Origin of the sequence: Vibrio gangliei (assembly GCF_026001925.1) — a bacterium.
In the GTDB taxonomy this organism is placed as follows: Bacteria; Pseudomonadota; Gammaproteobacteria; order Enterobacterales; family Vibrionaceae; genus Vibrio; species Vibrio gangliei.
The window spans coordinates 1,730,143-1,845,485 of the sequence record NZ_AP021869.1 but is presented as its reverse complement, the minus strand read 5'-3'; the positions used below and the strand labels follow the sequence as shown (position 1 = coordinate 1,845,485).

General features: G+C 43.6%; 99 protein-coding genes and 15 tRNA genes (2 of these 114 only partly in view). 55 read left to right on the top strand and 59 right to left on the bottom strand.

Features of this window, described 5'->3' with window-relative positions:
* Window positions 1–521: the 5' portion of an LPS-assembly lipoprotein LptE gene (locus tag Vgang_RS08480; protein ID WP_406708261.1), read on the bottom strand. It extends 169 nt beyond the left edge of the window; only the first 521 of its 690 coding nucleotides appear in the window; it begins with the start codon at window positions 519–521; its stop codon lies off the left edge, out of view.
* A gap of 155 nt (window positions 522–676) precedes the next feature.
* On the bottom strand, window positions 677–3,271 hold the full coding sequence (leuS, locus tag Vgang_RS08475; protein WP_105900957.1) for a leucine--tRNA ligase: 2,595 nt from the start codon (window positions 3,269–3,271) through the stop codon (window positions 677–679).
* A gap of 138 nt (window positions 3,272–3,409) precedes the next feature.
* Between leuS and Vgang_RS08470 the strand changes: the two genes are divergently transcribed.
* The 3 genes from Vgang_RS08470 (at window position 3,410) to Vgang_RS08460 (ending at window position 5,917) form a co-directional block, all read left to right on the top strand.
* On the top strand, window positions 3,410–3,892 hold the full coding sequence (locus tag Vgang_RS08470; protein ID WP_105900958.1) for a zinc ribbon-containing protein: 483 nt from the start codon (window positions 3,410–3,412) through the stop codon (window positions 3,890–3,892).
* Between the two features lie 228 nt (window positions 3,893–4,120).
* The gene (gene dcuC / locus Vgang_RS08465) at window positions 4,121–5,491 is read left to right on the top strand and encodes an anaerobic C4-dicarboxylate transporter DcuC (RefSeq protein WP_105900959.1); all 1,371 of its coding nucleotides are present in this window, start codon (window positions 4,121–4,123) and stop codon (window positions 5,489–5,491) included.
* 63 nt (window positions 5,492–5,554) lie between these two features.
* Window positions 5,555–5,917, top strand: coding sequence for a zinc-binding metallopeptidase family protein (locus tag Vgang_RS08460; protein ID WP_211293949.1), 363 nt, complete (start codon window positions 5,555–5,557; stop codon window positions 5,915–5,917).
* Window positions 5,918–6,032: 115 nt separating this feature from the next.
* Here Vgang_RS08460 and Vgang_RS08455 read toward each other — a convergent pair whose 3' ends face one another.
* From Vgang_RS08455 to miaB, 6 genes are all read right to left on the bottom strand, one after another.
* On the bottom strand, window positions 6,033–7,505 hold the full coding sequence (locus Vgang_RS08455) for a DASS family sodium-coupled anion symporter (protein WP_105900960.1): 1,473 nt from the start codon (window positions 7,503–7,505) through the stop codon (window positions 6,033–6,035).
* Between the two features lie 272 nt (window positions 7,506–7,777).
* Entirely contained in the window at window positions 7,778–9,301 is a 1,524-nt protein-coding gene (gene lnt, locus Vgang_RS08450) for an apolipoprotein N-acyltransferase (protein WP_105900961.1), read from the bottom strand.
* A 35-nt stretch (window positions 9,302–9,336) separates the two neighbouring features.
* Window positions 9,337–10,242 carry a CNNM family magnesium/cobalt transport protein CorC gene (gene corC, locus Vgang_RS08445; RefSeq protein WP_105900962.1) on the bottom strand — a complete coding sequence of 302 codons (906 nt, stop codon included), beginning with the start codon at window positions 10,240–10,242 and terminating at the stop codon, window positions 9,337–9,339.
* Window positions 10,243–10,353: 111 nt separating this feature from the next.
* Window positions 10,354–10,818: an rRNA maturation RNase YbeY gene (gene ybeY / locus Vgang_RS08440; protein WP_105900963.1), complete on the bottom strand. Its 465-nt coding sequence runs from the start codon at window positions 10,816–10,818 to the stop codon at window positions 10,354–10,356.
* A 15-nt stretch (window positions 10,819–10,833) separates the two neighbouring features.
* Window positions 10,834–11,976: a PhoH family protein gene (locus Vgang_RS08435; RefSeq protein WP_105900964.1), complete on the bottom strand. Its 1,143-nt coding sequence runs from the start codon at window positions 11,974–11,976 to the stop codon at window positions 10,834–10,836.
* Between the two features lie 118 nt (window positions 11,977–12,094).
* Complete coding sequence (gene miaB / locus Vgang_RS08430) at window positions 12,095–13,519, bottom strand: tRNA (N6-isopentenyl adenosine(37)-C2)-methylthiotransferase MiaB (RefSeq protein WP_105900965.1); 1,425 nt, start codon at window positions 13,517–13,519, stop codon at window positions 12,095–12,097.
* A 280-nt stretch (window positions 13,520–13,799) separates the two neighbouring features.
* Between miaB and Vgang_RS08425 the strand changes: the two genes are divergently transcribed.
* Entirely contained in the window at window positions 13,800–14,981 is a 1,182-nt protein-coding gene (locus tag Vgang_RS08425; protein WP_105900966.1) for a 2-octaprenyl-3-methyl-6-methoxy-1,4-benzoquinol hydroxylase, read from the top strand.
* 70 nt (window positions 14,982–15,051) lie between these two features.
* On the opposite strand, the gene Vgang_RS08420 is transcribed toward Vgang_RS08425, so the two are convergent.
* The 17 genes from Vgang_RS08420 to lolB all read right to left on the bottom strand — a co-directional run bounded on the left by Vgang_RS08420 (window position 15,052) and on the right by lolB (window position 23,038).
* Window positions 15,052–16,089 carry a lactonase family protein gene (locus Vgang_RS08420; RefSeq protein ID WP_105900967.1) on the bottom strand — a complete coding sequence of 346 codons (1,038 nt, stop codon included), beginning with the start codon at window positions 16,087–16,089 and terminating at the stop codon, window positions 15,052–15,054.
* A 166-nt stretch (window positions 16,090–16,255) separates the two neighbouring features.
* Window positions 16,256–16,340, bottom strand: a tRNA-Leu gene (locus tag Vgang_RS08415).
* A 204-nt stretch (window positions 16,341–16,544) separates the two neighbouring features.
* Window positions 16,545–16,619 (bottom strand) — tRNA-Gln (locus tag Vgang_RS08410).
* 83 nt (window positions 16,620–16,702) lie between these two features.
* Window positions 16,703–16,787 (bottom strand) — tRNA-Leu (locus tag Vgang_RS08405).
* Between the two features lie 105 nt (window positions 16,788–16,892).
* Window positions 16,893–16,967, bottom strand: a tRNA-Gln gene (locus Vgang_RS08400).
* 83 nt (window positions 16,968–17,050) lie between these two features.
* Window positions 17,051–17,135, bottom strand: a tRNA-Leu gene (locus Vgang_RS08395).
* Between the two features lie 108 nt (window positions 17,136–17,243).
* Window positions 17,244–17,318 (bottom strand) — tRNA-Gln (locus Vgang_RS08390).
* An 83-nt stretch (window positions 17,319–17,401) separates the two neighbouring features.
* Window positions 17,402–17,486 (bottom strand) — tRNA-Leu (locus Vgang_RS08385).
* Window positions 17,487–17,586: 100 nt separating this feature from the next.
* Window positions 17,587–17,663, bottom strand: a tRNA-Met gene (locus Vgang_RS08380).
* Between the two features lie 114 nt (window positions 17,664–17,777).
* Window positions 17,778–17,852, bottom strand: a tRNA-Gln gene (locus Vgang_RS08375).
* Between the two features lie 83 nt (window positions 17,853–17,935).
* Window positions 17,936–18,020: transfer RNA gene (locus Vgang_RS08370), tRNA-Leu, on the bottom strand.
* Between the two features lie 100 nt (window positions 18,021–18,120).
* Window positions 18,121–18,197, bottom strand: a tRNA-Met gene (locus Vgang_RS08365).
* A gap of 310 nt (window positions 18,198–18,507) precedes the next feature.
* Entirely contained in the window at window positions 18,508–19,599 is a 1,092-nt protein-coding gene (ychF, locus tag Vgang_RS08360; RefSeq protein WP_105900968.1) for a redox-regulated ATPase YchF, read from the bottom strand.
* A 75-nt stretch (window positions 19,600–19,674) separates the two neighbouring features.
* The gene (gene pth, locus Vgang_RS08355; RefSeq protein WP_105900969.1) at window positions 19,675–20,265 is read right to left on the bottom strand and encodes an aminoacyl-tRNA hydrolase; all 591 of its coding nucleotides are present in this window, start codon (window positions 20,263–20,265) and stop codon (window positions 19,675–19,677) included.
* Between the two features lie 170 nt (window positions 20,266–20,435).
* Window positions 20,436–21,380 (bottom strand): ribose-phosphate pyrophosphokinase, encoded by a 945-nt coding sequence (locus Vgang_RS08350; protein WP_105900970.1) that lies wholly within the window; start codon window positions 21,378–21,380, stop codon window positions 20,436–20,438.
* A 27-nt stretch (window positions 21,381–21,407) separates the two neighbouring features.
* Entirely contained in the window at window positions 21,408–22,325 is a 918-nt protein-coding gene (ispE, locus tag Vgang_RS08345; RefSeq protein WP_245879865.1) for a 4-(cytidine 5'-diphospho)-2-C-methyl-D-erythritol kinase, read from the bottom strand.
* The gene (gene lolB, locus Vgang_RS08340; RefSeq protein WP_105900972.1) at window positions 22,325–23,038 is read right to left on the bottom strand and encodes a lipoprotein insertase outer membrane protein LolB; all 714 of its coding nucleotides are present in this window, start codon (window positions 23,036–23,038) and stop codon (window positions 22,325–22,327) included. Before lolB ends, ispE begins: the two co-directional genes overlap by 1 nt.
* Window positions 23,039–23,265: 227 nt before the next feature.
* Between lolB and hemA the strand changes: the two genes are divergently transcribed.
* The 8 genes from hemA to ybaK all read left to right on the top strand — a co-directional run bounded on the left by hemA (window position 23,266) and on the right by ybaK (window position 31,367).
* Window positions 23,266–24,525: a glutamyl-tRNA reductase gene (gene hemA, locus Vgang_RS08335; RefSeq protein WP_105900973.1), complete on the top strand. Its 1,260-nt coding sequence runs from the start codon at window positions 23,266–23,268 to the stop codon at window positions 24,523–24,525.
* A 91-nt stretch (window positions 24,526–24,616) separates the two neighbouring features.
* Window positions 24,617–25,705 (top strand): peptide chain release factor 1, encoded by a 1,089-nt coding sequence (gene prfA / locus Vgang_RS08330; RefSeq protein WP_105900974.1) that lies wholly within the window; start codon window positions 24,617–24,619, stop codon window positions 25,703–25,705.
* A 3-nt stretch (window positions 25,706–25,708) separates the two neighbouring features.
* Window positions 25,709–26,581, top strand: coding sequence for a peptide chain release factor N(5)-glutamine methyltransferase (gene prmC / locus Vgang_RS08325; RefSeq protein ID WP_105900975.1), 873 nt, complete (start codon window positions 25,709–25,711; stop codon window positions 26,579–26,581).
* Between the two features lie 52 nt (window positions 26,582–26,633).
* Window positions 26,634–27,014: a SirB2 family protein gene (locus Vgang_RS08320; RefSeq protein WP_105900976.1), complete on the top strand. Its 381-nt coding sequence runs from the start codon at window positions 26,634–26,636 to the stop codon at window positions 27,012–27,014.
* Window positions 27,015–27,039: 25 nt separating this feature from the next.
* The gene (locus Vgang_RS08315) at window positions 27,040–27,855 is read left to right on the top strand and encodes a SirB1 family protein (protein WP_105900977.1); all 816 of its coding nucleotides are present in this window, start codon (window positions 27,040–27,042) and stop codon (window positions 27,853–27,855) included.
* 64 nt (window positions 27,856–27,919) lie between these two features.
* Window positions 27,920–28,771 carry a 3-deoxy-8-phosphooctulonate synthase gene (gene kdsA, locus Vgang_RS08310; protein WP_105900985.1) on the top strand — a complete coding sequence of 284 codons (852 nt, stop codon included), beginning with the start codon at window positions 27,920–27,922 and terminating at the stop codon, window positions 28,769–28,771.
* A gap of 182 nt (window positions 28,772–28,953) precedes the next feature.
* Window positions 28,954–30,618, top strand: a complete 1,665-nt coding sequence (gene ushA, locus Vgang_RS08305) for a bifunctional UDP-sugar hydrolase/5'-nucleotidase UshA (RefSeq protein ID WP_105900978.1) — start codon at window positions 28,954–28,956, stop codon at window positions 30,616–30,618.
* A gap of 272 nt (window positions 30,619–30,890) precedes the next feature.
* Window positions 30,891–31,367: a Cys-tRNA(Pro) deacylase gene (gene ybaK, locus Vgang_RS08300; protein ID WP_105900979.1), complete on the top strand. Its 477-nt coding sequence runs from the start codon at window positions 30,891–30,893 to the stop codon at window positions 31,365–31,367.
* 44 nt (window positions 31,368–31,411) lie between these two features.
* Here ybaK and Vgang_RS08295 read toward each other — a convergent pair whose 3' ends face one another.
* Window positions 31,412–32,305, bottom strand: coding sequence for a helix-turn-helix transcriptional regulator (locus Vgang_RS08295; protein WP_105900980.1), 894 nt, complete (start codon window positions 32,303–32,305; stop codon window positions 31,412–31,414).
* Window positions 32,306–32,420: 115 nt separating this feature from the next.
* Here Vgang_RS08295 and Vgang_RS08290 point away from each other — a divergent pair, with 115 nt between their 5' ends.
* A complete protein-coding gene (locus Vgang_RS08290) occupies window positions 32,421–34,580 on the top strand; it encodes a TonB-dependent siderophore receptor (RefSeq protein WP_245879866.1) in 2,160 nt (719 codons plus the stop codon).
* A gap of 125 nt (window positions 34,581–34,705) precedes the next feature.
* Window positions 34,706–35,692: an alpha/beta hydrolase gene (locus Vgang_RS08285; protein WP_157945989.1), complete on the top strand. Its 987-nt coding sequence runs from the start codon at window positions 34,706–34,708 to the stop codon at window positions 35,690–35,692.
* Here Vgang_RS08285 and Vgang_RS08280 read toward each other — a convergent pair.
* The 3 genes from Vgang_RS08280 to Vgang_RS08270 form a co-directional block, all read right to left on the bottom strand.
* Window positions 35,693–35,766, bottom strand: a tRNA-Cys gene (locus Vgang_RS08280).
* 56 nt (window positions 35,767–35,822) lie between these two features.
* Window positions 35,823–35,909 (bottom strand) — tRNA-Leu (locus tag Vgang_RS08275).
* 185 nt (window positions 35,910–36,094) lie between these two features.
* Window positions 36,095–36,757, bottom strand: a complete 663-nt coding sequence (locus Vgang_RS08270) for a TetR/AcrR family transcriptional regulator (RefSeq protein WP_105903750.1) — start codon at window positions 36,755–36,757, stop codon at window positions 36,095–36,097.
* A gap of 116 nt (window positions 36,758–36,873) precedes the next feature.
* Between Vgang_RS08270 and Vgang_RS08265 the strand changes: the two genes are divergently transcribed.
* The 5 genes from Vgang_RS08265 to Vgang_RS08245 all read left to right on the top strand — a co-directional run bounded on the left by Vgang_RS08265 (window position 36,874) and on the right by Vgang_RS08245 (window position 40,475).
* On the top strand, window positions 36,874–37,830 hold the full coding sequence (locus tag Vgang_RS08265; RefSeq protein ID WP_105903751.1) for an HlyD family secretion protein: 957 nt from the start codon (window positions 36,874–36,876) through the stop codon (window positions 37,828–37,830).
* A complete protein-coding gene (locus tag Vgang_RS08260) occupies window positions 37,830–38,774 on the top strand; it encodes an ABC transporter ATP-binding protein (protein ID WP_105903752.1) in 945 nt (314 codons plus the stop codon). The genes Vgang_RS08265 and Vgang_RS08260 overlap by 1 nt, the downstream gene beginning before the upstream one ends.
* A complete protein-coding gene (locus tag Vgang_RS08255) occupies window positions 38,771–39,883 on the top strand; it encodes an ABC transporter permease (protein ID WP_105903753.1) in 1,113 nt (370 codons plus the stop codon). Before Vgang_RS08260 ends, Vgang_RS08255 begins: the two co-directional genes overlap by 4 nt.
* 83 nt (window positions 39,884–39,966) lie before the next feature.
* Window positions 39,967–40,218 carry a type II toxin-antitoxin system Phd/YefM family antitoxin gene (locus Vgang_RS08250; RefSeq protein WP_105903754.1) on the top strand — a complete coding sequence of 84 codons (252 nt, stop codon included), beginning with the start codon at window positions 39,967–39,969 and terminating at the stop codon, window positions 40,216–40,218.
* Complete coding sequence (locus tag Vgang_RS08245) at window positions 40,215–40,475, top strand: Txe/YoeB family addiction module toxin (protein WP_105903755.1); 261 nt, start codon at window positions 40,215–40,217, stop codon at window positions 40,473–40,475. Before Vgang_RS08250 ends, Vgang_RS08245 begins: the two co-directional genes overlap by 4 nt.
* A 14-nt stretch (window positions 40,476–40,489) precedes the next feature.
* On the opposite strand, the gene rluF is transcribed toward Vgang_RS08245, so the two are convergent.
* Together rluF and smrA are read right to left on the bottom strand one after the other, a co-directional pair.
* Window positions 40,490–41,566: a 23S rRNA pseudouridine(2604) synthase RluF gene (rluF, locus tag Vgang_RS08240; protein WP_105903756.1), complete on the bottom strand. Its 1,077-nt coding sequence runs from the start codon at window positions 41,564–41,566 to the stop codon at window positions 40,490–40,492.
* Between the two features lie 146 nt (window positions 41,567–41,712).
* Window positions 41,713–42,294, bottom strand: a complete 582-nt coding sequence (gene smrA / locus Vgang_RS08235; RefSeq protein WP_105903757.1) for a DNA endonuclease SmrA — start codon at window positions 42,292–42,294, stop codon at window positions 41,713–41,715.
* Window positions 42,295–42,495: 201 nt separating this feature from the next.
* Between smrA and Vgang_RS08230 the strand changes: the two genes are divergently transcribed.
* A tRNA-Pro gene (locus tag Vgang_RS08230) sits at window positions 42,496–42,572 on the top strand.
* A 243-nt stretch (window positions 42,573–42,815) separates the two neighbouring features.
* Here the strand turns inward: Vgang_RS08230 and Vgang_RS08225 are convergent.
* On the bottom strand, window positions 42,816–43,307 hold the full coding sequence (locus Vgang_RS08225; RefSeq protein WP_157946044.1) for a MarR family winged helix-turn-helix transcriptional regulator: 492 nt from the start codon (window positions 43,305–43,307) through the stop codon (window positions 42,816–42,818).
* Window positions 43,308–43,437: 130 nt separating this feature from the next.
* On the opposite strand from Vgang_RS08225, the gene Vgang_RS08220 reads away from it, so the two are divergent.
* Window positions 43,438–44,613 (top strand): multidrug effflux MFS transporter, encoded by a 1,176-nt coding sequence (locus tag Vgang_RS08220; RefSeq protein WP_105903324.1) that lies wholly within the window; start codon window positions 43,438–43,440, stop codon window positions 44,611–44,613.
* 70 nt (window positions 44,614–44,683) lie between these two features.
* A complete protein-coding gene (locus Vgang_RS08215; RefSeq protein ID WP_105903323.1) occupies window positions 44,684–45,202 on the top strand; it encodes an RNA methyltransferase in 519 nt (172 codons plus the stop codon).
* On the opposite strand, the gene Vgang_RS08210 is transcribed toward Vgang_RS08215, so the two are convergent.
* Window positions 45,199–46,071 carry a TraB/GumN family protein gene (locus Vgang_RS08210; RefSeq protein WP_105903322.1) on the bottom strand — a complete coding sequence of 291 codons (873 nt, stop codon included), beginning with the start codon at window positions 46,069–46,071 and terminating at the stop codon, window positions 45,199–45,201. The genes Vgang_RS08215 and Vgang_RS08210 overlap by 4 nt on opposite strands.
* A gap of 90 nt (window positions 46,072–46,161) precedes the next feature.
* Window positions 46,162–48,894, bottom strand: coding sequence for a cation transporter (locus tag Vgang_RS08205; protein WP_105903321.1), 2,733 nt, complete (start codon window positions 48,892–48,894; stop codon window positions 46,162–46,164).
* Between the two features lie 631 nt (window positions 48,895–49,525).
* On the opposite strand from Vgang_RS08205, the gene Vgang_RS08200 reads away from it, so the two are divergent.
* The 12 genes from Vgang_RS08200 to yegD all read left to right on the top strand — a co-directional run bounded on the left by Vgang_RS08200 (window position 49,526) and on the right by yegD (window position 64,009).
* A complete protein-coding gene (locus Vgang_RS08200; RefSeq protein WP_105903320.1) occupies window positions 49,526–50,983 on the top strand; it encodes an OprD family outer membrane porin in 1,458 nt (485 codons plus the stop codon).
* Window positions 50,984–51,563: 580 nt separating this feature from the next.
* Entirely contained in the window at window positions 51,564–52,991 is a 1,428-nt protein-coding gene (gltX, locus tag Vgang_RS08195) for a glutamate--tRNA ligase (RefSeq protein WP_105903319.1), read from the top strand.
* 245 nt (window positions 52,992–53,236) lie between these two features.
* Window positions 53,237–54,091, top strand: coding sequence for a DUF3450 domain-containing protein (locus Vgang_RS08190; RefSeq protein ID WP_105903318.1), 855 nt, complete (start codon window positions 53,237–53,239; stop codon window positions 54,089–54,091).
* Between the two features lie 8 nt (window positions 54,092–54,099).
* Window positions 54,100–55,452: a MotA/TolQ/ExbB proton channel family protein gene (locus Vgang_RS08185; protein ID WP_170066859.1), complete on the top strand. Its 1,353-nt coding sequence runs from the start codon at window positions 54,100–54,102 to the stop codon at window positions 55,450–55,452.
* Between the two features lie 35 nt (window positions 55,453–55,487).
* Window positions 55,488–55,997: a MotA/TolQ/ExbB proton channel family protein gene (locus Vgang_RS08180; protein WP_170066858.1), complete on the top strand. Its 510-nt coding sequence runs from the start codon at window positions 55,488–55,490 to the stop codon at window positions 55,995–55,997.
* Window positions 55,994–56,401 (top strand): ExbD/TolR family protein, encoded by a 408-nt coding sequence (locus tag Vgang_RS08175; protein ID WP_105903315.1) that lies wholly within the window; start codon window positions 55,994–55,996, stop codon window positions 56,399–56,401. The genes Vgang_RS08180 and Vgang_RS08175 overlap by 4 nt, the downstream gene beginning before the upstream one ends.
* Before the next feature lie 11 nt (window positions 56,402–56,412).
* On the top strand, window positions 56,413–57,117 hold the full coding sequence (locus Vgang_RS08170; protein ID WP_105903314.1) for an energy transducer TonB: 705 nt from the start codon (window positions 56,413–56,415) through the stop codon (window positions 57,115–57,117).
* 41 nt (window positions 57,118–57,158) lie between these two features.
* Window positions 57,159–58,415 (top strand): tetratricopeptide repeat protein, encoded by a 1,257-nt coding sequence (locus tag Vgang_RS08165; RefSeq protein WP_211294104.1) that lies wholly within the window; start codon window positions 57,159–57,161, stop codon window positions 58,413–58,415.
* Entirely contained in the window at window positions 58,415–59,389 is a 975-nt protein-coding gene (locus tag Vgang_RS08160) for an AraC family transcriptional regulator (protein WP_245879967.1), read from the top strand. The genes Vgang_RS08165 and Vgang_RS08160 overlap by 1 nt, the downstream gene beginning before the upstream one ends.
* A gap of 110 nt (window positions 59,390–59,499) precedes the next feature.
* Window positions 59,500–61,644, top strand: coding sequence for a TonB-dependent siderophore receptor (locus tag Vgang_RS08155; protein ID WP_105903313.1), 2,145 nt, complete (start codon window positions 59,500–59,502; stop codon window positions 61,642–61,644).
* A 154-nt stretch (window positions 61,645–61,798) separates the two neighbouring features.
* Window positions 61,799–62,521: a siderophore ferric iron reductase gene (locus tag Vgang_RS08150; RefSeq protein WP_157946043.1), complete on the top strand. Its 723-nt coding sequence runs from the start codon at window positions 61,799–61,801 to the stop codon at window positions 62,519–62,521.
* Window positions 62,522–62,641: 120 nt separating this feature from the next.
* On the top strand, window positions 62,642–64,009 hold the full coding sequence (gene yegD / locus Vgang_RS08145) for a molecular chaperone (protein ID WP_105903311.1): 1,368 nt from the start codon (window positions 62,642–62,644) through the stop codon (window positions 64,007–64,009).
* Between the two features lie 102 nt (window positions 64,010–64,111).
* On the opposite strand, the gene Vgang_RS08140 is transcribed toward yegD, so the two are convergent.
* The 7 genes from Vgang_RS08140 to Vgang_RS08110 form a co-directional block, all read right to left on the bottom strand.
* Window positions 64,112–64,627, bottom strand: coding sequence for an OmpA family protein (locus Vgang_RS08140; RefSeq protein ID WP_157946042.1), 516 nt, complete (start codon window positions 64,625–64,627; stop codon window positions 64,112–64,114).
* Between the two features lie 398 nt (window positions 64,628–65,025).
* A complete protein-coding gene (locus Vgang_RS08135; RefSeq protein ID WP_105903309.1) occupies window positions 65,026–66,729 on the bottom strand; it encodes a bifunctional protein-serine/threonine kinase/phosphatase in 1,704 nt (567 codons plus the stop codon).
* A gap of 6 nt (window positions 66,730–66,735) precedes the next feature.
* Complete coding sequence (locus tag Vgang_RS08130; RefSeq protein WP_105903308.1) at window positions 66,736–67,584, bottom strand: formate/nitrite transporter family protein; 849 nt, start codon at window positions 67,582–67,584, stop codon at window positions 66,736–66,738.
* A gap of 361 nt (window positions 67,585–67,945) precedes the next feature.
* Window positions 67,946–69,919: a Fe(3+)-hydroxamate ABC transporter permease FhuB gene (gene fhuB, locus Vgang_RS08125; RefSeq protein WP_105903307.1), complete on the bottom strand. Its 1,974-nt coding sequence runs from the start codon at window positions 69,917–69,919 to the stop codon at window positions 67,946–67,948.
* 129 nt (window positions 69,920–70,048) lie between these two features.
* Complete coding sequence (locus Vgang_RS08120; protein ID WP_170066856.1) at window positions 70,049–70,981, bottom strand: ABC transporter substrate-binding protein; 933 nt, start codon at window positions 70,979–70,981, stop codon at window positions 70,049–70,051.
* 90 nt (window positions 70,982–71,071) lie between these two features.
* Window positions 71,072–71,842, bottom strand: coding sequence for an ABC transporter ATP-binding protein (locus Vgang_RS08115; RefSeq protein ID WP_105903306.1), 771 nt, complete (start codon window positions 71,840–71,842; stop codon window positions 71,072–71,074).
* A gap of 87 nt (window positions 71,843–71,929) precedes the next feature.
* A complete protein-coding gene (locus Vgang_RS08110; RefSeq protein ID WP_105903305.1) occupies window positions 71,930–74,047 on the bottom strand; it encodes a TonB-dependent siderophore receptor in 2,118 nt (705 codons plus the stop codon).
* Between the two features lie 247 nt (window positions 74,048–74,294).
* On the opposite strand from Vgang_RS08110, the gene Vgang_RS08105 reads away from it, so the two are divergent.
* Entirely contained in the window at window positions 74,295–76,154 is a 1,860-nt protein-coding gene (locus Vgang_RS08105; protein WP_105903304.1) for an ABC transporter ATP-binding protein, read from the top strand.
* Window positions 76,155–76,236: 82 nt separating this feature from the next.
* On the opposite strand, the gene Vgang_RS08100 is transcribed toward Vgang_RS08105, so the two are convergent.
* Window positions 76,237–76,313, bottom strand: a tRNA-Arg gene (locus Vgang_RS08100).
* Window positions 76,314–76,536: 223 nt separating this feature from the next.
* On the opposite strand from Vgang_RS08100, the gene Vgang_RS08095 reads away from it, so the two are divergent.
* On the top strand, window positions 76,537–77,805 hold the full coding sequence (locus Vgang_RS08095; RefSeq protein ID WP_105903303.1) for a DUF2254 domain-containing protein: 1,269 nt from the start codon (window positions 76,537–76,539) through the stop codon (window positions 77,803–77,805).
* A 28-nt stretch (window positions 77,806–77,833) separates the two neighbouring features.
* Here Vgang_RS08095 and Vgang_RS08090 read toward each other — a convergent pair whose 3' ends face one another.
* From Vgang_RS08090 to Vgang_RS08045, 10 genes are all read right to left on the bottom strand, one after another.
* Window positions 77,834–78,319: a DUF2878 domain-containing protein gene (locus Vgang_RS08090; protein ID WP_105903302.1), complete on the bottom strand. Its 486-nt coding sequence runs from the start codon at window positions 78,317–78,319 to the stop codon at window positions 77,834–77,836.
* On the bottom strand, window positions 78,297–79,562 hold the full coding sequence (locus Vgang_RS08085) for a class I SAM-dependent methyltransferase (protein WP_105903332.1): 1,266 nt from the start codon (window positions 79,560–79,562) through the stop codon (window positions 78,297–78,299). The genes Vgang_RS08090 and Vgang_RS08085 overlap by 23 nt, the downstream gene beginning before the upstream one ends.
* 74 nt (window positions 79,563–79,636) lie before the next feature.
* A complete protein-coding gene (locus Vgang_RS08080) occupies window positions 79,637–80,467 on the bottom strand; it encodes a DUF1365 domain-containing protein (RefSeq protein WP_105903301.1) in 831 nt (276 codons plus the stop codon).
* Window positions 80,464–81,717 carry an NAD(P)/FAD-dependent oxidoreductase gene (locus tag Vgang_RS08075; protein WP_105903300.1) on the bottom strand — a complete coding sequence of 418 codons (1,254 nt, stop codon included), beginning with the start codon at window positions 81,715–81,717 and terminating at the stop codon, window positions 80,464–80,466. The genes Vgang_RS08080 and Vgang_RS08075 overlap by 4 nt, the downstream gene beginning before the upstream one ends.
* On the bottom strand, window positions 81,717–82,460 hold the full coding sequence (locus Vgang_RS08070; RefSeq protein ID WP_105903299.1) for an SDR family NAD(P)-dependent oxidoreductase: 744 nt from the start codon (window positions 82,458–82,460) through the stop codon (window positions 81,717–81,719). Before Vgang_RS08070 ends, Vgang_RS08075 begins: the two co-directional genes overlap by 1 nt.
* Window positions 82,457–82,909, bottom strand: coding sequence for a nuclear transport factor 2 family protein (locus Vgang_RS08065; protein WP_105903298.1), 453 nt, complete (start codon window positions 82,907–82,909; stop codon window positions 82,457–82,459). The genes Vgang_RS08070 and Vgang_RS08065 overlap by 4 nt, the downstream gene beginning before the upstream one ends.
* Before the next feature lie 70 nt (window positions 82,910–82,979).
* A complete protein-coding gene (gene phrB, locus Vgang_RS08060; RefSeq protein ID WP_105903297.1) occupies window positions 82,980–84,401 on the bottom strand; it encodes a deoxyribodipyrimidine photo-lyase in 1,422 nt (473 codons plus the stop codon).
* Between the two features lie 30 nt (window positions 84,402–84,431).
* On the bottom strand, window positions 84,432–85,382 hold the full coding sequence (locus Vgang_RS08055; protein WP_105903296.1) for a YbgA family protein: 951 nt from the start codon (window positions 85,380–85,382) through the stop codon (window positions 84,432–84,434).
* Between the two features lie 54 nt (window positions 85,383–85,436).
* Window positions 85,437–86,147: a ChrR family anti-sigma-E factor gene (locus Vgang_RS08050; protein ID WP_105903295.1), complete on the bottom strand. Its 711-nt coding sequence runs from the start codon at window positions 86,145–86,147 to the stop codon at window positions 85,437–85,439.
* Complete coding sequence (locus tag Vgang_RS08045; RefSeq protein ID WP_105903294.1) at window positions 86,144–86,725, bottom strand: sigma-70 family RNA polymerase sigma factor; 582 nt, start codon at window positions 86,723–86,725, stop codon at window positions 86,144–86,146. Before Vgang_RS08045 ends, Vgang_RS08050 begins: the two co-directional genes overlap by 4 nt.
* Window positions 86,726–87,181: 456 nt before the next feature.
* Here Vgang_RS08045 and ccmA point away from each other — a divergent pair, with 456 nt between their 5' ends.
* From ccmA to Vgang_RS07995, 10 genes are all read left to right on the top strand, one after another.
* Window positions 87,182–87,802 carry a cytochrome c biogenesis heme-transporting ATPase CcmA gene (gene ccmA / locus Vgang_RS08040; protein ID WP_211294102.1) on the top strand — a complete coding sequence of 207 codons (621 nt, stop codon included), beginning with the start codon at window positions 87,182–87,184 and terminating at the stop codon, window positions 87,800–87,802.
* On the top strand, window positions 87,803–88,471 hold the full coding sequence (ccmB, locus tag Vgang_RS08035) for a heme exporter protein CcmB (RefSeq protein ID WP_211294100.1): 669 nt from the start codon (window positions 87,803–87,805) through the stop codon (window positions 88,469–88,471).
* 79 nt (window positions 88,472–88,550) lie between these two features.
* Window positions 88,551–89,321, top strand: coding sequence for a heme ABC transporter permease (locus tag Vgang_RS08030; RefSeq protein ID WP_105903293.1), 771 nt, complete (start codon window positions 88,551–88,553; stop codon window positions 89,319–89,321).
* Window positions 89,321–89,527, top strand: coding sequence for a heme exporter protein CcmD (gene ccmD / locus Vgang_RS08025; RefSeq protein ID WP_105903292.1), 207 nt, complete (start codon window positions 89,321–89,323; stop codon window positions 89,525–89,527). The genes Vgang_RS08030 and ccmD overlap by 1 nt, the downstream gene beginning before the upstream one ends.
* The gene (gene ccmE / locus Vgang_RS08020; protein ID WP_105903291.1) at window positions 89,524–90,009 is read left to right on the top strand and encodes a cytochrome c maturation protein CcmE; all 486 of its coding nucleotides are present in this window, start codon (window positions 89,524–89,526) and stop codon (window positions 90,007–90,009) included. Before ccmD ends, ccmE begins: the two co-directional genes overlap by 4 nt.
* Before the next feature lie 5 nt (window positions 90,010–90,014).
* Window positions 90,015–91,994 carry a heme lyase CcmF/NrfE family subunit gene (locus tag Vgang_RS08015; protein ID WP_105903290.1) on the top strand — a complete coding sequence of 660 codons (1,980 nt, stop codon included), beginning with the start codon at window positions 90,015–90,017 and terminating at the stop codon, window positions 91,992–91,994.
* A 2-nt stretch (window positions 91,995–91,996) separates the two neighbouring features.
* Entirely contained in the window at window positions 91,997–92,581 is a 585-nt protein-coding gene (locus tag Vgang_RS08010; protein WP_105903289.1) for a DsbE family thiol:disulfide interchange protein, read from the top strand.
* The gene (locus Vgang_RS08005) at window positions 92,581–93,078 is read left to right on the top strand and encodes a cytochrome c-type biogenesis protein (RefSeq protein ID WP_406708306.1); all 498 of its coding nucleotides are present in this window, start codon (window positions 92,581–92,583) and stop codon (window positions 93,076–93,078) included. Before Vgang_RS08010 ends, Vgang_RS08005 begins: the two co-directional genes overlap by 1 nt.
* A complete protein-coding gene (gene ccmI / locus Vgang_RS08000) occupies window positions 93,075–94,310 on the top strand; it encodes a c-type cytochrome biogenesis protein CcmI (protein ID WP_105903288.1) in 1,236 nt (411 codons plus the stop codon). The genes Vgang_RS08005 and ccmI overlap by 4 nt, the downstream gene beginning before the upstream one ends.
* 156 nt (window positions 94,311–94,466) lie before the next feature.
* Window positions 94,467–95,255 (top strand): MlaA family lipoprotein, encoded by a 789-nt coding sequence (locus Vgang_RS07995; protein WP_105903330.1) that lies wholly within the window; start codon window positions 94,467–94,469, stop codon window positions 95,253–95,255.
* 103 nt (window positions 95,256–95,358) lie between these two features.
* Here the strand turns inward: Vgang_RS07995 and Vgang_RS07990 are convergent, their stop codons facing one another.
* From Vgang_RS07990 to Vgang_RS07980, 3 genes are all read right to left on the bottom strand, one after another.
* Window positions 95,359–96,681 (bottom strand): outer membrane protein transport protein, encoded by a 1,323-nt coding sequence (locus tag Vgang_RS07990; protein WP_406708305.1) that lies wholly within the window; start codon window positions 96,679–96,681, stop codon window positions 95,359–95,361.
* A 373-nt stretch (window positions 96,682–97,054) separates the two neighbouring features.
* Window positions 97,055–97,774: a DUF3379 family protein gene (locus tag Vgang_RS07985; protein ID WP_105903286.1), complete on the bottom strand. Its 720-nt coding sequence runs from the start codon at window positions 97,772–97,774 to the stop codon at window positions 97,055–97,057.
* Window positions 97,767–98,330 (bottom strand): sigma-70 family RNA polymerase sigma factor, encoded by a 564-nt coding sequence (locus Vgang_RS07980; protein WP_105903285.1) that lies wholly within the window; start codon window positions 98,328–98,330, stop codon window positions 97,767–97,769. The genes Vgang_RS07985 and Vgang_RS07980 overlap by 8 nt, the downstream gene beginning before the upstream one ends.
* Before the next feature lie 459 nt (window positions 98,331–98,789).
* Here Vgang_RS07980 and fadI point away from each other — a divergent pair, with 459 nt between their 5' ends.
* Both fadI and fadJ read left to right on the top strand, forming a co-directional pair.
* Window positions 98,790–100,127 (top strand): acetyl-CoA C-acyltransferase FadI, encoded by a 1,338-nt coding sequence (gene fadI / locus Vgang_RS07975; RefSeq protein WP_105903284.1) that lies wholly within the window; start codon window positions 98,790–98,792, stop codon window positions 100,125–100,127.
* A gap of 2 nt (window positions 100,128–100,129) precedes the next feature.
* Window positions 100,130–102,307: a fatty acid oxidation complex subunit alpha FadJ gene (gene fadJ, locus Vgang_RS07970; RefSeq protein ID WP_211294098.1), complete on the top strand. Its 2,178-nt coding sequence runs from the start codon at window positions 100,130–100,132 to the stop codon at window positions 102,305–102,307.
* 87 nt (window positions 102,308–102,394) lie between these two features.
* Here fadJ and Vgang_RS07965 read toward each other — a convergent pair whose 3' ends face one another.
* Entirely contained in the window at window positions 102,395–105,190 is a 2,796-nt protein-coding gene (locus tag Vgang_RS07965; protein WP_105903328.1) for an insulinase family protein, read from the bottom strand.
* Window positions 105,191–105,553: 363 nt separating this feature from the next.
* Between Vgang_RS07965 and sixA the strand changes: the two genes are divergently transcribed.
* Window positions 105,554–106,018, top strand: a complete 465-nt coding sequence (sixA, locus tag Vgang_RS07960) for a phosphohistidine phosphatase SixA (RefSeq protein ID WP_105903283.1) — start codon at window positions 105,554–105,556, stop codon at window positions 106,016–106,018.
* Window positions 106,019–106,188: 170 nt separating this feature from the next.
* Here sixA and smrB read toward each other — a convergent pair whose 3' ends face one another.
* The gene (smrB, locus tag Vgang_RS07955) at window positions 106,189–106,719 is read right to left on the bottom strand and encodes an endonuclease SmrB (protein ID WP_105903282.1); all 531 of its coding nucleotides are present in this window, start codon (window positions 106,717–106,719) and stop codon (window positions 106,189–106,191) included.
* Between the two features lie 113 nt (window positions 106,720–106,832).
* Between smrB and prmB the strand changes: the two genes are divergently transcribed.
* Both prmB and aroC read left to right on the top strand, forming a co-directional pair.
* Window positions 106,833–107,765: a 50S ribosomal protein L3 N(5)-glutamine methyltransferase gene (gene prmB / locus Vgang_RS07950; protein WP_105903281.1), complete on the top strand. Its 933-nt coding sequence runs from the start codon at window positions 106,833–106,835 to the stop codon at window positions 107,763–107,765.
* 336 nt (window positions 107,766–108,101) lie between these two features.
* Complete coding sequence (aroC, locus tag Vgang_RS07945) at window positions 108,102–109,187, top strand: chorismate synthase (protein ID WP_105903280.1); 1,086 nt, start codon at window positions 108,102–108,104, stop codon at window positions 109,185–109,187.
* A gap of 87 nt (window positions 109,188–109,274) precedes the next feature.
* On the opposite strand, the gene Vgang_RS07940 is transcribed toward aroC, so the two are convergent.
* A complete protein-coding gene (locus Vgang_RS07940; protein ID WP_105903279.1) occupies window positions 109,275–109,898 on the bottom strand; it encodes a trimeric intracellular cation channel family protein in 624 nt (207 codons plus the stop codon).
* A 245-nt stretch (window positions 109,899–110,143) separates the two neighbouring features.
* On the opposite strand from Vgang_RS07940, the gene Vgang_RS07935 reads away from it, so the two are divergent.
* The 3 genes from Vgang_RS07935 to Vgang_RS07925 all read left to right on the top strand — a co-directional run bounded on the left by Vgang_RS07935 (window position 110,144) and on the right by Vgang_RS07925 (window position 111,677).
* Window positions 110,144–110,683, top strand: coding sequence for an elongation factor P hydroxylase (locus Vgang_RS07935; protein WP_105903327.1), 540 nt, complete (start codon window positions 110,144–110,146; stop codon window positions 110,681–110,683).
* Between the two features lie 65 nt (window positions 110,684–110,748).
* The gene (locus Vgang_RS07930) at window positions 110,749–111,012 is read left to right on the top strand and encodes a YfcL family protein (protein ID WP_105903326.1); all 264 of its coding nucleotides are present in this window, start codon (window positions 110,749–110,751) and stop codon (window positions 111,010–111,012) included.
* Window positions 111,013–111,149: 137 nt separating this feature from the next.
* Window positions 111,150–111,677 carry an NADPH-dependent FMN reductase gene (locus Vgang_RS07925; protein WP_105903278.1) on the top strand — a complete coding sequence of 176 codons (528 nt, stop codon included), beginning with the start codon at window positions 111,150–111,152 and terminating at the stop codon, window positions 111,675–111,677.
* Window positions 111,678–111,744: 67 nt separating this feature from the next.
* Here the strand turns inward: Vgang_RS07925 and mnmC are convergent, their stop codons facing one another.
* Window positions 111,745–113,811, bottom strand: a complete 2,067-nt coding sequence (mnmC, locus tag Vgang_RS07920) for a bifunctional tRNA (5-methylaminomethyl-2-thiouridine)(34)-methyltransferase MnmD/FAD-dependent 5-carboxymethylaminomethyl-2-thiouridine(34) oxidoreductase MnmC (RefSeq protein ID WP_105903277.1) — start codon at window positions 113,809–113,811, stop codon at window positions 111,745–111,747.
* A 500-nt stretch (window positions 113,812–114,311) separates the two neighbouring features.
* Here mnmC and fabB point away from each other — a divergent pair, with 500 nt between their 5' ends.
* Window positions 114,312–115,343, top strand: partial view of a beta-ketoacyl-ACP synthase I gene (gene fabB, locus Vgang_RS07915; RefSeq protein ID WP_105903276.1) — the 5' portion only. 192 nt of this gene lie beyond the right edge of the window; only the first 1,032 of its 1,224 coding nucleotides appear in the window; it begins with the start codon at window positions 114,312–114,314; its stop codon lies beyond the right edge, outside the window.

Below are 115,343 nucleotides of genomic sequence, written 5' to 3'. Positions count from 1 at the left end.
GCGAGCTGCGCTTTTAAACGTGCCATTTGACGAATAATTTGTTCAGCGGCTTGTTCACGCATTTCATCCCATAACATGTCACGTTCCACCGACTTCGCCAGAGCAGCGAGTGGGTTGTCTAAGTAGCTACGGGTGATGTTGACGCGGAACGTTTTTGGGTCGTAACCCGGAACGGTCACACGATAAGATACGACGTAACGTAGTTCCTTTTCCGCCGCACGCGAGTTTTGATAAAGCGATAAGGTGCGATCTGAGCTGTTGTCACTATCCGACTCACTGATTAAATAGAGGTTCGGTACATCAGAGGCTGGTGGGACAACATCAACACCATTAAAACGCAGCTGATTTTTTACATCACGAGTGATTTGGCTGTAGCTATCAAAACTGGATACTGAAATGGTTGAGACTTCATCGGGAAGCAAATAGCTGCCACGGAAATGGAAGCCACAAGCTGAGGTCATCATGGCGAGAGTGATAATGGCGAGCAAACGTAACTGAGTGCGAGAAAACAATGTTGCCACTAAGGAATACCTCTAATAAATCAATAAATGAATGCGTTAATGCTTATCTTATGAACTCTGTCGATAACTTGTTATGAAAGCTCATAAGATAAGCGTAAATGGACGCTATGCCCATTTACGCTTTGAAGTGTAACTTGCTACGGCTAATTGTGAAATTAGTTCGCAACGATATTTAACAGTTTGCCTGGTACGTAAATCACTTTACGAACAGTCAAACCTTCAGTGAACTTAGTGACATTTTCATCACTTAGGCCCATGGCTTCAATATCGTCTTTGCTGATATCCGCTGGTACGGTTAATTTCGCACGTAACTTACCGTTCACTTGAACAATGATCAGCTTTTCATCTTCAACCAGTGCTTTTTCATCAAAAGTTGGCCATTCACAGCTATCGACATCCGATTCACCTAATGCGTTCCACAATTCGTGACAAATATGTGGAGTAATAGGGTAAAGCATGCGAACTACGGCTTTTAATGCTTCATCAAGAATGGCGCGATCTTGCGCATTATCTTGTGGCGCTTTGCCTAGTTTATTCATTAATTCCATGATAGCGGCAATCGCGGTGTTGAACGTTTGGCGACGGCCAACATCATCACTCACTTTTGCGATGGTTTTATGAACATCACGACGTAATGCTTTCTGATCGCCAGTTAACGCTGATACATCTAATGCTTCAACGTCACCTTTTTCAGTGTGATCGCCAACCAGTTTCCAGACACGACGTAGGAAGCGGTTTGCTCCTTCCACACCAGACTCTTGCCATTCAAGTGTCATGTCAGCTGGAGAGGCGAACATCATAAATAGACGCACGGTATCTGCGCCGTATTTATCGACCATTTCTTGTGGATCGATACCGTTGTTTTTCGACTTAGACATTTTGATCATGCCTGAGTGCTCAACGTTGCGACCTTGGTTATCGACTGCTTTCTCGATACGGCCTTTACCATCACGCTCAACCGTTACATCCGTCGGAGAAATCCACTCTTTGGTGCCTTTCTCGTTGGTGTGATAGAACGCATCGGCTAATACCATGCCTTGGCAAAGTAGTTGCTTAAATGGTTCGTCTGATTTCACATAACCTGCATCACGCAGTAATTTATGGAAGAAACGAGAATACAATAGGTGCATACAAGCGTGCTCGATACCACCGATGTATTGATCAACAGGTAGCCAGTAGTTGGCTTTTTCTGGATCTAATATATCGTCTGCTTGTGGTGAACAGTAACGCGCGTAGTACCAAGATGATTCCATGAAGGTATCAAAGGTGTCGGTTTCGCGTAGCGCATGTTCGCCATTAAATGTGGTTTCTGCCCAGGCTTTATCGGCTTTAATTGGGCTAGTCACGCCATCCATGACCACATCTTCAGGCAAGATCACAGGCAGTTGGTCAGCTGGAACCGGGTGTACTTCGCCATCGTCGGTGGTCACCATTGGAATTGGTGCGCCCCAGTAACGTTGACGAGATACACCCCAGTCACGTAGACGGAAGTTAACGGTTTTCTTACCTTTGCCTTCGCTTTCTAATTTCGCTGCAATCGCATCAAACGCAGCTTGGAAATCAAGACCATCAAATTCACCAGAGTTGAATAGGTTGCCTTTTTCAGTATAAGCCGCTTCTGATACGTCCGGCTGGTTGCCTTCTTCATCTAAAATTACTGCTTCAATGTTGAGGCCGTATTTTGTTGCGAATTCGAAGTCACGTTGATCGTGCGCAGGTACTGCCATTACAGCGCCTGTGCCGTAATCCATTAACACGAAGTTAGCCACATATACTGGCACTTCTTTGCCGTTTAATGGATGAATGGCAGTGAGACCTGTGTCCATGCCTTTCTTTTCCATAGTCGCCAGTTCTGCTTCAGCGACTTTGGTGTTTTTACACTCGTCGATGAATGCCGCGAGCTTAGGATTATTTTGTGCAGCAATAGCAGCAAGAGGGTGGCCTGCCGCGATACCCACGTAAGTGACACCCATCAATGTGTCAGGACGAGTGGTGTAGACTTCAAGATCCGCTTGACCGTTGACTTTAAAGGTTAGCTCAACGCCTTCAGAACGGCCGATCCAGTTGCGCTGCATGGTTTTTACCATTTCAGGCCAACCGTCTAGGTTATCTAAATCGTCTAATAGTTCTTGTGCATATTCCGTGATTTTAATGAACCACTGTGGAATTTCTTTTTGTTCTACAGGAGTGTCACAGCGCCAGCAACAGCCGTCTTCAACTTGTTCGTTGGCAAGCACGGTCATGTCATTTGGACACCAGTTAACTGAAGATGTCTTCTTGTAGACTAAGCCTTTTTCATACAGTTTAGTGAAGAACTCTTGTTCCCAACGGTAGTATTCTGGCGTACAGGTCGCGAACTCACGTTTCCAATCGTAACCAAAACCTAATAGTTTAAGTTGGTTTTTCATGTACTCGATATTTTCGTAAGTCCATGGCGCAGGTGCAGTTTTGTTTTTTACTGCCGCATTTTCAGCAGGAAGGCCGAACGCATCCCAACCGATCGGTTGCATTACGTTTTTGCCTTGAAGCCGTTGGTAGCGAGAAACTACATCACCGATGGTGTAATTACGAACATGGCCCATGTGCAGTCGGCCACTTGGGTAAGGGAACATCGACAAGCAGTAGAATTTTTCTTTGCTTGGATCTTCAGTTACTTCAAATGTTTTATTGTTATCCCAATATTGTTGAACCTTAGGCTCAATATCTTGCGGATGATACTGTTCTGCTAATTTCACTTTATGCTCTTGCATCGATGATGTCCGGTTATCGTAGATTTGTGAGATCGGTTAAACCCGATAATACTTGATCAGCATAGAATACCTTAAAGGGGTTGCGCTCAACAATAGCAAATGTGACCCTGTGAGTGACTAGACAGAAAGGAGATGCGGATGACAAAGCGTAATCAAGATTATAAAAAGGTCCTTGAACATGTCATTGAGAGCTTAAAGCACACGCCTGAAGAAATGGATAAGTGGTTCGAAACGCCAAGACAAATGTGGCAAGCCACTAAGGACATGACCAAGGATGAATGGGCTCTGATGGCGGAATACGTGAAGTCCGATCTCAAAGAGTTTTCTGATAATTACAAGAAAGATAAAGAAGCGATTGAAAACGATCCGTTCCGTGATGTGATTTCGGAATCCATTTGGGAAGGTTTGTTGGACATCACAGATAAAACGCAAATTGAATGGATGGAAGTATTTCAAGACATAGAACACAAAGGGCTATATGAAGTCGGTGATGTGATTGGCTTGGGGGCTTTGGTGTGTGAAAAATGTGGCCATCGACAAGAATACAGCCATCCATGTGAGATCACGCCGTGTATACAGTGCGGTAACCATGCTTTTACTCGCGTTCCATTAAAACCATAAAAAAATTCAGGAAACAACCCGTTCTTGTATTAAAATTCGGCTGCCTCAGGCTTTTAAAGCTAAAAATGTCAATAAAGCGAAACTGAGGCACCAAAATTTAGCGCTACAAGCACAAAAATTGATAGAGATTAATATTTGTTGTTTTGCCTTTTGGTAATTTGCTTGCCATTAAAAATCAATGTGACGATATCTGTTTGGTATTGATCATTCATAAAAAGGCAACACACTATGTTAGAACTCTCTATTGGCCTTATCGTGACCATTGCGGTAGGTTACTTCATCGTAAAAGGTTATAAGCCAACTGGCGTGCTGTTGACGGCGGGTACATTATTACTCCTTCTAGCTAAACCTCTAGGTCACTCTGTACTACCAGCCGGCATGGAATCAACCGGTAACTTCTTTACTGACGCTCTATTCTTTTTGAAAACGACCCTGCAAAATTATAACGGTGGTTTAGGTCTACAGATCATGCTGTTGTGTGGTTTCGCTTCTTACATGACGCATATTGGTGCTAACAACATCGTTGTAAAACAGTTTTCAAAACCTCTTGCCTTTATAAAATCACCTTACATTTTGTTGGTCGCCGCTTACATCGTGGCCTGCTTGATGTCTCTCGCTGTAAGTTCTGCAACGGGTCTTGGCGTGCTATTGATGGCCACTCTTTTCCCAATGATGACGGCGATGGGGATTTCTCGCCCTGCGGCGGTGGCAGTGTGTGCTTCACCCGCTGCAATTATCTTGTCTCCAACATCGGGTGATGTGGTGATCGCGGCGCAAAAATCGGGCATTCCTCTGCACGTGTTTGCGGTTGAAACGGTGCTTCCGGTGTCGATCTCGGCAATCGTTGTGATGGCAGTAGCGGCTTTCTTCTGGAATAAGTACCTAGATAAGAAAGACAATACACCAATGGAAAAAGTGGATGTTTCTCACATTGATGCAAGCGCTCCAGCTTACTACTCAATTCTGCCATTCTTACCTATCGTGGGCGTGTTCTTATTTAACGGCCAAACCATTCCTGGTATGACTTTAGATATCTACACAATCGTTGTGTTATCTATCTTCATTGGTGCGGTGGTGCACTACATTTCAACGCGTTTTGATGGTAAGCGTGCAGTGGATGACCTTGAAGTCTGCTACCAAGGTATGGCGGATGCATTTAAAGGCGTGGTAATGCTATTGGTGGGGGCAGGTCTATTCGCTCAAGGTTTAATGTCTGTTGGTGCGATTGATACATTGCTAGGCCTTGCGGATAACGCGGGTGCGGGTGCTGTCGCTCTAATGCTTCTTCTTACAGGTATTACGGTGGCAGCTTCAATTGCAACGGGTTCAGGTAATGCGTCTTTCTATGCATTCGTTGAACTTGCACCATCATTGGCGGCGAAAATGGGCATTAACCCTGCGTTCTTGATCATTCCAATGCTACAGGCGTCTAATCTAGGTCGCACCATTTCACCAGTCTCCGGTGTGATCGTTGCCACTGCAGGTATGGGTCAAGTGAACCCATTTGAAGTGGTTAAGCGTACCTTTATTCCTGTCGTTTGTGGTCTTGCCACGGTAATTATTGGTACGGTATTCCTTGTACCTATGATGGCATCTTAATCCACATTATTAATTCTAAAAGCTCACGATCTTGTGGGCTTTTTACTTTTTAGGAGAATGAAAATGTCTCAACAGTTTGATGTGCAAACTTATATTAAGCAATTAGAAGCCTTAGTGAATGTTGACTGTGGTACACGTACGCCACGAGGTGTTGCGAAAATTGCTGGTATTCTTACCCCAATGTTTGAGCAAATTGGTTTTACTGTTACTCGTCATCATATTGATGATAAAGCCGGCCCGTGTCTTGAAATTACCAATAAGCCGAATACCGAAGTCTATGATGTGATGCTCAGTGGTCACATGGATACGGTTTTTCCAGAAGGGACAGTCGCGCAACGCCCATTGACGTATGATCAAGAAAATTTGTTGATTGATTCTATTAAGCCACGTATTGATTTATTAGCCAGCGTGTTGAAGAGCTTCTAAGTTGAAGAACTCCTAAACAAACACTGCAATATGAAAGAAAATAGCCCAATATTTCAAAGTGTTGGGCTATTTTTTATTGATTTAGTTATAAGAGCCAGTTATGACAAGTGAATGCTTACCATAAACCGAGCGCTTTCCACCACAAGCTGCCGACCACACTCCAGATGAAGAGGTTGACGATACTCATGATAAATCCTGCTTTCCACCAGTTACCGAGCGACACATAACCTGAACCAAAAATAATTGGTGCAGTCCCGGTTGCGTAGTGGGTGATTGACATCATGAGAGAGGACGCGCCAGCAAGGGCCAAACCTAAGAACATTGGTGGTACGCCTAACCCTAAACCCGCAGCAAAGAACGCGCTAAACATGGCGGTAATATGTGCTGTGGTGCTCGCAAAGAAATAGTGAGCATAAAAATACACACAGCAGAGCAGAATAGTGACGCCCCACCAAGGTAAACCCAGCACACTCACATTGGTTTGAATTTGAGTCGCAAACCAAGTAATTAACCCTAATTTACTTAAATAGCCCGCCATCATAACGAGCGCAGCAAACCAGACTATGGTGTCCCAAGCGGATTTTTCCTTCAACACATCATCCCAAGTTAAAATCCCTGTGAGTAATAAGACCGATAAGCCGATGAATGACACCGCGGTCGCATCAACCGCATAAGCTGGGCCAAAAATCCAAGCAGGAATGCCGGCCCACAATACGAGCAACATAAAGAACACGCCCAGCATGATTTTTTCATCGAGCGAAATTGGCCCTTGCTCTGCTAATTTTTGCTTCGCAAATTGAGAGGCATTTGGGGTTGATTTTAGCTCTGGTGTAAAGAAGTAGTACAACACTAACGGCATGATAATCAAAGCCACTAGACCTGGTAGTAGCGCTGCCAGTGCCCATTGGCCCCAAGTGATATGAATATCTAACCCTGTCCCTTTGGCTATGAGATCCACCACTAGTGGGTTAGGCGCTGTTGCTGTGATAAACATAGCCGAAGTAATTGGGTTGGCGTTGTAATTCACTAACGCAAGATATTCCCCAATCTTCTTAGAGGAAGCATCGTGTCCTTTCGATGAAAAACTTTCAGCAATGGAACGCATGATAGGATGAATAATACCACCGCCACGCGCCGTATTACTTGGTGTGATTGGTGCGATTGTCAGTTCGGCAAAGCTCAGTGCATAGCCAATACCCAGTGTTTTCTTACCAAATAAAGAGATGAACCAATAACCAATGCGGTGTCCGAGTCCAGTTTTAATTAAGCCACGAGAAATAATGATGGAAGAACCGATAAGCCAAATCAGGCTGTTGGAGAAGCCGCTTAGGGCATTGGCCATAGATTGTTTTTGTGGGCTGGTCACCGAAGGGTCAACGGTTACGCCCGTCACCGCGACTAATGTAATGGCTAAAATAGATAACGCACCAATCGGCATGCCTTTACCTATAATGGCGGCAATGGTGCCAATAAATAACGCTAATAAGTGCCAAGCGTGAATTGCAACGCCTTCGGGAGCCGGAGTAAACCAAATCACCAAAGTAATGATCGCAGCAATAAGCATTGGAACAGGTTTAAATGCTTGCATACGTAACTCTCTAATAATTAATACTAAAAGTAGTATAAATGAGCACGTTCAATAGCACGAGTTTTGCGCCGAAAGTTTATGAACAGCTTTCCGAACTTGATGATTGAATAACCGTAACCGGAGGTAACTTATCTAAGATCAAAGAGATAGTCAGGAATTGTTGCTAGTTCTTAGGTGTGGAATTAATGAAGAGGCTGAGGAAGCTGAATAGCAATATCGTCAGCTAGAAAAGGCATTCGGAGTGAATGAAGCCACTCCGAATGCTAGAAAGATTACGAGTGTTGATGGCGTTTACGTTGATACAAAGTGATGGCTAAGCCTATTCCACACCATAAATACAATAACCAGCAACCAATGAAGGTATATGGCGTATTGCCGCTAGTGGAAGTGACTTCCGCTTTCAACACTTCTGTTTGAAATTGTGGTACTTGCTTAGTGATTTTACCTTTGTAGTCGGTTACCGCGGTGACACCATTATTGGTCGCACGGATGAGGGGTTTACCTAACTCTAAAGCGCGCATGCGAGCAATTTCCATGTGCTGCAGTGGTCCAATAGAGTCACCAAACCAAGCATCATTGGACAGCGTTAAAATGAAGTCAGTATCATCGGTGACATTATCACGCACTTGATCGCTGAAAATAATTTCATAGCAAAGTGCCGCCAACAGATGTCGACCGTGAGCCACTAAATTGGGCTGTATGTATTCCCCGCGTTGAAATGATGACATTGGCAGGTTAAAGAAAGGGGCAATAGGGCGCAGCAAGTCACCAAAAGGCACAAATTCACCAAATGGTAATAGGTGATGTTTACTATAACGTTTTGCCGTGTCGTAATCGTAAGGGCCGAGTCCGTTGTCACCAAGTGTGAGGACATTATTGTAAAATAGCCCCATGTCATCTTGTGATAACACGCCGGTGATCAGCGCACTATTGTTGGCTTTGGCGGCGGTATCTAAGTTATGCAAAAACGCCGGTAAGTCGGACTCTAAGGCTGGAATGGCCGCTTCTGGCCAAATGATAATATCCGTACCCCAATTAGCGCGGCTCATATCAGTATATTTCATCAGTGTTGGCCAGCGGTGACTTGGAACCCACTTCATCTTTTGGTCGATATTGCCCTGAATCAAAGCGAAAGACGTCGTCGTTTCAGGGTTTGGTTTTACCCAATCGACTTGGTTTAAGCCTATGCTGACGGCAAAAACACCCACTGGCAAAGCAAGATATTGCCATTGTTTATTTAATAGCGTGATGGCAAGGCCGCCGGCAATGAGCCATAGTGCTAAAGTAATGGATTCCACACCTGATATCGGTGCAAAACCATTGAGTGGGCTATCAATCTGGCTATAGCCTAACCAAAGCCATGGAAAACCGGTCATCACCCAACCACGTAAACAATCTGTGATGAGCCATAAAATCGGGGCGGCAATGACTAAGCGTAGCGCGTTAGTTTTGGCAAAGAAGCGATTGAGTAGTGCGCCGAATAAAGCCGGGTATAACGCCAGGTAAGTAACGAGTAAGGCCATTAAACCGACGCTAGCGATTTTAGGCATACCACCAAAGGTATCAATACTGACATGAACCCAGTTAATACCAGTGCCAAATTGACCTAAACCCCAAGCCAAAGCAATCCAAAAACCCATCTTTGTGGTTTGATTATTCAATAAAAGCAATAAGACAAAAGGGCTTAAAATGGCAATTGGCCAATAAGAGAAAGGAGCAAACGCGAGGGTTGTTAATGCGCCAATAAAGGCGGCTAAAATCAGCCGCCCGATGCGCGAAATCCAAATGGTTTTCATCGTTTAATTGGGTTCACTATAGTGCTCGTAAGCGATCAGTTATCTTGAGCTTCGCTATCAAGATTCGCTTCAGAGTTATTTGGAATGGTGACTTGTAATTGAATAACTTTACGGTTATCCGCTGCCGTCACTTTAAAGTTATAACCATCGATTTCAACCGATTCACCACGTTCAGGTAAATGGCCGAAAGCCAATGTAACTAAACCGCCAATGGTATCCACTTCTTCATCGCTGAAGTTGGTACCAAAGGTGTCATTAAAGTCTTCAATATCCGTTAAAGCTCGCACTGAAAAGGTATGCTTGCTGAGTTGGCGAACATCCGCAGCTTCTTCATCATCAAATTCGTCTTCAATTTCACCGACGATTTCTTCAAGAATATCTTCGATAGTGACAAGGCCGGAAACCCCACCAAATTCATCCACGACGATGGCCATGTGATAGCGTTCTTCACGAAACTCTTTGAGTAGTCGGTCAACGCGCTTACTTTCAGGTACCACGACCGCCGGACGAACCACTTCACTTAGAACAAACTCATCGCTATCGGAAACGAGGTAACGCAATAAATCTTTAGCGAGTAAAATGCCTTCGATATGATCTTTATCTTCGTTAATCACTGGATAACGTGAGTGCGTGGCATCAATAATGAGCGCAGCTAATGAAGCAAGATCGTAATCTCGGCTAATGGTCACCATTTGTGAGCGTGGGATCATAATGTCACGCACACGCATTTCAGAAATTTCCATCACTCCTTCAAGCATATCTCGCGTATCTTGATCGATAAGATCATTTTCTTCTGAATCGCGAAACACTTCGACTAACTCTTGGCGATCTTTGGGATCTCCCTGAAACAAGTGAGTTAGGCGCTCAAAGAAGGATTTTCTACTGGGACCATCGGATTTATCGTTGCCTTCATGCTGAGAAGGCGAGGTACTGTCGTTCATGTTCACTCTTTAATTAATTCTACCAAAAGCGGGTAGCACGCTAAAAAACCAATCAAGATCGCTCTTAAATAGGTTTATATTCTTTATTCTTTATTCTTTATTCTTTATTCTTTATTCTTTTTCAGCTAAATAAGGATCATTGAAACCGAGTTTTTGCATGATTTCGGTTTCCAATGATTCCATTTCTTCAGCTTCATCATCTTCGATATGATCATAACCTAGCAGATGAAGCGAGCCGTGTACAACCATATGCGCCCAATGTGCTAATAAGGGCTTATTTTGCTCTTTTGCTTCTGCTTCAACCACTTGTTTACAAATGATTAAATCACCAAGCAGGTCAATTTCAATGCCCGGTGGCGTTTCAAACGGGAAAGATAGCACATTAGTAGGCTTATCTTTACCACGATAGTCACGATTCAATTGCTGACTCTCTTGTGACTCAGCAATACGAATAGTCACTTCAGCTTGCGGTTGAAACAAAGTAATGGCAGATGATAACCATTGCTGAAATTGCGCTTCCGTTGGAAGGTTAGTTGTGTCTTCGACTGCAATTTGTAGGTCGAGTTCAATCGTCATAATCTGCCTAATTACCTATTCAGAATCAGAGTTATCGGTTTCAGTAGCAGCACTATTTGTTAGAGAGTGGCTACTTTGTGGGTTCGCGGCAGAAAATAGGGCGGCCGCTTGTGCTTCACGGTGTTCACGCTCTTCACGACGACGCTTTTCAATCGCTTTCTTTTCTTTTTGATCTTGCGCTTCCCATTTCTCATACGCATTGACGATACGAGCCACCACAGGGTGACGTACCACGTCATCAGCTAGGAAGAAATTAAAGCTGATGTCATCGACTTCGGACAGCACTTCAATGGCATGGCGAAGACCCGAACGCGCACCACGAGGTAAATCGATCTGAGTGACGTCACCGGTGATCACGGCACGTGAATTAAAGCCAATACGGGTTAAGAACATCTTCATTTGTTCTACCGTAGTATTTTGGCTTTCATCGAGAATGATAAAGGCATCATTTAAGGTTCGGCCACGCATATAGGCGAGCGGAGCAACTTCAATGACATTGCGCTCAATCAGTTTTTCGACACGCTCAAAACCGAGCATTTCAAATAACGCATCATAAAGTGGACGCAAATAAGGGTCGACTTTTTGGCTTAAATCACCTGGCAAGAACCCCAGTTTTTCGCCTGCTTCCACTGCTGGACGCGTCAGCAAAATACGGCGAATTTCTTGACGCTCTAACGCGTCCACCGCAGCCGCAACCGCAAGGTAAGTTTTACCTGTACCAGCAGGACCAATACCAAAGCTGATATCGTGGGTGACCATGTTGACCAAGTATTGAGCCTGGTTTGGTGTGCGCGGCTTAATCACGCCTTTTTTGGTTTTAATAAACACTTCTTTGCCGTATTCCATCGGCTGCTCATTATGCTGCTCAAGAATACCGGATTCTTTTACCGCAAGATGAATTTGCTCTGGTTCGATATCTGGAATCGTGCCACGCACCGGTGCGGTATCGACGTATAAATCTTTAATAATCTCTAGCGCCGCCGCTGTCGTATGAGGCTTACCGGTAATGGTAAAGAAGTTGCTACGGTGGTTAATTTCAACGCCTAAACGACGTTCTAGATGTTTGATATTGTCATCAAAAGGACCACATAAACTAGATAGTCTGTGGTTATCGGAAGGTTCTAAATTGACTTCAAGCGTTACGATTTTATTGCTCACTGTTTCCCCTCGCTACAAACGGTTCATTATTCTTTACTCGTTAGAATATTCTTTAGCTAGAACAATAGATTTGGCAGAATAACGAACCGTTTTTACTTATCTTATTTCTAAGATGGTGTTAGGGCATGAAAGTAACAACCCCTAAATCATCTTCTTTTCGAGTTTTTTTCATCATTTCTGCTGGAGAAACGGCGGTACGTAAGCCCATCTCTGCTTCTGTACGGATTAATTCACCGCGTAGAGAGTTCGGGAAAACGTCGGTAATTTTCACATCAACAAATTGGCCAATCAAGTCAGCAGAACCTTCAAAGTTCACCACTCGGTTGTTTTCAGTACGACCACGTAGTTCCATTAGGTTTTTCTTAGATGGACCTTCAACCAAAATGCGTTGCTCGGTATCTAGCATTAGACGAGAGTAACGCATCGCTTGAGCATTGATCTGTTGTTGAAGTTCATATAAACGCTCTTTTTTCTCTTCTTCAGAAACATCGCATGGGTAATCCGCTGCTGGCGTACCTGGGCGTGGTGAGAAGATGAAGCTAAAGCTCATATCAAAATCTACGTCTTTAATGAGCTTCATAGTGTCTTGGAAATCTTGTTTTGATTCACCAGGGAAGCCAACAATAAAGTCCGAACTGATTTGAATATCAGGACGTGCTTTACGCAGCTTACGAATAATCGATTTGTATTCGATAGCGGTGTGTGGGCGCTTCATCATAGTCAAAATACGGTCTGAGCCACTTTGTACTGGCAAATGCAAGAAACTAACCAGTTCAGGCGTATCTTCATACACGGCGATGATGTCATCACCAAATTCAAGTGGGTGGCTGGTGGTGAAACGAATGCGATCGATACCGTCAATGGAGGCCACTAGGCGTAATAATTCGGCAAAAGTGCAGATATCACCATCATGAGTCGGGCCACGATATGCGTTCACGTTTTGACCCAGTAGGTTGACTTCACGCACGCCTTGCTCGGCAAGTTGAGCAATTTCAAACAATACGTCATCCATAGGGCGGCTGACTTCTTCACCGCGCGTATAAGGTACTACGCAGTAAGTGCAGTATTTTGAGCAGCCTTCCATGATCGATACGAATGCCGTTGCACCTTCAGCACGAGGTTCAGGCAGGCTATCGAATTTCTCGATCTCTGGGAATGAAATATCCATCACAGGACCTGTGTTAGCCTGTGATTGTTTGATCATTTCAGGTAGACGGTGCAAGGTCTGAGGACCAAAAATAACATCAACATAAGGGGCGCGATCTCGGATATGGTCACCTTCTTGGGTCGCCACACAGCCACCTACGCCAATCACCACACCTTCTTTTTTGTCTTTCAGTGTTTTCCAACGACCTAGCTGATGAAACACTTTCTCTTGTGCTTTTTCACGAATAGAACAGGTATTTAACAGTAATACGTCTGCTTCCGCTGGATCTTCAGTTAGCTCATATCCATTTGCGGCATTAAGTAGGTCGGCCATTTTTGATGAATCGTATTCGTTCATCTGACAGCCCCAAGTTTTAATTAGCAGTTTCTTACTCATTTCACATTCGCTCGTATTAAATCAGTGTTGGGTTGAGCTTTTGCTCATCATTTCGTGCAGAAATCCGGTTAATAGATTAAGCCAAGATCCAGCAAGCCGCGTATTGTACTGCTTTAAATGCAACCTGACTAGAGCTAGAGACGACAAAGCCTTGATTGAATTATAGACGTATTTTTAATATGGAAATATGGAGGCTTAAACTTGAATAATTTGAGGAACATGGCTGAAAAAATTGTAGGGTAGAGTAGAATGCGTTCAAGATATTTTTTTGAGGTTTGGTATGACCAAGTTTGATGTAGTGATTGTCGGTGGTGGCATGGTCGGGGCAGCATTAGCCCTAGGACTGGCGAAGCAGAAAAAGTCGGTCGCATTAGTTGAAGGTCGCGCACCTCAGTCGTTTGAGCATTCTCAACCTATGGATCTGCGTGTTTCTGCTATTTCAAAAGCATCGGTGGATTTGTTTAAGAAACTCGGCGCTTGGGAATCGGTGACCAGCAAGCGAGTGACGCCTTACTTAGGGTTAGAAACTTGGGAACACCCTGAATGCCGCACGCGCTTTCATGCTAAAGAGATCGGGTTAGATAAGCTGGGTTACATGGTCGAAAATCGAATTATGCAGCTAGGTTTGTGGGAGCAGTTTTCCCAACACCCTAACTTAACCCTCTTTTGCCCAAGTAACTTAGATAAGATTGAATTTGGTGTTGAGTCAAATACTGTGATTTTGGATACCGGTGAGCGGCTGGCAGCACAATGGGTTGTGGGCGCGGATGGTGCAAACTCGAAAGTGCGTCAGCAAGCGAATATTGGTATCACTGCATGGGATTATCGTCAGCGTTGTATGTTAATCAATGTGGCGTTGCCAAACTTACCGGATGGCCGTGTACGTGATGTGACTTGGCAGTGGTTTACCCCTTCAGGCCCACGTTCTTTCTTGCCACTCGCGTCGACTCAAGATGGTATTCAGCAAGGCTCTTTGGTGTGGTACGACAGCCCAAAGCGTATTAAGCAATTACAATCGATGTCACCAGAATCGTTAAGACAAGAAGTGCTTACCCATTTCCCTCAAGAACTAGGCGATATTCAGGTGTTGCAAGCCGGCTCATTCCCGTTAACACGTCGTCACGCGCAAGCCTATTTTGCCAATCGCTGTGTTTTGGTTGGTGATTCTGCTCATACGATCAACCCGCTCGCAGGACAAGGCGTGAACCTTGGCTTTAAAGATGTGTCGGTATTATTAGACACTATTGCCGATAAAGGCTTGGAGGGCAACTTAGCATTTGTTGATTATGAAAAGCAGCGCCGTAGAGATAACCTGTTAATGCAATCGGGAATGGATTTCTTCTATAAGACTTTCAGTAACGAAATTCTGCCATTAAAATTGATGAGAAATGTCGCATTGAAAGCGGCTGAGCATTCTGGCGAGATAAAAAAACAAGTCCTGAAATACGCGCTGGGGCTATAGCGTTCATTTTAATATTCAAATAAAACAGCTTGCACTTTCGCAAGCTGTTTTATTTTTGTTTCGAATTTCCTCAGACAAATTTCACACAGGTGGGTGAGGGGATTTTATGTCTGACGTTTGTATCTTGTAGTTCACCCGTTTGGTTATTACGTTTGAATACAGCAAGGTTATGGCTGAACTGATTGGCGATCACAAGCCAAGCCCCGTCTTCTGAAATGGCAAAATCTCTCGCAAATTCACCACCACAATCTATCGAAAATTGATGAGTGCATTCTCCAGTTTGTCCATCGAATGCAAAAAATGAAATTAAGTTTTGACGCCTTCCTGTTACATACACAAATCGTTCATCCGGCGAAAATTTAATTGCCCCTGCTGCTTGGCCATTGTCGGTATCCGGCAGAGCTGGTTGAGAGTGCAATACCTGCCATTTATTTTTCACTTTATGCAAGGTAATCAATTGCTCTGATATTTCGCATAACACCAATCCGAAAGTTTCATCTTTAGTGAAAACTGCATGCCTCGGGCCACTTTCGTTGTCTAAAGTGAGGCTATAGGAATCGGATGTTGTAAATGCGTTTGTTGTTGGATCAAAAGGAAAGATACGTACACAGTCACAACCGAGATCAACGGTAATTAGCTCGCGGCTTTGTGAAAGCAGCATGGCTTGGTGGGCGTGTGACTCCACCTCCTCAGAGCCAGCAAGTGCTTGGCTGTCTATTGTCTGAATGTGCTCAGCAATGATGCCTTGATTGTCACTGGAAAAAATGTCGACATGACCTGTACCGTATTGGGCGGTTGCGACCAATCCTAGGTTAGTATTCCTCTCTACATAACAAGGGGTGCTGCCGCTGAGGGCGTGCTTGGCAATCAGCGTCGCTTTATCATTAACGAATTGATATTGGCAGATAGTAGGAGATTGAGTCTCTAAGACTTCTGAGATTACCGTTAGTCGGTGGTTACAATAATCAAAGTAGGAGGGGTGCTTAAGAGCGATATTTAGAGGCTTAATGTTGAGTTTGGCGGTTTGAGCATCGAGTGTCGCACGATACAGACCATTTTGCTCGTCTTTATCCGTATAACCACTAATGATAAGAGAGAGAACTTCCATATTTTTATCCTACTTTATAAACAGTTACGGCTATCTTGAGATTACTTAGGTATCAATGAGAAAGAAACGAAAATTAAGAAATGAAAAGTGATATAGGTAACAAAGTTAAGAAAGAGGTAAGCAGTAAATACGACAAAGCCCACAATGAAGTGGGCTTTGAAGATGATGGTGCGGACGGAGAGACTTGAACTCTCACACCTTGCGGCGCCAGAACCTAAATCTGGTGCGTCTACCAATTCCGCCACGTCCGCAAACACGTGTCTAGAAAACTCGTTTCTAGTTTCTCGAATGTTACGAACATACTAATTGATGAAATATGCTCTTCGAGATACGACATTCTAAACAGAATATCGTGTTAAATAGTGGCTGGGCTACCTGGATTCCGATGACAGGGAATGTTCAAGGTAACGAATCAAAAGCCTCCGGCTATGTGACTCACTTCCAACGCTAAAAAATGGCTGGGCTACCTGGATTCGAACCAGGGAATGCCGGCATCAAAAGCCGGTGCCTTACCGCTTGGCGATAGCCCAGTCGACGAAACTCGAATTTTCGTTACTCGTCGCTCGATGTTTTTTCGAGAAACGAGACTCGATAACCGAGAAACGTTTATTCATGGTGCGGTCGGAGAGACTTGAACTCTCACACCTTGCGGCGCCAGAACCTAAATCTGGTGCGTCTACCAATTCCGCCACGACCGCAAAACCGTGTCTGAGATTACCTCAGTTATCCCGATAAAAAAAGCAAGCTGATTGGCTAAGCTTGCTCTCGAGATTCGACACTCTAAAAGAATATCGTTTTAATAGTGGCTGGGCTACCTGGATTCGAACCAGGGAATGCCGGCATCAAAAGCCGGTGCCTTACCGCTTGGCGATAGCCCAGTCGACGAAACTCGAATTTTCGTTACTCGTCGCTCGATGTTTTTTCGAGAAACGAGACTCGATAACCGAGAAACGTTTATTCATGGTGCGGACGGAGAGACTTGAACTCTCACACCTTGCGGCGCCAGAACCTAAATCTGGTGCGTCTACCAATTCCGCCACGTCCGCAAATACGTGTCTGAGATTACCTCAGTTATCCCGATAAAAAAAGCAAGCTGATTGGCTAAGCTTGCTCTTCGAGATACGACACTCTAAACAGAATATCGTCTTAAAAAGTGGCTGGGCTACCTGGATTCGAACCAGGGAATGCCGGCATCAAAAGCCGGTGCCTTACCGCTTGGCGATAGCCCAGTCGACGAAACTCGAATTTTCGTTACTCGTCGCTCGATGTTTTTTCGAGAAACGAGACTCGATAACCGAGAAACGTTTATTCATGGTGCGGTCGGAGAGACTTGAACTCTCACACCTTGCGGCGCCAGAACCTAAATCTGGTGCGTCTACCAATTCCGCCACGACCGCAAAACCGTGCTAGGGAAATTCCCTAGTCGCTCGATAATAAACAGCTGATTGGTGAAGCCGTTACGAGCAACGAACCTCTAAAAGACATTCGTTTTAAATATGGTGGCTACGACGGGATTCGAACCTGTGACCCCATCATTATGAGTGATGTGCTCTAACCAACTGAGCTACGTAGCCAATAGTTACTGAGTAACTTTGAGCCGAGAAGTATAACCAAATACTTTCTGGACTTCTAGTCTCGAAATTGTTTTTCGAGAAACGAGACTCTAAAAAGAATATCGTTTTAAATAGTGGCTGGGCTACCTGGATTCGAACCAGGGAATGCCGGCATCAAAAGCCGGTGCCTTACCGCTTGGCGATAGCCCAGTCGACGAAACTCGAATTTTCGTTACTCGTCGCTCGATGTTTTTTCGAGAAACGAGACTCGATAACCGAGAAACGTTTATTCATGGTGCGGTCGGAGAGACTTGAACTCTCACACCTTGCGGCGCCAGAACCTAAATCTGGTGCGTCTACCAATTCCGCCACGACCGCAAAACCGTGCTAGGGAATCACCCTAGTCGCTCGATAATAAACAGCTGATTGGTGAAGCCGTTACGAGCAACGAACCTCTAAAAGACATTCGTTTTAAATATGGTGGCTACGACGGGATTCGAACCTGTGACCCCATCATTATGAGTGATGTGCTCTAACCAACTGAGCTACGTAGCCAAATTTTATTGCCTTTGAAGCATTTATTGTTTTTGAAATATTTATTTCTTTTAAAACAACTGCTGTGTCTCAAGGACGGAGCGCATTATGCGTATATGGGCCTCGAGCGTCAATAGTTTTTTTTTAATAAATGACGAAACTAGTATCGTTCGACCCTTTTTTAAACAAAAAGCTTTGTTTGTGAACAAAATGGCATATTTATGCTGTGTTTTTTGGTGAAATCAATCCTATTAGATGTCATTTTTTCGTATAAAAAAAGCCAGCAAAGAGGCTGGCTTTATTCATTTTCTAATGATCTTATGCTGAAAAATTAGACGTTAAAGCGGAAGTGAACCACATCACCATCTTTTACGATGTAATCTTTACCTTCTAGACGCCATTTACCTGCTTCTTTTGCACCACTTTCACCTTTGAACTGGATAAAGTCGTCATAACCAACGACTTCCGCACGGATGAAGCCTTTTTCAAAGTCCGTGTGGATTTTACCTGCAGCTTGTGGAGCGGTTGCGCCTACCGGAATTGTCCATGCGCGTACTTCTTTCACACCTGCAGTGAAGTAGGTTTGAAGGGTTAATAGTTCATAGCCAGAACGGATCACACGGTTAAGCCCCGGCTCTTCAATACCCAAATCTGCTAAGAATTCATCACGATCTTCTTCGTCTAGTTCTGACATTTCAGATTCAATCGCCGCACAAACCGGTACAACAACTGCATTTTCAGCTTTAGCGTATTCACGGACTTGATCTAGGTATGGGTTATCTTCAAAGCCATCTTCATTGACGTTAGCAATGTACATGGTTGGTTTTAGTGTTAGGAAGTTCAGATAACCTACTGCTGCTAATTCTTCTTTTGATAATTCAACAGAACGCGCCATACCGCCTTCAGTGAAAACGGGAAGCAGCTTTTCTAGTACGGTGATTTCAAATTTAGCGTCTTTATCACCACCTTTCGCTTTTTTCGCTTGGCGTTGAATAGCACGTTCACAGCTATCCAAGTCAGCTAAAGCCAACTCTAGGTTAATGATTTCAATGTCTTCGATAGGAGAAATACGGCCTGCAACGTGCACAATGTTTTCGTTTTCAAAACAACGAACAACGTGTCCAATTGCGTCAGTTTCACGGATGTTCGCTAGGAATTTGTTACCTAAGCCTTCACCACGAGATGCACCTGCAACTAAGCCTGCAATATCAACGAATTCCATTGTTGTCGGCAAAATGCGTTGTGGATTAACGATTTCTGCTAAAGCATCAAGACGTAAATCCGGCACAGGAACAACGCCTGTGTTTGGCTCAATCGTACAGAAAGGGAAGTTTGCTGCTTCGATTCCCGCTTTTGTCAGTGCATTAAACAGAGTGGATTTACCTACGTTAGGTAAACCGACGATTCCACATTTGAAACCCATGATATTAACCTTCTTTCATTCGGCCAATCTGCCGACTTATGTTGTAATTTGTGACAGTAATTCTAACGTTAAGGGTTATTTAGCCTTGAACGTATGTAATCGATTTTGTGCTTTAGCAAGACCATCTTTAAGCAGAATATCTAAACTGCGTACCGACTCATCCACCACCGTATCGAGTAATTCTTGCTCTTTTACTGGCGCTTTACCTAGTACATAACCAGCGACTCGGTCTTTATGGCCAGGGTGACCAATACCAATGCGCAGGCGATAAAATTCTTTGTTATTAGCTTGTTTGGCGATGATGTCTTTCAAGCCATTATGACCGCCGTGACCACCACCTTTTTTAAATTTAGCGACGCCAGGGGGGAGATCCAGTTCATCATGCGCAACCATAATCTCTTCTGGTTTAATTTGATAAAACTTGGCAAGAGCTGCAACCGCTTTACCGGATAGATTCATGAAGGTTGTTGGGATCAACAAACGTAGATCTTGTCCGTTCACCATAATACGTCCGGTGTAACCAAAGAATTTGCTTTCGTCTTTCAAAGTAACATTATGGACTCGAGCGAGTTCTTCTACCACCCAAGCACCCGCATTATGGCGAGTTTTGGCGTATTCTGGCCCAGGATTGGCAAGGCCAACAAGTAATTTAATCGGTTGAGTCAAGGCTATCACTCTCTTTTCAAATTTAAAAAGCGCGGCATGATAGCATATTTTTTACCGTGTTGGGGACAGTGACAAACAATAAAAAACCACCTTGCCGTAAAGCAAAGTGGTTTAATCTTTTTCGAGTTTCGAGTTTCGAGTTTCGAGTTTCGAGTTTCGAGTTTCTGCTATTAGTTAAACATCGCAGAAATAGATTCTTCGTTACTGATACGGCGAATCGCTTCAGCTAGCATGCTTGAAAGTGTTAATTGCGTCACTTTACCTGTGGCTTTCATCTCTTCTGTCAGCTTGATTGAGTCAGTGATGATCACTTGGTCAAGTACAGAGTTTTTGATGTTTTCAGCCGCTTTACCAGAGAATACAGCGTGAGTCGCGTAAGCAAATACACGTTTCGCACCACGTTCTTTCAGCGCTTCAGCCGCTTTACATAAAGTACCACCAGTATCGATCATGTCATCAACGATCACACAGTCGCGACCTTTAACATCACCGATTAGGTTCATTACTTCAGATACGTTAGCACGAGGACGACGTTTATCAACGATAGCGATGTCTGTGTCATCAAGCATTTTCGCTGTTGCGCGAGCACGTACCACACCGCCTAGATCAGGAGAAACCACAACTGGATCTTCAAGGTTACGAGACTTCATATCTTCCATTAGTACAGGTGTACCGAAGATGTTGTCTACAGGAACATCGAAGAAGCCTTGGATTTGCTCTGCGTGTAGGTCGATAGTAAGAACGCGGTCAACACCAACGTTAGAAAGGAAATCTGCAACAACTTTTGCAGTGATTGGAACACGAGCTGAACGGACACGACGGTCTTGGCGTGCATAACCAAAGTAAGGAATAACGGCTGTAATACGGCCAGCAGAAGCGCGGCGCATTGCATCGATCATTACGACCAATTCCATTAAGTTGTCGTTGGTTGGGGCACAGGTAGATTGAATGATAAATACATCACTACCACGTACATTTTCGTTGATTTGTACTGCAACTTCACCATCAGAAAAACGGTTAACAGTTGCATCACCAAGGGAAATGTAAAGACGATCGGCAATACGTTGGGCTAGTTCAGGTGTGGCGTTACCAGCAAATAGCTTCATATCAGGCACGGTGGAAACCTCGGGTTGCGTCCAGTTTTAAATTGAGTTGTGGTTGGCTTGTTTGTAGTCAGCCAAAGTCTTATGAAGTGGTGAAACGTTCACCCCTTTGGCGATAAAGCCGAAGACACTATTTAATTTTGTATGGTCGTTGAATTTCTCAAGAACAACTTCGGCTTCTTGCTGAGTGTCAAACTCGGCAAACAGACATGAACCCGTTCCGGTCAATCTCGACGGCGCATATTGTAGCAGCCATGAAAGTTGCTTAGCAACCTCCGGATAGAGCAAAGTGACGATTTTTTCGCAATCGTTTCCGTAGGGCTGCTGTAAAAGTGTATCCAGATCTCGTTTTGCGGTGTTTCTTGTTAAATCTGGGTGAGTAAAAATGTCAACCGTTGCAATGTTTGTTTCAGGTTTGATCACCAAATACCACTTTTCTGTTGGCGATGCTGGCGTGAGCTGTTCACCGACACCCTCAGCAAAAGCGGCATGACCACGTACAAAAACAGGCACATCAGCACCGAGTGTCAAACCTAAAGTGGCGAGCGTGTCGATGGAAAAATCTAATTGCCAAAGCGTATTGAGTGCTACCAATGCCGTCGCTGCATTAGAAGAACCGCCACCGAGCCCGCCGCCCATAGGCAGAACCTTTTTCAGTTGAATATCAACGCCTAACTCTTGAGCCTGTGGATTGCCTTGCTTTAACGCTTCTGTTTTTAGAATTTGTACGGCTTTCCAAATCAAGTTGTCTTCTAAGCTCACGCCTTCAATCGCGGGGGATAGTGTGATGTCACCAGTGAGATTAGGAGCAAAGGTCAGCGTGTCACCAAAATCAATAAACTGAAACAAGGTTTGCAGTTCATGGTAGCCGTTATCTAAACGGCCAGTGATATAGAGAAATAGGTTTAATTTTGCCGGAGAGGGCCATTCAATTTTAGCTAAATCGAGTTGTGACATTAGATGATCCATTTGCTGATCAGAATTTTGATTTCCGTTTGATCTTGGGTGAGCTGCATTTGTTTCGGCAAAGTAATGCTCGCTTGATCGGTTTGTTCAACACTTTGATAGTTGATGTAGTTTAACGTCCAATCTTTATTGTTGATGTTCTTTTTCAAACTGGCCACGGTATTGGAATCATTAAAGCTCACGCTGTCAGCTTGGCTGGGTAAGCCTTTTAGCCAATCGGGCAGTTGGCTAACTGGAATGGCTAAACCGGTGAGGTTTTTGATCAAAGTATCAGCTTGTTTTGCCGTTTGAACTTTGCCATCTGAGGTGGTCACCATGGCTCCGCTTGGTAGCATTTGTACAGTGAGAACCGTTTGTCCAAATACAGAAAGTAATTTGAGCTCGCTATAGCTAGAGGCGTGAGAGAAAATAAAATTGAGCGATTGACGATGCTCTGGATCTTTGTAGCCAATTTTGCCTGTTGCTTTAAACGTGTGAATGCTTTCTAAGGTGCTTTTTTGCGCCTGCCAATCCACGGAGTAATTTTCTTGGCTTGGAGGAACACTACTGCAACCTGCTAAAGCCAGCATGGTAAATGAAAGTAAAGCCAGTGAAAGCGTTCGTAAGCGAGCACTTACCCCTGCTTGTGATTTCAGTTTGGCTTGTAAAAATGCCAGTAAATGCATGGGAAGAAGGAATGTTGAAGGCAAAAGAGTGGGAGACAAAACAGCTTCCTTAGACAGTCTAAAAGTGTGGCGACTATATCATATATTTCATTTTTATAGCGTAGAAAGCCGCAAAATTAACGTAATCTTGCCATTGAATTTTCACTGGATATAAAGGGAAGATGAGCGAGAAATTTGGCAATTAGCGATGATGGCCCTTTCATTCATAGAGGCCATCAAGTAAAATTGCTGCCCTTTTATAACGAATTTCAGAGTATTCCCACTAGATGTCCCTGCTTGCTATTGGTATCAATCACAATACTGCGTCGGTTGAGTTGCGAGAAAAAGTTGCCTTTTCTCCTGAAAAACTGTCTGAAGCTTTAGCTCAGATAGCGCAAAGTGATGCCATAAAAAGCGGTGTCATTGTATCGACATGTAACCGTACTGAAATTTATTGTGATTTGAAAAAAGGCATCAGCAAATCTTATGTTATTGATTGGTTGATGAACTTCCATCAGCTTGATTCTGATGAAGTGATGTCATGCCTTTATAGTTATGAAGAGCAAGCGGCAGTACGACATCTTATGCGCGTAGCCTGTGGTTTGGATTCTTTGGTTTTAGGTGAACCTCAGATTTTAGGGCAGGTAAAACAAGCCTATGCTGAGTCGACAGAATTAAAAGCCGTTAATGGCATGACAGAAAAGCTGTTCCACAAAGCATTTTCGGTCGCTAAACGCGTACGCACAGAAACGGCAATTGGTGGCAGTGCTGTGTCAGTCGCGTACGCTGCTTGTATTCTCGCCAAACAAATTTTCGAATCGATGAAAGAGGTCACTGTGCTGTTGGTTGGCGCAGGAGAGACGATTGAATTGGTCGCTAAACACATTTCCTCGACCAATTGTAAAAAAATCATTGTGGCTAACCGCACTCTAGAGCGAGCTAAAAATCTGGCGGATCAGTTCGGTGGTGACACCATCACGTTATCTGAAATCCCAGAACACCTCGCTAGCGCAGATATCGTGATCAGTTCAACCGCCAGCCCATTGCCGATTATCGGTAAAGGTATGGTGGAAACTGCGCTGAAAAAACGCAAGCATCAACCCATGCTTTTGGTCGATATTGCAGTGCCGCGTGACATTGAGTCACAAGTTGGGGATCTCGATGATGCTTACCTGTACAGCGTGGATGATTTGCAAGGCATCGTAAATAAAAATATCGAGCAACGTAAAGTCGAAGCGATTCAGGCTGAAGCGATCGTGTCTGAAGAAAGCGCGGCCTTTATGACATGGTTACGTTCATTACAAGCGGTAGATAGCATTCGTGATTACCGTGAACAGGCGAACGAAATTAAAAACGATTTACTGGAGAAAAGCTTGAATGCACTTGCTTCAGGTGGAGATCCAGAAAAAGTATTGCGTGAATTGAGCAATAAATTAACCAACCGCCTTATCCATACTCCGACTCGTGCAATGCAAGTGGTGGCAGAACAAGGCGAACCAGAAAAACTTACCATTATTCGTCAAAGTTTAGGCTTGGATGAATTGTAGCTACACTCAAGCTAGCTTCATCCTAATTCATATACCCAAGTAACTTGGATATATCATCTAATTTAATTATTACTCTAGAAAGAACCTAATTATGAAATCGTCAATTCTGACTAAATTAGAAACATTGGTTGAACGTTATGAAGAAGTTCAACATCTGCTTGGTGACCCTGACGTCATTGGCGATCAAAACAAATTCCGTGCGTTATCAAAAGAATATTCTCAACTTGAGGAAGTGACGAAATGCTTCCAAGCCTACCAACAAGCACAAGAAGACTTGGTGGCAGCAGAGGAAATGGCACAAGAAGATGACGCAGAAATGCGTGAAATGGCACAAGAAGAAATCAAAGAAGCCAAAGCGACGATTGAACGCTTAGCCGATGAATTGCAAATCTTGCTGTTGCCAAAAGATCCGAATGATGATCGTAACTGTTTCTTAGAAATCCGCGCCGGTGCGGGTGGTGATGAAGCGGGTATTTTCGCTGGTGATTTATTCCGTATGTACAGCCGTTTTGCTGAGAAAAAAGGCTGGCGCATCGAAGTGATCAGCTGCAATGAAGCAGAACATGGTGGCTATAAAGAAATGATCGCCAAAGTGAACGGTGATGGTGCTTATGGTGTATTGAAGTTTGAATCTGGTGGTCACCGTGTGCAGCGTGTGCCTGCGACCGAATCACAAGGTCGTGTACATACTTCAGCGTGTACTGTGGCGGTGATGGCAGAAATTCCAGAAGCCGAAATCCCTGAAATTAAAGCGTCTGATCTGAAAATTGATACTTTCCGTTCATCAGGGGCTGGTGGTCAGCACGTTAACACCACCGATTCAGCCATTCGTATTACCCACTTACCAACCGGTACCGTGGTTGAGTGTCAGGACGAGCGTTCACAGCATAAGAACAAAGCCAAAGCGATGGCAGTATTAGCGGCGCGTATTATTCAAGCGGAAGAAGCCAAACGTGCTGCGGAAGAATCGGACACGCGTCGTAACTTGCTTGGCTCTGGTGATCGTAGTGACCGTATTCGCACTTATAACTACCCACAAGGTCGTGTTTCAGACCATCGCATTAACCTAACGGTTTATCGTCTAAATGAAGTGATGGAAGGGGACTTGCAAAGCCTAGTTGACCCTGTGATCCAAGAGCACCAAGCGGATCAATTGGCGGCGCTGTCTGAGCAACACTAATCGATGAAAAGTATTGAAGCCAATCTACATTCTGCCATTGCCGCTTTGATTAAAAGTGGCAGTGACAGTGCGGCGATCGACGCGGCGGTGTTGATGTGTCATGTGCTGGATAAGCCTCGTAGTTACTTGTTAACTTGGCCTGAAAAAGAGCTGAGTTCAGAGCAGCAGCAACAATTTGATGCCTTATTAGCTCGTCGAATAGCCGGCGAACCGGTCGCTTATATTGTTGGTGAGCGAGAGTTTTGGTCTTTGCCGCTTGAAGTGTCGACGTCGACTCTAATCCCGCGTGCGGATACCGAAAGGCTGGTGGAATTGGCATTAGATAAAATTGCTGAGCTTGATGGTGATATTCTCGATCTCGGCACTGGGACTGGCGCGATTGCGTTGGCTTTAGCGTCAGAATTCCCCAAGCGCCATGTGATTGGCATTGATCTGCAAGTGGAGGCACAACAACTGGCTACGCGTAATGCCAAAAAGCTGGCGATCAATAATGCTCGCTTTTTACAAGGTAGTTGGTTTGAGCCATTAGACGCAAAAGCGCAGTTTGCCTGTATTGTGAGTAATCCACCTTATATCGATAAGCAGGATCCTCACCTGGCTCAAGGAGATGTACGCTTTGAGCCTTTGACAGCATTGGTGGCCGAGCAAAAAGGTTTGGCCGATTTGGCTTATATTGCTCAGCATGCAACCCGCTATTTAAAATCAGGTGGTTGGTTGCTGATGGAGCATGGTTACGAGCAAGGTGCGGATGTGCGAGATATTTTGCTCAAATTGGGCTATCAAGCCGTATCGACAGAGCAGGATTATGGTCATAATGACCGTGTTACATTAGGCCGTTGGAAAACCAGCAGCGAAGACATTCAAAATTTGCATTGATAAAAATAAAATAAATACATTGGCGACAAGATAGCCAAAAGGAAGAGTGAGCATGCTATACACCTCAATCAAACATATCCATTTACTCGCGATTGCACTGAGCGTTTTATTGCTCACCATTCGTTATGTGCTAATGATGATGGATTCGCCATTACTGCAAAAGAAGCTGTTTAAAGTGACACCTCATGTTGTCGATACCATTTTATTGGCTTCAGGTATCGCATTAATTTTTATTACCGGTTTTATTCCGTTTACCGCAGCCGGTGCCTGGTTGACCGAAAAAATTAGCTGCGTACTCGTGTATATCGCACTTGGTTTTGTCGCGTTAAAACTGGGCCGTAATAAAATTATTCGTAGTGTGGCGTTTTTCGGTGCACTCGGTTGGTTGTACTGGGCAGCACACCTTGCGATGACCAAAGTGCCAACATTATAAATCCTTATTAAGTAGTTTAGTTTCAATGACAGATTTAGACCTATTTGAACAAGATTTAGAGCAATGCAGTTTATTGGAAGGGGCATTGGCGCTCAATGCCATGATTTTTCCAGAAACCGATAAGTACTGGGTCACGCACACCTTAAATTCTTTGTTTGAGGAGCTTGAGCAGGCGCTAGTTCATGACATTGATGATAAACAAAAGTTTGAATCCTTCTTACGTATCTTCTTCCATGAGTGGGGATTTCACGGCGATAGCGATGAGTTTTTTAACTCCGACAATACCCGCGTTGATTTGGTATTAAAGCGTCGTAAAGGTATTCCGGTCAGCCTTGGGGCTATCATGTTGCACTTAGGGATGCGACTCGGTTTCCCGATGGAAGGTGTGAGTTTTCCAAGTCAATTTATTATTAAACTGACTTGGCCAAATCAAGCACCAATTTATATCAATCCATTTGATGGCGAATATGTTTCGAAATCCATTTTACGCGCGTGGTTGATTGGTTATGAAGGCCCACTCGCGAAATTGAAGCCGCAACACCTTGCTGCGTGTGATAACCCCAGCGTGCTTGGTCGTTGGCTTGCGGTGATCAAAGGGGCATTATTACGTGAAGATAATTTCGAGCAAGCGTTAAAATGTACCAATATTGCGCTAAGCTTTGTGCCAGATGATCCGTATGAAATTCGCGACCGTGGCTTTATCTACCAGCAGCTCGATTGCCAGCAGTTAGCGGCGGATGATTTCCAATATTTTATCGACAACTGCCCTGATGACCCATCATCAGAAATGCTGAAAATTCAGGTGAACGTATTAAGCGGTCACCTAGTAACATTACATTAAGTTTATTCATTTCAAACGATTATGTTTGAACGACGGAGTAAGAAAACCTATGTCTTCTACAAGCATGCAACAGAAAACCGTTCAGATTGGTGACATCCCAGTAGCAAATGATAAGCCATTCACTTTATTTGCAGGCATGAATGTGCTGGAGTCTCGCGATCTTGCGATGCAAATTTGTGAGCATTACGTCAAAGTGACAGAAAAACTAGGCATCCCATACGTATTCAAAGCCTCGTTTGATAAAGCGAATCGTTCTTCCGTGCATTCATACCGTGGCCCAGGCTTAGAAGAAGGCATGAAAATCTTCCAAGAGTTGAAAGACACGTTTGGCGTGAAAATCATTACCGACGTTCACACGGAAGCGCAAGCTCAACCTGTTGCAGATGTGGTGGATGTGATTCAGCTTCCGGCTTTCCTTGCTCGTCAAACTGACTTAGTTGAAGCTATGGCTAAAACGGGTGCGGTGATCAATGTGAAGAAACCACAATTTATGAGCCCAAACCAAGTGGGTAATATCGTCGATAAATTCGAAGAGTGTGGTAATGACAAAATTATCTTATGTGAGCGCGGTTCATGCATGGGTTACGATAACCTAGTCGTGGATATGCTTGGTTTTGGTGTTATGAAAAAAGCCTCTAACGGCAGCCCAATTATTTTTGACGTGACGCACTCATTGCAAATGCGTGATCCATCGGGCGCTGCATCAGGTGGCCGTCGTGAGCAAACCGTTGAACTCGCGAAAGCAGGTTTAGCAACCGGTATTGCGGGTTTATTCATCGAAGCGCATCCAAACCCAGATCAAGCAAAATGTGACGGCCCATCAGCATTGCCGTTAGACAAACTAGAGCCTTTCCTAAAACAAATGAAAGCGCTTGATGATTTGATCAAAGGCTTTGAACATATCGATATTCGTTAATCGATTTTGCTCTAATAAAAACCAGCCAATTGCGGCTGGTTTTTTTATGTCTGGAAAATAGGGGTATAAATGTGATCTACCCGTCACTTTCATGTGTTACAGATTCATAAGTAGATTCAATGAATTAGACTTTTATCACCCATTCCATTTTTATTTTCCCAATTTTTGACAGGTATTCATTGATGAAGCATTTTGTATTAAAGACCTCTGTGGTCGCGATAGCACTTGCGTCTGTTGTAGGTTGCTCTTCTCAAAACTCAAGCCAACATGAATGGCAAACCGATAAAACCTATCACCTCACCATTTTGCATACCAATGATAACCATGGCCGCTTCTGGCATAACCAAGATGGCGAATACGGTATGGCAGCCCGTAAAACCGTGGTTGACCGTGTACGTCAAGAAGTTCAAGCAGAGGGTGGTAATGTTTTATTATTCTCTGGTGGCGATATTAATACCGGCGTACCTGAATCTGACTTACAAGACGCTGAGCCTGATTTTAAAGGGATGAATCAAATTGGATACGACGCCATGGCCGTTGGTAACCATGAGTTTGATAATCCGCTGGATGTATTGATGAAGCAACGTGACTGGGCTAACTTCCCAATGTTGTCGGCCAATATTTACGATAAAAATACCGGTAAACGTTTGTTCCAGCCTTATAAAATCTTTGATGAGCAAGGTATTAAGATTGCCGTTATTGGTTTAACCACGGAAGATACGGCCAAAATTGGTAACCCAGAATACATTGGTGGCATTGAGTTTCGTGATCCGAAAGAAGAAGCAAAGCAAGTCATTGCCGAATTGCAAGCTAATGAGAAACCGGATTTGATTTTTGCTGTGACGCACATGGGGCATTACGATAATGGTCAAAGTGGCGTTAACGCTCCGGGCGATGTCACCTTGGCTCGCTATTTACCACAAGGTGAATTGGATATGATCATCGGTGGTCACTCGCAAGAGCCTGTATGTATGGAAAGCCCAAATCATCGTAATCAAAGCTATCAACCTGGAGAAGAATGTAAGCCTGACCAACAAAATGGCACTTGGATTGTGCAAGCGCATGAATGGGGAAAATACGTTGGCCGCGCAGATTTTGAATTTAAAAATGGTGAGCTCAATTTAGTGAGCTATAACCTTATCCCAGTTAACTTAAAGAAAACCGTGCTAGTGAACGGTGAGAAAAGAAAAGACTTTATTCAGTCAGAAATCCCACAAGATCCTGAATTAAAAGCGTTACTCCAGCCATATCAAGACAAAGGCCAAGCTCAGTTGAATGTGAAAATTGCTCATACAAATGGCAAGCTAGAAGGAGATCGCAATGAAGTCCGATTTCGTCAAACCAACCTAGGTCGCTTGATTGGTCAGGCGCACATGGAGCGCGTGAATGCCGATTTTGCCATCATGAACTCCGGTGGCGTACGTGACTCTATTGCCGCGGGTGATATCACGTATAAAGATGTGCTGAAAGTGCAGCCATTTGGCAATATCGTCACTTATATTGATATGAAAGGCAGCGATGTGCTTGATTACTTAAATGTTGTCGGCACCATGCCAGTTGACTCTGGTGCATACGTGCAATTCGCGGGTATTTCAATGACTGTCGCTGATGGTAAAGTCAGCAATGTGAAAATCGGTGGTAAAGCATTGGATGTCAATAAAGTATATCGCTTCTCTATTCCGAGCTTTAATGCCGCAGGTGGCGATGGTTATCCGAAAATTACCGATAAACCAGGTTTTGTAAACACAGGTTTTGTTGATGCGGAAGTGTTAAAAGATTACTTAGAAAAACACAGCCCGCTTAGTATTGCGGATTACGAGCCGGATGGAGAGATTCAATATAAGTAATATAACCTTCGTACTTGAAGCTGCAGCTTTGTTGACGGCGTTCATTCGCCCCCCTATTTATTATTAGAGATAGGTTTAGGCAAGCTAAACTCATGGGGCCTCATTCGCTTGTCGCCTCACTGCAACTTCAATTACTTTGGGTATAAGTTTTCGTATTGAATTGCATTTAGCTTTAATCAAAAATAAACAGCGTACAGCGATATTTTCGTTTTACGCTGTTTTTTGTTTCTCTCTGTTTTTTATTGCGTTGCTTGTTAGTTGGAAACCTTGTTATGACACCTGCTATTAACCTTGCCAAGAAGAAAAAAATTCCTCATACCGTGCATCAGTATAAGCACGATCCTAATGCAGCCAGTTATGGTTTAGAAGCGGCAGAAGTGTTAGGGCAAAACCCCGCGCAAGTGTTTAAAACCTTGCTGTTTTGCGTAAATGGTGAACCTAAAAATCTCGCGGTTGCGATTGTTCCAGTGGAAAATAAATTGAACTTAAAACAAGCGGCGAAAGCAGCAGGAGCAAAAAAAGCGGACATGGCCGATCCTGACATTGCACAAAAAACCACAGGATACGTTGTGGGTGGCATCAGCCCGCTCGGGCAAAAGAAAGCGCTGCCGACTTTTATTCATCAATCCGCATTAAACTTTGACACTATTTGTGTTTCAGCCGGTAAACGCGGCCTTGAAATTGAACTCGCGCCGCAGGATTTGGCGATTTTGACGAGAGCGAAGTTTGTGGAGTTGTGCCAAGGGTAGTTCCACAAAGAGTTGTCACTGGACAAATTGTTGTAGCGTTTTCTTTAGCCTCGACAACATGGTGGATGACCAAATAGTTTTCGGTAGGCGGTAATGAAATTGCTGATATGTTGGTAACCCGCTTGTTCGGCTGCTTTAACTAGTGATATTTTTCCGTCTTCTAGTGCTTCTTTGGCTCGAAATAATGCTCTTTCACGTAAGTAACGTTTCAAGCTTATCCCAAATTCTTGCTGAACTTTTCTTTGGAGAGTGGAAATGCTCATGCCAAGATCTTTTGATATTTCTTCAAGCGTCATATGTTGTACTTTATCTTGGGTAAGGTATTGCTTTAATCGGTTAGTTTGTTTACTGGTCTGCATGGTTGTCGTGGAAAAATAAAACTGGCTGAGCATGTTTTCCCACACAGCTAAAGCTAGCGCTTCACGTAATAACTTCTCTGAAAAGCAGTGACTGCTAGTGAGGTTAATCGCTTCGGCAATTTGGCTTAACTCAGGTGATAAGGTCCAATCAAATCGGCTTAGATGTTCAGTAAATACATGAGTGAATCTTTCTTTTTCATCACCATGTAAATGCTCCTCTAGCCAAGTCAGTGAAAAGGATAAAACGATACTACGGCTACGTGTTCGAGCTTTTGATGCGCCTTTTACAAGATCTGCCTTCCGGTAATACACCGCAGTAGCCACAATAGGATCACTCTTACTTATGCGGCAGCCATGCAATGAATGCTTGTTGCCATAAGTCATTAACGCCTTATTTTCTAAAGGTAAAATGATCAATAACTGAGGATCTATGATTCTCTGAGAACACGAATCGCACTTATGTACGATGTCTTTATTATGAAAACGAGCGCCATCTTGAATGTGTAAATTTTCGACCCGGCCGCTGAAAATGCCTCTTTGTGTTGGAATTGCGGCAACCTCTCTGTGTTCGAGTGACATCAAATTGACCTTTTTGAATAATGAATTGGTGATTTTGCAAAATAGAGCCTGAGAACGAGCTGATATATTAACGCCAAATTATGCAAATGAAAATCATTATCAAAAGGGTCTATTCATGTTAAAGGAAATGACAAAGCATCCGTTGGCTATCGCAATTTCTGTCGTTGTACTCGGGGTAAACAGTGCATGGGCAGATGATGCTGATGTGGAAAATAAAGACAATCAAATCGATGAGTCTGTGGTGGTTTATGGAAACCCACTCTATGGTATGGCGTCTTCTGAAGAAACTGGTGGATACAGCGTTGATGCCGCGACGGTTGGAACAAAAACACCTGCGGCATTGAAAGACATACCGCAATCTGTAACGGTTTTGACTAATGACTACATTGAAGAGCGCAATTATGTTGCGGTCGACGATCTTGCCAAATACACACCGGGTTTACGCACTATGGCTAATGACAGCGGCCGATCTTCCATTTTTTCCCGTGGGTATGAATTTGATGAAGTGAATCTCAATGGTTTACCATCACCAATGCAAAGCCGTTGGGGCAATTTACCCTCATTAGCTGCCGTTGACCGCGTGGAAATCATGCGTGGTCCATCTGGACTATTTAACAGCACCAGTGAATTAGGTGGTGTGATTAATATGGTTCTTAAAAAGCCAACAGAAGAATTCCACGCTTCGGCAACTGCAAGATATGGCAGTTGGGATCGGCATTACCTCGAAGCCGATATGGGCGGTGCGCTAACACAAGATGGATCAGTTCGTGGTCGTTTTGTTGTCGCCAATTCTGATAATAAAAACCAGGTAGATTATAACGACAATGATAATGGCACTTATTATGGCACGCTCGAATTTGACTTGAGTGATCGAACTTTATTGAGTGTTTATGCTTTGTATCAAACTAAAGATATGCGCCCGACAAACGGTTTACCTGCTTACCAAGATGGTCAATTGTTGGATATGAAACGCAGCACGTTTTTAGGTTCAACCGATGATAAATTTGAAGCGCAAACAACGGATCTCGGTGCTTCATTGCAGCATGCTTTTTCTAATGGCGGAGTGGCTCAAGTATCGGCTCGTTATATGGATCATAATGCCAATGTGAATCAGATCTATACCAATGGCCCAGTCGATCAAGATGGTAATACGGGTTTGATGCTAAATGCGCAAGATAATCAACAATATAACTTTTCACTTGATGCTAACTACAGTCAACCGTTTAACTTATGGGGTAACCAAAGCGAGTTTGTTGTCGGTAGTGACTATAAAAAATATCGAGCAAATACCCGCAGTTATGCAGATCGAAATGTTGCATCGATTAATGTATGGGATTATGACCCTACATCGATTCGTACTCCAAGTTATAGCTACACTAAAGGGGTGAAAGAGTCGCAATCAGAAGTGGGTTTATACGGCAAAGTGACTTGGCGTTTATTTGATCCGCTGGCGTTCATTACTGGTGCGCGTGTGTCTTGGTATCAACTTGAAACAACCAATACCACACTGGCAACAGGGCAGCAATCAACGCAAAAAGATGACATCTCAGCCAAAGTGACGCCTTATGCAGGTTTAGTTTACGATTTAACTCAATCACATAGCTTATATCTAAGCTACTCGAGTGTATTCAAACCACAAACGAGCCAAGATATTGACGGTAATATGCTCAAACCGCGCGAAGGGCAACAGTGGGAAACTGGGCTTAAGTCGACATTGATGGACGGCTTGTTGAATACTCGTATTTCTCTATACCAGATGGAAGATAGTAACATTGCTGCTCAAGCTTACGATGACAGTGGTGTTGCGATTACCAATACTTATTGGGCGACGGGCGAAGTAAAAACTCGAGGTGTTGAGCTTGAAGCTATGGGGTATTTAACAGATAACTGGATGGTTTCAACAGGGTATACCTTTACCGATATTGATGAAGTATCGGGTGATCACAATGCAAAATTTGATGCGATTCCAAAGCATTCTTTGACATTATGGACCGATTATCATCTTGCCGATTTAGTTTATGGTTTACATATTGGTGGTGGTATGACGGCGGTAAGCGATTACCACTTTACTCAAGGTGATGTGACGACTAAACAAGCGGGATACGCCATTTTTGATGCTGCGATTCGCTACGATATTACCGATAATATGCAAGCTTCGGTGAATGTCTATAACTTGTTTGATCGTAAGTACTACTACCGCTTAGGCTCAACTACGACCTTTAACATGTATGGCGAACCGGCGAGTTTCATGGCTGGCTTCAAATATAAATTCTAATTGGTATGGGCTACGGAGTACTTCTGTAGCCCCATCTTTTATGAAATCCAGTTTTTATGAAATATGGTCTAATTCTTTTATTCTGCATGGGCTTAATTGGCTCTGTTCAAGCTAAGGAACACTCTTTGTTTACCAAGCACACTTTAACGTCTTCCATTCTCAAGCAAGACCGAGTTTATACGGTTTACTTACCGAAAGAATATCATCGAAATTCACAGCAAACTTTTCCGGTTCTTTATTTGCTCGATGGTGATAAGCACTTACTGCAAGTTGCGGGTATTTTAAATTCTTTTCAAGATGGACTCACTCCGAGAATGCCGGCCACTATTTTGGTCGCTGTGCATAATATTGATCGAATGAAAGATTTCACCCCAACGCACACCATGAAATTGCCGAATGGAGAGCAAGCGGGTGATTGGTATCAACACACTGGCGGTGGTGAAGATTTTTTGCATTTTTTATCTGCAGAACTACAACCGCACATCAATCAACAATATCGGACACAAGCGCCAAATATTTTAGTAGGACATTCATTGGGTGGGTTAGAAAGTTTGTATGCCGCCAGCCAGAGCGATGTGTCTTTTCAGGCATTCATTTCCATCGATCCAAGCCTATGGTTTGACTTTCCTAAGAATTATCACGCGATTGAAAAAGGGCTGACAGCTAACGTCGTGACATCAAAAGCCATTTATTTTGCGATAGCCAATAATCCATATACGCCAGGTTTTGGCTTATCCACTTTCCATCGTGATCATCTGCAACAGTTTGCCCAAGAATTTAACCAAAAAACCAATGAAAGTGTAAGTTTTCAATGCCAATTTTATGCGGAGCATGATCACCATTCGGTTTATCACCAAGCCGTTTATGATGGGTTAGTGTGGTTATTTGAAGGTTACAATCTAAGTGGCAATCTTGCTGAATTTTCAGTTGAGCAAATTCTGCAACAATATGTGCAATTAAACAAAAAGTTAGGCAGCCAATTAAAGCCAGATCAGCAAGGATTACTTAGATTAAAAACGAAAGGGCAACAAAATCCTAAGATGGGTATTCCAGTTAAGAAAATCAATGAATTGCTAGCGTATTATTACAGTGAAGGAAAAAAGAGTAGATAATGGAGGCGCCTCCCGGAGTCGAACCGAGGTCCACGGATTTGCAATCCGCTGCATAGCCACTCTGCCAAGGCGCCATTATTTTTTCATGAGAATATTGCTAGGAGTCAGCAAGAAATATCGAAGATCTAGATGGTGCCCCGGGCCGGACTTGAACCGGCACAGCGCGAACGCCGAGGGATTTTAAATCCCTTGTGTCTACCAATTCCACCACCAGGGCACATGCAATCTAAACTGCAAGGCACCTAACTGAACAGTTAGAACACCATCATCCTCCGTTTGTCTGGAGAACGAGATGTACTTTAGCGCATTATCAGAAGAGGTAAACCTTTTTTTATAAAAAATGCGTTTAAGTGCCTGCTTTTTGGGCTTTTTGCTTTCTTTGTAAACATAATGATGATTAGTTCATCGCTGATTTTGACTCGCCGTGTAGTTTTCTCCCGCCGCTTTTAAACCTGCCAAACAAAAACTGTACATGTGACGGCTTAAATAATCTCGCTCCAATAGCCCTATTTGAACGAATGGGGTTGGTAGATTGGGGTTGCTCATTAACATCATTAAACAAGGGGCGGCGACACTGAGTAAACATGGATAAAGCTCAGGCTCATTGGCGGGAATGCCGGATATGTCCGATATAATTTTTTTTACTATGGTGATTTTGGGTTGTACTTCGGTATTGAATAGTACCGTTAAATGTTCACTGGGAGACATCAATTCACGAGCGATGAGTTGCCCATAGCCTTGCTGATTTTGATTAGCTGAGTGACAAAGGTTATCAAGCAGTAACTTGAGTTTTTCGGTTGAATCAACGGGTTGGGCGTCGATGGCTTGTAATATTTCTAATTTAAATAGATGAGAATGAGCAGAGATAAGTGAAGCTTGATATAACCCTGAACGATTACCAAAATGATAATTGATGGAAGCTAAATCAGCACCCGCTTCCTGAGCAATTTGCTTGTTGGGTGTGCCTGCCAGTCCATTTTGCGCAAATAGGCGGATCGCAGTTTCTAAAATGCGTTGTTTAGTCGAAGCGCCATCGCTGCGTGACGAAGTCTTACTTTTATTCATTTTCTACTCTTATTACTTGAACTGAGTTTAAATTTACTTTAATTTAAGTTTAAATTCAATTTAAACTAAGTCTGTTTAAGGCGATGGTCAAAGTGATGTTGGCCATGGAGGATACGATGAAACCAATCCATTTTCTGATTTCAAGTAGCTTGGTAGTACTGCTTGCGGCTTGTTCTCAGCAAGAAAGTACTCAAGCATCCGGCACGTTAGAGCGTGACCGCATTAGCTTGATATCCACTGCGAGTGAAATTGTCGTGAAATCTCCGGTGAAAGAAGGATCGAAAGTCGAAAAAGGCCAGCTTCTGTTGCAGCTAGACAGTAAAAATCAAAAAGCCGTACTTGCCAAGGCCAAAGCTGAGTTGGCTCAAGCACAAGCGAACTTAACCAAAATGCTTAATGGAGAACGAGCGGAAGATATTGATGCAGCGAAAGCCAATCTTGCCAATGCCAAGGCAAAGTTAACCGATGCGCAAAAACACTACACCCGTATGTCTGAACTGGTGGCAAAAAAACTGGTGTCGATATCTGAGCGAGATAACGCTTTGGCTGAACGAGATGCCGCCAAAGCAACCTACGATTCTGCTTATCAAACCTGGCAAAAACTTACCAAAGGCAACCGAGTTGAAGATATCGAAGTGGCGCAAGCCCAATTGGCTGCCACGAAAGCTGAAGTGGTACTGCAAAGGCATAAACTTGATGAATTGAGCATTATCGCGACTCGTAACGGAATTTTAGACTCCTTGCCTTATCACTTAGGGGAACGAGTGCCGGAGCATGCGGTCGTCGCTATTGTTCAAGCGAATACTCAGCCTTACGCACGCGTTTATATTCCTGAGCCTTATAAACATAAAGTTCATTCTGGTGTGACATTAACCGTGCATGTCGATGGAATTGATGAGGCTATGAAAGGCACGGTGCGTTGGATTTCAGTCGAGCCTGCGTTTACGCCATATCGCAACATGACAGAAGAAGATCGCTCACGTTTGGTCTATTTAACTGAAATTGATTTGCCAGATAGTGCTAATCGCTTACCTGCGGGTATTCCATTGCAAGTGGATTTGGAGGGCATTTGATGGCTCAATCGACTCGTTCGGCAGAGATCGCCATTCAAGCCAAAAATGTGGTGAAAAAGTTTGGTGATTTTAAAGCGATTGATGATATTTCTCTTAACGTTCCTAAAGGCTGTATTTATGGCTTTTTAGGCCCCAATGGTTGCGGAAAATCCACCACCATTCGTACCTTAACTGGCCTTTTAACGCCAACCTCCGGAGAAATTGACGTTTTAGGTTACAAAATTCCAGAAAATGCTGACCAACTGCGTTTGAAGATTGGTTACATGACGCAAAAGTTTTCTCTCTATGATGATCTCACGGTAGAGGAAAATCTGACTTTCATGGGACAAATTTATGGCATGGAAAAAAGCAAACTTAAACAGCGTATGGAAGAACAACTGACGACTTATGGCTTAGACCAACTTAGGAAACAACGGGTTAAAGGTATGAGTGGCGGGCAAAAACAGCGATTATCATTAGCCTCAGCCACCATGAACCAGCCAGAATTGTTGTTTTTAGATGAACCTACGTCGGCTGTTGATCCGGAAAATAGACGTGATTTTTGGGAAAAGTTGTTCGATCTTTCCGACCAAGGCACCACGATTTTGATCACCACACACTATATGGATGAAGCGGAAAAGTGCCATCGCTTAGCCATTATGGAAGCGGGGAAAATGCGCGCTGATGGGGAACCGGAAGCCTTAATGCAACAAATGGGTGTGAATGTGGTTGAAATAAAAGCCGATAATTTGCGCCAACTTAAACAAACTTTATTGCAAAAAGAGCCAGTCCGTACTGCAGCGCAATTGGGCGTGCGTTTGCGTGTGCTGATTTATCAAGATATAGATCAGCCGATTGATTGGTTGCGTCAAAGCTTACCTGAACTGGCAAATGCTGAGATGGAAATCGTGCGCCCAACCTTAGAAGATGTCTTTGTGAGTGTGACGGGGGAAGGCCGCCAATGATCAATCTATTTCGTATGAAAGCCATCATGGTGAAAGAGCTTCGCCAACTATCTCGTGACAGGCTCACATACGCCATGATTGTGATGTTACCACTTATCCAATTATTGTTATTTGGGTTTGCGATTAACACCGTAGTTCGCCATGTGCCGGTAGCGGTGGTTGATCAAAGCCATACTCAAGCATCACGCTGGATCATTGAATCGGTGAAAGCGTCACAAGTGGTGGAGATTACTCACCAATATCATTCTACTGAGCAAGCACAACAAGCGATTAAATCGGGTGAAGTTCGCGCGGCATTAGTCTTGCCCCATGATTTGATACAGCGGCAAGTGCAAGGTCGAGTGCTAGGTCAATGGATGATTGATGGCTCTGATAGCATGATAAGTTCAACGATTTTAGGCTTGCAGAATCTCCCTGTGACTCCCAAAGAGAAGCTGAGTAATATCGATATTCATCAAAAGTCACAATCTCAAACATTTGAAATGACGATGTTTTATAACCCGAGCCAGAAAACGTCACTCAATATCGTGCCCGGTTTATTGGGCGTGATTTTAAGCATGACCATGGTGCTGTTCACCAGTATTGCCATTGTGCGTGAGTCGGAGCAGGGCAACTTAGAGTTATTGATCACCACACCGGTATCTTCACTCGAATTAATGATTGCGAAAATTGTGCCGTATATTTTTGTCGGTTTACTGCAAGTGCTGATTGTACTTAGTTTAGGCCATTGGATATTTGATGTGCCGATCAATGGCTCCATTTTAGATATTTTACTTGGTTCATTGGTGTTTATTTCAGCTAGCTTAACGCTGGGTTTATTAATTTCTACTATTGCGAAAACTCAACTGCAAGCCATGCAATTAACTTTGTTTGTTATTTTGCCATCGATACTCCTTTCGGGCTTTATGTTTCCGATTGAGGGCATGCCAGTGGTCGCACAATGGATCGCACAAATTCTTCCAGCAACACATTACATGTCGTTGATTAGAGCCTTGGTGTTAAAAGGCGCTGATCTTTCTGATTTGTATAAAGATGTGATTTGGTTGTCTTGTTTTACCGTTGGTGGGGTGATTGTAGCCGCGTTGAGATTTAAGAAAACGTTGGACTAATTTCTCACTCCTTTTGCTTGAAATTTGAACAGACGATCTCTAGTATGTACATAAAAACGTACATGCACATTTTGGAGGTTATCATGGACGCAATTAGTTATACCGCGGCTCGCGCAAATTTGGCGAGTACGATGGAAAAAGTCTGTGCTGATCATGCTCCGGTGATCATCACCCGTAAAAGTGAAGCGCCTGTTGTGATGATTTCACTGGAAGATTATGAAGCGATGCAAGAGACCACCTACTTGCTTCGAGCCCCAACCAATGCTCGACGTTTATTGGAGTCAATTGCTGAACTTGAATCTGGACAAGGACAAGAAAGGGAATTACTTGAATGAAATTGACCTTTTCTAGTCACGCTTGGGAGGATTATTTATATTGGCAAAGTACAGATAAGAAGGTTCTCAAACGTATAAATTTATTAATTAAAGATATACAAAGAGAACCTTATGACGGGATTGGTAAGCCTGAGCCATTAAAGCATGGCTTGTCAGGTTATTGGTCCCGGCGAATTAATGATGAGCACCGAATCGTTTATCGCTATCACGACAATACGATTCTTATTGCTCAACTTCGTTTTCATTACGGTTCCTAAAGACCGTTCTATTTTTACTTCTTTGGCGTCCATTTTTTGATGGTGCTGCTGTTTGAGTTACCAAAACGAGAGCCTTTATTGGCTGGCTTGCCTTGAGAGTTGGCACCAGATTTCGGTTTATCTTGGTTGCGGCTACGGTTGCCACCAGAGCGTTCACCATTGCGGCTTTTTGAATTGTTAGGTTTACGCTCAAATTCACCCTTGCCGCGGTAAGTCTTAAATTGACCCGCTTGTTCTTTTTTCAATTCGCGTTCTTTTTCAGCTTGCGCTTGTTTGCGGGCATCATGCAGTTTAGCATCGGTTGCTTTGGCGATGTATTTGCCATCTGCCGCTACTTTTGACGCTTCTTCTGTGCCGCTAGAGCCTTCAATCATACTGTGAATTTCAGCAATTTCTGCATCGGTTAAATAGCGCCATTTGCCATTAGGAAGGCCATCAATAGTGATGTTCATAATGCGTACGCGGCGCAGCTTATAGACATCATAACCAAGCGCTTCACACATGCGGCGAATTTGGCGGTTTAAGCCTTGGGTAAGCACGATACGAAATGAGAAATCGGTTTCTTTACTCACCTGACAAGGTAGGGTTGTTGTATCTAAAATATCAACACCTGAGCCCATTTTTTGAATAAACTCATCAGTGATCGGTTTATCGACACGTACCACATATTCTTTTTCATGTGCGTTGCCAGCACGTAAGATTTTATTCACGATGTCGCCATCGTTGGTTAAGAAAATCAAACCATCCGACGGTTTATCTAAACGACCAATCGGGAAAATACGTTTGCGATGACCAATAAAATCAACAATGTTTCCTTCCACGTGACGTTCGGTAGTACAGGTGATACCCGTTGGTTTATTAAGCGCAATATAAATCGGTTTTTCTTTGTTGCGGATCGGTTTGTTATCCACTTCAACTTCATCACCAGGTAGAACTTTTGTGCCCATTTCCGGCACGATACCATTAATGGTCACACGGCCTTGGTCGATGAGTTTGTCTGCTTCACGGCGGGAGCAAAAACCAGAATCACTGATGAATTTATTTAAACGAATAGCGCCAGTTTGGTTGGTTACAGAAGTTTGGTTGGTCATAATAATCTCTTTTGACGTTTCACAACGGAAATGCTCAGACAATAATTAGCTAGAATTGCTGAGCGGTAAAGTGGGGCCGAGTTTAGCAGTTTGGATGAAAAAGAGACAGCGTTAAAAACTGTCTCGAATAGTGGTTAAAGCTGAACTTAACTCATGCGCTTTTGATGGCGCTCACGGTTATCCAGTTTCATTTCCGCGCTTTTCTTGATCAGTACATAAACCGCGCCACTGCCACCGTGAAAAGGTTGAGCAGAATGAAAGCACATGACATCAGAAATTTGTTCTAGCCAGGCAGCCAAATAGCTCTTCATCAAAGCAGGAGGGTTAGAGCGCTCACCTTTGCCATGTACGATTAATACGCTGCGAGTATCTAAACGCTGTGCTTGGCGCAAAAACGACACCACATCATCACGTGCCTGCTCTAGTGTGCGGCGGTGTAAGTCGAGTTTGGCGGTAATTGGGTATTTTCCGAGGCGAAGTTTGCGGAATACGCCATCTTGCACGCCGTCTTTCTTATACTCCAAAATATCATCAGGTCGTAGCATCGGCGCGTTATCAAGTGAAAGATACTCATCGTATTCATCCGCAAGCGATACTGCCGCTTTTCGTCGAGCGAGGTGTGCCTCGGTGATGGTTCTTTCTTTCAAACGAACAGTTGTGTCTTGTTTGATTGGTTTGACGTCGCCCATCATTTGTTGGAATAAATCTACATCGTTGTCGTCAGTCATCATCGGCACCACTACTTCGTAATTCGAGTTTTTGCAAATTATAGCTTTCGGACTTGAGAAAGAAATTTTATCTGGTTACTAATTCAGCGATCAAACCGATTTTTTTAAAATATCGAAAAAATTACTGAAAACCCCTTGCCAATACTCATTAAATCCGTAATATACGCATCTCATTCAGCGACACATTGCTGACATGATTCTCGGTGAATAGCGCAGCTTGGTAGCGCATCTGGTTTGGGACCAGAGGGTCGGGGGTTCGAATCCCTCTTCACCGACCACTTTTAAAAAAGCCGCATCAGCAATGGTGCGGCTTTTTTGCATTTAAACTCCGACGGGTCGGAGGTTCGTCTGATATTAGAATCTTGGCTCTTCACCGACCATATTAAGAAAAAGGCTCTGCAGAAATGCGGAGCCTTTTTCGTTTTAATTCCGACGGGTCGGGGGTTCGTTTGATATTAGAATCTTGGCTCTTCACCAACCATATTAGAGAAAGCTGCATCAGCAATGGTGCATTTTTTCGTTTACCCTTCCCAATCATTCAGTATTTTTGTTAGTAGCTCTTCAAATTGTTTTTGTTCTTGTGCATTTAAGCAGGACAGCTTTTGTTGTCGGGATTGTTGTAGCTTATCCAAAATACTCTCAATGGTTTGTAAACCGATTTCCGTTAATTGCACCAACTTACTTCTTTTATCTTCTGGATTATCAATACGCTCAATAAGCTGCTTTTCTTCGACTCGTGCTAATACTTTTGTTAGTCCACCCGAACTGAATAACATGGTTTTATAAAGCAGGGTTGGTGAGGTGTTATAAGGTTTTCCTTGGCGATACAAGCTGATCAAAATACTGAAATCAGCTTGTTGTAGTTGGTATGGGGCTAGGTGTTGTTGAACGTCTGCTTTTAGGTAATCCGAGATACGGTGAAGACGTAATGTCATCCCTTCAAAGGGAAGTCGGTTTCGTTCAGTGATAGAACCTAATGATAGTAGCTCTGAGACGGTAATTTTATCTGCCATAAATCCTCTCCCTGTATTTGGGTTTAATTTTATCTTGCTAGAAAGATAAGTGCTAGTTATCATTTTGTTAAATCTCGTTTTGGAAATCACGATTTTCAGATTTAATAGCCTTTCGTAAAAGGAGTTTATAATGGCTAAGTCAGTTCCTAAGTCATTGATTGTTTTATTGGCCTGTGTATTCGCATTAAGCCCATTTTCGATTGATACCTATTTGCCTGCGATACCTACCATTACTTCTCAACTTAATGTTGATATTCATTGGGTGTCGATGACAGTGAGCCTCTACGTTTTTGGCTTGTCGATTGGCCAGTTATTGGGCGGTCAATTTTCGGATAACTATGGCCGCCAAAAAGTGATGATTGCAGGTTTGTTAGTCTATGCCATCGGCAGTCTTGCGATCGCAACGATTCACTCGATAGAGGCTTTATGGCTCTTCCGCTTAGTACAAGCACTCGGTGGAGGCATGGCGGTAGCCTGTGTACCGGCCTTAATACGAGATAATGCAGAAGGGCGAGAAGCGGCGCGATTATTTTCCTTGATTGCGTTAATTATGATGATTGCTCCTTCTGTTGCGCCGAGCGTAGGTACTCTGATTCTTGCTGTTTTGAACTGGCACTTTATTTTTATTTTCCTTGGCTGCTTAGGTATTATTTTTGCGTGTGTTGCCTGGAAAGTGATCCCCAAACCTGTGGTGAACTCTTCAGAACATCGTCCTAAATTGATGAGTTATTCCGAGGTCTTTCGTCAACGAGCCGTGTTGGGTTATTTGTTATCGTTAACATTTGGTTTTAGCGTGATGATGATTTATCTCACCAATTCACCATTTGTGTTTATGGAATATTTTGGCTTATCAGAAAAACACTTTTCGATGCTGTTTTTAATCAATGTTGTAGGCTTGGTGTGTATCAACCGTCTTAATAGCGCGTTATTGAAAAAGTACGATCCAGCGTTGTTATTGGTTCGCTTTATCCAGTTGCAATTGTGTGGTGCGCTTACTTTATTTGTTTCTGTGGCCTTGCTACCAAATAGTATTTATGGCGTTGCAATTGGTTTTCTGCTTATGGTGTCTACCAATGCTGGCATCATGCCAAACACCAATGCTTGTTATCTGCAATACTTTAAACAAAACGCCGGTAAGGCTTCTGGCTTACTTGGATTTATGCAGTTTTTCACGGCGTCAATCATCAGTGGATTAGTGGCGTATTTTAGTGATGACAATTTATGGGTAGTCGCGTTTGGTGTGGTTTGCAGTAGCCTCGTTGCATTATGGGGCGCGACTGATGGCATGCGCCGTCAAAATGCCTGATATTTTTCCTCACTTTAAACAGGGATTTTTGCTAGAATCACGGCCTTTTTATGACTTATAGAAAATAACCATGCTAGCCAAAACTTTAAAGAGCAAAGTCACCATCGGCCTAACTAACCCTAAAAGTCCTTCTAATGTCGGTGCTGTCATGCGTGCGGCGGGGTGTTATCGAGCGGATGCGGTCCGTTATACTGGCGTGCGTTATGAAAAAGCTGCCAAGTTTCATACGGATACTAAAAGTATGACGCGTAAAATTCCGCTGGATGGGGTGGATGACATGCTGCAAGGTTTAAGCCCGGGTACCAAAGTTGTGTGTGTAGAGCTTGCCGAAGGGGCGATTCCATTGCCTGAATTTCAGCACCCTGAAAACGCGTTATATGTGTTTGGGCCGGAAGATGGCAGCATAGATCAAAGTGTGGTGTCTAAAGCCGATGCCGTGGTTTATGTGCCGACGGTGGGGTGTATGAATCTAGCCGCGTCAGTGAACGTGTTGCTTTACGATCGCCTTGCTAAATCGTCAAACATAGAACAAGGCGATGAGTTGATCCGTAAGAGCCGTGATAATCGCAATAAATTACAGGTAGATTAACGACACTGCGCAGTATTGCTGGTGGTGAGTAGTTCGATCTCGTAGCCTTGCTGACCTAATAGCTCACGCAGGTTATGCTGGCCGATAAGGTGCAGAGCGCCCACCGCAATAACGTATTTTCCTGTCGGGGCAAGGAACTGTGGATCGATGATTTTTTCGATCCATTTTTTATTGCGTGAAGTGAGTAATTGGCTGCTGGTGGCATCATCCCAATCGGCGGTTTCTAAGATGTCTAATAACGTTTCTTTATCGCCGTCTTTCCAACTTTGGATCAAGCAGGTGTAGATATCTGTGTTGTTTTGTTCATCGCTGATGGATTCTAATAATAAATCTTTACCATTGTCTGGCAGCGTTTGCAGAACATGCAATTGCTCGGCCATGGTTTCAAACGTCAGCAGAGGGACGTTGAGGCTTTGCGCTTGTTTCAACAAGGTTTGATCCACACCGCTGTCAGCATCGTAACCCAATTGCTGAAAGGTTTGGTTTTCAATGGTCACAGCAGTCAGCCAAGGTGGAATATCCAGCAATACTTGTGGGTTTAATTTCAGTTCTTGTGCCACTGCTTCTAGCTGGAGTTGTTGCTGGTTATTGAGTACATCCCGAGTGAGTAATACTCCTGTGAAATCAAGATCGGGCGCATCTTCAACATCCGTTTCTAATACCAACCCATCACTGATTTTTAGGAAGTTTTCCAATGGCATAGGCAGTGGATACATGCTTTTGTCACCCAGGTGAATGGTGCCAATTAACATGAGCTGCTGTTGTCCTTTGGTGGCTTTCCAAACCATAGGTTCTGCGTGAGCGGTATGACTAAGCCAAAGTGACGGAAGTGATAGCAAAGATAATAGAAAAGGACGCCAATTTTTCATTTTATACTCGCAGGATGAGTGAATTAAATTGAGGATAGCATGAATCTATTTTTTCTCATGCTATACCCGTCTTACTTGAAGCGGCTAAAGTTAATCCCCAGACTGAAACAACCGTAATCTATTGGCGTTACTGACGACGGTGATTGACGATAAGGCCATGGCTGCGCCCGCAACGACAGGGCTTAACATGATGCCAAATACTGGATACAAGACACCGGCGGCAATCGGGATACCTAAGGTGTTATAAATAAATGCGCCAAGTAGGTTTTGTTTAATATTTTTCACTGTCGCTTTGGATAATTCAATCCCGTGTACGATTGCCAATGGTGACGATTTTAACAACGTCATGTTGGCATTTTCTATCGCGATGTCAGAGCCGCTACCCATCGCTATCCCGACATCGGCTTGCGCTAAGGCTGGTGCATCATTGATACCATCACCCACCATAGCGACAATGCGCTGTTCATTATCAGACTGTTGAAGCTGGCGAATATGCTCTGCTTTTTGATCTGGCATCACACCGGCAATCACTTTATCAATACCAAGTTGTTTGCCAATGGCCTCGGCTACCGATGGATGATCACCAGAAAGCAGCACGGCTTCGATGCCCATTTGATGCAACTTATCAATGGTGGCTTTAGATTCTTCACGGATAGGATCGGACACTCCAATAATGGCGGCCAACTCTGTATTTTGGGCAACCATAATTGGCGTTTGTGCTTGTTGTTCTAGCTGTGTCAGTTCGTTTTTGTGATGCGATAAATCAACATTGTTTTGCTCTAAATAGCGTGGGCTACCAATCCAATATTGCTGGCCATTAATTGTGCCCGTCACCCCTAAGCCACGCTCGGTTTGATAATGAGTGAGCGAATGTTTTGCTTGGCTTGCATCGGGATAGGTTGCTTCAATGTAATCGCACACGGCTTGCGCAAGAGGATGTTCTGATTGCGCCTCAATTTGATGAATGTTTTGCCATAATTCATCGTCATTCTCTCGCAGAGACTGCGCGCTTTGTACACTCGGTTTGCCTTGTGTGAGGGTGCCGGTTTTATCAAATACGATGGTTTGAATTTGACTTGCGGTTTGCAGCACTTCAGCGTCTTTAATTAAGATGCCAAGCTCGGCCGCTTTACCGACGCCAACCGTGACTGACAGTGGTGTCGCTAAGCCTAGTGCGCACGGGCAGGCGATGATAAGGACGGTTGTGACCACAACTAACATGTAACTGGCTTGCGGCGCAGGACCAACCCAATACCAAATCGCAGCGGCAATCAGTGCTATTGCAATCACGACTGGCACGAATACGGAAGATATTTTATCGGCTAGGCGCGCTAATTCCGGTTTACTGCTTTGCGCTTGGCGCACTAATTGAATGATGCGCGAAAGGGTTGTTTGTTCTCCTACCATAGTCGCTTTGATGAGTAGGCGACCATCTTGATTGATGGTGCCAGTAAAGACTTTATCACCAGATTGTTTTAGTGCGGCAACAGGTTCACCGGTCAGCATAGCTTCATCAATGTAAGACTCGCCTTCGACGACTTCCCCATCAACCGCGATTCGTTCACCCGGTTTAACACGTAAAATCATGCCGGCTTGAATGTCTTTAACCGCGATCGTTTGTTCTTCACCATCTTGATACAAAATAGCGGTTTTGGGTTGAAGATTAATCAAGCCTTGCAATGCATCGGTGGTGCGCGCTTTGGCTTTGGCTTCAATATAATGACCAAGCGAAATTAAGCCGATGATCATGGCACTGGCTTCAAAATAAACATGGCGAGCTTGCTCTGGGAACCAGTTTGGTAATAACACCACAAGCATAGAATATAGCCACGCAGCACCAGTACCGAGTGCAACCAACGTATCCATGGTAGCTCGAGAGTGAGTAAGTGCTTGCCATGCATTGACGAAAAAGGGGCGACCAGCGGTAGCAAGTAAAGCCAGACAAATAATACCGACTATGCCCCAGCTCCATTGAGATTGAGTGGACGTGATTATCATGCTGCCGCCGAGTAAGCCCCAAAGCATCAAAGGGACACCAATGGCAATACCGGCGATGGCACTGTTGCGATGTGATTTCTGCGTACGTTCAAATTGGGCTTGTTGCTGCTCACGCATTTGATCGTCATCTTGAATGATTTCAGCCTGATAGCCTGCCTGTTGCACATTGTCAGCGAGTGCAGCGATGAGATCGTTTGAGACTTGGTCTACGTATACCCAGGCACTTTGCTCCGCTAAATTGACTTGAGCGCGTGACACTTGCGGATGTGCCGAAAGTGCCTTTTCGACCGAAGACACACAGCTCGCGCAGGTCATACCGGATATAAGAAAATGCAGTGCCTGCTGTTGTGGACTTGTTTTTTCTGGCTCTGCTTCTGAATTATCGGCTTGAGATGTGGATGCTTGAAGCGCTTGATCCTGATGTGCTTTATTTCGGTTCGATGTATTGAGGCTCGCTTGATAGCCGAGTTGTTCAATGGTTTGCACCACATTCTGGCTATCCACACTCCCTGTTAAAGTTAACGTGTCTTTTTGAACATCCAGTTGGCTGATGCCATCCATTTCTTGCAGTGCCTGTTCGACTTTAGCAATGCAACGTCCACAATTGAGCCCTTGCAACTGGTAGTGCTGGATGGCCTCGGCATGGTATCCAAATTCGTCTATTGCTTGGTTTATCTGCTTAAGGGAGGCTTCCGTTTCTACGTGCGCTTCCGTTGGCGTAATCGATTGAACATGAGTATTAGGGAGAGTTTCGAGTTTGGTTTGAGTTTTTCTCGCACAACCCATGCAATTTAATCCAAACAATTTTAAATGATACTGGTTCATATTCCCTCACCATACAGATTTCAATGTTGATGTTGACACTATAAACCTTCCATCAAGGTTAAGGTCAATAAAGAAATATCTTCTCTTTTAAATGTGTATTTTCCAAATAGCGGGATAATTATGGGTATTTATTTTTTATAGAAAATTAAGTTGGTGGTTATCGAGTCCAAGTTCGGCTGTGTGTTGAGGCGTACAGGTTGTGAAATCCAATGCATTGATGACTGTGGTTAGGTTGAAAAATAATCAACAACATGATGATTTCTAATAAATTAACGTTTTTGACGTATGTGGTTTTGTGTATAGGATCAAACTTTTTATTGAATCTATAGGTTTTGTATTTGTGTGGATATAAAGAGGATGTGATCTGAGGCGGAAATGAAAGGGAAATACATAAATTGATGAGATCTCTATCACTATGTTTTATTTTTCATCTTTTTATTTTTTTATTAAGTTGTTGTTTTTGTTTGACTATATGTTTTTATTTTCTCATCGGTTTGAAGGCGGTCAAATTTCCCTAGTATTTAAATTTTTGTCTCGAAAAAAGATGGCATGATTTTGGTGTGGAAACATTCCCAAGCCTGCTTACCAGCTAGAGCAAGTTTGGGACTTATAAAAACAATAGGGGATACATATGAAAACAAATTTTAAAAAGACAGGTTTTAAAAGGACAGTGCTCAGCACAGCAGTGACGTCTTTACTTTTAGGTTCCGCAGCCGCATATGCCGCTGACGATGTCGCACCAAATGATCCAGCAATCGCAGGCCAAGGCGTTGTTGAGAAGCAATATGAAGGTGGCTTCTTTGAAGATGCGACCGTGAATGGAGCTATCAACGTTTGGATGCGTGATCGTACCCGTGCCAAAATCGGCCCTGATGGTAAAGACACAGCGAAATACACCAACCTAGATCATGGTTCTATTTATGCCGGTTTAGATATCCGTTCAGGTTATGCTGCCGATGTGGTGGGTTTGGATTTAAACGTATACGCTACTTTTGATATGTGGAATAACGGTTCGCCTGACCACGAAATGAACTTCTGGAACGTGAATAATCCTTACGATATGGACCCAGGCACTAATACGGGTTGTACAGGTACGTGGGATTCTTCTTGTACTGACAATGGTGCAGCATTCCAAACCGCAGCAATTAAAGTCAAGTTAGGCGAATATGGTATTGCGCGTGGTGGTTATTTCCAACCTAGCGTACCAACCGCCATGGGTGTGAACTGGTCATACGCAGCCGGTACTTATGAAGGTGGTGAAATCGGGCTGAACTTTGGCCCTGTAGAGCTTGGTTTTGTTTACGCCGATGCTTATAAAGCGCCTTGGTACAAACACGATTACAGCTTCCGTACCGGCACCGGTCCTGATGCAGAAGATGCAGGCGATGCTTACTCTATCGGTATGCGCTACACCATTAATGACCAAATGTTGTTAGATGTTGCTTATGCAGGTTTAACCGACGGTGATCGTAAAAACGCGCATGTGAAGTTCAAATGGACAACCGATGGTGGTTGGTATGTATCGCCACAAGTTTACGTTGTCGATGATGATAACCAATACGATAAAACCGCTTTCCAAGCAGCGTTGTTAACAGCGAAAACATTTGGTCAGTACGGCCTACGCCTAGAAAGTACCTACACTTCAGCCGATTCAGAAGACACGCGTGGTAATGTGGGCAATCTAGCATACCGCTTGACTGAAGCTTACGGTGGTTCAAACGGTGCATACGATATTTGGTGGAACAATCGTTCGGATTTCAACCACGATGGTGAATTAGGTTTCTTCGCAGAATTAAAACGTGACTTCTCTGATTTCGGTGCGCCAGGTTTCTCTGTTGGTCTAAACGGTGTTTATGCCTTTGGTGCAGATTCAGATGTCGACGGTATTGATGACCTAGTGGAATACTCAGGCAGTGCATTTGCCAACTACGCCATCCAAAGCGGTGCGTTGAAAGGGGCTAACTTCGGTATCTACTACACCCATTATGTCAATGATTCGAACGCAGGCGATTGGGCTCCGTACTCAAATGCCTTCCAAGATGAAAATGACCTAAAAGTGACTCTAACTATTCCGTTTAATGTGAAATAAGAGTTATGCAACAACAAGTGGTCATGTGCTGATGTGACCACTTGCTTGGATGGAGGTGGCCGCCATTCATCCAAACCGTTTCATTGTTGAAACGTGATCCTAAATTGATATAGCTATACCCAAGTAACCTCAAGATGCGAGTTTCAGCAAGAATAAAACAAGTTTTAGGCAAGGCAAATTGAATATGATCATAGTGATTCTATCTCTGTTCAATTTAACGCAGCATAAAGCTTGTTTTAACTAGCCCTTCGGGAGCTTCATCCAAGCCCTTAGCCAGCGTCAAATTTACTTGAAAGGTGCTTACATTCCGCATAAATCTTCCTTGTCTAAAGACTTGGATGATAGCTCTGAATTCTGCATCTTGAGGTCACTTGGGTATAATGCAAAAGGAAATGTCTCGCGGCGTTTCCTTTTTTAGTATTAAAGTTTCAAAATTCTGATTGGCTATTTTAGTACTAACCTGAGAGTGCTAGAATACGCGCACTATTTTGTTTACTTGGCCAGTCTTTCTCTTGTTTGGCTCAGTATTTTCAGCAAATCTTCTTTTCGTCTTTATACAAGATTAAATAAGGTATTTTTCATGACGGTTAAAACACGCTTTGCCCCTAGCCCAACAGGCTACTTACACGTTGGTGGCGCACGTACAGCTCTTTATTCTTGGTTATATGCAAAAAGCCAAGGCGGTGAATTTGTTTTGCGTATTGAAGATACCGATTTAGAACGTTCAACCCAAGAAGCGGTTGATGCCATTTTAGAAGGTATGCAATGGATGGGTTTGGATTGGGATGAAGGTCCTTACTACCAAACTAAGCGTTTTGATCGTTACAACGAAATGGTTGATAAGCTATTAGCCGAAGACAAAGCCTACAAATGTTACGCTTCAAAAGAACTGCTTGATGAAATTCGTGCAGAGCAAGAAGCGAATAAAGAAATGGCGCGTTACGATGCTAACCATCCAAAAATCGTAGCAGTAAACCAAGCGGCGAAAGAGGGTGACCCATGTGTGATCCGTTTCCGTAACCCGAAAGAAGGCTCGGTAGTATTTGATGATCAAATCCGTGGTCGCATTGAAATTTCAAACAGTCAGCTAGATGATTTGATCATTCGCCGTACTGATGGTTCTCCAACCTATAACTTCTGTGTGGTTGTGGATGACTGGGATATGGGCATTACTCATGTTGTACGTGGTGAAGACCATATCAACAACACGCCTCGTCAAATCAACATTTATGAAGCACTTGGCGCGCCAGTCCCGACCTTTGCACACTGTGCGATGATCTTAGGTGATGACGGTGCCAAACTGTCTAAACGTCACGGTGCGGTGAGCGTAATGCAATACCGTGACGAAGGTTACTTGCCAAACGCATTAAACAACTACCTAGTTCGTTTAGGCTGGTCTCACGGTGACCAAGAAATCTTCTCTCGTGAAGAAATGATTGAGTTCTTTAGCTTAAATGCGATCAGCAAATCTGCGTCAGCATTTAACACGGATAAGTTACTTTGGTTGAACAACCACTACATTAAAACCTCTGAGCCAGAATATGTGGCAGAGCATCTACAATGGCACTTAGACAACCTAAGCATCAGCACAGACAATGGCCCAGCGATTACTGATGTGATTAAACTTGTCGGTGAGCGTTGTAATACGCTGGTGGAATTGGCAGAGCAATCGCGCTACTTCTACCAAGACTTCTCTGAGTTTGAAGCGGGCGCAGCGAAGAAACATCTACGCGGCGTGGCGAAAGAGCCACTAGAATTAGCATTAGCGAAGATCGAAGCATTAAGCGATTGGTCTGTTGAAGCTTGTCACGGCGTGATTGAGCAAGTATGCAGCGAGCTAGAAATTGGCATGGGTAAAATCGGTATGCCACTACGTGTTGCTGTGACTGGCGGCGGTCAATCTCCATCTGTTGATGCCGTGATGCACCTAGTCGGTCAAGCGCGTGTTGTAGCTCGCATTAAAATGGCACTTGAGTTTATTGCTGAGCGTGAAGCCAACGCCCAATAAGCAACGCCCAATTAACAACGCTTTAAACCAAACATTATAGAAATAATGCCGATCGAACGATCGGCATTTTTTTTGTCTTAATTTTATACAAACAGTTCAAAACCTGATTTTAATCAAGGTTATTTTTTATTTTTATTCTTAATGGTAACTATTATCATTAACTTTTGTTTTTTTATCGTATAGAATATCCGCTTCACTGACTTCCGTTGGTTTACCTGACGTCTTTATATTGAACGGACTTAATCATGTTGTTTTCATCATCCACTCAGCTCATGCAGCGCGGCCAAAGACAAGCAAAGCTCAGTATTTTAGCGTTGACTTGCTTAGCAGCGTTTTCAAATTCGGTTTCTGCTGATTCACTCGATAATGCGCGCAGTATCGAGCGTCAAACGAACCAAGTCGCAGCACAATCTCAGCAAAAAATTGATGCTAATTCCGATCAAAGTTTTGAGCTACAAGCGGAAATTGAACGCTTGCAAGACCAAGTTGATAACCTCTCATTGTATCAACAGCATTTAAAGAAATTGGTTGAAAGTCAAGAGGCTGAAAAAGTCAGCATTGATGAACAGCTAGAAAATATCGCTGAAACTCGTCAAGGTGTGGTGCCATTGATGTACCACATGATTGATGGATTGCAATCTGCGATGGAGCAAGGCGTGCCGGTTAGAATTGAGAGCCGCCAGAAGCGTTTGCAAGAGCTGAAAACCTTAATGAGTCGTGCGGATATTTCTGAAGCAGAAAAGTATCGTCGTATTTTAGAAGCCTACCAAATCGAAATGGATTACGGATCGAAGCTAGGCGTTTATGAAGGACAGATCCAATTATCTGAAAATGACAGCCGTCAAGTGGACATTATGTATGTAGGCAAAGTGGTGTTATTAGCTCGAAGTAAAGATGCGAGCCATGCTTGGGTGTGGCAGCAAGAATCGAAACAATGGCAAGAAGCAAGTGCAGAGCAGCAAGTTGAAATCAATAAAGCTTATGCCCTAGCCAATAAACAGCAGGCACCAAGTTTGTTAACACTACCGCTTTCGATTACACAAACTTCTCAAGCGACTGACTCAAATACCAATAGCTCAGTGAATAAGGAGACCGAATAATGAAATATTTGTCTCTTAAATCGTCAGCAGTCTTGCTTGCTCTATTGACCGCAACTTTTACGGTTTCAGCGGATGATTTATCTAATTTAGACAATAAAGCGAAAGCCGATCAGCAAGTCGAAAATACGCATAACCAACAACGAGTTCAGTTGAGTGCTGAGCAGCGTGCAGCGTTGCAAGCAAAGCGTGACCAGTTATCGAAACAACTCGCTCAAATTGAAAAAGAAAACGCGCAATTAAGTGATACTTTCGCTGCCAATGAAGAGATCTTGGCGGAGAAAAGTAAGGATTTGCAGCTAGCAACGGGCAGTCTTGGTGAATTATTTGGCGTGGTGCGTCAAGCAGCAAAAGATGTGCAACTGAGCTATGAAAGTTCGTTTTTGGGTGAGCAAGGTAAAGCGTTTGATGCGCAGTTAAATAAAGTCATCAGTACCGATTCACTGCCTTCGCTAAAACTATTGAATGGCTTATGGCATGCGATGCAATACAAGGTAGAAACAGGTAGCCAAGTGACTGATGTGACCATTCCTTTTGTACAAGGAGATGGTAAAACTCAGCAAGCTCCAGCCATTCGCATTGGTGATATGGCACTGCTCACAGAACAAGGATACGTGAAGTGGGACTTTACGCGTCAGCAAGCGGCAAACTACCTAGCTTTACCGTCTAATGCTCCAACCTTGTCTGACTTTACCTCTAACGCTGGACAGTCTTTATTGATCGATCCGACTCGTGGCGTGATGTTAGAGCAATATGCGCATCAACCGACGTTAATGCAACGCATCGATCAAGCGGGTGTGGTGGGTAAAGTCATCATTGCTCTTTTAATCATTGGTTTGATTATTGCTCTGGTTCGTGGCGTGCGTTTAGGTATTACTCAACAGCAAATTTCTAAACAGTTAAAACAGCCTGAAAACCCAACCGATGACAATCCGCTAGGTCGCATTCTTCATGTGTACAACAAAGAGAAGAAACAGTCGGTTGAGTCGCTTGAGTTGCGTTTACTTGAAAGTATTTTGGATGAGCAGCAAGGTCTTGAACGCGGCTTGTCGATGCTGAAATTGTTTGCCGCACTGGCGCCTATGCTGGGTCTACTCGGCACGGTGACCGGTATGATTGAAACCTTCCAGGTGATCACCCAATTTGGTAATGGTGACCCGAAAGTCATGGCGGGTGGTATTTCGATGGCATTGATTACCACGGTATTAGGTCTCGTAGCCGCGATGCCGTTATTGCTGGCACATAATGTCTTGTCTAACCGCGCAGAAGTGATTCGTAATACGCTTGAAAAACAAGGTGTGAGCTTAGTGGCTCGCCGCGCTGAAGCCGAATCAGATGCACAGCTAACTGGAGCGAGCGCCTAATGTTAGCTTGGATTGTCATTCAATTTCCCGACTTGATGAACTCTCACTTGATGGAGTTTATGTCTCGTGGTGGGCAAGTGTTGTGGTGGCTAGCAGCGGTGGTGTTATTGTGCTGGGTTTTGATCATTGAGCGCATTGTGTTTTTGAGTGTCTCTTACCGTCATCAAAAAGCCGAATGGGTCGCTCAGTGGAAGCATCGCACGGAACATGACTCTTGGTATGCGCTGGCACAAAAAGAAGGCATGTTGCAACAAGCGCATGTGATGCTGACTCAGTATTTGGATTTAATCAAAGCCTTAGTCAGCCTATGCCCAATGCTCGGTTTACTCGGTACGGTGACCGGTATGATCACTGTGTTTGATTTAATGTCGATTTCTGGCAGCAACGATCCGAAACTCATGGCATCTGGTATTTCAATGGCAACCTTACCGACCATGGCAGGCATGGTAGCCGCATTGGCAGGTATGTTTGCTCATTCTCGATTAGTGAAAGTCGCAACTCGTAAAGAAATGCACTTAGAACAGCAATTAAGGAGTGGCGAATGAGATTAGTTCGTCCTACAAAAGCAAAAGAAGAAGCGCAAGTCGATTTAACCTCGATGCTTGATATTGTATTCATTATGTTGATCTTCTTCATTGTCACCAGTTCGTTTGTGAATGAATCTGGTGTCGAAGTGAACCGCCCACAAGCCTCAAATGCTACGGCGCAAACCGATGCCGGTATTTTTATTGCGGTGACCGCCGCCAATGATGTGTATATCGACAAACAACGTGTGGATGTTGAACGTGTTGGTGCCGCACTTGAAAAAATTGTCATTGATAAACCGGATGCCAGCTTGGTGATTCAAGCGGATCAACATGCGTATAACGGTACGGTTGTACAAGTGATGGATGCGGCGAAAGGGGCGGGTATTGCCAAAATTGCCTTAGCCACAGCCGATAAATCCTAGGTGAAAGTAGTATGAGTGTCAGCAGTCACGCACACAAGATGAACACTTCCTCAGCACGCTTATTGATTGCGATTCCATTAGGATTAATCACGGCTTTTGCTTTGTTTGCGCTTATGTCGTGGATGGTGGGTAGCGTGAAAACCGGGGTAACTGATGACCAAGCGCCATTAGCGTTTGATGTGGTGATGCAAGAGCAAGATTCTGAATCGCAACGTCGTATGCGCCAGCTCCCTGAACCACCAAAAGTACCAGAACAACCACAAGAGATGGCGACGCCGCAAACGCCGACTGCCGCCGTACCTCAAGTACAAGCCCCACAAGTGGCAATTGATACCAGCATGACGTTTTCCGATTCTAATGTTGCCATTAATATGCCGGCGATTAATGTCAGCAACCCGACGCCTGTGGCAGCAGGTAATGTGGGAACCGGAGTCGGTCAGCAACAACAAGCGATGCCGTTATATCGCGCTGAGCCCACTTATCCTGCTCGCATGTTGAAACGTCGCGTGGAAGGCTTTGTGGTGATGTCATTTACCATTAATGAACAAGGCCGGCCGGAAGATATTCAAGTGGTGCAAGCTGAACCAAGTAAAGCGTTCGTTCGTCCCGCGGTTCAAGCATTAAGAAACTGGAAATACCAGCCACAAATTGAAGGTGGCAAAGCGGTCAAGCAACCGGGCCAGCAAGTTAAAATTGAATTTAAGATCAGTCACTGATGATAACGATGAGAACAGTGATAACGTCGATGGGATTTGAAATGAGTATGGGTATTTTAAAATCTTGGAAAAAGACATGGCGACATGCCGCGGCGGTTTGCTGTGCACTTGTCTGTTTTGCGTTATTGCCAACGGCAAGTTTTGCGGCAGGCTTGACCCCCTATGCAGGTAAGAAGCTTGCCCAAGCTGACGCCTTAGCCCAGCAAGATCATCTTGATAAGGCGATTGAAGTATTAAGTAGTTTTGAACCGAGTACCGATTATGACAAAGCGTTTGTAAGCCGTGTATTAGCTATTTATTACTGGCAAGCAGAGCAACCTAAATCTTCAATTTCTCAATTACGCAAATCGGTCGGCCTCAAGGCGCTTGAGCCAAAAGTTCAGTGGCAAGCCAATCGTATGTTGGCGGATATTTTGTATTCTCAGCAAGATTTTTCCAATTCAGCTAAAGAATACCGCAATACTCTGGCAATCAAATACAGCCCAACCGCACAAGATAAAGCGCAATTTCAAAAAGACACCAATGATGTGTATTTTCGTTTAGCGGCGGCCTATTACCAACAGCAGCAATGGAGCCAAGTTCGCAGTTCAATTGTGAAATACAAAGCGCCGGATGCTCAAAAACAGTTACAGTCTTTGCGTATGCAAGTGATCGCGGAGCTACAGCTTAAACAGTGGAACAATGCGGAAAGAACGTTGAGCAGTTTGATTCGAATTGAGCCTAATAATAAGGCTTGGTGGCAACAGCAGATTTCGGCTCAACTACAGCAACGTAAGAATCAATCTGCCCTCGATACGTACGCATTGGCGAAAAAGCAAAATGTGGAATTTACGGCCGCGGATTACAAAACATTGGCTCAGCTTTACGCGCAAAATAAAATACCAGAGCGTGGCGCTCGTATTATGCAGGAGATGTTTGATACCTTCCCGGATAGCAAAACGCAGGATAACCAGAAAACTCAGGCTTACTATTACCAAATGGCGCGTGAGTGGCCTAAAGCCATTGATACATGGGAAGCACTAGCGCAGCGTAATGCCAAGTATTACTGGCCGCTGACTCAGCTTTATTTACAACAGCGTGATTATGCAAAAGCGCAACAAGTGATTGATAAAGCGAAGCCTTATGCCAAACAGTCTGAATTTGCTATGGCTAAGATCCAATTGCTTTACCGACTTGAAAAGTACAACGACGCGTTAGCCGAAGCCAAGCGCCTCAACGAAGTTCAGCCGTCTGACTCTGCGAAAACGTGGATCGCCTTCTTACAAAATAAGCTGCAAAAACAGGAGATGGCTTCCTAGTGGCCGATTCTTTGAAATGTAGTGCTTCGGTAAGGTGCAGCGGTAATGCCGCGCACTTTACCCGCATAGAAAAGGTGTTGGAGTATATTCATCAACACCTTTTTTTACCTTTGTCTTTGGAAAATATTGCGCAAAAAAGTTGTTGGTCACGCTGGCAATTACAGCGTGTATTTCGCGCTGAGACCGGTTTGAATGTTGCGCAATATATACGAGAAATCAAACTGAGCGGGGCGGCGGAAACCCTGCTACAACAACCGAATGAACGTATTCTCGATGTTGCTTTAGCTTTTGGTTTTAACTCTGAAATCAGTTTTAGCCGGGCTTTTAAACAATTTTTTCACTGTTCTCCACGAGACTACCGTAAGCAAGGTATTCGCACCGGTTTACGCCAACCGATAGCTTTGGCTCAATTCGAATCGACGCAGTCCGATGTGTCAGCCGCAACACGGCAATTTACACAAATAAGGGTAGAGTCTAAGGATGAACTTCAATTAGTGGGTTGCCACGGCGAAATTAGTGGGCTATTTGCCAGTGAGCCGAATTTTCAAACTCAAGTTCCTGCTATTTGGCAAACATTCGAACGTACGTTGAACGTGAACTCCCCACCAAAGGTAACACGGTTTGGGGTGATCGATACCCTGAGTATGAACGCTGAATGTTTGAGTTACTGGGCATCGATGGAGTATTCCGAGTTCACTAATCCGCCATCTTATTCCGATCAACTTACTCAAGGTTCTGGCATAAAATCACTTACCATTCCAAAGCAGCAATACGCGGTATTGACTCATTATGGGCCGATTCACGGGCTCAAATCGAAACTTGAATGGTTGTTTACTCATTGGTTACCGCAAAGTGGCTATCGAGGCATTGATGGATTTGAGCTAGAAATTTATCCGCACGATTATCAAGCCCAAGATGATCAGGCTCAAATGGAGTATTGGCTACCAATTGAGGCGGTAAAAACACACATCTAAGCCTCAACTTGCACCAAATTGTTAACTTTCCTTGCTTGCAAAATCGTAATATATGCAAATGATAATGATTATCGTTAGTTTGTGGCGAATTTTGCAGTTAGGAAAGGAATATGCCTGTTATTGAAAAAAAATCTCTTCAAGTGACCACCGTTGCTTTAGCCGTTATGTCGGCGGTTTTTACCCCTTCTTTATATGCGGCAGAAGACAAAAGTGAACAAGATACGATTACTGTACTTGGTCAAACTTACCGAAATACCGCGACCAAAACCTCGTTAGAGCCAGAAGAAACGCCGCAAGCGATTTCGGTTATTGATTCTGAACAGTTTGAGAACCGTGGTGTGACGTCGGTTCAACAAGTGCTGCGCTATGCGCCTGGGGTCAATGCTGAGCTGAAAGGCGGTAGCGTGACTATGTATGACAACTACAACATCCGTGGTTTTGAAAATACCCAGATGTACTACGATGGCTTGGTATTACAATATTTAACCGGCTGGAACTTACAGCCGCAAATTGATCCCATCGCTCTTGAACGCGTTGAAGTGTTCAAAGGCCCAAGTTCAGTACTTTATGGTTCTATGCCACCGGGCGGGATGGTGAACTTAATTGCTAAGTCTCCTCAGAAAGAACGCCACACCGATATCTCGGTAGCAACCGGTTCACGCAATTTAGCCAAAGCCTCGATTGACACCACTGGGCAGTTTGGTGACTCCAATGTGTATTACCGTTTAATTGGTTTAGCGTCGCATCGTGATGGGCAAGTGGATAATACTACCGAAGAACGTTATGTGATTGCCCCCTCGATTGATTGGTATGTGACTGATAATACTCTTATTAACTTCAATTTTTATTATCAGAATGATCCGAACATGGGTATGAACTCGGCGATGCCAGCGTCCGGCTCGGTGTGGGATAACCCGAATGGTAGCATAGATAAGAATGCTTCAATGGGCGATAAAAACTGGAGCAAGTTCGAGCGTGAATTTTGGATGGCCGGTTATAAGATCGATCATCGCTTCAACGATAATTGGTCATTCTTACAAAATGCTCGCTTTATGAAGGCGGATTTGTACCAAGAGAATACCTATCATGCGGTGTCTGGTTGGGATCCAAGTACGGGGAATCTCGATCGTTATATATACAGCACGGATGAAGAATCGGAAGGCTTTACCATTGATAATCAATTGTCTGGTTTGGTTATTACTGGCCCGGTGCAACATAACTTGCTGCTTGGTGTGGATTATCAACACTTAAAGGGCAGTTCAAATTATACCAGCTATGGTTATGGCTCAGGTTATACCGCACCAAGTTTTAATGTATTTGCACCGAATAATAATCAAATTGATCGCTCTCAAGTGACTCCCGTTGGTGTTTACGTTGATGATGTCAAAGTGGAGCAACTCGGCTTCTATTTCCAAGATCAAATGCGAATTGATCGTGTGATCTTAATGGCGGGTGGACGTTTTGATAATTATCAGTCGAGTAGTGACTATGTCGGCACTGTGACAGAAGCTGATCAAAATAACTTCTCCTATCGCTTTGGTGCTATGTATGAGTTTGATTCCGGCTGGTCACCTTACATCAATTATGCAACGAGCTTTGAGCCTCAAGCGGGTAAAAATATAGCGGGTGAAGCGCTTGATCCATCAACAGGTCAGCAAATTGAAGGTGGGGTTAAGTATCAGTCTGCAGATTATGCGACGTCAATGACTGCATCACTATTCCATATTGTGAAAAGTGACGCCGTGGTCTCTGACCCTGATGACCCGACTTATCAAGCCAAATTACAAGTGGGTGAAGTTCGCTCTCAAGGTTTAGAATTAGACGGACGTACCATGCTGACAGACAATTGGGATATTGCAGCAAGCTACACCTACACGGATATGGAGATCACCAAAGATGCAACCGGCCTAGAAGGTAAAACGCCAATCTATGTACCAAAACATGCTGCGACCTTGTGGACTAACTATTATGTTTATAACGGTTTACTGGCAGGTACACGCCTAGGCGCTGGTGCACGCTATATTGGTGAGCGTCAGATGGATGCCGCCAATACAGACACAGTGCCAGATTACACTGTGGTGGACTTGTCCATGGGCTATGATTTAGCCAATTTTTCTAGTGGCTTAAGTGGCGCAGCACTGAACTTAAGCGTTAATAACTTATTTGATAAAGACACTTATACTTGCTACGACTCAGCCAACTGTTGGTATGGTGAAGAGCGTACGATAGAAGTGAATTTTGATTATAAATTCTAAGCAGAACTTTGCTTAAGAGAAAAATGCCATCTGTATTTTGAAGTGATTTTTTCAATCTAGATGGCATTTTTATTATTTGCGCATGATTTTTGCTTTTAATCTAAATAAAAACTAGTATCATTTCGTTTTCTGTAATTTGTTTGATGAGTTTTCTGTGACTGACCCAAGATATCAACAGCTGTTTCATTATGCCGATCATATCACCCCGTTTTTACACGGTGAGTTGATGACTGATGATCGTCAAGATGATTGGTTCTTTGCTGATCAGAATAATCAGCAATTACTGCAAGATATCTATTCCAAGCTGCAATTATCTCACCCTGAGGCTGGCCATGCTTACTGGCTCAATCGTACTTGGACTTTGCTTGTATGGCAGCCCGTTTATATCAGCTTTATCAGCATTTACGGCATCAGTGCCTTACCTTCACTTTCTAGCATGGCGCAACAATGGCGAGGTGACGCTAATTTTGTCGCCGGTTTCAAATTAGCCGATGAGCCAATGCAAGATGGCAGTGCCGAAGAATTAATTCAAATGGCGGCGACACAGCTGTTACCACTATTTGAACATTATCGTAGCCAATTAGATCAGTCTATTCGTATTCGCCCGGGTTTCACCCAGCACATTTTGGCAGATATGTTAGTCATGGCACTTTTACGTCTACAAGATTTGCACAAAGATTTACCGCAGGAGTATATTCCTCAACATGCTAAACGTTGGCTGACGGCGTTTGGTTTGTCGACCAAAGCCACGGATTCACTGCATTATGATCTTGTTGAAGCTAAGTGGCATTACGTACGCACCACTTGTTGTATGGTGTATCGTTGTGAAGGTCGTGGTTTATGTGCTGAATGCCCGAGAACAGCAAAGGATTTATGAACATTAATCAAATATTGCGCGGTCCTCACTAAAGTAAGCCACTCGCTTCATTTACTGCTATTTAATCCAAAATACGTTACTATCAGCGCCCTTTTTTGAACGGTGTGGCGTGAGGTAAGAATGTTTATTGGCTTTGATTATGGCACTGCAAATTGTTCTGTTGCGATAATGCAAAACGGGCAGCCTCAACTGCTTGCTTTGGAAAATTTAGGCTCAGCCCATTCTAGTCCTTACATTCCTTCTACCATTTGCGCGCCAACCCGTGAATCGATCAGCGAATATCTTTTTCGCTTTATGGATACTAAGCCGAAAGATACGCTGGGTGAGCAAGCCTTGCGCCGTGCAATTAATTTCAATCGTGAAGAAGACATTGAGCTGCAACTAGGCGATGTCCAGTTTGGTCAGCACGCATTGGATACCTATCTCTCTGATCCTCAAGAAGTGTATTACGTTAAATCGCCGAAATCATTTCTAGGAGCGAGTGGGCTTCATCATACTCAGCTCGTGTTTTTTGAAGATCTGGTTTGCAGCATGATGAAGAACATCAAAACGCAGGCAGAAGTATCCACAGAGCAAACCATTACTCAAGCTGTGATTGGTCGCCCCATTAACTTTCATGGTCGCGGTGGGGAAGATGCGAATCAGCAAGCCGAAGGGATTTTACGTCATGCGGCGACCCGCGCAGGCTTTCAAGACATTGAATTTCAATTTGAGCCGGTGGCCGCAGGTCTTGAATATGAAAGTACCTTGTCACACAATCAAACCGTGTTAGTGGTTGATATTGGTGGCGGTACTACTGACTGCTCTTTAATTGAAATGGGGCCAAGTTGGCAACAGCAATCAGACCGCACCGCCAGCTTACTCGGGCACAGTGGACAACGAGTAGGCGGAAACGATCTTGATATTCATTTGGCGTTTAAGAAAATCATGCCAATGTTTGGTTTTGGTTCACTTATGAACAGCGGAATCGAAATGCCCATCACGCAGTTTTGGAATCCGATTGCGATTAATAATGTGGTCGCACAGAAAGACTTTTACAAATCAGCCAACTTAAAAGCGTTGAAACTCTTGCAAAAAGAAGCACAAGAGCCTGAAAAGTTAGCGAGATTGCTTGCCGTATACCATAACACTCTAGGCTATCAAATTGTTCGTAAGGCAGAAGAAGCGAAGATTGGACTGTCTGAGTTTGATAAGCACACCTTAACCATACTGGTTGCGTCTGAGCTATTAGAGTTGGATATCTCTTTATCGCAAATGGTTGAAGCGGTGGATGTTCCTACGCAAAAAATGATGGACTTGGTAACGGAAGTAATGGCGCAAGCAAGTAAAAAGCCAGATGCTATCTTTATGACTGGTGGTAGCGCGCGTTCACCATTTCTACGTCAAGCACTAGAAAATACTTTGCCTAATGTGCCGATTATTTCAGGCAATTATTTTGGTTCGGTGACCGCAGGCCTTGCTCGTTGGGCTCAAACAGTATTTGCTTAATCCTGATTTGCAGACTTAGCTAAAAATTAAATAAAAAAATAGTGAAGCCAAATGACTTCACTATTTTATTGAGATTCTAAATCAGTTCTTATTGTTCAGAACTTATTCAGCTGCTGGCTCTTCAGTTGTTTCAGCAACAGGTGCTGGTTGTTCAACTTCAGCAGAAACAGTTACGTCTGCACGGCGATTTTGAGCACGGCCGTCTACTGTATCGTTATCAGCAACAGGAGAAGATTCACCTTGGCCGCTAACAGAGATTAGGCTAGCGTCAAAGCCTTGGCTTACCAGGTAGTCAGCTACTGCTTGAGCACGCTCTTCAGATAGTTTTTGGTTGTACTCATCAGTACCTACGCTATCTGTGTGACCAACGATAGTGATTGATTTAAGTTGAGCATCAGATGCTTTGCTTACAGCTTCATCAATTGCGTCAGTTGTTTTTAGAGTTGCTGAGTCAAAATCAAATAGTAGATCAGCGCTTAGGCTGATTGGCGCCATTACTGTTGCTGGTGCTTCTTGAGTTTGAGCAGGAGCTTCAGCTACTTCTTCGCTTGAGCTACAGCCCGCTAATGTTGCCATTAGGCCTAGTGCACAGGCCATACCTAGATAATTTTTTTTCATACGTTTTTCCATTATTGTTACCCCGATATTGAGCTATAGAATTTATCGTAGCCACTTATCAGCTAAGCGTATTCCTTCATAGAATCGCAAAAAACTTTAATTGCGATCCTAAATATAGTTGAAGTACTGATTTAATTACAGTTTCAGGTAACCTAATCCAGTTGTCACTTCAACTTATTATTTATAGCACCAATGATAGTAAATGAAAAATCAAAGATTTAGCTAGTCTTTTCGTGTTAAATCTATGTGATTTTTTGTTGATGGTTTTTATCATTAGCCAGTTTTTGAATACTTGTTAGTATTGTTAGAATAACCCGACTGTCAGAACTTCATTTGTCAAATATAACGATGTTAATAATTCTGCACGGTTGCAGGCCTGTAGTAAGCATGTGTTGCCGTTAAATATGTATTAGTGCTGTTATTAGTAAAATACTTAGCAATACACATAAGCTTTGCCAAAATCTGAGAGGGTTTCTCTCTATCCATGGAGGATTCAACTTGGCAAGAAATGCGGGATTAGGGTGGTGCAAATCATAAATAAACTCTGAAAGTAATTGGTAGCGTTTAACTGGGTTTGGGTGCAAAGCTTTTTTGAGTGTAGCATCAAGCCATATAGGAAGATCACGTTTCGGATCTACCACTGTTTGGTACTGCAATTTATATTGTGCTGATAGGGTGCGTGCTTTGGCCGCATTTAGCCCGTACGGGTAGCGACCTGATAGCATGTAATAGGTGAGAACGGCCAGTGAGTAGAGATCGGCATTTTCACTCGCACCCGCACCGATAAAATATTCTGGGGCGGTAAAAATAGCGGTACCAAGTAATTGGTCTTCTTCAAACTCGGTAATACCTGCGATCCTAACAGCGCCGAGATCGATAATTTTTACCGTACAATTATCATCAATCATGATATTTTCTGGTCGTAAATCCTGGTGCAAAATATCATTTCGGTGCAAAGCCATTAAGCCTTTGGCTATCTGTTGAATGATATTTCGAATTTGCGTCAAGCTTGGTTGAGGATGATCTCGCAACCACTGAGCTAAAGTTTGCCCTTGGACAAACTCACTGATAGTGTACCAATAGTGTCGAGCTCTATTCATCTGTGGAATTGATATGACATGTGGATTACTGATACGCTTCGCGACCCATTCTTCTAGCATTAATCTTTCCAAATATGCATCGTCATTAGAGTAATTAATAGAGGGTGTTTTGATGACCACTTGTTGTTTGTTGGACATATCAACAGCAAGATAGACATGACTCCGACTAGAACTATGAATATTCCTGATGATTTTATAACCATCGAACTCTTGGCCGACTTCAAGAATAGGTCGAATGGGTAATGGTTGGTCAAGTAATACATGTTGATTGCTATCATCGACTGAATCTATCTTTACAATTTGGACTGTTAAATTATCTTGGCTACCAGAATCTAAAGCATGCTGAACGAACCCTCGAGCACAATCTTCTAAATGATCGGGCAGGTTTCTGATGATGTCTTGAATGGTAGTAGCATTCATATAATCACTGACACCATCTGTCATTAATATGAAGATGTCATTTTCTTTGATTTCTAAGTGTTGATAATCGATATGAATTTGCCCTTCAGCACCTAATGCTCGACTTAAATAACTAGAAGTATTGCCATTATTGATTCGATGGTCTTGTGTTAGAACGGAAACTTGTCCATTTCTAAGGTGGTAAATACGGCTATCACCTACATGAACAATGTGAGCATGCCTTTTTTTGAGAATGAGAGCAGAAAAGGTACAGACATAACCTTTTTCAATATTAGATTGATAAGGCCCTTGTTGATTTTGGTTGTATAACCATGCATTGGTACTTTTTAATACTTGTCTAGCCGCATGGCTTACAGACCAAGCTTCAGATGTACAATAGTAGTCACTTAGAAAGCTTTTAATCGCGGTTTCGCTCGCAATTTGGCTCACTTGTGAACTGCTCACGCCATCACTCAATGCTATGGCTATTCCTTTTAACTCTAAATCTGGGGAGTTTGGGATCATAGCGCCGAAGCTATCTTGATTTATCTCTTTGCATCCGGCGCTAGAGCTCTGACCCAATCGTATCGTTAATTGAGTCATAATATATTAACTCACTGCAGTTTTAGTCGATGTTGATGCTGTGGTGTTAATAGTACGCTTAGGTGCCGTTTTATAATGTGTCGAATACAATGTTAGTCCAGTAAAGGCTAAACCACCGACAAGGTTACCGAGTGCTGTTGGGATTTCATTCCAAACAACATAATCCATGACAGAAAACTCGCCACCCATAATGAGGGCAAATGGAAATAAGAACATGTTAACCACCGAGTGTTCAAAGCCCATGAAAAAGAACAACATAACAGGCATCCACATAGCGATCACTTTACCGCTGACATGAGTGGAAATCATTGCGCCAACAACACCGAGAGATACCATCCAGTTGCACAACATACCTCGAATGAAAATTGTAAACCAACCTGCAACTCCATATTCGGCATAACCTAAAGTACGGTCTTCACCAATATGTGATACTTTTGAGGCTATCTCTCCGCCATCTGTGTTAAAGCCATAAGTGAAGATGAAAGCCATCATGAAAGCAACGACTAAGGCACCTAAAAAGTTACCTAAAAAGACTTTTCCCCAATGTGGTAAAATTTGTGACCAAGTGACACCGGGCCTTTTTGCTAGCCAAGCTAATGGAGTTAATACGAATACTCCAGTTAACAGATCAAATCCCATTAAATACAACATAATAAAACCAACGGGGAATAAAACGGATCCTAATAAGTGAGAACCTGTGGCAATCGCTACACTTACAGCAAAAACTGCCGCTAATGCTAGAATAGCACCAGCCATAAAAGAGCGGATGAGTGTATCGCGTGTTGACATGTAAATTTTCGATTCGCCAGAATCCACCATTTTGGTGACAAATTCAGTTGGGATTAAATAAGCCATAGTTTCTACCTTCATTTTCACCTGTTGAAACCGCAGGTGTTATGGTTAAAATACGTCGTTTATTAGCTCAATAATCGCTTTAAGTACGTATTCTAGGCATAAAAAAACGTCTACCCATGGCTATATTGGCAAGCAATTGAGTAGACGCCTTTGTCTAGAATTAAATTGTGTAGAGTATGCGTTTATTGATTAATAAGTATTAAGCAATAAAGGTGCCAAAATGGGATATCTTGTAAATTTTATATATATCAACTAGTTATATCTTTGCTGGGTAAGATTATAACTTGCTTGGTACAAAATAGTGAATAGATGAGTTCATGGTGCACCGAATAGGGGCGATAGGTACCGCTAAATTTATACGTCAACTTTTCTGTCCGCGAATAAGTAAGATTAAAAAGTAGCTTCCGCCGACAATAGACACGACTGTCCCAGCCGCAATTTGCATTGGAAATAACACTACTTGACCAATCCAGTCTGCTGCAATCATCAAGATGCCACCCATTAAGCCAGCAACAAGAAGTTGTTCGCGTGCTTGTTTAGCGCCTAGCATGACTGCCATGTGCGGTGCGAGTAAACCGACAAAGGCGACAGGTCCCATTGTAGTGGTTACTAAAGCACACAATAGCGCGACGCTGGCTAATAAAAATACGCTGGTGGTTTGTACATTAAGACCACGTGCCGCGGCGAATTGACGTCCAGCCGATATCAGCGTCAACCAGCGAGAAACACTGATCAGGCCGCCATAAATCACCGCCACACTGACCGCTAAAATCAATGCGTTGGTACTGGATACACGGTAGGTAGAACCCGCAAGCCAGCCTAAAATGGTGTAAGTATCTTGTGAGCCTTTGGCTAGCGCAAATTGCACCAAAGACTCAATTAATGCACTGATGGCAATACCGATTAAAATCATAGATGAAGGTGCGTATTGGTTTTTCCTACCTAGTAGCAGTAACAATCCGAGGACAACCATGCTGCCGGCAAAGGCGACTAAAGAGCCTGACGCAAAAATATTACTGCCTAAAAACACACTTGCCCCAACAAGCGCAAAGGTGGCACCAGCGGAGATACCTAAAATATCAGGGCTTGCCAACGGGTTGTAAATTAAGCGTTGCAGTACTGTACCAGCGGCCGCTAATGCAATGCCAGCAGCCAATGAGGTCACAAAACGTGGCCAACGTAAATCCCAATTAAAAGCATCAGGAATAGCCCAGTGAAAGCCTGTATCACTCATAGAAACAGTGATGCTGATGAAAATTAAAGCTACTGTAAAGGCAAGTAATGTTGGAATAGCAAAGGGAAATAACTGCGCTTTACTCGGTGGCAATTTGATAGAAATTTGATCTTGAGCCTTTAACGCTTTACGACTGAACCAAACTAAAGCGGGTGCGCCAATAGCGGCTGCGGTTGTGCCGCTGGGTATCATATCGAGCGTGATTTGGCTGATCAGTAGCGCCAAAATATCGGTCATTAACAGCGCAATACTGCCTATAAACATGCTGGTGTACAGCTCTGATTTTGGCGTTCTTGCCCCGATTGCACGCGCGATATTAGGTGATAATAAACCGATAAAACTGATCACCCCAACGGCAGTAATTGAGGCTGAAACGACCCAAAGCCCAAGCGCAATCAATAAGATGAAGTAGGGGATGACATTCAAACCACGAGCCGCTGCGCCCTGATGGCCTAGGCGCATTAAATTTAAAATTCGTGGTGCGAGTAATAACAGAGGAATGGCGACTAGCAAACGTGGTAGTAACCATTGCACCATTTCCCAGCCGTTTTGTGCTAAATCGCCTGCACCCCAAATAAAGACATTTTTAGCGTATTGATCGTTTAATAAAATGATGGCAGTAGCGATGGCGCCAAACAAAATATTGACCACCATACCCGATAAAATAAGGGGAAGGCCGGTAATGTTTTTCGGTCCAGCAATGGTAATGACCAGTCCCATGGCAAACATAGCCCCAACCATGGCAGACAGCGCCATATAATCGGTCGCCAGCGTTGGAAACCAAACATTGACGATAATTAAAGCCAGCCAAGCGCCGGATGAAGTCCCCAATGTCAGCGGAGACGTGAGTGAGTTTTGCGTGAGTTGCTGCATTAAGCTACCCACCAACCCAAGCATAGCCCCAACAATAATCGCCATCACCGCACGCGGCAATTGTGCGTAGACAAAATTAAAATCAGCGAACTCTTGCGCTTCAGCGCCTGTAAGTAAATGCCATTGTTGAGAAAAAGGCAGTGGGTTGCCGATTTGGAGGCTAAAGATTACCACTAGGGTAAAAGCGAATGTGAGAACAATTGCAGTAATAGTTGGAGAGCGGAGCATCAAAAGTTCCTGGGTTTCTAGTTCCTAGTCCCTAGGTGTTTACGCTAGGGATTAGGAGGTCATAATTAATTTTTCGTGAAGTAGTCGTTTTTTGACGAATTTCTTTTCCTAGAGTCTAGGAACTCGAAACTAGGGTTCTTTTATCTCTAGCAAACTTTCCGTTATCGACTCTGCAATATACTGCATCGACATCGCGCCGCCGTAATTCCAAACTGGCGCAGCTTCATTGACGTGGCCGTTGCGCACAAATGGCATGGCTTTCCATAACATCGATTTATTTAATTGTGCTTTTTGTTGGTCGCTGAATGGGCCAAAGTAAACGACATAACCATCTTTAATGTGCTGCAAATCTGTAATGCGTTTTTGGCTGATGCCCCAATGTTGCGGGGGTAAAGGCATAGCTGGCGTTAAGCCTAGTTGTTTTAATACGTAGTTGGTGGTTGAGTTTTCAGTATAAACATACACAGCCGTTTGGTTGGCAAAGCGCATCGCAAGTACTTGTGGCAAAGTTTCACCAAACGCAGCGGTTAATTGTTGGTTTAGCTCACTAAAGCGTGCGTTCATCGCATCAAGCTTGGTTTGAGCCAGTTCAGACTTATCGACTACCTGAGCGATGTGTTTAAAGTGAGTAATGACTTCTTGCGCGCTATCCACTTGGCCTTCATAAGATTCGTAATACAACACTGGAGCAATAGTTTGCAGACGAGGGATCAAATCTTTTTGCGGTGAGGCTGCGAGAATAAGATCTGGCTTTAATTCGGCCAGTTTTTGCATGTTAGGCTCTGCTCGTGTGCCTAGATCTTCCACACCTTCTGGAATCGCAGGTTTCACCACCCAAGTTGAATAGTCTTTGATATTGGGTACACCGACTGGAGTAATCCCTAGCTCTAAAAGTTGTTCTGCTAAATCCCAATTCAGAGCCACAATACGTTTCGGATGCGCTTCAAGTTGATGTTCACCAAGGCTGTCAGTTACCGTAATCGCAGCAAAGCTCGGTGAGGTGATAAATAAAGCCAAAATGGAAGCCATTAAGAAAGTTGGGATTTTAATGAGTTTCTTCATATTGAATAAGTTCCTGGGTTCTAGTCCCTAGTTTCTGGAAAGAGCGTTTTCTGAATCTCGAGCTACGAGCTGTCGAGACACGAGTATCGCCTATACAACCACCGCGATTTTTTGCTCTTGCTGCTGCGGGTGATCCAGCAATTGAATGTCGGTTTTGTATAAATCCGTTAATCTTTGTTCATCAAGCAATAATTCTTTGGCACCGCTAAACGCGATTTTGCCTTTCTTGAGTGCCACAATATGAGTTGCGTATCGTAGTGCTAAGTTTAAATCATGCAAGATAACCAGGACCCCGCATCCGGTTTCTTGATTTAAAGATTGCAGCAGATCCATTAAGTGATACTGATGATGAATATCGAGCGCAGAAGTCGGCTCATCTAAAATAAGAACAGGGGATTGTTGTGCCAGTAACATAGCAACCCAAGCACGCTGACGCTCACCGCCCGAAAGTTTATCCGCCAGGTTGTCGGCGTATTGTTCTACACCCGTTTTGCTCATGGCTTCTACAATGATTTGTTCATCGTCATTTTGCCAACGGCCAAACACACCACGCCAAGGAAAGCGGCCTAGACGCACCAGTTCTTTCACGGTTAATCCAGCCACATCAGGCAATTTTTGCGGTAGGAAAGCGATTTCTTTTGCTAATTGCTTTTGAGAGAACTGACGGATCTCGGTGTCATTTAGCATCACAGAACCCGAGTCAGCTTCCGCTTGGCCTGAGAGTAAATTGACCAGTGTGGATTTGCCACTGCCATTATGACCAAGCACGACGGTGAGACCATTACTAGGAATGGTTAATTCATCAATCGATAAAATATCGCGATTATCTCGATGAACGCGAACTTGGCTGAGTTTAAACATATTTTTCTCTAGGTCTTGTTATTTCGTGAGATAGAAACGAAAACTAGGGCTATTGTACTCAATAGCCCTAGTGTAGTTAAGGTAATATTACCAACTGTAGTTTAAGTTAGCTGTCACACGACGTTCTTCACCATAGTAACAAACCGTGCTAGAACAACTTGCCACATACTCTTTATCAAGTAGGTTGTTAGCATTCACTTGAAGCTGCAACTGGCGTGTAAATTGGTAGCTTGCCATCGCATCCCAGAGCGTTGTGTCTGAAATTTTGTCGCCAGTTGTAGAGTTTACGCTTGTACCAAGATAACGAACACCAGTACCCATTCTTAAGTCAGGTAAGCCTAGCGATGCAAAGTCATATTGAACCCAACCTGTCGCTAAATGTTCAGGAACTAGAGACGCTTGGCGATAGCCGCCATTAATATCATCTACTTCTTCTAGGTTGGTGTAAGTATAGCTTGCTGTTAGTTTTAAGTTTTCAGTAACAAATGCCGAACCTTCAACTTCTACACCTTGGCTTTTTTGATCGGTTTGGCTAGTGCCTAACACGCCATTTGAGTCAACGACTGATGTAGTTGCATTATCTTGTTTGATATCAAACCAAGCAATATTGAAATATCCATCTAACCATAATGGGGTGTATTTAACACCGACCTCGGTTTGTTTACTTTCAATAGGTTCATATAGTTTGTTAGTTGTGAAGTCTAAGCTCGCTGAAGTATAGAAAGAGCTCGAGTAACTGACATAAGGCGATAAGCCATTGTTGGCTAAGTACATCAAACCAGTGTTAAACGAGAATTGGCCATCATCAATTTTATCTGCATATAAACCAGTATTTTCAACTTTCACCCAGTCATAACGTAAACCTAGGTTTGCAACCCAATGGCTAGCTAGGATAGATTGAAGTTGAGCGTAGGTACCGATTTGCTCTTTGGTTATGTCATTGTTATACATAGTACCAGAAAGGTCGGCAGGTACGCCGTTGTCATAGGTCGGGCTACGGCTATCAACAATGCCTGTTGAAGAGCCTAGTCCATTACCCATCCAATTGTTGTTATGATGTTGATAGTCGACACCAACCACAACTTTATTTTCCGCAATGCCAGTCACAAAATCGGCAGTCAAGTTATTGTCGAAGGTGTAACTATGCGAGTCACCATCATTAATTAACGTAGATCGAAGTAGTGTATTAGGATCCGCGTCACCGCCCCAAGCTGGATCATAATCATTTGAGTAGGCACTGGTACTGCGTAAGTAAAGCTCTTTATAAGCAAAGTTAAAGTTTTGCTTATACGTCCACACATCATCAATATCGTATTTAAATTGGTAGCCAGCAGAGACTTGAGTTTGGTCTAAACGGTCAGTATCAGGTTGGCCATAGTTGGTGGTTGGATCAATATAACCGCCATCAGGTAGAGCTCGGTATGTGCCATCCACAGGGAAGAAACCATTATTTGGTACACCAGTATCTTTCGTAAAGCTGCTTAATAGCGTTAATGTGGCTTTTTCATTGAAATCAATTGTATAGCTCGGCGCAATATAAAAACGTTCATTTTTAGTTCCATCTAGAGCGCCATCTTTACGATTGACCATTGCAACTAAGCGATAGCGTTGATCACCAGTGTCATTTGCCCAGCCGGATACATCTACACCAAGTTGCATATAATCACTGGTACCACCAGAAATGTTAATGCTGCCTTGCGGTACATCGGTAGGTTTCTTTTGAACTACGTTGAGTACACCGCCTGGTTGAGAGTCACCATAGAAAATCGCACTTGGGCCTTTTAAAAGCTCTACGCTTTCCATGCCATAAGGCTCTGTTGACCAACCAAAGAAACCTTCTTTGTATAGTCGGTTTCCATCTAAATAAACACTAGGCTCAAAGCCGCGGACAAGTAGCCAATCGGTATCGACATCTGAACCGTATGGAGAAACTACACTGGTGTTATAGCGGAAGGCTTCATCAAGCTTGAGTACGTCATGAACTTCAAGTTGTTCTCGATCGACGACGGTAATGCTTTTCGGAGTTTCTTCGATAGGCGTTTCCACCTTCAACGCCGAAGCAGTGACGGTAATCGTATCTAGGTTCTGTGTGTCGGTGGCTTCTTCAGCAAGAGAGGGAAGTGCAAAAAGGGCTAAAGAAAGTCCTAGAGCTGGTTTCATGACATTTGAAACGGCTTTTGAAAGAGGATGTTGTGTGAAATGCATAAATCAATCCGTTGTTATTCACTTGTTATTGAGAATCGTTATTGTTTCGAATTGTATTCATTTTTCGGCCTGATGCCTAGTGCTTATTTTCAGAATGGTAAATAAAGCATGGAGATCATGATCAAAATCAATAGGGGGTGGGAAATTACTCAATTTACCTTTATCATAGCGACCCTGATTTGCCGTTCCCTTTTATTCGAAGCCTGCTTTGGTAGCCTTTGAATCCAATTCTTTATGGAATATCTCTATGTTCAAATTTTTTGAAGGGCTCACTAAGCCTTTTCCAAAAGATGAAGTCATCACGCCGCCGAACACCTTGTTCGCATTCTGTATGCATTACAGTCGTGATTTTTTATTACCGATTGTACTGATGTCGGTGTTGAGTGCTTGTATTGCGATCATTGAAGTGTCATTGATGGGCTTTATGGGCTCGATTGTTGATATGCTATCGAACCACACCCCTGAAACCTTATGGGATGCCGAAGGGGCGAAGATCATTGGCATGGGGCTGGTCATTATCATCGTGATCCCAATCATTGGTTTCTTGCATTCAATGATCATGCACCAAAGTTTGTTGGGTAACTTCCCAATGTCGATTCGTTGGTTGGCACACCGCTATTTACTTGGCCAAAGTGTCACCTTTTATCAGGATGATTTTGCAGGTCGAATTGCAACTAAAGTGATGCAAACTTCACTGGCCATTCGTGAAACGGTCATGAAAGTGGCGGACTTGTTTGTCTACATTACTGTGTATTTTGTTTCGATGTTTGTGCTGATTGCCAAAGCGGATCTATGGCTCATGGTGCCTGTTTTCGTGTGGTTAGTCGCGTATGTGCTGACTCAAGTTTACTTTGTACCAAAAATGAAACGCATTGCGACCGCTCAGGCTGATGCTCGTTCATTGATGACAGGTCGAATTGTTGACAGCTATACCAACATTTCTACCGTGAAGCTGTTTTCACACACCAATCGTGAGACCGAATATGCTGAAAAGGGCATGCAGTCGTTTTTGAAAACGGTGTACGCTCAAATGCGCATGGCAACGGTCTTCTTGTTTAGCATTGATATGATCAACTACTTGTTGTTGTTCTCGATTGCTGCTTTGTCGATTGGTTTATGGATGAACAGCATGATCACCGTGGGTGCGATTGCCGTTGCGATCAGTTTGGCACTACGTATTCAAGGTATGTCGAAGTGGATCATGTGGGAAATCAGTGCCATTTTCGAAAACATTGGTACGGTTGTTGATGGTATGAATACCTTATCGAAGCCTGTGGTGACTCAAGATGTTGATAACGCTCCTGCATTAACCGTGAACGAGGGTAACATTGAGTTCGATGACATTAGTTTCCATTATGGTGAAGCCAATAAAGCGGTGATTAGCCACTTGAACTTGAATATTAAGCCGGGTGAAAAAGTCGGTTTAGTTGGTCGCTCCGGCGCAGGTAAATCAACGTTAGTCAATCTATTACTTCGTTTCTATGACCTAGAAAGTGGCACTATCCGTATTGATGGACAAGATATTTCGAAAGTTCAGCAAGATTCATTGCGTGGAAAGATCGGTATGATCACGCAAGATACTTCGCTGTTACACCGTAGTATTCGTGACAATATTTTGTACGGTCGCCCAAATGCCACAGAAGAAGAAATGCTGGCAGCGACCAAACAAGCGCACGCGCATGAGTTTATCGAAACCTTGACCGATACATTTGGCAATACAGGCTATGATGCGCAAGTGGGTGAGCGTGGGGTAAAATTGTCTGGTGGCCAGCGTCAGCGTATCGCGATTTCACGCGTACTACTGAAAGATGCGCCAATCTTAATTATGGATGAAGCGACATCAGCACTCGATTCAGAAGTAGAAGCAGCGATTCAAGAAAGCTTGTATGAATTGATGGAAGGTAAAACGGTTATTGCTATTGCACACCGTCTTTCTACCATTGCGGCAATGGATCGATTGATCGTGCTTGATAAAGGTGAAATCTTAGAACAAGGTTCACACCAAGAATTGCTTTCTCAGGGTGGTATCTATGCTCAACTTTGGGCGCACCAAACCGGAGGATTCTTGGGCTCAGATGACGATGAGCAAGAGCAGCAAAGCGCTTAAATTAGGTTAATGACACATAATAAAAGGGTTTGCTATCAATGTGATAGCAAACCCTTTCTTGTTTCGATTTCTTTACATATTATGGCGTCCCCAGTAGGAGTCGAACCTACGGCCTTCCCCTTAGGAGGGGGACGCTCTATCCTGCTGAGCTATGGGGACGCATCATTGACGCGTTGATAATACGGATTTTATCTCGATAATCAAAGCTTGGTTTACAGCCTCTTGAATAAATTGGTTTTGATTGCTGTTTTTTTATTCTCTTTTCCCTATTTAATCTCTGCTGAGGTTATTTGTTCCTCTGTTCTCATTATTCTCTCTCAACGATTGCTAAATCCCTGATCCCACTCTTTAATAGGAGAATGATGGCGCTCAAAGGAATGTTATGCAGATTCGTTATTCTCCCGAACACTTACGCTTTTTATATAACCGACTAAAAGACAAACTGTGGGTTAAGCCCTTATGGATGTGCTTGTGCTCGGTGGCGGCGGTGTTTGTTGCCAAGTTCGCGGATCATGTTGATACTGGCTTATATATTTTGCCGATTAGCATTAAATCGATTGTCGCTCTGCTGGAAATTATGTCTTCCAGCATGTTGGTGATCGCGACATTTTCAGTGGGCTCTATGGTGTCCGCTTATGCCTCTGCCAGCACCTCAGCGACGCCACGTTCTTTCAGTATCGTGGTGTCTGATGACACGTCTAAAAATGCCTTATCCCGTTTTATTGGTTCGTTTATTTTCAGCATTGTTGCTCTGACTGCCATCAATAATGATTTTTTTGATGTTGCAGGGTTACTTGTATTATTCATCATGACCGGATTAGTTTTTGCCGTTGTGATCCTGACCTTTATCCGCTGGGTCGATAGGCTCGCTCGGCTTGGACGCATTGGAAATACCGTGGACCGAGTTGAAGAAGTGGCAATGAAAGCTTTGCTGCGAATTCGAAATGCCCCGACACGTTGCGCTGCACCTTGTGTCGATACTGATAAAGGCGAAGCGGTCATGGCGACCTCGGTGGGCTACGTACAGCATATTGATATTAGCCGATTGCATTACTGGGCTGAAGAATGTGATGCCACCGTTGTGTTAGCGGTTTTGCCAGGAGAATTTGTCGCTCCAGGCTCTGTGCTCGCGAGAGTGATTTGCTCGAAACAGGAAATGGATTTCGATTATAAAACCGTATTGGCATCTTTTCAGATTGGTGAAGACCGGCTATTTGATGATGATCCGCGCTTTGGCTTGGTTGTGCTTTCTGAAATCGCTGGGAAAGCGTTATCGCCTGCGGTCAATGATCCGGGTTCCGCCATTAAAGTCATTGGTAGCTTAGTGCGCCTGTTCGTATGTTGGAGTGAACCTGTGCCTGAAAAGGACGATAAAGAGTCAAGTTATGATCGGGTTCAAGTGCCACAAATTCATATTAACGATATGTTTGATGATGCGTTCACGGCGATTGCTCGCGATGGAGCAGGGTGTGTTGAAGTGGCAATGCATTTACAAAAAGCCTTGATGTCGCTGTCCATGGTGGGGGATGAAGCAATGAAAGCGGCGGCAGTACACCATGCAGAGCTCTCATTGAAGCGCTGTAAAATTGCGATGGAATTGGAAGAAGATTGGCAGCAAGTACAAAAAGTCAGCTTGGTGGAGGCAAAGTAAACAATAGCGTGCAAATTTAGGTATGAGATTAACGTTGTGTCCATTGAGCATAAATCAACATCAGAGGCAGCAATATCGCCCATACTAGTGCATAGCTGAAAATGAAGATTTCAATACTTTGAAATGTATTAAACGCACCGACTTGTAATCCCATGTAATAACTGAAACTGCCAAAAATGGCCCCCAGTACACTTTGTAGAGGCCATTTCAATGTTCTCAACCAGGACAAGCTATGGTTCAAACATAAGGTAAAATGTCCCCATAATAAAATTAACCACAGCGGCAGGGTAGATTGCCCAATGTCTAAAACCTTGATGGTCACAAGAAGTTGATCGATCAATACGCCAAGCAAAGCAATAATGAGCAGCAGGCTATCGGCACGACGGGTTGGGGTCAAAGCAAAATGTATAGCAAAAGCTGTCAGCATAAAAAAAGGAGCGTTAACTGGGAACGATGCAGCTAACGCCCAACAGGCTTGGAACAGAAGGAAATTAATAATCGAGAATCGTTTCATCGTGCTGATCAAAGTAACGAGGCTTACGCATAACAATATGGTGGGTGCTGATCACTCGTTCCATAAATGCGCCTTCACAATAACAGAAGTAGTAATGCCATAGACGCTTGAACGTGTCGTCATACCCAAATGGTTGAATTTCAGACCAATTATTCTCAAAGTTATTACACCAATCCGCCAATGTACGTGCGTAATGCAAACCAATATCTTCAATATTATCTATGGTCATGTCGGTTGACGTTTGCACTTGCTGGCTGATCACACTGATGGAAGGTAAACAACCACCGGGGAAGATGTACTTTTGGATAAAGTCGGTGCTTTTTCGATACTTCTCATAACGTTGATCGGCAATCGTGATCGCTTGGATCAACAGTTTGCCCGTTGGTTTAAGAAGATCATTACATTGCTTAAAAAATTCTGGCAGGTATTCGTGACCAACCGCTTCAATCATTTCTATCGACACCAGTTTGTCATATTGACCATCCAGCAATCGGTAGTCTTTTTTGAGTAGCGTAATTTGATTTTCTAAACCTAACGCCGCGATTTTTTGTTGAGCAAATTGGTATTGAGCGTCAGAAATCGTAGTCGTCGTCACTTGGCATCCATAGTGTTGCGCCGCAAAAATGGCTAAACCTCCCCAGCCCGTTCCAATCTCAATTAAATGATCACTCGCTTGCAAGTCTAATTTGTCGCAAATGGACTTTAATTTATTCTGCTGAGCTTGCTCAAGGCGGGTATTTTCAGCTGAATACACCGCACAGGAATACATCATGCTGTCATCTAAAAATCGGGTATAAAGCTCATTACCCAGATCGTAATGGGCCAAAATGTTTTTTTTCGAACCGGCAATGGTGTTGAGATTTAGGCGTTGCGTTAGGGTGTTTTTGACATTAGCGAGCCAACTCATTTTACGTTCGAGTTGATCCAGTTCTTGTTGATGGCGAGCAAAGATGCGAATTAAAGTCGTGAGATCGAGTGTACTCCAACGTTGTGCAATATAAGCCTCGGCCGCTGCGATGCTGCCGCCTTTCACAATGTCGCGATACACAGCAGGATCGTGAATCATGACCTGGGCACGTAAAGTTGCATCAGGCTGACCCAACGTGTTTTTCTCTGTGCCATCTTGAATTTCAATACAAGCGTCTTGCATGGTATTTAAAATCTTAAACACCAGTTGCTTACATGATTCATTTAGCCAGCCAAATTTGCTTTTTTCGGCCACTAAAGATTGTGTCTGTTCCATCATCACCACTCCATTTTTTAATTTGTTTTCCAGTCGTGGGCTATAGTTATAACTATCGCTCTATTGGGATCGTTCTATTGGGATTGCTGCTTGTGTGACGGCTTTTGTTGATGAGGCACAAAAGGCACATTTTTGCGAAAGAGCTTTAATGCTTGCCAGTAAATACCTTGTACAATTTTTAAATTCATAAAGGGCAGTGCAGCCCAGTCCATCGTTGAGACGGTCGCTTGGCTATTGTGACCCTCTTGATTGCCCATTTTTAGTTGAGTCATGGCGACGGTGGCATCAAATAGTTTTTCATTAGCGTTATCATTGGTTCGATTTTCAATATGAATCAGTGCTTTGCCGTCGTGTGAATCGTCGCTAGCCGCCTTTAATTCTGGTTGGTGAATACGCCATTGATACTTCATGTCCATCTCCATAAAAGGGGATACATGAAACGCTTTTTGCGTCACTTTCTCGCCTTTCATGTTCACCAAATAATAGTGACGCTCGTTCCATGGGGTATTGCTTACTTCCGCTAGCATGTAACGGCACTCATCGTCAGATTGATAACAAAAGTAAAAGTTAACTGGGCTGAAGTAGAGACCAAAACAACGGCACTGCGCCAGCATCATCACATCACTTCCATCCCAATCTCCACCAAGGCGCATAACTTTATTTTTAATACGCGCCAATAAGTCGCCCGGTTCACTTTTTATGTAATCTTTCTCAACAAATCTTACCGGCTTATACCATTGTGTGCCTAGCATCCAATGCTGGTGGTTTAGGCGGCTTAACTGTCGAACATTGATACCCAGCATGGTGATGGGGTAACTAAAATGGTGAGAGCATGGCGCAAAGCGTCGGTGGCGTACCTTGCCTTTGTAGATGCTGTGTCCTTGAAAAATATCAGTGCGATTCATAACGAGATTCCAAATCGTGCAGCCACTTCTACCGCACTGCGCACGCCATCTTCGTGGAAGCCATTATGCCAATAGGCACCCGTGAAATGAGTACGATTATGACCACAAATTTCACTGCGACGCTGTTGAGCCGCTAAACTGACTTGGTTAAAAATTGGATGCGCATAATCAAAGGTATTGATGATCTTATCTGGGTCAATTTGCCCGGTATTATTGAGGGTGACGCAGAAAGTCGTTTCAGACTGTATGCCTTGAAGAATATTCATGTTGTAGGTGACACAAGCTGGGCGCTCAATATCTGAATCTAAATGATAGTTCCAACTTGCCCATGCCAATCGACGTTGAGGAAGTAATTGAATATCGGTATGCAATACAACTTGGTTATTCCGATAGGGGATGTTCGATAAAATCTCGCGCTCTTGTTCCGTTGCATCAGCAAGCAGAGATAAAGTTTGGTCGGAATGACACGCTAAGACAATTTCATCAAACCGTTCTGTTTTGCCATTAGCCAATGTGATTTCAACATGAGTGTCTTTACGAGTGATGGTTTGAATATCACAATTTAGCCTAATGTTGTCCTTAAAGGATTGAATAAGAGGGGCGATGTATTGTTTTGAACCGCCAGGAATAACAAACCATTGCGGGCGGTTTTGGATATCGAGTAGCCCGTGGTTGTAGAAAAAACGCACGAAAAACTTAAGTTGAAATTGCATCATTTCACCTAGGCTGGATGACCAAATGGCCGCGCCCATCGGTAAAATATAATTTTGACAAAACCCGTCGCCAAACTGGTGGGTTTGTAAAAATTCGCCCAAGGTCAAGGCGGGGTCAATATCATCTTGTTGATGCAAAGTCTTACATAGGCTATTGAAACGCAAAATGTCCTTAATTAAGCGCCAAAAAGAGGGGCGAAGTAGGTTACGGCGTTGAGCAAACAGAGTATTGAGCGTACTACCGTTGTATTCTAAGTTGGACGCTGGGTTCATGACGCTAAAACTCATCTCCGTCTTTTGTTGCTTAATGCCAAGTTGGCCCAGGAGTTTGATAAAGTTGGGGTAAGTGCGCTCGTTATACACAATAAAACCGGTATCGATGGCGTAGGTTTTACCATCAAGGTTAACCTCTTTAGTTGCGGTATGGCCGCCAATATAATCATTCTTTTCAAATACGGTGACTTGGTGCTCTCGGCTGAGCAAGTACGCGGCGGTTAAGCCTGAAATACCTGAACCAATAATCGCAATATTCTTCATTATTTTGTCATCCTTGCAGCCAGTTTTTTCCATATTGGAAAGGGTAATAACGACAGTAATTTCAGTAGCCAAGTAAAGCGCTTGGGAAAATGAATCTCGCTTTTGTTATGGCTAATACCTTGATAAATAATCTCAGCGGCTTGATCTGGGCTGACTAAGCAAGGCATTGGAAAGTCATTTTTATCGGTGAGTGGTGTTTCCACAAATCCAGGGTGAATCACGCTGACGTGAATGTCGTCTTTTTTCAAATCGATGCTTAATGTGCGAGCAAGATAGGTGACGGCGGCTTTTGATGCCCCATAAGCTTCAGCGCGTGGTAAAGGTAAAAAGCTGGCACTAGAGCTGGTGAGAGCCAAGTTACCACCCGTGCTAAGGAGCGGTAGCCATGCTTCGAGGCAGTATCCAATACTGATGAGGTTGGTGTTAATGACACGAGAAAAGAGTGCCCCATCAAAGTGTTTAGCCTCATCAATGTATTCGCAGGTGCCAGCATTTAGAATGATGATATCGAGCGAAGGCAAACTCACCGATGCGGCTTTTATTGCCTCTGGGTTCGTAATATCGCAGCACAATGGAAGTATATTTCGATGCACTTCCATTAAGGATTTAAGCGCATCGAGATTACGTCCACCCGCCCAAACACAGTAGCCTTGATTGGCATAATGCAAAGCAAGCGCTCGTCCAATGCCAGACGAAGCGCCGCTAATTAATACGTTTACTAAGCCATTTGTTGAGTGATTCATGAGCTGGCCTTTTGTTTGATGAACTTAACGATTGAGCCCACAACCGGAAGTTGCTCATACAACATACTGCCAATATCAAAATAGTCCCTGTGGTGAATGATTTTGCATTGAGCGCAGCCCTCGTCTTGGCTAAAAACAAGATGTGAGTGCCCATCGACCACAATACTGTTGCCGTGGTTCAGTTTTGGATGACGCAAGTGCATGGTCCAATACACCGCGGCCTGTTCACGTTGCTCGAAGGTTTGATTAATCTCGAAATGACAGGAAATAACATTGGCATAAAGATGCTCAAAATATTGATGCAGCTGGTGTAGCCCTTCTACCCGATGAAGCGGGTCTTGGAACTGAATATGGTCGGCATAAATCTCATCCAGAAGATGCAAATGATCTTTGTCGAGATTTTGGTAGGTCTCGATAAATCGATTAATGTTGGTTGAAATTTGTGTCATATCCCTTGCCTCATTCTTAACGACTCGTGTTTCTCGCTCATAAAGGATGAGGTTAAAAACAGCGTGTGGGTTAAGTTTGCTTATAAAAACTCAAAGCCTGTTGCCTTGCCGTTGCGTGATCAACAATCGCTGGCCAATAGCTTTCTATGTGATTCTTTTTTAAGTACTCATGCGGAAAATGCAGGTGCTTTAGCGGTACACATTCCAGCTCTGGTAGATATTTACGAATGAAGCTGCCATCGGGATCATATTTTTCGCTTTGGCTGATAGGGTTGAAAATTCGAAAGTAAGGTTGAGCGTCGCAACCTGTGCCCGCCGACCATTGCCAGCCACCGTTATTGGCACTGAGATCGCCATCAATCAAATGTTGCATAAAAAATTGCTCGCCTAAACGCCAATCGACCAGACAATGTTTGGTTAAAAAACTGGCTACGATCATGCGTAGTCGGTTATGCATCCAGCCGGTTTGTACCAGTTGTCTCATTGCGGCATCGACAATTGGATAACCAGTTTTTCCTTCTTTCCATGCTTCAAACAATTGTGGTGAATTTGGCCACGGCAAAGCATCATACTTATGGTTAAAGTTCTGATGTTTATTGAGTTTTGGGAAGTGGTGTAGCAGGTGACGATAAAAGTCTCGCCAGGCTAACTCATTGAGCCAACTGCCTTGTGGCTGAGAAATATTTTCCAATATGAGTGGATCGTGGTGCAACAATTCCGCAAGGATGCGTTTAACACTGATCGCACCAATGGCTAAATAAGGGGATAAACCTGATGTGCCTTTTATTGCAGGGAAGTCTCTATCCTGATGATAATCACTGAGTTTGTTCTGTAGGAAATCAGGTATCACTTGTCTTAAGACCACATCCGCGAGTGGCCATTTATTGGAATCTTTCTTCTCTGCGTTAAACGTAATTTTGTTAGCCTGCTTCTTCTGAGCAGTGCTGCTCGGTTGAACTGTCCGGCCTTGTTCAAGGTCAGTGGTGATAGGTGAGGCAAGATATTGGATTAAATGCGCTGCCCATGCTTTCTTAAAGGGCGTAAACACTTTATACATTTCATTCTGCTTATTGACTATCGCACCCTTACGTACGATGACATCGGCCTCAAAGGTGTGAAAATTTAGCCCGTTTTGACGCAGTTTCTCACCTATCCAATGATCGCGCGTTCTTTCATTAAATTCGACTTCATCGTTCGCAAACACGGCATCGATGTTGTTTTGAATACAGTAGTCGAGCAGTTGTTGCGATTGGTGCTCAAAATCGGTGGCGGCGATATGAACGAACTCAATGCCCGCCTTGGTAAACTGCTCAGCTAACAAGTTGACGTGACGTTCTATAAAGTCGATTTTGATGGCGGCCATATCATGTTGCTGCCATTGCTTAGGGGTTGAAATAAAAATCGCTTGAAAAGGTTGCTTTGCTTCCATAGCAGCATGCAGAGCTGGGTTGTCATCGATACGAAGATCATTGCGAAACCAAACGAGATTCATAAGGTAAAATCATCCTTTATAAGACGTGAACTAGATATAACGTAACTTCAGTTCCTGAGGATAAGGAGCCAGATACACTTGTGCGGCCAAATATTGCTGTGGAAACTCTTTTAAGTAGTGATTAATGAGCGTTAACGGCACGAGCAGTGGGACTACTCCCTGGCGAAAGTCTTCAATATGAGTCGTGAGCTCGCTTTTTTGTTGTTTCGTCAGCACTTTTTTAAAGTAACCCTGTAAATGCTGCAACGTATTGGTATGGCTGCGATGGGTTGCTACATGCTTGAGCCCCGACATTAATATCGAAATGTATTGTTGCGCCATCTCTTCTACGTCCAGATCGGCACGCGCCAATAATCGTCCGGCTTCTTTATAGCTCACAAGGTGATGGCTCATGAGTAGGTACTTACGTTCACTGTGAAAGGCAATTAACTTGTGTTTAGTTAAGCCTGACGCCAGTAATTCTTTCCAATGCTGGTAGGTAAATACACGAATGATAAAGTTTTCTCGCAAGGCTGGGTCCATTAGGCGACCATTTTCTTCACAAGGTAGGTTTGGGTTGTAGGCCATGATTTGCTTGGCAAACAAACCGATGCCACTGGCGGTGCTGCCTTTGCCATCTTCTTGATACACTTTCACTCTTTCCATGCCACAACTTGGGCTTTTTTGGCAGAAAATAAAACCGCTCAAGTGATCAATCTTATTCGCAATGTTCTGACCATAATTAGTCAAATCTTGGGTGACATCGCCGCTACCATCTGGGCGTTGGGCGTGCACGCCGTCTTGATATTGCACTAGGCGAATGGTCGGTCTTGGTACTGGTAACCCAATCGCCACTTCCGGACAAAAACCTTGAAAGCGGACAAAAGGCGCAAGGTGAGTCATGCAAAAATCTGAGCGTTTATGTCCTTTATCAAATCGAACATGTTCTCCTGTAACACAGGCGCTAATGCCTATTTGAGGTTGCTGTTGAGGTAATTTCATTCTGCTTCCTATCTACTAATCAGTTGCATTTAACGGAAAGAAAAACGGTAGAACTCAGTAAATAAATGTACCAATAGGGTTTAATAATTTGGATAACCCTTTGGTAAATTGCAAAGCATCGCTAGAGACGCTTAAACATAAGCAGCCAGTTTCAGTGTGGGGTGAATGTTCATGTTCACCATTAAGCCAAATGAAATCCCCAGCCTGATACTGACCCATGCTGTCGGAAAACTCGCCGGATAGCAGTAAAGTCAACTCAAAGCCTTTATGGGTATGCATAGGAACACTGCCACCGGGTTCAATATGTAACAGGCTGGTTTTCAACTGCCCGTCAGCTAGGTCGACACGAGAACGAGTAATTTTGCCTAGGCTTTGCGGTTTTTGTAACGTCAATGAACGCAAGGCATGAGGTAGGGTATATTGTTGGCCTTTGAAGCATATCGTCACTGGATCAAGCTTGAGTTCTTGCTCTAACTCTGCGCTGGCAGTAATGCTATCAACCATGTCATCAAACATGTCGCCAAATTCAGTGTCAAACTCCTCATAAGAGTTATCCGAATAGCGTTTATCAGAGTGATTTTCTTTATGCATCACTGAAGTGTTATCTACAAACACTTGCTCAGCATGATGTCGATTTAATGCTTCGATAGAACACTGGCATTGCGGGCACAATTCAATATGCGCTGAAATGACCACACTTAAAGAGGCGGGCAATTCAGCACCCACGAAAGCGGTGAGCAATTCATGGCTTGGATGATGTTTCATGAATGTTCTCCCATTAGGTGTCTGAGTTTAGCAATAGCAAGTCTCAAACGTGATTTGACGGTGCCTAAAGGAATATTAAATTGTTCGGCCAATTGTTCTTGAGATAATTCTTTAAAATACACACCTTCGATAAGTTGCCTTTGTTCGTGTGATAGACGGTCAAGAAGGCGCTTAATTTTATTGCTCATCAAATGATCGCTGACATCTAGCGGCTCAACGACGTCAGATTCCACGAGCGGCCAGATGTCATCACTGAGGTGTTCTTCTTTTTGTGTGCGGATTTTGCGTAACATATCAAATGACGCATTCCGCATGATGGTATAAACCCAAGTTGTGGCAGCGCCTTTATCGGCATCGAAGAGATGGGCTTTGCGCCATACGCTGGTCATGGTTTCTTGTACCAGTTCTTTTGCTTGTTCTGGGTGGTTAAATTGCTTCATGCCAAAGCGCTGAATTTTAGGCGCAAACCAGTGAAACAGTTGCTTAAAAGCCTGTTTGTCACGTTGATTGGCGATGGCTTGCAACCAGTGTTCCAGTGGCGGCAGCGAGTCGTTGTTGTCGATAATGTCTACGCTCATAGTTATGTGTGAGTGTAGTGATCGTTTCAATTTTCGTTGTTGAGTCTCTACAAGCATAAGGCGTCATTCTAAATTCCCTTGATGCCTACATTACGAGGAGCTATCAAAAACGATCACATTTTTATTAAATTAACTGCGCTCATTTGCCTCAATTGTGGCACGAAGTGTGGGGTGAAAAAACGCAATTTGATTAAAATCATGAAATCTCTCATTAATATCGCTTATACCCCTTTTGGATGATAGGCGTCTACCTGTGTGTGTTTATCATTGTTGAGTGGGTATAAATGTTGAACTTTTGGTCAAGTCTTGATTAACGAATTATCACGCTTTTGCCGGCTTTTTAGGCAAAATTGTGATTGTCTGAACATTCATTACAGACTTTAGATGTTAACGCTTTCGAGACGATTCTCCTGTGGTAACATACCCGGTTATTAACTTAACTATAGATGAATAAGTATGCTGGAAGTACGAGACCTCACCGCGATTCGTGATGATAGGGAATTATTTGAATCGGTCAGTTTTGCTGTCACAGCGGGTGATCTTGTACAAGTGGAAGGCCGTAATGGTTCAGGGAAAACCACCATGCTGCGTATTATTACTGGGTTAGGTGATAGTGATTCTGGTGAAATTTTCTGGAATGGTGTTGAAACACGTAAAGATAGAGATGCCTTTCATCAAGATTTATTGTTTATTGGTCATCAGACCGGTGTGAAAAAAGAGCTGACCGCGTTCGAAAACTTATCTTTTTATCAAAAGTTGAATGGCAGCGCAGGCGTCACACAAGATGATATTTGGATGGCCTTAGCCAAGGTTGGGTTAGCGGGTAAAGAAGATATTCCGACCGGTAAGTTATCTGCGGGGCAACAGCGACGTGTGGCCTTAGCACGTTTATGGCTGAGTAAGCATCCGCTGTGGATTTTAGATGAACCATTAACAGCGATTGATAAACAAGGGATTAAAGTGATTGAGGCTTTGTTTGTCGAACACACCAACAATGGAGGTATGGTGCTTTTTACCACTCACCAAGACATGTTTACCGAGCTTGATAGCCTCAAAAAAATTCGATTGGGTGAATAAATGATCGCCAATATGTTGTCTATTATTCGTCGCGAACTCTTGATTGCTTATCGTCGCCAAGCGGATGTGTTTAACCCCTTGTGGTTTTTTATCATCGTTATCACTTTGTTTCCATTGAGTATTGGCCCAGAGCCGAATTTGTTAGCGCGTATTGCAGCCGGCATCATTTGGGTAGCGGCGTTGCTTTCGGCTCTGTTATCGTTAGAGCGTTTATTCCGCGATGATTTTCATGATGGCGCACTCGAACAATTAATGTTGTTGCCAATCCCATTGCCTTTGGTGGTGTTGGCCAAAGTGATCGCTCATTGGTTACTGACCGGCTTGCCGTTGATTTTGATTAGTCCTTTGTTAGCGGTGTTGCTGTCTTTGGATATAAAAACCTGGCTGGCTGTGGTGGTGACTTTGTTACTTGGCACACCAACGCTAAGTTTTATTGGTGCGATTGGGGTCGCGCTAACGGTTGGATTACAAAAAGGCGGTGTATTGCTGAGTTTGCTGGTGTTGCCTTTGTATATTCCTGTGCTGATTTTCGCGACATCGGCGATTGAAGCGGCTACCAGTGGATTTGCGTATTCAGGCCAGTTGGCCATTTTAGGAGCAATGTTGATGGGCGCGGCGACCTTAACCCCATTTGCGATCAGTGCGTCATTACGTATAAGTGTGAATTAGATTCGTTTGAGCGATGCGCTTGAACCATAAGAAAAAGAGTGGGGCATAAAAGTCCTTCCTATTAAAGTGAGAAGCAAAAATGTGGAAATGGTTACATCCATACGCGAAAGCTGAAAAAACCTATCAGCTGTGCGGATCGTTATTACCCTGGTTTTCGGTATTGGCTATCGGCTTGCTAGTGGTCGGTACGGTTTGGGGGCTGGCTTTTGCACCTGCCGACTATCAACAAGGTGATAGCTTTCGGATTATTTACATTCATGTTCCTGCTGCCATTTGGTCGATGGGTATTTATGTCTCAATGGCGATTGCTGCTTTTATCGGTTTAGTGTGGCAATTGAAGCTGTCAAATATGGCAGCATTGGCGATGGCTCCAATCGGGGCAGTGTATACCTTTATTGCCTTAATTACCGGTGCGGTTTGGGGTAAACCTATGTGGGGCGCTTGGTGGGTATGGGACGCTCGCTTAACCTCTGAATTGATTCTTCTGTTTTTATATCTAGGTGTTATTGCCTTGTATCACGCTTTCGACGATGAAAAAACCGCAGCCAAAGCCGCTGGTATTCTCGCGATTGTCGGGGTGATTAATATCCCTATCATTCATTATTCGGTTGAGTGGTGGAATACGCTACATCAAGGTGCGACCATTACCAAAATCGGCAAACCTTCCATCGCACCAGAAATGTTGTGGCCATTGTTGTGCACCATCTTTGGTTTTGCTTTTTTCTTCGGCGCCTTGACTATGATTCGTCTGCGTACCGAGATCATTCGTCGTGAAAGCCATCGCCCGTGGGTGTTGCAACTTGTTAAAGCAGCGAACGGTCAATCTCAAATAACACAAGGAGTGAAGTAATGTATTTTGACTCTTTCAGTGATTTTTTAAACATGGGTGGATATGCCGCTTATGTGTGGTCTTCTTTTGGCATTACTTTCGCTAGTATGCTGATTTTGTATTGGAAAAGCGTGGCAGATGGCAAAGCGTTATTGAAAGACATTCAGCAAAAAATTGACCGTGAAGCACGTCGTCAAGCGGCGAAAAAAATGGAAAATACACTATGACACCTAGACGTAAAAAAAGACTCGCAATTGTATTGGCTATTTTGATTGGTGTGGCAGGTACTGTTGGTTTAACCATGTACGCGTTAAATCAAAATATGAATTTATTTTACACACCAACGGAAATTGTCAACGGTAAGCCTGATGGCACGAAACCTCATGTTGGTGAGCGTTTGCGTATTGGTGGCATGGTGGTAGAAGGGTCGGTAAAACGAGATCCTGAATCCTTGAAAGTCAGCTTTGATTTAAAAGATCTAGGGCCTACCGTCACGGTGACTTACGAAGGTATTCTTCCTGATTTATTCCGTGAAGGGCAAGGTATTGTTGCCCAAGGTACCTTAGTTGACCCAACGACGATTGATGCGTTTGAGGTATTGGCGAAGCACGATGAAAACTATATGCCTTCTGAAATTGAAGAAGCCATGAATAAAGGGCATAACGCGAAATACGATTACGAAACTCACACCATTAAAGAGCAGGAATAAGCACAATGATTGCTGAACTTGGACATTTTGCCTTAATTCTTGCATTAGGGTTTTCATTTGTACTCAGTGCGTTACCCATGTATGGTGCCAGCACCAATAACCGCACCTTGATGGGCATGGCCAGACCTTTGTCGTGGGGCATGTTCTTAATGTTGCTGACGTCTTTCGCTACTTTGTTGTGGGCGTTTTATAGCAATGACTTTACGTTGCAATACGTTGCCAGTAACTCGAACAGTCAATTACCTTGGTACTACCGTTTAACTGCAGTGTGGGGCGCGCATGAAGGCTCATTGCTACTTTGGGTATTAATTCAAGCCATTTGGACAATTGCGGTAGCGACGTTTAGCCGCGGCATGCCACAAGAGTCGGTGTCTCGTGTTCTTTCTGTGATGGGTATGATTTCTGTTGGCTTCCTACTGTTTATTATCCTTACTTCAAACCCATTCTTACGTACTTTGCCGTACTTCCCAATTGATGGTCGAGACCTAAACCCATTACTTCAAGACCCAGGTTTGATTGTGCATCCACCAATGCTGTACATGGGCTATGTCGGTTTCTCGGTGGCGTTCTCGTTTGCGATTGCTTCATTAATGACAGGCCGTTTAGATACCGCTTGGGCGCGTTGGTCTCGTCCGTGGACAACGGCGGCGTGGGTATTTTTAACCGTCGGTATCGCGCTAGGCTCTTGGTGGGCGTATTACGAATTAGGCTGGGGCGGCTGGTGGTTCTGGGACCCGGTTGAAAATGCCTCTTTCATGCCTTGGCTTGCGGGTACGGCATTAATGCACTCTCTGGCGGTGACCGAAAAACGCGGTACATTCAAAGCCTGGACAGTATTACTTGCCATCAGTGCTTTCTCATTAAGTTTGCTTGGTACGTTCTTAGTTCGCTCGGGTATTTTGGTGTCTGTACACTCGTTTGCTTCTGACCCTGCTCGCGGCATGTTCATCTTAGCCTTCTTAGTGATTGTTATCGGCGGTTCGTTGCTCTTGTTTGCTCTAAAAGGCGCATCGGTACGAGTTCGCGGTAACTACTCATTGATCTCGCGTGAAAATGCCTTGTTATCCAATAATATTTTGCTGGTTGCCGCTTTAGTCGTGGTCTTGATTGGTACTTTATTACCTTTAGTGCATAAGCAAATAGGTATGGGGTCAGTTTCTATCGGTGCGCCATTCTTTAATACCTTATTTACTTGGTTAATTGTGCCTTTCTCTTTGATTTTAGGTATTGGTCCGTTAGTGCGTTGGAAGCGCGATAACTTGGCAGACGTCAAAATACCAATGTTAGTGTCGTTTGTGGTGTCGGCTGTTGTGGCTGCAGCGATTGCTTTCTTGTCATCAAAAGAATTTATGCCATTGGCCACTCTAGGTTGGTTCCTAGCGATTTGGATCATTGCAATGCATGGCTTTGAATTGCATCAGCGTGCGACGCATCGTCATCGATTTTTTGAAGGCTTGACCAAACTTCAACGCAGCCATTGGGCCATGATGCTGGGTCACATTGGCTTAGCGGTGACCATCATTGGTATCGCTATGGTACAGAACTACAGTGTTGAGCGTGATGTACGTTTAGCGCCGGGTGATAAGTTTGAAATCCATGGCTATCAGTTTGATTTTGTTGGCTTACGTGATCATGATGGCCCGAACTATGAAGGGTTTATTGCCGACTTTATCATCAGTGAAGATGGCAATTATGTGAATGAGCTGCATGCTGAAAAACGTTACTACCACACGGCGCGCTCTATGATGACCGAAGCGGCGATTGACCGCGGATTCACACGCGATCTTTATGTCGCAATGGGTGAGCGCTTAGATGGTACGGACGCTTGGGCCGTTCGTATTTATTACAAGCCGTTTATTCGTTGGATCTGGTTTGGTGGGATTTTGATGGCGATTGGTGGTGTGTTAGCTATTAGCGATAAAAGATACCGTTTCCGTAAAAAATTAGATAAAAAAGCCATTAAAACAGAAGAGCAGGAGGCGTAAACATGAACCGTAATATTCTATTTGCTCCTCTCGCTTTATTTGTGATTTTAGTGATTGTGTTTGCTACGCAGCTGACTCGCAATGCTGATGGAGATGATCCAACTAAATTAGAATCAGTCTTGGTGGGCAAACCTGTGCCTGATTTCCAATTAGAAGATCTGTTTCAAGCGGATAAAACCTACGATCAGAGTCTGTTTCAAGGTAAGCCGTTATTACTGAACGTTTGGGCAACCTGGTGTCCGACCTGCTATGCCGAGCATCAATTCTTGAATAAGCTATCTGAGCAAGGCGTTAATATCATTGGTTTGAACTACAAAGATGATCGTGAAAAAGCCAAGAAATGGTTACGTGATTTAGGCGACCCTTATCAACTGGTTCTGTTTGATGGCGATGGCATGTTCGGTCTTGATCTTGGTGTGTATGGCGCGCCAGAAACCTTCCTCATTGATGCTAATGGTCACATTCAATACCGTCATGTCGGCGATGTGAATGTAGAAAATTGGAATGAGACGTTATTGCCGCTGTACAACAAACTTGAAGGTCAAACCACGGAATTGAAACCTATCCCGATGGAGCGTGCACAATGATCAAAAAATCACGCTTATTGATGCTACTGTGCTTGTTTTTTGCTATTCCTGCGATGTCGGCAATTGAAGTATTTGATTTTGATACGCCACAGCAAGAAGCGCAGTTTCAAGAGCTGAGCCACACATTGCGTTGTCCTAAATGTCAGAACAATTCTATTTCGGATTCGAATGCAGAATTGGCGAAAGACTTGCGTATGAAAGTCTATCAAATGACCAAGGAAGACAAGTCGAAACAAGAAATCGTCGATTATATGGTGGCCCGCTATGGCAACTTCGTGACTTACAATCCACCTCTGACTCCGTCGACGGCAGTTTTATGGTTAGCGCCGCTTGCGATTGTGGTGTTTGGCTTTGGTTTTATTGTGATTCGCAGCCGTAAAAAAGCCGCGGCTACCGAAGGGCAAAGCTCAGCGCAGTGGGATGAAAAACAAGAACAGCGTCTAAAAGCACTTTTAGATGAGTCGGATTCAAACGATAAAAAAGGTAATGATTCATGATGGCATTTTGGATTGGAAGCGTAGTGTTACTCGTCGTATCGTGCGCCTTAATCGTTTATCCATTACTCAAGCCAAAACAGATAGATGAAATGGCTCAGCGTGATGATTTGAATAAAGCATTTTTTAAAGATCGTCTGGCTGAGTTGGACTCAGAAGATCAAGCTGGGATTGTGGGCAACAAAGATGATCTTGTGACGGATTTGAAGCAATCGTTACTCGATGATATTCCGGCTGGACACAAGTATGCGGAAAACAAGAGCGAGTCAATGAAATGGCTGGCAGTGCCATTGGTGATTTTTATGGCGGTGGTCTCTTACGGTGTGTATAGCCTTTATGGTGCACATTCTAAAGTTGCGCATTGGAAAGAGGTAGAGAATAACCTGCCGTTGCTTTCTCAAAAGCTGATGAATCCAAATGGGGTGGAATTGACGGATCAAGAGATGTCGGATTTGAGCTTAGCATTGCGCTCTCGCTTACAATACAACCAAGATGATGCAACAGGTTGGGTGCTATTAGGCCGTATTGGTTTGGCAAATCGAGATATCGAGACTGCAATTGGTGCACTGACCAAAGCAGACAAACTGATGCCTAATAACGGGGATATTCAGCTGAGCTTAGCACAGGCTTTAATGTTCTCATCCGATCAAGCGGATCTGCAAAAAGCCGATTCTATTCTAGCTGACTTGCTGAAAAAGCCGGATGTGGATTTACGCGTGTATTCGTTGTTGGCTTTCAGTGCTTATGAAAATGGTAACTTTGCCCAAGCAATTGATTATTGGAAACAGTTGCAAGCGAAAATTGGCAAAGATGATGATCGTTACGACATGCTCACTCGCAGTATTCAAACTGCGCAACGTGAATTAGATGCTCAACAAAATCCGCAGCAACGGGCTGTGGAAGGGACGCCCGTTAAGGTCACTATTTCGTTAGCCCCGCAAGTCAAACTTCCGGAACAAGGCGTGTTGATTGTTTCTATTCATACCGCTGATGGGGCACCCATGCCAGTAGCGGCGGCGCGCTATCCGATTTCAAGTTTCCCAATTACCGTGGTTTTGGATGACAGTAACAGCATGATTAAGGAACGCAAACTTTCCAGCCTTTCGGATATCATGGTTCGTGCTCGTATAGATAGCGATGGCAATGTTTCAACCAAAGAAGGGGACTGGTATGGAGAAAGTATGCCAATTCACCTTGGTGATGATGTGGTGATCTCAATTGATCAGCAATATTGATGTTTAACATGAATATGCAATACAATTAACATCATTGCTGATTGATGTTAATTATTCGCTTAAAGAACTGAGTGTAAAGGCAATGTATTGATTTACTTTGCCTTTTTTATTTTTCCCCTTTACACAGGATGTGGTGGTTTGAACAATTTCAAACGGATTCGAACATTTCCTTTTTATATTCTTACCTTGCTTTTCGCCCAGGGGTGCTCAACGTCGCCTGATGAAAGTGCTTCAACAGAAGATACTCTTGAGGTCGCGACAGTCAGCAATATATCAGTACAAGATGATGAACACTGGGATCCACTTGAAGGTTTTAACCGCACCATGTGGGACTTTAACTATGAAGTGCTCGATCCCTATGTTGTTCGTCCGCTCGCTATCGGTTATATGGAATGGACGCCGTGGCCAATTCGTGAAGGGTTAAATAACTTTCTTGATAACCTGGATGAGCCAGCCAGTGGCCTCAATAACTTGCTGATGGGGAATGGCACAGAAGCGATGCAAAATTTTAGTCGCTTTTTGATCAACAGCACCATAGGTTTGCTCGGCTTGATTGATGTAGCATCGGCGGCAGATATTCCACAGACTACACGTGAGTTCGGTGATGTGGTTGGGCATTATGGAGTGGGTGATGGCATGTATATTATGGTGCCAGCCTACGGACCGACAACGCCACGGCAAGTGACGAACTTAGTTGATACCCTATATATTCCACTGAGTTGGTTAACCTTTTGGCAATCAACGGGTAAATGGGCATTCCAAGGCTTAGAGTCGCGTTATGAGTTAATCAATCAAGAAGGCATGCTACGCAATTCACCTGATGCGTATGAATTGAGTAAGAGTATGTATTTCCAATATCGTGACTTTAAAGCGGAAATTGAGCAAGAACCGGAACAGGTTTTGGATGAAGATTTATTAGAAGATTACCTAGGTCAGGATTACTGATCTTCAAAGCTAACCTATGTGACTAAAACAACAAAGCCTTGCTACTGAAAAGTAACAAGGCTTAATTTTTTCGAGTTTCGAGTTTCGAGTTTCGAGTTTCGAGTTAGAACGTTTTGCTGTACTGCACACCAGCAATGATGGCATCCGTGTGGGTTGTTGCATCGATGCTTGAAATACCATGTTCTTCATGAGCATCGACATCCACACCTAGCAAGTAGGTTAGGCCAAAATCGATACTAGAATCACTGCTCGGCGCGTATGAGAAACCTGCTGATAACCAGTTACGGTTTGAATCGGGTACCGCAATGGTTGTGATTTCATCTTGAGCACCTTGGTCGAATTTGTAACCCGCACGCAGCGTCCATTGATCGTTTAAGTAGTAAGTACCACCGATAGCTGCGGTCCAAGTATCACGCCATTCGAATTTTTGCAGTGTGATATCTGGATCAGCTGTAGCCAGGTCGTTAAATTTGCTCCAATCAGTCCAACCAATGGTATAGCTTAAAGCAAATTTAGTGCCTTTAAAGTGGTTGTAACCAGAGAATTGTGCAAAGTCAGGTAGTGGTACCACGATCTCATCGGCTAAAGTAATGCCGGCAGGGCCATCAATTTTGCCTTTAGCATGGATTTCTGGGCTTGCATGGTACGAAATGCCCCAACGGTTATTCTCGTCTAACTCGTAAGTTGTACCTACGTTCCAGCCTAGGCCAGCGCCACTTGCATCCACATCAACTAAAGTTGAGTCAGAAGAGATATTATCAGGTAGATTCTTAGGCTTTATGTTGGTATTTAATTTGGTATTAATTGCTTTAGCTATAATTGCTTTTGCTGAGGGGCTTAAATCTTTATCAATACCAATTCCGCGCTTAAACTCACCATGACCGTAAATTAAATCAAGACCCGCCCCAAAGCTCCAGTGTTCATTTAAACGGTAAGAAGCCGCTAAGGCTAGCTCTGCACTGATGATACTTGATGTGCCGCCATATTCACTTGGGAATGAGTCATCAAATTCAGATTCAGTACCAAAGTTAGAGTACAAACCTGCACCCACTGCCCATTTATCATTGACTGGTACAACTAAGAACATATTTGGCGCAACAGCTAAGTTACCTGCGTCATCGTAGCTAACGTCACCATTTGGGCTAAGGTGACTTTGATAGTAGCCATCTTCAACAGAAATCATTGGCTTGATTGCAGTAGCCCCCATAGAAAAAGAAGTCTTGTCAAAAAGCGCCATAGCCGCTGGGTTGATAGCCATCACTGAAGCATTGTCGGCAATGATACCATCGCCCGCAAATGCACGGCCTGCACCTGTTGCAGATTGAGCATCAAGCTGAAAGCCTGCTGCAAAGCTCGATGGAGCGGCGAGTAATAATGCGCTGGCAATCGTAGAAGTGGTGAACACATTCAACTTTTTCATTGGGATAATACCTACTTTATTTTTGTATATTCTTTTCAATGTTGTGTCTTGAAAATGGGGTGACGCTTATAAAGGAGGCGCATTATGAGTGTAACAAGATGTTTAACATATCCGACCAATGAGTAAAAATCGTCGAAATGTGCCAATAATGTCGCTAAATGTAGGTAATTTCTGGTTTTGTGTTTGTTGTGATTTGGTTAAATCCTGACAGAATATTTCGCTAAGTGCTGCTGCATCAATAATTGGGCTGAATGGATTTGAACGTGATTAAGCATAAGTGGTTGAACTATAAGGGGATATTTTTAGGTATAAAAAAGCCATAAACAGAAGAAATAAACCTTGCTTATGGCTTTGTTAACATTTGGCTCGGAAGAATTTCTTAACCTTTAAAAGTTAATAATGGTGCTATTTGTTGCGATAAGGCAGTTAAATCTTCACCTTTTTCACCAACTAACACTAAACTGCCTTGTTTTAATGGTGTTATTTCACCGCTCATGCCTGAATCTTCAAATTGACTTTGAGTGCGAGCTTCAATATTTGAAACAAACGCGGTAACCCGTCCATTTTTACCTTGGAACACCATGTGCAACGCATGATGTTTGGGACTAAAGCCACAGTGATTCAGATAATAAATATGGTAGGGAAAGTCACTGACTAATTGGTAAGAGTACACCTGCAATTTGGCTTGAATTTCTTGGCTTGAATTGGCTTCATTAATATAAGCGGTAAAGGCCTCTTCTTCTTTAACATGATTCATCGCCATCGTCTCTAGACTAGCGTGGGCTGGGGTCACTAATAATGCCCCCCAATTAACCTGACCAATGAATAAACCGAAGGTAAAAATAACCGAAGCAGCCAATGCTAAAACACGGCGAGAAACATTGACGGTACGTTTCGGGCTAGTACTTTGAAAAATGATTTTATCTGCGAGGTCATCAGGCACATCCACTTTGAATGCGTTTTCTAATTTATGCTCTAGATCGAGCAAGCCTTCTGCGTATTTCTTGCGTTGAGGACTTTGGTTGAGCTCAGATAAAATATCTTGGCTGTCATCAGTAGGGTCGGATAATAAACGACGTCTGAATTCTAAATCATCCATGTGTGGCCCCTTGAGTTGATGAATTGGAGTCGAGTTGTTCTTTAATTTGGTTTCGAGCACGGAACAAGCGAGTCATGACGGTATTTTTATTCAGATCTAAAATGTCGCTAATTTCATCGCCGGAAAATCCTCCAATAACTTGTAGAAAAAGAGGCTCACGGTATTCAACGTCTAGTTTCATAATCTGATTTTGTAGCCAATTAAGCTCATGATGCTGTGAATCATCGACGCTGCCGCTGTTGCCCGGTTCATCTATATCAACCAGATCGAATTGCTTGCGCTCAAAGCGTCTAGCGTTCTCACGTCTTAAAATCGTAATCAGCCAAGATTTTGCCGCTTTCTCATCTTTTAAACTATCAATGGCTTTCCAAGCACGCAGGCAAGTCTCTTGCACTAAATCTTCGGCAATATGTTTATCTTTGCATAACCAATAGGCGTAGCGGTAAAGATCGCGATGATAAGCCCTCACAAGGGACTCGTAACGTTTTTGTCTATTCATATCGCTATTGACCGTGTTAGGTAGTTTTTTCTTTCCTAGCGATGAAAAAATTGCCATGCATTTTCCTCAAGGTGTGCACATCTGATTCATTAATGTGAATTTTCTGCAAAAAAGACCCAGAGTAAAATTGTCGTTAAGTTTTTGATTTACTATCTTTATTTAGATACCAGAACCATTTACAGTGAAGGCTTCAGTGACATCTATAAGTGTGGGTATTTTTGCTGCAAAAATGAAGTGAAAAAGTTGCACAATGTTATCTAAAGGTTGTTTTTGTGGCTATGTTGTCTGTGTCAGGTGGCTATGTCGTTTGTGCTTGGCTGTTTCGGATTCATTAATCTAGGTCACAAGTTTACGTTAATGTTTCGATAATACCGGTCGCTCAGTGTTAACTTTTAGGCGCGTTGTATACAATTGAGGTCTGACCACTTTGGTTATCCATGAACCGACACGTTTCTAAAGCCAGCAGACTCAAGTATTGCTATTTTCTAGAACGATCTAATTGATAAAGGAAAGGATATGAATCAGCAGGAAGTTAAAACTCGCCAGGGCGATCGTATTGCCATTGTGGCGGGGCTTCGAACCCCATTCGCTCGTCAGGGCACCGCATTCAAAGAAGTACCTGCCGTTGACCTCGGTAAAATGGTCGTCAGTGAATTACTGGCTCGAACGCAAATCGATCCTAAGTTAGTTGACCAAGTGGTGTTTGGCCAAGTGGTTCAAATGCCTGCTGCGCCCAATATCGCGCGAGAAATTGTATTAGGAACGGGCATGAATGTTTCAACCGATGCTTACAGTGTCACGCGTGCTTGTGCGACCAGTTTTCAATCTGTGGTCAATGTGGCAGAAAGCATCATGGCGGGGAATATCGAAGTGGGAATTGCAGGCGGAGCCGATTCTTCGTCTGTGTTGCCGATTGGCGTATCGAAAACCTTAGCGCAAAGTTTATTAGAACTCAGCAAAGCGAAAACACTACCTAAAAAACTGTCGATTCTACGTAAATTGTCATTCAAAGATCTGATGCCTGTTCCGCCGGCTGTGGCTGAGTATTCGACTGGTTTGTCGATGGGGCAAACGGCAGAGCAAATGGCAAAAACGCATCAGATTCCACGAGAAGAACAAGACGCGCTAGCTCACCGCTCTCATACTCTTGCAGCTCAAGCCTGGGAGGATGGTTTAATTCAAGATGAAGTGATGACGGCTTATCCAGAACCCTATAAAGAGTGGATTCATCAAGATAACAATATTCGTCAAGATTCTCAGATTGAACAATATGCGAAATTAAAACCCGCTTTTGACCGCAATTTTGGCAGTGTGACTGCGGCGACCAGCACACCGTTAACCGACGGGGCGGCCGCGGTGTTGATGATGAGTGAAAGCAAAGCCAAAGAACTTGGTTTAGAGGTGCTTGGTTACATTCGTTCGTACGCCTTTTCTGCGATTCAAGTAGAAGAAGATATGTTGATGGGACCATCGTATGCGACACCTATGGCGCTGGATCGCGCAGGTTTAGAACTTGCCGATCTGGATTTGATAGAAATGCATGAAGCTTTTGCAGCCCAAACGCTAGCGAACGTCAAAATGTTTGCTTCAGAAGAGTTTGCCAAAGAAAAACTCGGCAGAGATAAAGCGATTGGTCAAATTGATATGGAAAAATTCAACGTACTTGGTGGCTCTCTTGCTTACGGGCATCCATTTGCGGCAACCGGCGCACGTTTAATGACACAGACGCTACGCGAATTGAAACGACGTGGTGGTGGCCTAGCCTTAACGACAGCTTGTGCCGCTGGTGGTTTAGGCGCAGCAGTGATCTTAGAAGTCGATAAAGATGATGCACAAACGCAAGGAGAGAAGTAATCATGACAACCGATAATCAAGTTTCCACTTCAAGCGTTTCAGAAAGTTCAAGCGTTTCAGAAAGCCAAGTGAGTTCAAAACAAGCCTTCACTTTATCTATCGATGATAATCAAATCGCTTGGCTAGCGGTTGATGTTCCGAATGAAAAAATGAACACACTGCAAGCGCAATTTGCAGAACAAATGGAAGCGGTGTTTAAGCAACTCGATGAAAAGCGTTCATCGATCAAAGGCATGATCGTCCATTCTCTAAAGCCGGATAACTTCATTGCAGGTGCGGACGTGCGCATGCTGGATGCTTGTCAATCGGCGCAAGAAGCTGAAGGGTTAGCCTCTCAAGGTCAAGAGATGTTTAATCGTCTGGCTGCGCTGCCTTTCACTGTGGTGGCTGCCATTCATGGCCCTTGTTTGGGCGGTGGGTTAGAGCTGGCTTTGGCGTGTGATTACCGTGTGTGTAGTGACGCCGATATTACGCGTTTAGGCTTGCCAGAAGTACAGTTAGGTTTATTACCAGGCTCGGGTGGCACACAACGTTTACCTCGTTTGATTGGTTTACTGGATAGCCTAGATATGATCTTAACGGGCAAACAAGTTCGAGCGAAAAAAGCATTAAAACTCGGGTTGGCTGATGCTTGTGTGCCTTCATCAATTTTATTGCAAGCAGCACAAGAATTTATCTCAAAGTCGAAACGTAAAGGTAAGTCAGACATTAAAGAGAAATTATTGGCGAATACCGGTTTGGGTCGCAAAGTGATTTTTGAACAAGCGGCGAAAAAGGCCAATCAAAAAGCACGCGGAAATTACCCTGCTATTCCGGCAATTTTGCAAGTGATTCAATACGGCTTAGAAAAGGGCATCAAAGAAGGGTTAGCCAAAGAAGCGCAAGAGTTCGGCAAGCTGGTCATGACCTCGCAATCACGTGCGTTACGTTCGATTTTCTTTGCTACAACGGAAATGAAGAAAGATTTTGGCTCATCGGCTCAACCTAAAAATATCAATGGTGTTGGTATTCTCGGTGGTGGCTTAATGGGCGCAGGGATCGGCTATGTGTCTGCCACTAAAGCCAAGGTACCAGTTCGTATTAAAGATGTATCCAATGATGGTGTTTTGCATGCTATGAAGTACAGCTATGACTTACTCGATAAGCTGTACAAACGTCGTGCATTAACCAAAGCTCAGTTACAAAAACAAATGCAGTCAATTTCTGGTGGGACAGATTTCACTGGGTTTAGTGAAAAAGACATGGTGATTGAAGCGGTATTCGAAGATCTCTCTTTGAAGCAGAGCATGGTGCGAGATATTGAGGCACAAGCGAAGAAGGGGGTCATTTTTGCCACCAATACTTCGTCATTGCCGATCAGTAAAATTGCTCAAGGTGCTGCTAAGCCTGAAAATGTGATTGGTCTGCATTATTTTAGTCCAGTCGATAAAATGCCCTTGGTGGAAGTCATTCCCCATGAAGGGACGTCAGACGAAGTGATTGCGACCACGGTGAAGTTTGCTCGTAAGCAAGGCAAGACGCCGATTGTGGTGAAAGATAAAGCGGGCTTCTATGTAAACCGTATTCTTGCACCTTATATGAATGAAGCGGCGAAGATCTTATTGTCAGGTGAGCCGGTTGAGCATATTGATGACGCGCTATTAAACTTTGGTTTCCCTGTAGGGCCGATTGCTTTACTCGATGAAGTGGGTGTCGATATCGGTGCTAAGATCACGCCGATATTAGTTGAAGAACTTGGCGAGCGTTTTAAAGCGCCAGATGTATTCGATACCTTGTTGAAAGACGGTCGCAAAGGTCGTAAAGCCGGTAAAGGTTTCTATACCTATAAAGGTAAGAAGAAAGAAGTGGATAAATCGGTCTACAAACTTTTGAAAGTTACGCCAGAGTCGATTCTTTCAGAAGAAGTGGTTGCGATGCGCTGTGTATTATTAATGATCAATGAAGCCGTTCGTGCGTTAGATGATGGCATTATTGCTAGTCCGCGCGATGGTGATATTGGTGCTATTTTCGGCATTGGCTTCCCACCGTTCTTAGGTGGCCCGTTCCGCTATATCGATCAAATGGGCGCGGCGAAGTTGGTTGAAATTATGAATGGATACGCTGAAAAATACGGCAGCCGCTTTGCTCCTTGTGATGGGTTGCTGACTCGCGCGGGTACTGGTGAAAAGTTCTATTCGTAAGTATTCTCATTACATTCCTTAAAAAACAAAAGCTTTGCGTTTTTCGGCGCAAAGCTTTTTTAATACTCTCTGCTCTCTGCTCTCTGCTTAGCCCAGATCTACATCTTTTGGACGCAGTTGAAACTCATCAATTGATCCTATTTCTAGCCCCACATCCAAATCAGGCGCATCTGCATGAGCGGTTCCCTTTGAGTGCATGATCAGGCGGTTGGCGGTGCGAGGTTTTAGCTCATTCACGACAAAACGAATCATTTCACTGCGGTCAAGTTTGACTATTTCATCAACCACGATTTCTCGGTTATTGAACTCGTAATCTTTATTGCCAATGGCAACCCATAAACGCTGTCCACGGGCACGTAAGTTACTGTCTGGCGACATGATCTGATTCAATAAACCTTGCTTACTGTTTTGCCATTGCTGTTCGTTAAGTTCTAGCAAGACCATATAAAAAGCATTCAAAAATTCATCTACGGATGCCACGAGATCAATAGGCGCGGCATTGGGAGATTGCACATATAGCGCAAGTCCTGGGTGACGATTAAGCGGCATATTGCCGGTACCGACCATATAACCGAGTTGCTGTTTGGTGCGAATTTCATGAAAGAAGGCCGCTGACATTAAATGGTTCGCTAAGGTATACAGCGCCACATTTTTTGGTGATATCTCAGGTGACTGATAATAAAGCACTAAAGCGGAATCTGCCTGGTCACAATGAACTTCTCGTTGGAATGTGCCACTTACACCCAACATAACTAATGGACGCAACGACTCTTCATATTGCTGGTCTTTCATGCGCAGGGCATTTTTTAAACTCTCAGCCAGTTTAGTGGCGTTGTCACGAGTCCAGTCACCATAGACAAACATTTCGATATGCAATTCAGCCAACATAGTAGACACAAAGCTCGGCAGTTCATCGACTTGAATTGATTCCAGAGCTTCGATTAATACCGGATAAGGCGGATTATTCGGTTGCAAGATACCTGTCATGGCATTGAATAATTGTGAAACTGGGCGATCTTTGGCGGTATTACGCCAATTACGCAGCATTTGACGTTTAATGGAATCAAATCGAGATCGGCTAAATTCACGGGTATCGAACTTGTTGATAATGACATCAAGCAGCTTGGCTTGTTTTTGAGTAAAGCCCGATAACATTAAGGTTACGCCACCTTGATGGGCATATAAGTTATACCCCATGCCCGCAATTTCAGCTTGATAGGTTTCTTTTGCCAGGGCGTCGAGGAACATTTCAACGCATAATCGGGTTTCGACTATGGTTCTGGCTGTTGATACGGCGTGCGGACTATCAATGGCGATAAACGCCAAACCTTTCGGTACGCGAAATTCTTTTTCTTGGAGATGCCATAAGCGAAAGCCGGGTTTGTCTTGGATTAGCTCGGGTAATTGAGCATCATCTTCAATCGGGGATGGATCGAGTTGATAGCAAATATATGGGTTGGGCTCTGGTAGCGCTAATTCACCAGTGATTTCTGGGCGTGTCCAGTTTTGTAATTCGGCATCGCTGATTGAGCGAGTGGAATAGGGGGTATTATACCATTTTGCTTGGCGATCGTATTGTAAGCCTTTGGCGATCAACATGACGCGCATATTGTAGGGGGTAAAGTGCTGCAGCAGTTGACGTAGATGATCTTCGTCGTAGTGCGTCATCATATAATCACCATACACCACATCATCCGGCTGGTAATTTTGTAAGTTGATGACCAAGTGGCTGGCGACATCAATCGGTCTTGATGCTTCTTGAAAACGGAATGCTGATTCTAATACCGCCTGTTTTTCTAGGTAACGCCATTCGGCTAGGCCACCTTGACGAAGTAATTCGATAAATTCAAAAATACGACGAACAATGTAGTCAACTTGCTCTAACCCTTGTTGAGTCAAACTGCAGCTCACTGAAAACTCACGGAAATTACTGCCGCTGATCCCACCACCAGCGGTCAATGATGTGATCAATTCTTCGGTTTTTAGCAATTGTAATAAGCTGCCTTCGCTTTCATCTCCAAGTAGATGCGCAAAATACGACAGTGGCTTTGATTGATAGAACCCATCCATACAAGGAAAGTTAAAGGTAAGCATTAACTTACGGCTGTCTTTTTCTGGTTCAACGCAGATGAATTTTGCTGAATCCTGTTGGCGAACCAAGGGAATGTGAATCGCTTTGCCTGCTAAATGATGATTTTCAATTGGTGCAAAATAGGTCGAGGCTAATTGCTCCAATTCATCTAACAGCTGCGGTCCGACCAAGGTTGCAGTCATCAAGTCTGCAGAATAATGTTGTTGATAAAATTCAATGATTTCATCTCGGATGGATGATGTCGGGTTGCCATTATCATCGAGTAAATCACTGAGGGTTTCCTCGTTGCCGACAGAAAACTTAGCAAAAGGATGCTCAGGATTGACCACTTCTTTATGCACTTGATACAAACGGCGCATATCATCTTTCAGTTTAAGGCGAAATTCTGAATCTACCGCTTGGCGTTCTTTTTCTAACGCTTCTTGATTAAATAATGGTGCAATAAAAAATTGGCTAAAGCGGTCTAATGCTTGAGTAAATTCATTCGGAATAATATCGAAAAAATAGCAGGTGTGTTCTGTGCCGGTCCACGCGTTATTCTTACCCCCATGCTGGCTAATGAACGATTGAAATTCACCGATGACAGGGTATTTCTCAGTACCAAGAAACAACATGTGTTCAAGATAGTGTGCTAAGCCTTCACGATGATGAGGATCGTCAAAATGGCCGACATTGACGGCAAGAGCGGCCGCGGATTTCTGTGCACTGTGGTCATGGACAAGCAAGACTCTTAGTCCATTTTCAAGAGTGATATGTCGATAGTGTTTTTTATCGTTTGGACTAATGTGCACGATAGTCTCCTTGATATAAGTGAGGCCTGGCATGGATGGTCTCATTTAAGATGACAGCAAAATGAAAAGAGTAAGTTTGCTAAGTGTAGAAGATCATGACGAAATTCGTTGAATGCGTAATCATTATCATCTGCAATTAATTATGACGGCTCAAGTTTAAGCTGCAAATGGTTTATTGAGTGAATTGAGCTTAAATCAAACAATTAAGCTCAATCTTGTGGGCAAGTGTACATTTCTGTAATTTTTTTAGTTGATGTGCTGGAATTCCGATAATATTTGTAAGTGACTTGTTATACTAAAGTCGTATAACGGTCGGTAGGTAAGAGCGCTACCGACAGTATGATGTTGTGATTAGGATTGTGTATGCAGATTATTATTATGCGCCATGGCGATGCCGAAACGTTTGCTGCTTCTGATGCAGAACGCCCGTTAAGTGCACGTGGACGCGAAGGTTCTTACGAAATGGCTGAATATTGCAAAGAGAACGGTCACAATGAGTTTGATCTTGTTTTGGTCAGCCCTTACTTACGTGCGCAGCAAACTTGGCAAACTATTGCGCCTTTGATGCAAGCTGCCAAAGTAGAAGATTGTGAGGACATCACACCATACGGGGATTCAGAATCTGTGGTCGAATATGTGTGCGCATTGGCTGAAACGCAGCAATTAGAACGTATTATGTTAGTGTCGCATTTGCCGTTAGTGGGCTATCTTACTGCCGACTTTGTCACCGATATCCCACCACCGATGTTTCCAACTTCAGGTATGGTGTGTATCGACTTTGATATAGAAACAAGAACCGGTAAGGTACTTTGGCAAGCGCAACCATAAGACATGTATTGTATGAAGAAAGGTAAGGGAGGCAGAGGCTTCCCTTCTTTCTTTAAGATACTTTTCTTTAAGATACCTTTCTTTTAGAGGTCTTTGTTTTTAGAGACGCTTATTTTTAGAGTCGTGCCGGTTGAAGACATTTATTGATGTTGAAGACGTTTTTGCGAGCCTTATTTTTCAGGAATATTGATGAGCACTAACAATGCACCATTACCACCAAATTCTAATGGCGCTTGATGATAGGCCATCACATCCGGGTGCTGCGCGAGCCACAAGGGAACCTTCTGTTTTAGAATATGTTTGCCGATACCGTGCATAACACTGGCACAAGCGACGCCTTCTTTTACACAATGTGCGATCATCGCGCCCAATTCTCTTTTCGCTTCCATTTGTGTCATGCCGTGTAAATCGAGATACACATCAGGCACATACACACCTCGGCGGAGACGTTTTAACTCGTATTTCGACACATCATCACGAGCGTATCGAGTCGGGCCTTCATCACTAAGCAAAGGGACAAACTCATCAGAAAAATAGAATTCATTATCTTTCGCTTCACGGAAAGTGCGGCGAATTTCTTTTTGTTGTAAATTCTTTTTCGGTTGTTGGATTATGGTATCCTGTGACAACTTTTTTACGCCCTTCATCTCTTGCTGAAATAGCGCAAAGTCGTCGTCATCGATGATATTTTTTTCGCTCATGACAGATCCTTTACAATAAGGGCGGTATTGTAACCTTAAGCTTAGCTAAGATGCGAGTTTCCTAAACGGTTTGTCGTCAGGATACGTTTTAGCAAGGCCATGCGGAGGCACACTTGGATAAAATTTTTATAGATGAAGCGGTATCAGAGCTGCATACGCTTCAAGATATGATTCGTTGGACAGTCAGCCGATTCAATGCGGCCGGTTTGTTTTACGGACATGGCACAGATAACTCGTGGGATGAAGCGGTGCAATTAATTCTGCCAACGCTTTATTTGCCGATTGATGTACCTCCGCACGTATTGAATTCTCGTTTGATCACCAGTGAGCGCATGCGCATTGTTGAACGTGTGATTCAGCGTATCAACGAACGCACGCCAACCGCTTACCTAACCAATAAAGCTTGGTTCTGTGGTTTAGAATTTTATGTCGATGAGCGTGTACTTGTGCCACGTTCGCCAATTGGTGAGTTGATCCAACAACAATTCCAACCTTGGTTGACGGAAGAGCCAACCCGCATCATGGATTTATGTACTGGAAGTGGCTGTATTGCAATTGCTTGTGCTTATGCGTTTGAAAATGCGGAAGTGGATGCGGTCGATATCTCGGTGGATGCCCTGCAAGTGGCAGAGCGCAATATTGAAGATCACGGCTTAGAGCAACAAGTATTCCCACTGCGTTCGGATCTGTTTAACGATATTCCACAAGATAAATACAATATCATCGTGACTAATCCGCCATATGTGGATCAAGAAGACATGGATAGCCTACCGCAAGAGTTTAAGCATGAGCCTGAGCTTGGCCTAGCTGCGGGGTCTGATGGTTTGAAATTGATGCGTCGTATTTTAGCTGATGCGCCAGATTACTTAACCGATGATGGCATTTTGATCTGCGAAGTTGGCAACTCAATGGTGCATGTGATGGAACAATATCCGCAAATACCATTTACTTGGCTAGAGTTTGAAAACGGTGGTCATGGTGTGTTCTTACTGACTCGTGAGCAGTTAGTTGAACATGCAGCAGAGTTTTCAATTTATAAAAAGTAGCGACATTCGCTAAATTTCAAATTTTTTATGTCATTTCAAATGCCAATCTCATTCGAGGTTGGCATTTTTTGTACTTGATTAGCCGATTATTTTTTAAATTAGGGTTTACAACTTTGCAGCATAAAGCGACTATCTATACCCTTCGTACTTGGAACTGCAGCTTTGTTGACTGCGTTCATTCACCCCAATCATTTAGGCGAGCTAAACTCATGGGGCCTCATTCACTTGTCGCCTCACTGCAATCCCAATTACTTTGGGTATAAAATGTGATTTAATCATAGTTATCAGCACATAGGTGTATGGGTTTTTAGAATAAAAGATAGTTAAGAGGGATTCATGGCAGGGAATAGTATTGGTCAGCATTTTCGAGTGACCACATTTGGTGAGAGCCACGGCAAAGCATTAGGTTGCATTGTTGATGGTTGCCCTCCAGGTTTGGAAATTTCAGAGCAAGATTTACAAAAAGACCTAGACCGTCGCCGTCCTGGCACATCGCGTTATACCACAGCACGCCGCGAACCTGATGAAGTAGAAATTCTATCCGGTGTATTTGAAGGCGTGACAACAGGTACTTCGATTGGTTTGATGATCAAAAACACCGATCAGCGTTCGAAAGATTACTCAGAGATCATGGACAAATTCCGCCCAGGTCATGCTGATTACACTTACCACCAAAAATATGGCGTACGAGATTATCGTGGTGGTGGTCGTTCATCGGCTCGTGAAACCGCGATGCGTGTTGCCGCAGGTGGCATTGCGAAGAAATACCTAAAACAAGAATTCGGTATTGAGGTTCGCGCTTACTTATCACAAATGGGTGATGTTACCATTGATAAAGTCGATTGGGATGAAATTGAAAATAACCCATTCTTCTGCCCAGATGTCGATAAAGTAGAAGCGTTGGATGAACTGATCCGCGATTTGAAAAAACAAGGTGATTCGATTGGTGCCAAACTTTCGGTTGTGGCAACCAATGTTCTGGTTGGCCTAGGTGAACCTATTTTCGACCGTTTAGATGCTGATATCGCTCATGCTTTGATGGGGATTAATGCGGTAAAAGGCGTAGAAATTGGCGATGGTTTTGCCGTTGCAAATCAAAAGGGCAGTCAACATCGTGATGAAATGACTCCACAAGGTTTTAAATCGAACCATGCTGGTGGCATCTTAGGTGGGATTTCTTCGGGCCAAGATATTGTCGCCAGTATTGCTTTGAAGCCGACTTCAAGCATCACCGTTCCAGGTGAAACCATCAACAAACAAGGCGAATCCACCTCATTGATCACTAAAGGTCGCCATGACCCATGTGTCGGTATTCGTGCCGTGCCGATTGCGGAAGCCATGCTGGCGATCGTCTTAATGGATCACTTGTTGCGTCATCGCGGTCAAAACCACGGTGTACAGACAGAAACACCGAAGATTTAATTCTTATCTACCTTTTATTGAATGCCCCAATGTCTCAAGATGTTGGGGCATTTTTTATATACATTTTTTAGGTGAAATTGAACAGCACTAATGCACCGAACCTTCCATATTCAATGTAAACGTCGGCAATCGCCACTTAAATCTCACCGATGCCATGCGCAGTAAATAACCGATAATCAAGGTGCTGACGGTGGCGATGACATCACTTACTCCAAAATGGAGTAAGCCTAAATATAAGCCTGCAACAACAAGAGAAACCGATGCATAAAGCTCTTGGTGCAGAACCAATGGAGCTTGACGGCAAATCAGATCGCGCAGTAAACCACCGAATACGCCAGTAATGATGGCTGCGACAATACAAATGCCTGGATGCAATCCCATGCTTATGCCTTTTTGACAGCCAATGATGCTGAAAGCGGCAAGGCCAAGCGCATCTAAACGGATAAATACGCCTTTAAATTTCACGACCCACTTAGCTACCCAAGTTGTGAAAATACCCGCCACGCAGGTAATCAATAAAAACTCAGGATGCTGAACCCAAGTAAGCGGGTAATTACCCAAAATAATGTCACGTACACTACCACCACCTATTGCGGTTGCGCTGGCGACTAACATAACACCAAACCAATCCATATTTTTGCGTCCAGCGCTTAATGCACCGGTCATCGCTTCGGCAGTAATTCCAATAACATAAATAATACTTAATAGCATGGTTGTATCTTTGAGCATAGTGAAAGAAATAGGCAAGAATTGTAGAGAGAAGCAAGTTTTATGACGAATGAATTTATTCGTGATTTTTGCTTTAATATGATTAGAAAAACTAATGTGAAACTCTGTTTTGTCTTTGTGTTTTTTGTGACAAGTACTCTTGTGTTTGCGTCATGCTTTACCTTGTTGGCAAAAGCAAGGACAATACGCCGCAGTTAATTTTATTGTTACTCTTGTTTGTGAACAAAATGTCATCAAGTAAACATACACCTGAAGCCATCATAGCGGTTTTTAATCACACCTTTTCTTCGTCATATAACACTCAATTAGTGCGTGGTGATGATGAGCCCATTTATTTACCTGCAGATGACAACGTGGATTATCACAGAATTATTTTTGCTCACGGGTATTTTGCCTCTGCGATGCATGAAATTGCGCATTGGTGTGTGGCTGGACCTGAGCGTCGATTGCTAGAAGATTTTGGTTATTGGTATGAGCCCGACGGCCGTACTGAACAAGTGCAAGCAGAGTTTGAAAAAGTGGAAATCCGACCGCAAGCCTATGAGTGGATTTTGTCGATGAGCGCGGGTTTTCCGTTTTCGGTCAGTTGTGACAACTTGAATGGTGACTTTGAGCCAGATCGATTAGGTTTTATGGCTAAGGTTCATCAAGAAGTCATGCAGATTTTACAACAAGGTTTACCGACCCGTGTGGCTATGTTGTCTGAAGCCTTACGCGATTATTATCAAACCCCACCGCTAAAAGCAGAGCAGTTTATCGTGATGTAACGGTTTATCATGAATGGATTGGGGTTGATTTCGAGATAGAAAATGAAATGGAAGAAAACACAAATATGATTATTGAATTAGAAGAAAAACTATTAGAAGCGATTGACCAAGCGGTTGAAACGGCTTCCGATGACGAATTGTTTGCTGGTGGTTATCTACGTGGACACATTTCTCTTTCTGCCGCTGATTGTGAGCTAGAAGGTGTGCAAGATATTGAGATATTTAAACAGCGCATTCAAGCGAGTTTAGATACTGCACGCAGTGAATTGACACCTGCAGATCAAGTTATTGTGGCAGACATGTGGAATACACTATTGAAACAGTGCTAGTGTTGCAAGCGCGTGAGATTTAAATATCGTTCTGAATTTTTGAACAAGTTGGTGAATGGAATCGGCTGTTAGGCTACAAGCAAAGTAGTAAAGTAACCACATCGCCAGTTTTAACTTTGATAGACATTGGAGTCATTATGAAAATTATCGCATTTGGTGCTAGTACCAGTTTTAATTCAATTAACCGTCAATTAGCGGCTTACACAGCAAACCTAGTTGAAGGTGCTGATGTTGAAGTTTTAGATTTAAACGAATTCCAAGTTCCACTATTCAGTGAAGACACAGAAAAAGAAGTGGGTCGCCCTGAAGGTGCAAAAGCGTACTTTGCAAAGTTAGAAAGCGCCGATGCGTTCGTGATTTCGTTAGCGGAGCATAATGGTACTTATTCTGCTGCGTACAAAAACCTGTTTGACTGGGCATCACGCATCAACCAACAAATGTTTGCTCATAAGCCAGTGGTTTACCTTGCAACAAGCCCAGGCCCTGGTGGTGCGCAAAGCGTTCTTGCTCAAGCGGTAGGTTCAGCGCCATTCTTCCATGCAGACGTAAAAGCGTCGGTTTCTGTACCAAGTTTCTACGATGTGTTTGATGTGGAAAAAGGCGAAGTGAAAGATGCGGACGTAGCCGCTAAACTTGCTGAAGCAGCAGCAACACTGAAAGCTTAATATCTCGTATATCGAATAAAGAAACGGGCTGTCCAATTGGGTAGCCCGTTTTTTATTGACTGAGGAGCTACTCTTCGGTGATCGGGCGACCTTTGAGCATTTTACGCACCCACATACGAGCAGGGTGAATTTTCTCTAATACTTCAACCGGTAACGGCATAGGATCACCAGCGATTTGTGAGGCTAACACTTCTGACAATAATGGTGCAGAACATAAGCCACGCGCACCTAGTCCTACCATGCAAAACAAGTTGGGATAATGCGGAATGTCGGGCATTAATTTAGAGCGTTTACGTAAAATCTGTGGGTCGAGTTTAGCGTAGCTTTCGACTACGGGCTCAAACTGGAATACATTACCGACAAATGGCAAATGATCGCGAGTCACGCTGCGAATACCTTGGCGAGATAAATCCCCCGAAGTATCCACCTCATTTGGCCAGCTTTGATTCGGCACGCAGGCTTTTAAACGCTCGCCATTGCTGATTTGTGCATCGTTATCAAATTCATGATCAATATTATTTCTGTCGTAGCTAGCGCCGATACAATGATGCCCATTATTGGGATTATGTGGCGTCATATAACCGTCGTAACACAATACGGTTTTAAGCTTGCTGAGTGTGTCGGTGGTTGGAATATGGCTGACTTGGCCTTTCACCGCGGTTGCCGCAATGGCTTTCAGTTGTTCAAAACGAGAGAATTGATGCCCATTCGCAACCACGACGGCTTGGTGACGAAATTCGTTTTTATCACTGATCAAAGTCCAATTTTTCTTCTCAACGTCAAACTTTAACGCATCGATGCAAGCGTTGAAGTGAGCGTTAACATTCGGCTGCTGTGCTAATTCATAAATCAAGGCTTGCGTGAGCTGTTGAGGGCATAACCAACCGCCGAGCGGGTAATGAATACTTTCTAAATCGACATCAAGCCCAATAGCTTGTGTGGTTTGATTTTGATCCAATGCTTTTAATAGCTCATCTGGGTAGCGGTTTAATAACATTTTATCGAGTTTGCCTTTCGCTTTGTCGCTCCACGCAAGCTGAGTGACACCACAGAAATCATAATCAAAGTGAAGTTGTTGTGAGACTTGTTTTACCAATTGCCTTGCATATAAGAAAGCAGGAGCGAAGAAGCGGTTAAGTGGTGATTCCGGCTCGGCAATGAGTGGGTAAAGTGCACCTTGGCGATTACCAGATGCGCCGAGGGCAGGTTCATCATCCTCACAATACAACTCAATAGCATAACCACGGCGATGTAAGGCTAAAGCTAATGTCGCGCTCGCAATCCCACCACCGATGATGGCAATAGGGTAGGTTTTATCGGTGTCATTATTGTCGGCCATTTCAACGCCAAAGCGTGGTAGCCAGCGAGCGTATGTAGACAGCGCTTTGGGTTTAGTGAGTTGGCCCGCAATCATTTCACGTTTAGTGCCAAAGCCTTTAACCTTTTTCATGTCAAAGCCGGCTTCGATTAAACCACGGCGCACGAATCCTGCTGCGGTAAAGGTCGCACAAGTGCCGTCTTTTTTGGTTAAACGTGCCATGTGGTTGAACAAAGCCTCATTCCACATGTCTTTGTTTTTACTTGGCGCGAATCCATCTAAAAACCAAGCGTCCACTAATCCTTTTTCGGATTGTGCCAGTTTTGGTAAAGAATCATGAATATCACCAAACCAGAGGTCGAGCGTAATCATGCCGTCAGCCAATACTAAACGGTGACATTCAGGTATCGCTAATGGGTAATGTTGTTGCAATTGCACCGCGTATTCGGCTAATTCTGGCCACGCTTCATGAGCTTTAATAAGGTCATCAATGTGAACCGGAAACTTTTCGAAACTAATAAAATGCAGTTGAGTGAGTGATGATTGAGGATTCTCAGCACGAAATGCGGCAAACTCTTGCCATACTGCGAGGAAATTTAGCCCTGTGCCAAACCCAGTTTCGGCGATAACATAACGTGATTTCTCTGAGCTTTGCCAGCGCTGTGGCAGATGATTTTGCTGAATAAATACGTAGCGACTTTCTTCAAGGCCATTGGCGTTAGAGAAATAAACATCATCAAATTGGTTGGAAACTGGGGTGCCAGAATCATTCCAATCCAGCTGGGCATTTTTAATCACGCGGAGATTACCTGTCATTTTGTATCAATTGGGGGCTATTATATACCCAAGTAACTTCAAGATGTGAGTTTCAGCAAGAATAAAACAAGCTTTAGGCAAGGCAAATTGGACATGATCATAGTTACTCTATCTCTGTTCAATCTAACGCAGCATAAAGCTTGTTTTAACTTGCCCTTCGGGAGCTTCATCCAATCCTTTATGCTGTGTCAGATTGACTTGAAAGGTGCTTACATTCCTTCGCCAATCTTCCTTGCCTAAAGGATTGGATGATAGCTCTGAATTCTGCATCTTGAAGTCACTTGGGTATATACTTTAACTTCGCTTTTAACATGAGCGTCTTTTAGGTAGCATGGCGATCAAGATCAACGCGCCGAATGGATCTACCCGTTAGGCTAATGAAAATAAATTTTCTAGGCGATGAATTTTTGTTCGTCTGGATGAACTATTAAAGGAAAGCTGACCACTTTAATGGATAAGTCAGTTATCATTAAGCGATTTTTGAATTATAGGAACGTCACATGAAACGAGCCGTCATCACTGGTCTAGGCATTGTATCTAGTATTGGTAATAACGTAGAAGAAGTACTTGAGTCTCTAAAAACAGGTAAATCAGGCATCACTGGTTCTGAGCAATTTAAAGAAGCAGGTCTACGCTCTCAAGTTTGGGGTGAGTTAAAAATCAACCCAAGCGAGCATATCGATCGTAAACAAATGCGCTTTATGGGTGATACTGCCTCTTTTGCATACCTTGCCATGCAACAAGCGATTGAAGATTCTAAGTTATCTGAAGATCAAGTTTCTAACGAGCGTACCGGCCTTGTAGCTGGCTCTGGCGGTGTGTCGTCTCAAAACCAAGTGCTTTCAGTTGATACTCTACGTGAGAAAGGCGTGAAGCGTATTGGTCCTTACATGGTACCTCGTACTATGGCGTCTTCTGTTTCGGCTTGTCTTGCTACACCATTTAAAATCCGTGGTGTGAACTACAGCATCAGTTCAGCCTGTGCGACTTCTGCTCACTGTATTGGTCACGCATTAGAGCTAATTCAACTTGGCAAACAAGATGTTGTATTTGCAGGTGGTGGTGAAGAACTTCACTGGTCATCAGCAATGATGTTTGATGCAATGGGTGCATTGTCGACTAAATACAACGAAACACCTGAGCGCGCATCACGTACTTACGATGCAGACCGCGATGGTTTCGTCATCTCTGGTGGCGGCGGTATGGTCGTTATCGAAGAACTTGAGCATGCTCTAGCACGCGGCGCAAAAATTTACGGTGAAATCGTTGGTTACGGTGCCACTTCAGATGGCTACGACATGGTAGCACCATCAGGTGAAGGCGCAGTGCGTTGTATGAAGATGGCAATGCAAAATGTCGATGTAATTGATTACGTGAACACGCACGGCACATCGACTCCAGTTGGTGATGTAAAAGAGCTAGGCGCGATTCAAGAAGTGTTTGGTAAAGGCAGCGCTGGTAAATGCCCTGCGATTTCTGCGACTAAAGCCATGACAGGTCACGCACTTGGTGCAGCTGGCGTACATGAAGCC

What these genes read in the sequence shown, in the direction of transcription:
- leuS (WP_105900957.1), bottom strand. Translation starts at nt 3,271, where the DNA reads ATGCAAGAGCATAAAGTGAAATTAGCAGAACAGTATCATCCGCAAGAT.
- Vgang_RS08470 (WP_105900958.1), top strand. Translation starts at nt 3,410, where the DNA reads ATGACAAAGCGTAATCAAGATTATAAAAAGGTCCTTGAACATGTCATT.
- dcuC (WP_105900959.1), top strand. Translation starts at nt 4,121, where the DNA reads ATGTTAGAACTCTCTATTGGCCTTATCGTGACCATTGCGGTAGGTTAC.
- Vgang_RS08460 (WP_211293949.1), top strand. Translation starts at nt 5,555, where the DNA reads ATGTCTCAACAGTTTGATGTGCAAACTTATATTAAGCAATTAGAAGCC.
- Vgang_RS08455 (WP_105900960.1), bottom strand. Translation starts at nt 7,505, where the DNA reads ATGCAAGCATTTAAACCTGTTCCAATGCTTATTGCTGCGATCATTACT.
- lnt (WP_105900961.1), bottom strand. Translation starts at nt 9,301, where the DNA reads ATGAAAACCATTTGGATTTCGCGCATCGGGCGGCTGATTTTAGCCGCC.
- corC (WP_105900962.1), bottom strand. Translation starts at nt 10,242, where the DNA reads ATGAACGACAGTACCTCGCCTTCTCAGCATGAAGGCAACGATAAATCC.
- ybeY (WP_105900963.1), bottom strand. Translation starts at nt 10,818, where the DNA reads ATGACGATTGAACTCGACCTACAAATTGCAGTCGAAGACACAACTAAC.
- miaB (WP_105900965.1), bottom strand. Translation starts at nt 13,519, where the DNA reads ATGAGTAAGAAACTGCTAATTAAAACTTGGGGCTGTCAGATGAACGAA.
- Vgang_RS08425 (WP_105900966.1), top strand. Translation starts at nt 13,800, where the DNA reads ATGACCAAGTTTGATGTAGTGATTGTCGGTGGTGGCATGGTCGGGGCA.
- Vgang_RS08420 (WP_105900967.1), bottom strand. Translation starts at nt 16,089, where the DNA reads ATGGAAGTTCTCTCTCTTATCATTAGTGGTTATACGGATAAAGACGAG.
- ychF (WP_105900968.1), bottom strand. Translation starts at nt 19,599, where the DNA reads ATGGGTTTCAAATGTGGAATCGTCGGTTTACCTAACGTAGGTAAATCC.
- ispE (WP_245879865.1), bottom strand. Translation starts at nt 22,325, where the DNA reads ATGTCACAACTCGATTTAGCTAAAATTGAATGGCCCTCTCCGGCAAAA.
- hemA (WP_105900973.1), top strand. Translation starts at nt 23,266, where the DNA reads ATGTCCCTGCTTGCTATTGGTATCAATCACAATACTGCGTCGGTTGAG.
- prfA (WP_105900974.1), top strand. Translation starts at nt 24,617, where the DNA reads ATGAAATCGTCAATTCTGACTAAATTAGAAACATTGGTTGAACGTTAT.
- prmC (WP_105900975.1), top strand. Translation starts at nt 25,709, where the DNA reads ATGAAAAGTATTGAAGCCAATCTACATTCTGCCATTGCCGCTTTGATT.
- Vgang_RS08320 (WP_105900976.1), top strand. Translation starts at nt 26,634, where the DNA reads ATGCTATACACCTCAATCAAACATATCCATTTACTCGCGATTGCACTG.
- Vgang_RS08315 (WP_105900977.1), top strand. Translation starts at nt 27,040, where the DNA reads ATGACAGATTTAGACCTATTTGAACAAGATTTAGAGCAATGCAGTTTA.
- kdsA (WP_105900985.1), top strand. Translation starts at nt 27,920, where the DNA reads ATGCAACAGAAAACCGTTCAGATTGGTGACATCCCAGTAGCAAATGAT.
- ushA (WP_105900978.1), top strand. Translation starts at nt 28,954, where the DNA reads ATGAAGCATTTTGTATTAAAGACCTCTGTGGTCGCGATAGCACTTGCG.
- ybaK (WP_105900979.1), top strand. Translation starts at nt 30,891, where the DNA reads ATGACACCTGCTATTAACCTTGCCAAGAAGAAAAAAATTCCTCATACC.
- Vgang_RS08295 (WP_105900980.1), bottom strand. Translation starts at nt 32,305, where the DNA reads ATGTCACTCGAACACAGAGAGGTTGCCGCAATTCCAACACAAAGAGGC.
- Vgang_RS08290 (WP_245879866.1), top strand. Translation starts at nt 32,421, where the DNA reads ATGTTAAAGGAAATGACAAAGCATCCGTTGGCTATCGCAATTTCTGTC.
- Vgang_RS08270 (WP_105903750.1), bottom strand. Translation starts at nt 36,757, where the DNA reads ATGAATAAAAGTAAGACTTCGTCACGCAGCGATGGCGCTTCGACTAAA.
- Vgang_RS08265 (WP_105903751.1), top strand. Translation starts at nt 36,874, where the DNA reads ATGAAACCAATCCATTTTCTGATTTCAAGTAGCTTGGTAGTACTGCTT.
- Vgang_RS08260 (WP_105903752.1), top strand. Translation starts at nt 37,830, where the DNA reads ATGGCTCAATCGACTCGTTCGGCAGAGATCGCCATTCAAGCCAAAAAT.
- Vgang_RS08255 (WP_105903753.1), top strand. Translation starts at nt 38,771, where the DNA reads ATGATCAATCTATTTCGTATGAAAGCCATCATGGTGAAAGAGCTTCGC.
- Vgang_RS08250 (WP_105903754.1), top strand. Translation starts at nt 39,967, where the DNA reads ATGGACGCAATTAGTTATACCGCGGCTCGCGCAAATTTGGCGAGTACG.
- Vgang_RS08245 (WP_105903755.1), top strand. Translation starts at nt 40,215, where the DNA reads ATGAAATTGACCTTTTCTAGTCACGCTTGGGAGGATTATTTATATTGG.
- rluF (WP_105903756.1), bottom strand. Translation starts at nt 41,566, where the DNA reads ATGACCAACCAAACTTCTGTAACCAACCAAACTGGCGCTATTCGTTTA.
- smrA (WP_105903757.1), bottom strand. Translation starts at nt 42,294, where the DNA reads ATGACTGACGACAACGATGTAGATTTATTCCAACAAATGATGGGCGAC.
- Vgang_RS08225 (WP_157946044.1), bottom strand. Translation starts at nt 43,307, where the DNA reads ATGGCAGATAAAATTACCGTCTCAGAGCTACTATCATTAGGTTCTATC.
- Vgang_RS08220 (WP_105903324.1), top strand. Translation starts at nt 43,438, where the DNA reads ATGGCTAAGTCAGTTCCTAAGTCATTGATTGTTTTATTGGCCTGTGTA.
- Vgang_RS08215 (WP_105903323.1), top strand. Translation starts at nt 44,684, where the DNA reads ATGCTAGCCAAAACTTTAAAGAGCAAAGTCACCATCGGCCTAACTAAC.
- Vgang_RS08210 (WP_105903322.1), bottom strand. Translation starts at nt 46,071, where the DNA reads ATGAAAAATTGGCGTCCTTTTCTATTATCTTTGCTATCACTTCCGTCA.
- Vgang_RS08205 (WP_105903321.1), bottom strand. Translation starts at nt 48,894, where the DNA reads ATGAACCAGTATCATTTAAAATTGTTTGGATTAAATTGCATGGGTTGT.
- Vgang_RS08200 (WP_105903320.1), top strand. Translation starts at nt 49,526, where the DNA reads ATGAAAACAAATTTTAAAAAGACAGGTTTTAAAAGGACAGTGCTCAGC.
- gltX (WP_105903319.1), top strand. Translation starts at nt 51,564, where the DNA reads ATGACGGTTAAAACACGCTTTGCCCCTAGCCCAACAGGCTACTTACAC.
- Vgang_RS08190 (WP_105903318.1), top strand. Translation starts at nt 53,237, where the DNA reads ATGTTGTTTTCATCATCCACTCAGCTCATGCAGCGCGGCCAAAGACAA.
- Vgang_RS08180 (WP_170066858.1), top strand. Translation starts at nt 55,488, where the DNA reads ATGAACTCTCACTTGATGGAGTTTATGTCTCGTGGTGGGCAAGTGTTG.
- Vgang_RS08175 (WP_105903315.1), top strand. Translation starts at nt 55,994, where the DNA reads ATGAGATTAGTTCGTCCTACAAAAGCAAAAGAAGAAGCGCAAGTCGAT.
- Vgang_RS08170 (WP_105903314.1), top strand. Translation starts at nt 56,413, where the DNA reads ATGAGTGTCAGCAGTCACGCACACAAGATGAACACTTCCTCAGCACGC.
- Vgang_RS08165 (WP_211294104.1), top strand. Translation starts at nt 57,159, where the DNA reads ATGAGTATGGGTATTTTAAAATCTTGGAAAAAGACATGGCGACATGCC.
- Vgang_RS08155 (WP_105903313.1), top strand. Translation starts at nt 59,500, where the DNA reads ATGCCTGTTATTGAAAAAAAATCTCTTCAAGTGACCACCGTTGCTTTA.
- yegD (WP_105903311.1), top strand. Translation starts at nt 62,642, where the DNA reads ATGTTTATTGGCTTTGATTATGGCACTGCAAATTGTTCTGTTGCGATA.
- Vgang_RS08140 (WP_157946042.1), bottom strand. Translation starts at nt 64,627, where the DNA reads ATGAAAAAAAATTATCTAGGTATGGCCTGTGCACTAGGCCTAATGGCA.
- Vgang_RS08135 (WP_105903309.1), bottom strand. Translation starts at nt 66,729, where the DNA reads ATGACTCAATTAACGATACGATTGGGTCAGAGCTCTAGCGCCGGATGC.
- Vgang_RS08130 (WP_105903308.1), bottom strand. Translation starts at nt 67,584, where the DNA reads ATGGCTTATTTAATCCCAACTGAATTTGTCACCAAAATGGTGGATTCT.
- fhuB (WP_105903307.1), bottom strand. Translation starts at nt 69,919, where the DNA reads ATGCTCCGCTCTCCAACTATTACTGCAATTGTTCTCACATTCGCTTTT.
- Vgang_RS08120 (WP_170066856.1), bottom strand. Translation starts at nt 70,981, where the DNA reads ATGAAGAAACTCATTAAAATCCCAACTTTCTTAATGGCTTCCATTTTG.
- Vgang_RS08115 (WP_105903306.1), bottom strand. Translation starts at nt 71,842, where the DNA reads ATGTTTAAACTCAGCCAAGTTCGCGTTCATCGAGATAATCGCGATATT.
- Vgang_RS08110 (WP_105903305.1), bottom strand. Translation starts at nt 74,047, where the DNA reads ATGCATTTCACACAACATCCTCTTTCAAAAGCCGTTTCAAATGTCATG.
- Vgang_RS08105 (WP_105903304.1), top strand. Translation starts at nt 74,295, where the DNA reads ATGTTCAAATTTTTTGAAGGGCTCACTAAGCCTTTTCCAAAAGATGAA.
- Vgang_RS08095 (WP_105903303.1), top strand. Translation starts at nt 76,537, where the DNA reads ATGCAGATTCGTTATTCTCCCGAACACTTACGCTTTTTATATAACCGA.
- Vgang_RS08090 (WP_105903302.1), bottom strand. Translation starts at nt 78,319, where the DNA reads ATGAAACGATTCTCGATTATTAATTTCCTTCTGTTCCAAGCCTGTTGG.
- Vgang_RS08085 (WP_105903332.1), bottom strand. Translation starts at nt 79,562, where the DNA reads ATGGAACAGACACAATCTTTAGTGGCCGAAAAAAGCAAATTTGGCTGG.
- Vgang_RS08080 (WP_105903301.1), bottom strand. Translation starts at nt 80,467, where the DNA reads ATGAATCGCACTGATATTTTTCAAGGACACAGCATCTACAAAGGCAAG.
- Vgang_RS08075 (WP_105903300.1), bottom strand. Translation starts at nt 81,717, where the DNA reads ATGAAGAATATTGCGATTATTGGTTCAGGTATTTCAGGCTTAACCGCC.
- Vgang_RS08070 (WP_105903299.1), bottom strand. Translation starts at nt 82,460, where the DNA reads ATGAATCACTCAACAAATGGCTTAGTAAACGTATTAATTAGCGGCGCT.
- Vgang_RS08065 (WP_105903298.1), bottom strand. Translation starts at nt 82,909, where the DNA reads ATGACACAAATTTCAACCAACATTAATCGATTTATCGAGACCTACCAA.
- phrB (WP_105903297.1), bottom strand. Translation starts at nt 84,401, where the DNA reads ATGAATCTCGTTTGGTTTCGCAATGATCTTCGTATCGATGACAACCCA.
- Vgang_RS08055 (WP_105903296.1), bottom strand. Translation starts at nt 85,382, where the DNA reads ATGAAATTACCTCAACAGCAACCTCAAATAGGCATTAGCGCCTGTGTT.
- Vgang_RS08050 (WP_105903295.1), bottom strand. Translation starts at nt 86,147, where the DNA reads ATGAAACATCATCCAAGCCATGAATTGCTCACCGCTTTCGTGGGTGCT.
- Vgang_RS08045 (WP_105903294.1), bottom strand. Translation starts at nt 86,725, where the DNA reads ATGAGCGTAGACATTATCGACAACAACGACTCGCTGCCGCCACTGGAA.
- ccmA (WP_211294102.1), top strand. Translation starts at nt 87,182, where the DNA reads ATGCTGGAAGTACGAGACCTCACCGCGATTCGTGATGATAGGGAATTA.
- ccmB (WP_211294100.1), top strand. Translation starts at nt 87,803, where the DNA reads ATGATCGCCAATATGTTGTCTATTATTCGTCGCGAACTCTTGATTGCT.
- Vgang_RS08030 (WP_105903293.1), top strand. Translation starts at nt 88,551, where the DNA reads ATGTGGAAATGGTTACATCCATACGCGAAAGCTGAAAAAACCTATCAG.
- ccmD (WP_105903292.1), top strand. Translation starts at nt 89,321, where the DNA reads ATGTATTTTGACTCTTTCAGTGATTTTTTAAACATGGGTGGATATGCC.
- ccmE (WP_105903291.1), top strand. Translation starts at nt 89,524, where the DNA reads ATGACACCTAGACGTAAAAAAAGACTCGCAATTGTATTGGCTATTTTG.
- Vgang_RS08015 (WP_105903290.1), top strand. Translation starts at nt 90,015, where the DNA reads ATGATTGCTGAACTTGGACATTTTGCCTTAATTCTTGCATTAGGGTTT.
- Vgang_RS08010 (WP_105903289.1), top strand. Translation starts at nt 91,997, where the DNA reads ATGAACCGTAATATTCTATTTGCTCCTCTCGCTTTATTTGTGATTTTA.
- ccmI (WP_105903288.1), top strand. Translation starts at nt 93,075, where the DNA reads ATGATGGCATTTTGGATTGGAAGCGTAGTGTTACTCGTCGTATCGTGC.
- Vgang_RS07985 (WP_105903286.1), bottom strand. Translation starts at nt 97,774, where the DNA reads ATGGATGATTTAGAATTCAGACGTCGTTTATTATCCGACCCTACTGAT.
- Vgang_RS07980 (WP_105903285.1), bottom strand. Translation starts at nt 98,330, where the DNA reads ATGGCAATTTTTTCATCGCTAGGAAAGAAAAAACTACCTAACACGGTC.
- fadI (WP_105903284.1), top strand. Translation starts at nt 98,790, where the DNA reads ATGAATCAGCAGGAAGTTAAAACTCGCCAGGGCGATCGTATTGCCATT.
- fadJ (WP_211294098.1), top strand. Translation starts at nt 100,130, where the DNA reads ATGACAACCGATAATCAAGTTTCCACTTCAAGCGTTTCAGAAAGTTCA.
- sixA (WP_105903283.1), top strand. Translation starts at nt 105,554, where the DNA reads ATGCAGATTATTATTATGCGCCATGGCGATGCCGAAACGTTTGCTGCT.
- smrB (WP_105903282.1), bottom strand. Translation starts at nt 106,719, where the DNA reads ATGAGCGAAAAAAATATCATCGATGACGACGACTTTGCGCTATTTCAG.
- aroC (WP_105903280.1), top strand. Translation starts at nt 108,102, where the DNA reads ATGGCAGGGAATAGTATTGGTCAGCATTTTCGAGTGACCACATTTGGT.
- Vgang_RS07940 (WP_105903279.1), bottom strand. Translation starts at nt 109,898, where the DNA reads ATGCTATTAAGTATTATTTATGTTATTGGAATTACTGCCGAAGCGATG.
- Vgang_RS07935 (WP_105903327.1), top strand. Translation starts at nt 110,144, where the DNA reads ATGTCATCAAGTAAACATACACCTGAAGCCATCATAGCGGTTTTTAAT.
- Vgang_RS07930 (WP_105903326.1), top strand. Translation starts at nt 110,749, where the DNA reads ATGATTATTGAATTAGAAGAAAAACTATTAGAAGCGATTGACCAAGCG.
- Vgang_RS07925 (WP_105903278.1), top strand. Translation starts at nt 111,150, where the DNA reads ATGAAAATTATCGCATTTGGTGCTAGTACCAGTTTTAATTCAATTAAC.
- mnmC (WP_105903277.1), bottom strand. Translation starts at nt 113,811, where the DNA reads ATGACAGGTAATCTCCGCGTGATTAAAAATGCCCAGCTGGATTGGAAT.